Here is a 112,414-nt window from a genome sequence, read left to right as displayed (position 1 = left end):
GACCTCGTCGACGGGACGACGCACCTGCCGGCGGGCGCGCGGATGCTGCCGAACGAGGCGGGCGTCGCCCCCGGGGCCGTTGTCGAGAGCATCTACGTCCTGCCGGGCGTCCCCGAAGAGATGAAGGCGATGTTCGAGCACGTCGCCGAGGAGTTCGCCGGGGAGGAGACGCATACGGCGGTCGTCACCGTCGACGAACCCGAGAGCGAACTGGTCGAGCGCCTCGCTGACCTCCAGGAGCGGTTCGACGTCGCCGTCGGGAGTTACCCAGGCGACGCCGTGCGGGTGAAACTCATCGCGACCGACGAAGGAGAACTTGCGGCGGCCACGGAGTGGCTGGAAGCCCGAGTCGAACTCGTCGAGGAGGACGGGACACCGGAGACCGCGTCCTGATACTGATTACTCTCGTCTCTTCCCGCCGAGCGCCACCCCCGGTGACGGCGCTGGGCGGGAAAAAGTGAGAGTAACCAGTATCAGAATAGGGATCGCGGCGCTACCGATAGAGGAGATAGAGCCAGATGACGACCATCGCGAGGCTCGCGAGCAGGACCACCGCGCCGGTCTCAGCGATCGGGAGGGATGCACCCTCGGTTGCGAGTGTGAGCATACGCCCGGCTTTCGCGGGACGATTCTTAAACGTTCAGTTCTTGCTGTCACCGACACAGCGGCGCTGCCCTGCACTGCACCGGCGGGCTTTTCCTCACACCGCCGCTGGGTTCGCGTATGCGAGTAGGCTTCGTCGTCAACCCCATCGCGGGGATGGGCGGCCGTGTCGGCCTGAAAGGGACCGATGACAAAGTCGAGGAGGCACGCGAACTCGGCGCAGAGCCGCGTGCGCCGGACCGCGCCCGACGGGCGTTGGAGGCGCTTGCCGAGCAGAACGGCGAGAACGGCATCGAGTTGCTCACCTGGGGCGGAGCGATGGGCGCGGACGCGGCGACGGCAGCCGGTTTCGAGCCGGCGGTGCTCGGCTCGCCCGACGGCGACGAGACCACCGCAGCGGACACTGTCCGGGCGGTCGAGCGCTTCCTCGACGCCGACGTCGATCTCGTCGTCTTCGTCGGCGGCGACGGAACCGCCGCGGACGTCGCAGAGACAGTCGAGGGCACAGACACGCCGATCCTGGGTGTCCCCGCGGGCGTGAAGGTGTACTCGTCTGTGTTTGCCGTCTCGCCCGAGGACGCCGCACACGTCCTCCGGACGTTCGAGCGCACCGAGCGCCGCGAAGTGATGGACATCGACGAGGACGAGTACCGGGAAGGCGAGGTCAACCCGGAACTCCGGGCAGTCGCGAAAGTCCCCGTCGCCGAGGAACTGCAGTCCTCGAAACAGCTCGGGGGTGGCAGCGTCGAGGCGCTCGCCGCCGGTGTCGCAGACGACATCCGGGACAGCGACAAGACGTTCCTCCTCGGCCCTGGAAGCACCGTCGGCGCGATCAAGGAAGAACTCGGGTTCGAGGGGTCGCCGCTCGGCGTCGACGTCTGGCGCGACGGCGACGTGATCGCCCGCGACGCCAACGAGTCGGAACTCCTCGATGCGCTCGGGACCGAGGGCGAGAACGTGGTCGTCGTCTCCCCGATCGGGGGCCAGGGGTTCGTCTTCGGCCGCGGGAACCCCCAGTTATCGCCCGCAGTGATCCGGCAGTGCGACGTCGAGATCGTCGCCTCGCGGGCGAAACTCGACACGATCGGCGAACTCCGCGTCGACACCGACGACCCCGACCTCGACGAGGACCTCCGCGGGTGGACGAAGGTCCGGATCGGCCGCGTCGAGCGGCGGATGATGCGGATCGTGTGAGCCCCGACACACTGCGATAGCGTCCGATCGCCACCCTCTCTCTCTTCTGCTGGGCGCCCACCAGTCCGCTGTGACCGGAGTCCGTCGCTGCCCGGGAGACAAGAGGATCTCCAAACCGTAATAACACATATAAGGTATGTATAGTGAAGATTAAGGTCACGCCAATCCAGGGGTGTGATATGGAGACTCGTAAGGTACAGCGACTCGGTCCCTCGACGCTGGCGATGACGCTCCCCGCCGAATGGGCATCGGAGCACAACGTCAACAAGGGAGACGAGGTGTCGCTTCGGATGGGTGGCAAGGGAACGCTAACGGTGCTGCCGGAGTCTGCGAGCCAGGAGGATTCCTCGGCGACGATCCGCGCGGACAACCTCAACGCGGACTCGTTGGAACGGGCAATCGTCGCCCAGTACGTGCTCGGCCGCCGGGTGATCCACATCGAGAAGAGCGACGGCGCGCTCGACTCCGATCACATCAACGCGGTCTACAAGGCCGAGACGCAACTGATGGGACTCGGCGTGATCGAGGAGACGCCCGAGCGGATCGCCATCCGGTGTTCGGTCGACCCCGAGGACTTCACGCTGGACAACCTCCTCGAACGCCTCGAAAACACCGGGAGTACGATGCGCGGGGAAGCGATCAAGGCGCTCGCCCACGGCAACACTGATCTCGCACAGCGCGCGCTGAACCGTGAGCGACAGGCGAACAAGATCTTCGTGCTCCTCCTCCGGCTGATCTTCACCGCCTACCAGAACCCCAATCTCGCCCGTGCCGTCGGTCTGGAGGAGGGATTCCCGCTCATCGGCTATCGCTCTGTCGCGAAGAACCTGGAGTTGACCGCGGACAACGCCGAGGACATCGCCAACATCGCGATGGACGCCGACGGGCACACCCTCGACGTCGACAGCGCGACGATGCGACGGATCCGCGAGTTCACCGATCAAGTCGACGAACTGACCAAGACTGCGGTCCAGTCAGTCGTCGAACGCGACTACGACAAGACCGTCGAGTGCCGCACGCTGTTCCGCCAACTCCGCGACCGCGAACAGGAGATCCTGAGCGACCTCCCGGAGATGGGCAACGAGGAACTACTCCAGGTCCGGGAAGTGCTCGTCAGCCTGCAGCAGACCGCACAGTACGCGATGCGGAACGCCGAAATCGCGGCTAACCTGGCACTGAACGAGGAGTCCGATCACGTCACGATCGGGTGAGCGACCGGATGCGTCGTCGGCGTCGCCGCGGACAGCCGAGCATATTCGTATGAACTAAGTCGAGCACAGGCGAGATCCGAGTATGGAGACTGCATCTGCCTCGTCGGACAAGGGAATCGGCCTGACTATCCTCTTTGCGCTTGTCGCGCTCCTGGGTGTCGGCGGGATGTTCGCCGCGGGGTTGAGCGGCGATCAGCTGATCGCGGCGGTCGGCTTCGCCATCGCCATCATCGCCGGCTCGCTGGCCGTATCGGCGACTCACCTTTTCGAGTGAACATCGGACGAGAAGCTTAAGGCCGAACCGCCCGTACCGTTCGTAAAATGAGTGATTTCACCGAGGAGGAAAAACGGATCGTCTCGTACCTCCGGGAGAGTGTCGCCGCCGGAGAGCGGTACTTCCGGGCGAAGAACATCGCCGACGCGATCGGCCTCTCCGCGAAGCAGGTGGGATCCCGTCTGCCCCGCCTCGCAGAGAAATCGGAGGACGTCGAGATCGAAAAGTGGGGGCGCGCGCGGTCGACGACCTGGCGCGTCACTCGTAGCTGATCGACGACAGCGGGGACTCGGCACATCGGCACGATTGGGGAGCTTTTTTATCTCGCATCCGAACGGGGAGATATGACGATACGCGTCCGGCGGGTCTTCGAATTCGACGCCCCGCCCGAGAAAGTCTGGGACTTCATTGCCGATCCATCCGAACGCGCGGACGCGATAAGCGTCGTCGACAGCTACGAGGTCGACGAGGCGACGGGGGCGGCGACCTGGCACGTCCGCCTGCCGATCCCGTTCGTCAAATCGACCGCGCGCGTCGAAACCGAAGACATCGCGCGGGAACCGCCGGATTACGTCAAGTTCCTGGGTCGGTCCTCGGTTTTTCAGGTCACCGGCGAGCACACGGTCGAGGAGACGGAGACGGGAACCCGCCTCATCAACGAGTTCGTCGTCGACGGACGGGTCCCGGGAGTCGAACGGTTCTTCGAGCGCAACCTCGACGGGGAGCTCGAGAATCTGGAACGCGCGCTCAGACGGTCGGTCGAATCGGGCACGTAGTCTGCCGAAGACCCAGGCCGGCCCGGTCGCGTGCCGGTGGGTTTATTCGTCTCGGGTCGCTACCGGCTACTGCCGACGGACGACGCTTTTCTCGTCGAAGTCGGCACTAATCCGCCACACGCCGCCGCAGTGTTCGGGGTCCGCTGCGGATACCACGCCTCTCGGCGTCCGGCCTCTCTCCCGCCGGAGGCCGTCCGCTCCCACCTTCGCTCCTTTCGCATCCACTGTCGCTCGTGCCGCCGGCTATCGCCGTCCGGGTTTCCTCGAATCGCCGCCCGTAGTCCCGCCTACGGCGACGAGGCCCGCTTTTCGATCTCGCCTTGCAGTTTCGCGGCGTCGAAGTCGTGGTCGGGCCGGATGTTGACGAAGTCCAGAAAGCGGGCCGCCGCGAGCAGTTCTTCCGCCGAGAACACGGTCAGAGCGGCGTCAGCCGTCCGATCGGCCCCGATCAGCGGTTCGAGTGCCCCGAGCGCACAGGCGACGTCGTAGGACTTTGCGTCCTCGGCGCCCGTGTCTCGGACGTTGGTCGCGTCGATGAAATAGATCTCCCCATCGAGGATCAGCACGTTCTCCGCCCGAAGGTCGCCGTGGAGCAACTCGTGTTCGTGCATCGTCCGCAACGACACAAAGAGTGCGGGCGCGAGGTCGGCCTCGGCTGCCTCGTCGAGTTCGTCGAGCGTCCGGAACTCCGGGAGGTATTCGAGGACCAGAACTCCGAGGCCGTCGACCTCGAACGCCTCGATCGGTTCCGGCGCGTTGAGGCCGATCTCACGCATCCGCTGTGTCGCTTCGAGTTCGTGTTCGGCCATCTCCGCGGGCGTCGAAAAGTGCTCGAAAAAACCCTCGGTTCCCGTCGAAAAGGCGCCCAGATTGCGGCCGGTAGTGAAGAGCGCGTGGACGATCGAGTTCTGTCGCGAGATCACCTTCACGAACCAGCGCTCGTCGACGACCATCGGGGTCGACAGCCAGTTGTCGGCCTCCAGAAACCGAACGGAGACCTCCTCGCGGTCGTAGCGGTCGCGGATTTCGCGTGCGACAGCCTCCAGTCGGGACCACTCGACGCGTCCCCGGAGAAGCCGACGCAGTGCCATATCCGCGAGAACGGTCTGCGGGCGTATATACTATCGGCCACTGTCCACTGCGGTGAACACTCAGCATCCGACCAGTGGACGCAGAGGGTATCCACCGACACCGCTATGCCGCGCTTACTCGGTGTCCCGAACCGTCAGCACAGGCACCGGCGACCGCCGAACGGTGCGCTCGGTCACGCTTCCGAGGAGGTACCGTTCCAGACCGGTCCGGCCGTGGGTCCCCATCACGACGAGATCGCAGTCCTCCTCGCCGGCGTATTCAGTAATGACGTCGTCCGGGATTCCGGGTTCGACGGCCGTTTCGACGTCGACGCCCGCCTCCGCGGCGCGATCGGCGACGGCCTCGACGACGGACTCCGCCCGCTCCCGGAGCGTGGCTTCGACCTGATCGACGCTGATCGCGGGCGCGCTGTGACCGACGTCCCTTGCGTCGATCACCGAGAGGACGCGCAGTTCGGCGTCGTACTGTGCCGCAAGATCGATCGCGTGCTCGACGGCCCGATCCGCACATTCGCTGCCGTCCGTCGGAACGAGAATCCGATCGTACATACACGAAGGTACGCCGACCCCTGATTAGTCGTTTGGGATATTCCGCGGGCGCGGCCGTTCCACCGCGACGCGGGCTCCGCTGTCGACGCGCTCACTCGATCAGCCGTTCGGCGATCCGGCGGGCTCCCTCGGCAGGAGCGAGATCCGGCCGATCCGCGGCGATACAGGTGACCTCGCGATCGAGTTCCATCGAGAGCCGTTCCTCGAAGACGTCGACGATGCCCGGAATACAGGCCATCCCGCCGGTGAGAACTATCGGCTTCGAGAGCGCGAGCTGGTAAGGTTTCATGTGGTCGTTCGCCAACTGTGAGAGGAAGTTGTTGGCGACCTCGTCGACCGCGTCGTCGACGTAGTCGTCGAGCGGCTCCATCACCGACCGCTCGATCGTGAACTCGTGGGCGCCGCCGCCGGGCTGCTGGATGACGTCCGTGAACGGCTCGAAGGCGTCGAAGTCGGCGTGCGTCTCTTTGTACTCCCGGGCGGTCGTCAGATCGATGTTGACGCGGCCCTGCGTCTCCTCCTCGACGGCGTTTGCGATCTTGCGGTCCACCTCGTTGCCGGTGACCGCTCCCGAGACGAACGGTGAGAGCTGTTCGCCGTGTCGATAGGCGGAAGCCTCCAGGTTCGTCGACCCCATATTGACCGCCGCGAACACCTCGTCGATCGCCTCGAGGTCGTCGCCTAAGGCCGGAATCGATCCACAGAGCGACTCCGGAAAGCTCCGTACCAGGGCGTCGCCGACGGAACTCTGTTCGATCACACGGTTGAGGTTCCGAAGTCCCGGCTCGTTGTCGATCGTCGGAATCGCGTAGACGACCGCGCTGTCTTCGTCCAGTCCTTCCGCGGAAACTACCTCCTCGAAAAACTTCGCGGCGAGGTCGGCGCTCTCGTCGTCCTGGGGGAGCCCCGACCGGAGCATATACTTCACCGTGTCCGGATACTCCTGGGCGGCCTGTTCACCGAACAGGACCTGCTCGTCGCCCGTCAGGGGGTCCTCGTAGGTCGCGAGACACGTGAGCGTCCGGACGGTCTCGACCTCGCCGCCCCGAACGTACTGGAGGACAGTTCGAGTACTTCCAAGTTTGACACCCACTGGCGTCGGTCCCGCCGACTCCTCGGCTTCGTTCTCGTCTGTCGCTGTGTCGTCAGTATCCGTGGCGGCGGATTCATCCGGGTCGTCTGTCATACGGCAGAATAGACAGAAGGGATAAAAAGCCCTGTTGGTGTGTCGGGTGAATCGAAACGCGGCGGACGTATCGCCCCGGCGTTATTCCATCGACGACAGCCGCGCGATGTACACCAGACTCAGGTGGTGGTCGTCGACGTCGAACTCGGCGGTGTTCGATACCTCCCCTGAGAAGCCGACGAGATAATCCTGGAGTTCGGCCTCGACGTCCTCGGTCAGCCAGTCGACAGTGTGGTAATACCGGAGCGCGTCCATCGTTCGCTTGAATCCACCCTTGAGGACGAGGAACTCCAGCCAGTCGAAGACGGTTCGTTCGGCGGCGTACTCGTCGGGGAGCGACGTGAGATACGGCTTCGAGAGGCCCTCACCGGCGGCGGCGGTCTCGTGGACGAGTAGCTGTTCGAGTTGGTTCTGCCGGAGGGCCTCGCCCGCCCGCCCCCGGGGCCGCTCGCGAACTTCCGTGTCGAACTGGAATCTGCCAACGTCGTCGGTGCGGTCGCGAACTGCTCTCCCGCGGCCGGCCTCGTCGTGGCGCCGCCTCCCCCCGGTCCGCCGATCGGAGTGGCGAGACTCCGTTTCTCTGCGGTCACGATCCTCGCCGCCGAATCCGAGGTCGCGCGCGATCCGATCGGCGCGGCGGACCTCGTCGTGCCCCTCCGCGTGGTCCGATTCGCCGTGTCGAGGACGGCTGACGTCGTTCCGAGGACGGATCGTGGCCCCGTCGTCCTCGCCCCGTCGGTCGGTGGACCGGCCGTCATCGTCGCCACGGCCGTTGCGGCGACGGTCCTCCGCGCGGGATCGGCCTCGTCCGCTCTTGGAACGGCCGCTCCGACGCCCCTCCCGCCGCTGTCGGTCGTCGTCGCGGTCGCCGCCCCGTCGTCGGTCGGCGCGGCTCCGGCGGTGCTCGCCGCCGCCTCGTGTCGACCGCCGGCCGCCCTCCTCGGCGCGGTCGTCCTCGGCGCGTCGGCGATCGTCATCGCTGCGTCGGCGGTCACCCTCGTCCGCTGAGCGCCCCGCCCCCCGTCGTTCGTCCGCGATACGTCTGAGTTCTCGGAGGTCGTAGTCGTCGGGATCGATGGTCATAGACACTCTCTCGTGATACGGCGATCGTCGCCGCTACCGTAGTGTCTCGATCATTCGTGACTGGATTCATAAACGTCCCCCCAAAATTATCAGTTCGGATAATCCACTCGTGCGTCGGGGGAAGATCGAGCCGAGTGGGTATCGGGATAGTCCCCGCAGGAGCCGGACACGGAGAAGTCGGACCCGCAGAAGTCGGAACTCCTGGCGGAGAGATCAGAGAACCTGCGTCTCCCCGTGCGCCCGCCTGACGGAGAGCTCGCCGCTGGCGACGTCGAATTCCAGCGACCGGCCGTAATCGCCGCCGACGTCGCGCCCGACGATCGGGATATCGTGTGCTGCGAGAACTTCCTCCGCAGCGGCGACGTTCCGCTCGCCGACCCCATCGCCATCGGCGCCGAACTCGAACATCGCGCTCCCGCCCGCGATTCGCGCTTCGAGATTCGAGCGGTCCGCCCCCGAGGCAGCCATCGATCGGAGCAGCCCCGGAACCGCGGTGTCGACGTACTTCGCCTCGTCCGGACGGCCGCCGTCCGCGTGGCCCTCGGTGCCGGTCTCTGGATCCGTCCCGCTCGCAGTACTCGGGGCAGCACCGCCGTTTGCTTCGGCTTTCGGCAACATTGCGTGTGCGAGCCCGGCGACGCCGGCGTCCGGATCGATGATCGCGATGCCGACGCAGGAGCCGAGCCCGCTGGTGACGAGAGATGCCTCCGACTCGGCGACGGCGTACTCGGCGACGCCGACCTTGACTCGTTCGGGACGCGATCGATCGCTCGTGTATACTTTCATTCGTTGGGTCCGTGGCGAATCGAACGGTAGCTCTCCCCCAGTGGGTCGACGTCGACCGCCGTTCCGTCTTGACCGATCACCCTTTCATCTCCGCTGTAATCAGTTCGGCCCCGGCGTGAGTTGATCGAAAGCCGTCCGCAGTTCCTGCTCGTCCGGTAGCGCGTAGATGTCGCAGGTGATCGCCCCGTCGGGAGTGACGATGGCCGAGTCGATGAGAAACGCGTAATCCTGCGTCCGCGCCAGTTCCGCCACCAGCGGATCGACGATCGCTGAGGCGATGTCGTCGACGTACCGGGGCGGCGAGATGTCGATCGTCGTCCCCAGGGAATCGGCCCACCCGTCGAGGAAGCCCGAGGTGACGATGTTGCCGATCTCCTGGATCGCGCTCTTCTGCATCTCCGGATCGGCGTCCATCCCCGGCATCAGCGCGTCGGCGACGCTCTCGGCCGACTCGTGATCGAAGAGGATCGCGATGTACCCCGAGGGCGTGCCGGTGAACTCGAGAACCACCCCACGCCGGGCGTCGTCAGTCAACTCCATCGGGACTCCCTCGACGGGGACGAAGCTCAGCCGACTCACGTCGACGGTGGTGTCGATGCCGGTCATCGCCGTCAGATCCTCAGAGGCCTGTCCCGCACCCTCCGTGATCATCTGCGAGAAGGAGGTGAAACTCTCGACGGGGATCGTCTCCTCGCCGTCGCCGGCCGCGTCGACGATCGTTCCGACCGAATCGGTCGTCGGGAGCATATAGATGTAGAAACCCGCCTCCTCGTCGGGCGTCTCCAGGTGGTTCCGGAACGCCAGCACGTGCTCGGTATCGAGGCCGGAACCGAACTCCGCCCCCGCGTCGATGTCGGCGCCGAACTCCCCGTTTGCGAACTCCGAGTCAGTCGTGACGTCCTCCAGCGAGCGGCCGGCATCCAGTTCGACGTACGTCGGCGTCGTGAACTCGATGCCCTCCCCGAGGAAGTCGGCCCAGCCGTCGATGAACCCGCCGAGCATAATGTTCCCCAATTCTTTCAGCCCGCTCGTCGCGAGGTCGCTGCCCGGGTCGGCCGATTCGTCGGGTACCAGCGCATCGACGAGTGACGCGGCACGCTCGCGGTCGAACGCGAGGACGGTTCGACCGTCGATCGCCCCCGAGAAATCGACGTGGACGGTGACCAGATCGCGCTCGCGGAACTCCCGTTCGACGTCCGACCGCGTCGCCATCTCGACTTTCGTGACCGCGACGTGGGCGTCGAAGCCGGTCATCGTCGCCAGCGATCCCGCCGCTTGTTCGGCTCCGGAGCGCGCAAGCCGGCTGAACGTCCGGAGCGACTGGACGTCGAGATTCATGCTTCGACGCTCACCACGTCGTCGATGGCCTCGAGCACGTTCGGTTTCTGGAACGGTTTCGTGATGTAACCATCCGCGCCGGCTTTGACTGCCTCCCGCATCTTCTCTTCCTGGCCGACTGACGTGCACATAATCACCGACGAGTTGGGATCTGTCGATTTGATCTCCTCTGTCGCTTCGATCCCATCTCGGATGGGCATCACGACGTCCATCGTCACGACGTCCGGATCGAGTTCGTCGTACATCTCAACCGCCTCGACGCCGTTTTCGGCCTCCCCGACGACCTCGTGTTCGTCCTCGAGCAACTGCTTCAGGAGGTTCCGCATAAACGCCGAGTCGTCGACGACCAGTACCGTCGTTGCCATATTCTCACTTCCGGCAAACGCTGTATAAACGCATCGCCCCCATTATCACGGCTGATACGAGCCGGTCGCGGCCCGACCCCTACTCCTCCTCGGGAATCCGGAGTCCCTCGTCGGCGATCGCTTCGACGAGTTCTCCGATCGAGTCGTCGAGGTCGAGGTCGTGCTCGCGGAGGATCGGGGCGAGCGCTTTGGCCGGATAGGAGACTGACGTCTCCGAGGCCAAGAGGAGGATCCCGAGCGCTTCCGCCGGAGACGTCTCGGTGTCGATCTGTGAGACGTACCAGGATGCAAACTCCCCGAAGGCAGTCGCCACGTCGTCGGAGAAGTGTTCGTGCTGTGCGACGTCCCCATCGAATGCCGCTGTGAGGGCAACCCCGTAGTCTGCCCCCCGTTCAGAGACGTATCGCGCCATCTGCTGTCTGGCCAGCTGCCCCCGCTCGTCGTCTTCCTCGACGTCCCCGTCGCGGTCGACGGATGGCGAATCCTCCTCGTCGGTCGCGACGACGTACCGCCCCTCGTCGAGTTCTGCGACCCGTTCGGAGGCCGTATAATCGAGCTCTTCGGGCCTGATGACACCCTCCTCGCCACGTGCGGATCGCGGAGTGTCTTCGGGAGGGTCCGCCGGGGCCATACTTCGTGGTGCCGCCGGAGCGATAATAAGCCCATCGCAGGGCTAGGTAGCCGGGGTCCACCGCCGAACCGGCGCAGCCCCGCAGTTTCGACCGACCTGGCTCGCGTTTTCACGATCGATAGCCGACCTCGATCGACCGTCACATTCAGGTGAGTCCGGTTAGAAGGGGTAGCCGTCTATGGAGTCTGACAGGACGCTCTCAGCTCTCGGGAACGAATACAACCCCGACATCCTCCGCGCCGCCGAGGAGCCTCACTCGGCCCAGGAGTTCAGCGAGATGCTCGACATTCCGATCGCGACCTGTTACCGCCGTATCGAAGAACTCACCGGAGCCGGACTGCTCGAACTACACGACCGCGTCCTCTCGGATGAGCACCGCCGGACGAACGTCTACCGCCGGGATATCGACGAGGTCGTCATCAGTTTCGAGGGCAACGATCTCAACATCAAGGTAGAGGAACGTCCTGAGGTAAAAAACAAACTCGACGACGTCTGGCGACGGATCTCTCAGGATTAGGGATCGGGTAAGCGCTGGCTAGGTGGCCGCCGCGTCGAAGGACCGGCTGGTCGGATAGTCCAGAGTCACGATCCCGAGAGCCGGTGAGAGATAGTCAATCCGGAGAGAGCCTGTCATCCGTCGGAAGCGGACAGGCGAAAGGGGCTCCCGCTGCTGGTCGATGTGCCATCAGCTCACTCCGACCGCGAATTCTGTCGGAATTCAACTAGTTTTCGGAGACAGTGACAGTCGCTGGTTCGAGTCAGTGTCTCCAGTCGACAAACGAAGGGAAAGGTGATGTTACGTCGCTATCTTGTCGCCAGAGCGCCTCTACTCCCAAAATGCGCCATTATCACAACAGATATTTGAGCCCGTAGCGTTTTATTTAGGAGGTCATTTATCCGAACTGACGGCCGACCGTCATACGGGGCGGGGCCAGACTGGAGACAACATATATGTTCGAAGACAACGACTCGGACGCCGACCGTGGGCAGGTCGGCATCGGCACGCTCATCGTGTTCATCGCGATGGTCCTTGTCGCCGCTATCGCCGCCGGTGTCTTAGTCAACACCGCCGGCTTCCTACAGGCCACGGCAGAAGACGCCGGCCAGGAGAGCGTCGACAAGGTCACGAACAGACTCGACGTCGTCAGCCAACACGGCGTCGTCAACAACACCAGTAACGGAAAGGCTGTCGACAGCCTCAACCTTACCGTCCGGCTTGCAGCGGGATCAGGCAGTGTCTCGCTTGAAGACACCACCATCAACTACGTCAGCGACACCACCGCTGAAAACCTCGTCTTCAAGGACACGACAACGGACGACGCCGGGACGAACCTCGGCCCTGTTCACAGATACAACGCGTCCGGAGATGAGAAAGGTCTGAACTCGACGGAGTACACGGCCTACGCGCTCGAAGACGACGATACCTCGCACCCGGTCCTGAACGAACAGGCAGACCGGTTCGAGATCGTCATCAACGCCTCCGTCGTCGAGAATAACGGCGAGGGCCTCGGAACGGGAGACTCCGTGGAACTGGAGATCACCAGCCGCTCGGGCGGCTCCTCCCAGATCATCCTGACGATGCCTCAGCAACTCGCCGGGCAGGACGACAACGATCCGGTTCCACTCTAATATAGAACAATGAAGCAACTATTCACCCACGACCACGATTCGGACGACGACCGCGGTCAGGTCGGGATCGGGACGCTCATCGTGTTCATCGCGATGGTCCTCGTCGCCGCTATCGCAGCCGGTGTCCTCGTTAACACCGCCGGCTTCCTGCAGGCCACCGCCGAAGACGCCGGCCAGGAGAGCGTCGACAAGGTCACCAACCGCGTCGAAGTCGTCAACCAGCACGGCACCGTCGGCAGTAACGACAAGATCGCGAACATCACGCTGACGGTCCGGCTCGCCGCCGGCTCCAGCGCCGTCGATATGGACAGCACCTCCATCAAATACCTCAGCAGCGACGAGGTTACCACCCTCACCAACAGCTCCAACAGTAACGATTACCCGGCGGGTAATGCGACGACCTTCAACCTCACGGCGGTCGAAGGAACCGACGAGGACGATTCCTTCGGCGTGCTCAACAGCGGTGCCGACCGCTACGAGGTGACGATCAACGCCTCCGCCATCGAGAGCGATGCCAACGGGCTGAGTACGGGTGATCGGGTCCAACTCGACATCACCAGCCAGAGTGGCGGGACCACCCAAGTCATCCTCACGATGCCGCAGCAGCTCGCCGGACAGGAGGCGGGCGAACCCGTCAAACTCTAACCTCCGGTCGGCGCTTTAGCCAATCGCAGCTCATTTTCACTTATTGGACAACATCGAAGAGCGGCAGCACTGTCTGATTTCAGTATCATAATCTGAATCTCCTGCCGTTACCACTTTACGTCTCGATGTATCTGAGAATCATTCTTGATATTTGGTGCCGTAGGATTATATTTGGGACGTTATTTGTCCGAACTGACGGCCGACCGTCACGCGGGGCGGGGCCAGACTGGAGACAACATATGTTCGAAGACAACGATTCGGACGCCGACCGTGGGCAGGTCGGCATTGGGACGCTCATCGTGTTCATCGCGATGGTCCTTGTCGCCGCTATTGCCGCCGGTGTCCTCGTCAACACCGCCGGCTTCCTGCAAGCGACTGCCGAAGACGCTGGTCAGGAAAGTGTCGACAAGGTGACGAACAGACTCGACGTCGTCAGCCAACACGGCGTCGTCAACAACTTCACCAGCGAGAAAGGCGTCGACAGCCTCAACCTTACCGTTCGACTTGCGGCGGGATCCGGCAGTGTCTCACTCGAAGATACCACCATCAACTATGTCAGCGAAACTACTGCCGAAAATCTCGTCTTCAAGGATAACACCTCCGATGGAGAGACGCTCGGTCCAGTCCACAAGTACGATCAAAACGGGAACGGAGAGGGTCTCAACTCGACGGAGTACACGGCCTACGCGCTCGATGACTCCGACGATGAGTCCTTCCCGGTTCTGAACGGACAGTCAGACCGCTTCGAGATCGTCATCAACGCCTCCGTCGTCGAGGAGAACGATCAGGGCCTCGGAACGGGTGATACCGTCGAACTGGAGATTACCAGCCGCTCCGGCGGTTCCTCCCAGATCATCCTGACGATGCCTCAGCAACTCGCCGGGCAGGAGGACAACGACCCGGTTCCACTCTAAAATAGAACGATGAAGCAACTACTCAACCATAACGATTCGGACGACGACCGCGGGCAGGTCGGGATCGGGACGCTCATCGTGTTCATCGCGATGGTCCTTGTCGCCGCTATCGCCGCCGGTGTCTTGGTGAACACCGCCGGCTTCCTGCAGGCCACGGCAGAAGACGCCGGTCAGGAGAGCGTCGACAAGGTCACCAACCGCGTCGAAGTCGTCAACCAGCACGGCACCGTCGGCAACAACGACAAGATCGCGAACATCACGCTGACCGTCCGGCTCGCCGCCGGTTCCAGCGCCGTCGATATGGACAGTACCTCCATCAAATACCTCAGCAGCGACGAGGTCACCACGCTCACCAACAGCTCCAGCAGTTTGACCTACCCGGCGGGTAACGCGACGAAATTCAACCTCACCGCGGTCGAAGGCACGGACGAGGACGACTCCTTCGGCGTCCTCAACAGCGGTGCCGACCGCTACGAGGTGACCATCAACGCCTCCGCCATCGAGAGCGATGCTAACGGACTCAGCACGGGCGATCGCGTCCAACTCGATATCACCAGCCAGAGCGGCGGGACCACGCAGGTCATCCTTACGATGCCCCAGCAACTCGCCGGCCAGGAAGCTGGCGAACCCGTCAAGCTCTAACCACCGGTCGGCATCCCTCGAACTGCGGATCAATTTTTATTTTCTGGCCGCTACTGCATAGCGACAGCGCTGGCCCCAAACAGTCATAGAGTCACTATCAGAACAAGAAGAACGAGACTATGGATTCGGATCGAATCCAGCGTCAGTACCGACGACCTACTCCAACCCGCCGCCGTCTTCCTCGCCGAACATCGGCGCCGAATCGCCCATCATCGAGAAGCCCGCGGCCTGCTCGTAGACTTTGATCCCACCGTGATCTATCTCTATGGGGAACATCGAGTTCTTGATCGGCTGCTTGCGCATCTTCGCGACCCAGATGTACCGGTTCGACGTCGACCCGGCGGGTGACTGAACAAGGTAGATGTTGCCGTCGGTCAGGAAGTTCTCCAGGCCGATCTCGGTATCGGGGAACATCGCCGACTGCTCCATCGTCAGGATCGACGTGAGACCGCTGTCTTTCAGGATGTCGATGAACTTCAGAAGATACTGGCGTTGTTCCTTCTCGTCGTCGAAAAAGAGCTGAAACATCGTCAGCGAGTCGAGGACGAGCCGGTCGTACTGGGTGTCCTGGAGGTCTTCGAGGATCGTATCGAGTGTCGAGGAGAAGTCGCCGCTGCGGAGCAGCGTCCGCTTGTCGTAGACTTTGATCCGGCCGGACTCGACGAACTCGTCCCAGCGATCGAAGCCGATCGAGGCCGCAGCCTCGCTGATGTCGTCTGCGGTCTCCTCGAAGGTGAGATAGATTCCCCCTTCGTCGTACATATCGACGCCGTTGTGGAGAAACTGGAGGCCGAAGATGCTCTTGCCGGTGCCGGGGTTGCCACTGACGAGTACCGCGGCGTTCTCGACGATACCGCCGTTGAGGATGGAATCGAGGCCGTCGATACCTGTTTTGACGAATTCTGGCATATATGAGGACACTTCCGTGGGTTTCGGATGCGAGGTCCGTCCCGCAGTGGGATAATTCTTCGGCTCAGTCACCGGGACAGCGGCACGATCGACGAAACGGCCGGATCCGGGCAACTCGGCCACAACGTATTCGTATCCCGGATCAACTCGACTCAGTAGTGGGGTTTTCCGGTATCACGATCGATAATTTGGAGGGAAACTTCTTGTACCGATAACGGTACGATTCTGGTAATGAGACCAGTTCCACCGAGGCCGGACGGTCGGACCGGTCAGACCGCGCGTTTGGGGCGTCTGTGGGGGCGCAGTTCGGGTTCCCGCCGGTCGCGCGGCGGAGCGAGGGGCAGCAGTCACAGGAGGGTCGATGGATGGGCGTGATGGACTGGATGGACGGCGACGGCGACGAGGAGTCAGACACCATCGCGACTGACGGTCTCGGATTCGACGAGGAACTCGACGACGATATGGGCGGCCTCGACGGCGGCATCGACGATTTCGACGGCGAAGGCGACGACTTCGACGGCGAATTTGACGCCGAGATGGACGATTTCGACGGCGAAATGGAGGGGTTCGACGACGGCGGCGAAATGGGGGGATTCGACGACGGCGGCGACCTCGGCGGCTCCGGCGTCGACGCCGACCGGGTCGCGGAGATCGAAGACCGCCTCTCGGAGATGGAAAACGAGGTCAGTTCCATCTCCTCGGGGATGAACACGGTCCGGGAGGAGAACAAACAGATCGGCGAGACCGTCGAGGAACTCGACGACACCATCCGGAAGCTGCTGGACATCTACGAGATGGTGACCCGTGGAATCAACCCCTTCGTGGACGACGCCCGCGAGATGGGCGGCCTCGAAAGCGACGGTGCGTTCGGCCTCTTCGATATGGAAGAGGAAGAAGAGGAGAGTCTCGACCCCGACGTCGCGAGCGCCGACGCCGAGGAGTTCTTCGACGAGGACTTCGGGGACCTCGAGGCCGAGGAGGACGAGGCCGAACTCGCCGCCGAGGACGAACTCACCGACGCCGACGACGGCGACGACCCTGCGGCAGCACTCGACAGTGGGGACGAGGAAGGCGACGACGAGGATAGCGACAGTGGCGGCGGAGGTGCGAGCTTCGACGAACTGAAGTCCCAATACGAGGAGGAAGGCGGCTTCGAGGACGAGGATGACGACGGAGCGGCCGCCGAAGACGACGAAGCGGCCGCCGAAGACGAGATCGAAGACGCCCTGACCGGCGAGAACCTCGACGAGGAGTTCGACGGCGACATCGATGAGGCGTTCGCCGAGGATATCGACGGTGCGGACGCCGATGCCGAGGCAGACGCCGTCGAAGACGAAGCCGAGACGGTCGTCGAAGCCGAGAGCGCTGAGGAAGTCAAACCCGACGACTCTCTCTTCGAGACCGAAGAAACCGACGAGGCGACGAATGGTGTTGCCAAGCCGGCTGCGCAGACGAACGCCGCCGCGGACGCAGCCGAGGCGGATGCGGCTCGGAACGGCGCGGCGACGAATCGGCGAGGCGCACAGCAGCCCGCCGACACCGACGCGTACCTGAGTGCACTTCCGGCCCGGTACACCGCCGAGTCAGCCGTGCTCGAGTGGGCGCGGTTCCTGGTCGACGTCGGCGGGGCAATCGGCGCCGCACGCGCCTTGCGCCAGTACCGGACACAGGGCTGGATCACCCGGCAGGTCGAGCGGACGATGAGCGAACACGTGCGCAACGCCGCCACCGCGGGCGAGACGGAACGGCCCGAAGAACTGCGCGTCGAGCACCACAGGGAGAGCCTGACCTACATCAGCCGGCTGGCCGGTGATGTCGACGAGTCCCGCCTTCTGGAGGAACTGTCGACGCTCGGAGGGGGTTCCCGTGGGATTCGGCGTTAGCGGCTCGACTGCGATCATCTTCCTCGGGGTGCTCGTCGCGACTGGGACGCTGTATTCGGCCGCCGCAGGGACCGCAGAACAGATCGCCGAAGCCCAAGAGGAAGACAGAGAGGACCTCCTCGACCGTCAGAACACCGAAATCGGGGTGACGGAAGTGGTCTACAACGATAGCGAATCGAATCTGGATATCACCGTGACCAATATGGGGACGACGACGCTGTCGGTCGAGGAGACGAGCCTACTCGTCGACAACGCGCTGGTCCAGCCGGATTCGACCACCGTCGACGAGGACGGCTCGACGGACGTGTGGGCGCCCGATAGCTCCCTCGTGCTCCACGTCAGCGGTATCGATCAGCCCGACCGCGTCAAGGTGGTCGCCGAGAACGGGGTCGCAGCGAGCAACACGACCGTCGAGGTGAGCTGAATGGCCGACGTCTCGGTGCCCAGTCTGATCCTGTTCATCGCGAGCATCGTCATCGCGGCGGGCGTGGCGGGCGTCCTGATCGACACTGTCACCGGGATCAGCGGGGCACTCGACGACCGGGGCGCGGACGTCGCAGAGAACATCCGGACCGATATCGAGGTGATCAGCGACTCCGAGAGCGGCGTGTACGACAGCGACACGAACACGATCGCGCTGTACGTCAAGAACACGGGTGACCGGACGTTGCCGGCGACTGGCGAGACGTTCGACGTCATCGTCGACGCGCAGTACCGCACGAACGTATCCGTCTCCGTCGCCGACGGCAGCGGCGACGACTGGACGCCACACGGGGTTGTCGAAGTCACGATCGGCGACCTCGATTTGGGGTCGGGCGATCACCGGGTGACGCTGACCGTCGACGGCGACGAGGAGGTGTTCCGTTTCAACCGATGAGCTCGAATCAGTACTCGATCGGACTGCAGGAGCACGATCGACTGGAGAAGGAACTCGGCGGGGGGCTCCCAGTCGGCTCGATCGTCCTCATCGAGGGCGACTACGGGGCCGGCAAGAGCGTTCTCTCCCAGCGGTTCACCTACGGGTTCACTCAGGAGGACATCGTCACGACGCTCGTTTCGACGGAGTTGGGCGTTCGTGGCTTCCTGGACCAGATGCACTCGCTGACGTACGATATGGTGAAACCGATGCTCGACGAGGAGATGCTCTTCATCCCCGCCGAGATCGACGCTTCGGGGACGCTGACCGGCAGCGAATCCGACGACGAGCGCAAACAACTCCTCAAGCGGATGATGGAGGCCGAGACGATGTGGAACGCCGACGTCATCCTCGTCGACACGTTCGACGCCATCCTGCGGAACGACCCCAAGTTCGAGGCGCTGGTCCGGCAGAACGAGGAACGGCAGGCCGCCCTGGAGATCATCTCGTTCTTCCGCGATCTGACCACCAAAGGCAAGACGATCGTTCTCACGGTCGACCCCTCGACAGTCGACGAGGAGGCGATCGGCCCCTTCCGGTCGATCGCTGACGTCTATCTCGAGTTAGAGATGGTCGAGGTGGGCAACGACGTGCGGCGGAACATCTTCGTCAAGCGGTTCGCCGGGATGGGCGAACAGGTCGGTGACCGGATCGGCTTCTCGGTCCGATCGGGCATCGGAATCGTCATCGAATCCAGGAGTGTTGCCTGATGGCTACCGAACACGGCTCAGCGAAGATCGACAGCGAACTGAAGCAGCACGCCCAGCAGTGGAAACACCTGCGCGAGCATCTCAAGCGCTTCCGGCAGATCACCGGCGAGTTCCCGATGCTCGTCGACGAGCCGGACGGCTACGAGTCGCGCCGGCCGAACATCATCTACCACCTCGGCGGGCCGATCTACTCGCAGGTATACGGGAACTTCGGCGAGACGACCAAGTATTACACCATCGAGCCGGAACTCGAAGACGACGAACGGGAGGTCTTCGGGCAGGTCAAGGACAAACTGCTCGAGCGGTCGGTGACGAAGCCCGCGCCGACCGACGACACCGAGTACGAGGATCGGATCCGCGAACTTTTAGAGGAGATCGTCGTTCTGGAAGACGAACACGACGGGCGACTCGCCGAACTCGTCCAGCGCCTCGAACTCGGGCCCCTGGAGATCACCGAGGAGACCTACGAGAAAGTCCGGTACCGGCTCATCCGCGATATCGTCGGTCTCGGACCGCTCGAGCCGATTATGCGCGACCCCGCCAACGAGGACATTCACGTCATCGGGCCCCGGCAGGTCGACGTCGACCACGGGGAGTTCGGGCTGCTCGAAACCACCGTCGAGTTCGACTCCGCGGAGCAGTACGACAACTGGCTCCGGAATATGGGCGAACGGATCGGCGACCCCGTCTCTGACGCCCACCCCATCGTCGACTCGACGCTGCCGGACGGGTCGCGTATCAACATCATCTACTCCGACGACGTCTCGCTGAAGGGATCTTCGCTGACGATCCGGCAGGGCGACGACGTGCCGCTTTCGATCTTCCAGATCACGAAGTGGGGCACCCTCTCGCCGGAGTTGGCGGCGTATCTCTGGATCGCCTTAGAGAACGAGCGGACGGTGTTCGTCGTCGGCGAGACGGCCTCGGGGAAGACGACGACGCTGAACGCCATCACGTCGTTCATCCCGCGGGACTCGAAGATCTACACCGCGGAGGACACCGCGGAGGTCCTGCCGCCGCACAACACCTGGCAGCAACTCCTCACCCGCGAGGGGCGCGGCGCGGACTCGGAGGTCGATATGTTCGACCTCGTCGCCGCCGCCCTGCGGTCCCGCCCGGACTACATCATCGTGGGAGAGGTCCGTGGCGAAGAGGGCCGGATGGCGTTCCAGGCGGCCCAGACCGGCCACCCGGTGATGCTGACGTTCCACGCCTCGGACATCGTCTCGATGATCCAGCGGTTCACGGGCGATCCGATCAACGTCCCCGAGACGTTCATGTCGAACGCCGACATCGCGCTGTTCCAGAACCGCGTCAAGCGGGGCGACGAGACGCTCCGTCGCGTCACCTCGGTCCAGGAGATCGAGGGGTACTCCAAGGAGATGGGCGGCGTCGTCACCCGCGAGGCGTTCTACTGGGATCCCGTCGAGGACGAGATCGTCTTTCAGGGCCGGAACAACTCCTACATTATGGAGGAGAAGATCGCGACGCTGCTCGGCTACGACGACACGCGGCAGATCTACGAGGACATCGAGTTCCGCGCGGAACTCATCCGACGGGCGATCCAGGAGAACATCGTCGGCTACCACGAGGTCAACGAGTTCATCGAGGACTTTCAGCGCGACGGCACGGAGGGCATTCCCTTCGATATGACGAGGGTCGACTGATGAGCGAAACAGGGACCGAACCGGAGCCGGACGTCGGATTCGGGGCACAAAAGCGGCAACTACGCCAGTTCGCGTCGTCGGTCCTCGACGCCTACGAGCGGATGCCGATGGACAACCGGAAGTACCTCATCACGGTCCTGGCGCCGACGGTCCTGCTTTTCCTCCTCGGCGTCGGCGGCGCGGTCACGCTCCCGCTGCCGGTGTTGGTCAGGATCCCGATTTTCCTCCTTGGGGCGCTGATGCTTTTGGCCGGGATGTTGTACCCGCGGTTGCTCGTGGAAGACCAGCGCCGCGGGCTTGAAAACCAGCTCCACCTCGTCATCACCCACCTGACGGTGCTGTCGACGACGAACATCGACCGTGTGGAGGTGTTCAGACAGCTCGGCCGTCAGAAGGAGTACGGCGAACTGGCCGTCGAGATGCGCCGGGTCACCGAACTGGTCGACACGTGGAACCAGTCGCTCGACGACGCGTTGCAGCGGCGGTCCCGCGCCGTTCCCTCGAAGGAACTCGGCGACTTCTTCGATCGGCTCGCATACTCCCTGAACGCCGGGCAGAGCCTGGATGACTTCCTGCTCGGCGAGCAGCAGACGATGATCCAGCGCTACATCACCGTCTACGAGGGCGCGCTAGGGAACTTGGAGGTTATGAAAGACCTCTATCTCTCGATGATCCTGTCGATGACGTTCGCGATCATCAACGCCATCGTGCTGCCCATCCTCACTGGGACGGACGCGACGATGACCATCGCGGCGGTCATCGTGCTCTTCATTTTCGTGCAACTGGGCTTTTATTACGTCATCAGGACGATTTCGCCGCACGACCCGCTGTGGTACCAGCAGGAGGAGTACCGCACGAAGATGGACCGCCAGATCGATATTGCACTCTACGGGTCGGTGGCGCTGGCGCTATTTTTCATCGTCCTCCTCGGGACCGGCACCGTGGGCTGGACGCCCGTCGGACAGGCGGTGCAGACTGTAATGTTGGATATGCCGATCCCGATCCTGATTGCGGCGCCGCTGACGCCGCTTGCAGTCCCGGGGCTCGTGGCTCGCCACCACGAGAACAGTATCAAAGAGCGCGACGAGGAGTATCCGGGCTTCATCCGGGCGCTGGGTGCCTCAGAGAGCGCGAAGCAGTCGACGACGCGGGCGGTCTTAGAGACGCTTCGGGAGAAGGACTTCGGCATCCTCTCCCGCGAGATCGATCGGCTTTACAGCCGGTTGAATATGCGGGTCGAGCCCGACCGCTCGTGGTTTTTCTTCACCGCCGAGACCAGTTCCTACCTCATCCAGAAGTTCTCCGAGATGTATTTGGTCGGACGGCAGATGGGTGGGACGCCCAAGCAGCTGGGGGAGCTGATTTCGGAGAACATGAACGAGGTGATCAAACTCCGGCGCCAGCGTGACCAGGCGACCGTGACGCTGATCGGTGTCCTCTACGGCATCACCGCCTCGGCGTCCTTTGCCTTCTTCATCGGACTGGAGGTCGTCGAGATCCTCGCGACGTTCTCCTCGGATCTGAACCTCGCACAGTTCGAGTTCGGCCAGATCATCTACGCGGGCGTCTACAACATCCCGGTGATCGAGTACCTGCTCTCGATGATCATCCTGTTCAACGCCGTCCTGTCGGCGCTGATGATTCGGATGGTCGACGGCGGGCACAAGGTCAACGCCTACCTCCACTTCGTCGTCCTCGTGTGGATCGGTGCCGGAAGCGCAGTACTGACGAGCTCGCTGGCAGGAGCGCTGATCAGTGTATGACCTCGACGGATTCAGAGGGCGGAGACGGCGGGACCTCCGAGCACGGTGAAGCTGCCAGCAAACGGTCGGAGCTCCTCGAAGCCTACCGGAAACAGAACGGCGACAGCGACGCGGAGTCGGGGTCCCGTGGGGAGTCGAAGTCGGGGTCCGAGAGCGGAGACGGGGGCGACTCGGCTCGCACCGTCGGCGGGGAGTCTATCGTCGTCGACTTCATCGCGAACTTCGTCGCTGGCGGCGACGCCGCCTTCGACCCGACGAAGGGACGGGTGTTGATGAGCGAACGACGGCTCGTGCTTGCGACTTCCGAGGCGAAGACGACGATCCCGATCGCGGCCATCTTCGACATCGCGGTCGGGCAGGTGCCCCCGGAGGTCGAGGAGTTCTTCGACTACACCGTGATGGTGGGGTACGTCGACGGCGACTACCGCCGGACGACCGTCATCGGCGGCGACCGCGAGACCATCGAGAAGTTCTCACTTTTGCTCTTCCGGGCGACGCTCAACGGGTCGACCGCGCTCGTGACGCATCCCGCGAAGGTGGGCGGTCGGGTGATGGACACCCCCCAGCGGCGGGCCGGTCTCCACCTGGACTACGAGTCGGTTTCGTTCACCGGCGGCGACTTGCTGGAGAAGGACGATCCGGTCTCGATCGACCTCGCGTCGGTCATCTTCTTCGAGGTGATGGAGCGGACCGATGCCGACGGCGAGACGAACCTTGTGCTCTCGGTCCAGCACGTCCAGGAGGGACAGACCGTCACCTCCGAGATCACGATGGGCTCGCGGCGGAAAATGAACATCCTCGGCCGCTACTTGCGGTTGATCTACCACTGGATCAAAAGCGACGTCCGCGACGTCGACGTCGAGGAGCACGAACTCGAGGTGCTGGTGGGGCTGTACTCGACCAGCGAGGAGATCGACCTGGCCTCGCTGCTCGACATCGACGAGGCCGAACTGGACGCCCGGCTGGAGTCGCTCCACGAGGACGACCTCATCACCGACGAGGAACCGCCGGTCGATCTCACGCCGCAGGGACGGTTCATCGTCAACGAGGAATTCGAGGACATCAACGTTTGAAACGGACTGTCTGTGTCGCGTCCGGAAACCGCGGGTCGATCAGGAGCCGCTGTCGCGGGCAACACGGGTTCGGGAGCCATTGTCGCGGGCAACACAGTTTCAGGAGCCGCTGTCGCGGGCAACACGGTTTCAGGAGCCGGAGTAGAGCCCTGGAGATCGGCCCATCGATCGCGTCATCGCATCGCATCGAGCGCGATGAAGGCGTCGGCGTCGGCCGTCAGCCAGGCATCGGTGCGTGTACAGCAACACTCCCGCGTGGGGTAGACAGTGCATCGGTCCGGCTGTCCGTCAAACCGGACGACGACGCTGTGGAGGTCGATCTCGCGAGGCGCGTCCTCGTTGTCGGCGCTCTGGGGCGGCGAGCGACGCGGAGTATCAGCGGGAGACTCTGACATCGGCACCCACAGTCGGATCGAATCGTCCGAAGGCTATATCCCTGCCGTTGGCAGGCAAGTTCCGCCGGCTGGGACGGACTAAAGTGGACGCACACGACACATCCGGGGAGATGGTAGATCCGACTTCGGACCTCGGAGAGGACGTCGACGAGGACGACGCCCCAGTCTGTGCGACCTGCGGCGAGAAGATCATTCAGTCGCCGACACACCGCGTCGTCACCTGGGTCGAGGACGGACGCGCCCGACACCGGCATTTCTGTTCCGACGAGTGCAAAGCGGCGTACGACGGATAGCGGCGTCGCAACGATCTGCGGTTAGCAGGTTATTCGCCATCGACGTCCGTTCTGCGGTTGTCGCCACTCGCCTTCGATCTCCGACCTGCAACGGTCGCCTTACTCACTATCGTCAGCCGACCAGAACCGATCAACGCCGTGGCCGAGCAGGTCCGGAGTCACCGGGCCGAACTCCGCGCGCTCGGCCGGCGGGAGATACTCGCGGACGCTGTCCCACGACTCGCGAGCGTAGCGCGCGTCGACGAGCGCCCGGATCCCGACTTCCTCCGGCCCGCGGATGACGCGGCCGATCGCCTGGCGCGCCTTCCGCACCGCGGGGACGGTCAGCGCCGTCTCGAAGCCGCTGCGACCGCCCTCGCCGTCGGATCCGAACCGGCGGTCGTACGCAGTTTTCACCGCGCGCGTCCGCGGGCTCGACGTGTCGATGATGGGAACACCGCAGACCGCGGCGGCCGCGAGCCGGTCGCCGCGGTAGTCGACGCCTTCGGTGAGTGTTCCGCGAAGGCTGGTCACGAGTACCTTCGGCTCGCCGTCGAAGAACTCCGCTTTCAGCGCCTCGGTCGTGTCGTCGCCTGAGGATTCATCCAGCAGCACCGGCCGGTCGAGACGTGCTTTCAGCGCCTCGGCCATCCACGCCGCCTCCGCGTAGTTCGGCATCCCCACCAGGACGTTCCCCGGCGACCGTGCGATCTCCGCGACCGCGTCGACGTACGCGCGGCGGGTTGGGTTCGACTCCCCGGGCGCGCCGCGATTCTCGTGAGTGAACTTCGGCGTATCGACCGCGAAGGAGGCCCGGTTCCCCTCCGGAAACGACAGGCCGTAGGTCCGCTCTTCGATCGGCCGGCCTGCGGCCGCGAGGGCGTCCAGTCCTGTGACCTCGCGGAAGATGTCCATCGGTTCTAACGTTGCCGACATCAGGACGCCGCCGCCGAACTCCCCGAGGCGGTCGGCGATGGCTTCGCCGGGGACGCAGTTGTGGAGCGCGAGGCGGGCGTTGTAGGCGCGCCGCCAGGAGTTCGGCCCCTCGGTCTCGTCCCAGGTCCGCTCTAATTCGAGCGCGCGGAAGTACGCCACGTGGTCGGCCCGCGCCCAGTTTGCGAGCGTTCGCCCCACGGCCGGGGCGGCCCGGCGGACGTCCTCGTCCTCGGCCTCGTTGAGGATGCGGGCGACGACGGCCCCGACCGACTCGGCGCGCAGCCACGCCGCTTCGTCGTAGCCCTCGCTCTCGGCCCACTCGGTCAGTTCGTCGATGCCGGGGGTTTCGGGATCCCGCAGCGGCATCTCCGCGTCGTCGAGTCGCGTGAGGTCCGCGCGCCAGTCCGGCAGCGTCCGGTCGAGATGAGCCCGAACGTGCCGGTCGATCTCCGAGCGGAGGGCCGAGACGAACTCGCGGGTCTCGCGGAGTTCGCGCAGCGTCACGTCCGATTCTTCGAGTTCCCCGCGAACCAGGTCGGCGTCGGCGCTGCCGGCGTCGCCCGTCGACGCCGACTTCCCGGCGTCGGCGAACTCGACGGGCTGGATCACCCGCGTGAGTTCGTTCTCGGCGTCCCGAAGCGTCGTCTCTCCCACGCCGTCGCTCACCAGGTCGCGGACGCGCGGTTCGAGCATATGGGCCTCGTCGCAGACGACGAACGTCTCCTCGTCGAGCAGCGCGCCCGTGAACGACCCCACCGTCTGCGGGTCGAACGCGTGGTAGTAGTTGCCGAGGACGACCTCGACGTGTGGGAGGAGCGCGCCCATCACCGAGTGCGGGCAGGTCCCGTAACCCGCGCTCAGTCGCACGAGTTCCTCGGCATCGATGTGCCCGCGCTCGGTGACGTCGAACGGAACCGCTTCGACCGGGTCGCCGTCCTCGGGAACGTCGTCGAGGAACGTCGCGTAGAACGGACAGTACTCCGTGTCGCCGTACTCGGCAGTCTCGGGGAGGTAGGGCGTCGGCTCGCCGGCCGTCGAGAGGTAGTCGGGGCCGTCAGTCGTCCCCGAGTCGAGCAGGCCCGTCTGGGCTGCCCGCGCCTCCGAGACCAGCGTTCCGGTCGAGGTCTCGCCGCCGTCTCCGACCAGGTTCCGGGTGCGCTCGCGCAGTCCCTCACAGCGGTCGTAGACGGTCTCGTCGTCGATGCCGGCAACGCCCTCGCGGCTGTACGGACAGACGTCTGCCTTCCCGAGGAGCGTCAGTCCGGAGATAGGCGACCACTCCTCGGGGAGGTTCGCGTTGATCGTGCCGAGGTCCTCTTCGAACTGCCGGAGCTGCTGCTTGACGCTCGTCAACACGAGCACGCGCTCGTAGTCGGAGTCGGGGTCGCGGACGCGGTCGATCCCCGCGGTGAGCGCGAGCATCGTCTTCCCGGTGCCGCAGGCGCCCTCGACGACCAGAAAGCCGTTCCCCGCGGCCGCGTCGATGGCGGCGTCGATGCCGTCGGCTTGTTCGGGGTACGGTTCGTCGTGGCCGAAGACCGCCTGCCAACTCACGTCCGTCAGTGACGCCGCCGCGCTCATATCGGTGTCGGTGAGTGGTCGCGGCCTCGGATAAAAACGTCCGGCGGGAGATCAGTCGACGTCGCTACTCTGCAGAAGCGAACCGGTCCGTGGCGCCCCCGACGCAGACCACAAGCGAATCCCGGGTCGGCGCGTACACCTTCATCTCCCGGCCTTTCACCGAGTACTTCGTACCGATCACCCGGATGAGTCCGGCCTCCCGGAGCTTCTCGAGGTGGTGTCTGACGTTCTGCAGCGACGTGTTGACTGCGTCTGCGAGTTCGGAGGCGGTCGCCGCCTCGTCCTGCAGGGCGGCGAGTGTCGCGCGGGCGGTGTCGACGGCGAGACAGTCGATCAGTTGCGCCGCTTCCTCGTCTTCCAGGGGGAGGACTCGGACCTCCCCGTCCTCGTCGCCGACACGTCGGTTGGTCTCCGACGGTAACAGCCCCGACATATCCATCGGTTTCGGCCTCGTCTACCTAAACATTTCGGATATCTGATACAACCTCGGTCACGCGTGATCGGTCCAGTCACACCTTTCTGTCTGTCGATTAGCGTTCACCCGGGGCAGTAAGCAGCACTGAAGCGCCGACACCCACCGGATTTAGGCCGCGTCGGGCCGAACTACGGACGATGATCACGAGCGAGCGGATGGCCGCGGTCGATCGCAACGCCGAGGCACTCGGCGTCCCGCGGAAGCAACTGATGGAGTCGAGCGGCAACGCCGTTGCCGGCGAGGTGCGACGGCTGGCGGATCCGGGAGCGACGGTGGCTATCGTGGCTGGCCGTGGCAACAACGGCGGTGACGCGCTCGTCGCAGCCCGGTTTCTCGACGAGTACGACGTCTCCGTCCACCTGCTCGGCCGCCCGGAGACGGTCACCACTGACATCGCCCGGGAAAACTGGGAGGCGCTGCAGGCGGCCGAGTACGACACGCGCGCGGTGACCGACTCGACCGCTCTCGACCTGGACGACCCGGACGTCGTCGTCGACGCGATGCTCGGCACGGGCGTGACCGGCGCGCTGCGGGATCCCGCTGCGACGGCCGCGCGGGCGATGAACGACCGCGACGCCACGGTTCTCTCGGTAGACGTCCCGTCGGGCATCGACGCCGACACCGGGGACGCGCCGGGCGTCGCAGTCGAAGCCGACCACGTCGTGACGTTCCACGACGAGAAGCCCGGCCTGGCAGAACTGGACACCACCGTAACGGTCGCGGACATCGGCATCCCAGCGGCCGCGGAGCAGTTCACCGGACCGGGCGACCTGCTGACGCTCGACCGGCCCGCAGAGAGTCACAAGGGCGACTTCGGTGAGGTGCTGGTCGTGGGAGGCGGCCCCTATACGGGAGCGCCCGCGCTGGCGGCCCAGGCGGCGCTTCGTGCGGGCGCTGATCTCGTCCGCGTCGCCTGCCCGGACAGTGTCGCCCGGGAGATCCAGGGTTTCAGCGAGAACCTCATCCTGCGGCCGTACGACGGTGAGCGTCTCACCTCGGCGCAGGTCCCAGAGGTCGCGTCGCTCGCCGCCGAACACGATGTTCTGGTGCTCGGTCCGGGGCTGGGCAACCACGAAGAGACGCTCGCGGCGGTGGGTGACCTTCTGGAAGCGTACGACGGGACCGCGGTCGTCGACGCTGACGCCCTGTCGGTCGTGCCGAACGTCGAGACCGAGGCGACGCTGATCTGCACCCCGCATCGGGGTGAGTTCCGGCGAATGGGCGGCGAGGCTGACGACGACTGGCGACGCCGGGCGGATTCGGTTGCCGGGTTCGCGGCGGACCTCGGAGACGTCCTGCTGGTGAAAGGCCCATACGACGTGATCTCCGACGGCGAGACGACGCGCGTGAATCGGACCGGCAACCCGGGGATGACCGTCGGCGGCACCGGTGACGTACTCGCGGGCGCCACCGGCGCGCTCGCGTGCGTGCTCTCACCGTTGCAGGCGGCCGCCGTCGGGGCCTACGCGAACGGCCGCGCCGGGGACGCCGCCGTCGAGGACGCTGGGCACGGCCTGCTGGCGACGGACCTGATCGATCGACTGCCCGCGGCGCTCTGGGAGGACGGACAATGACCACGAACGAACCCGACGACGCGACGACCGATGCACAGCGCGAGGAAACAGGAAACGCCGCCGACGCCGACCTCACCCACGTCGACGACTCGGGTGACGTCCAGATGGTCGACGTGGGCGAGAAGCCAGACACGAACCGCCGCGCGGTCGCACGCGGGACGATCCACCTCTCGTCGTCGACTATCGATGCGATCCGGGCGGACGGCATCGACAAGGGAGACGTGCTCGCGACCGCACGGATCGGCGCGATCCAGGCTGTCAAACACACCTGGGAGACGATCCCGATGTGTCACCAGATTCCGATCACGAACGTCGACACCGACTTCGACGTCGGGGAGGCCCACGTCACCCTGACTGTCGCCGTCGAGACGACCGGCAAGACCGGCTGCGAGATGGAGGCCCTGGAGGGCGTGACGACCGGGCTGAACATCGTCTGGGATATGGTGAAAGCCGCCGAGAAGGACGAGGAGGGGCAGTATCCCGGGACGGCGATCACCGACGTCGAGGTGGTCTCGAAGGAGAAGCGGCGGATCGACGCGGACGGATAGTCGGGCCTGAAGGGTGGCGACGCGCCGACTACCGCCCGTCGATACTGGCTTCGGAGTCGGCCTCCGGCCCCTCTCCCGCTGCTGCCGGCGCACGAACGTCTGCCGCCTTCGACCGCGCCTGTTCGATCACTGCCGGGCGGGCGGAGAACTCGACGAGCACCTCCTCGCCGGTGTACTCCTCGCGCTCGACGTCCCCGTGGTCGTAGAGCCACGAGACGAGACTCATCGCGTCGTCCGACAGCGGGAGCAACAGCCGTTCCTCGCGCCAATCGGGGAGTTCCGCCTCGATCCGTTCGGTCAGCGCTTCGATGTTCTCCCCGGTGAGCCCCGAGACGGCGACGGGGTTCGGCGCGAGGGCGTCCAGCGCCGATCGCTTTTTTTCGAGTTCCGCCTCGTCGACGCGGTCGATCTTGTTGAGGACGGTGACGATCGGCGCCTCGTTGCGCTCGTAGAGCGTGTCGTGGCAGGTCACGAGTTTCTCGCGCATCTCCTCGATCGACTCGGATGCGTCGACGACAAGCAAGACGAGATCCGCACGATAGACCGAATCCAGCGTTGACTCGAAGGACTCCACGAGCCAGTGGGGCAGATCGGAGATGAACCCGACGGTGTCCGTCAGCAGGATGTCCCGCGTTCCGGTGTCGGCCCGGCGGGTCGTCGTGCCGAGCGTGGTGAACAGACGGTCTTCGGATTCCGCGGTGGGGTCGAGGTCGGGGTGGAGATCCTCGTTTTCGGTGACGTCGAGGTCGTCTGCGAGCCGGCGCATCAGGGTCGACTTCCCGGCGTTGGTGTAGCCCGCGAGCGCAACGAGGTCGAAGCCCGACTCCCGGCGCTGCTCGCGACGCGTCTCCTCCTTGTCGGCGATCCCGTCGAGTTCCTCCTTGATGCGCGAGATCTGCGCTTTGATGTCCCGTTCGCGGCTCTCGTCGTACTCGCCGAGCCCCATAAATCCGGGGCGTTCGTCGCGCTTTGCGAGCGAGGCCTTCGCCTCGGCGCGCGGCAGTTCGTAGCGGAGTTCCGCGAGTTCGACCTGAAGTTGCGCCTTCCGGGTGTTGGCCCGCTGGCCGAAGATTTCCAGAATCAGCGTGAAGCGATCGATCACCTCGACTCCCGTCGGGAGTTTGCCGCCGATGTTGAAGGTCTGGTACGGTCCAAGACGGTTGTCGACGATGACCGCCTCGGCGCCGGTCTCGGCCACCAGTTCGGCGAGTTCCTCGACTTTGCCCTCGCCGAAGTGGTAGGCGGCGTCCTCTGTCCGGGACTGCGAGAGTCGGCCGACGACCTCGTAGCCGGCGGCTCGCGCCAGATCGGTGATCTCACTCAGGTCGGCGTTCTCGCCGCCGTCGACCCGTTTTGCGACGACGACCGGGCTGTCTCCGCTCATTCGTGCACCACGGCAGCGGCGGTCTCGGGGGTGGTCACCTGCACTGTCTACCTGAAGGTAGGTGGTCGAACCACTTGAACGCTGTCCGGTGCGGGAGGTGGTCCACGGACTCTCTCGATCGCCGGAGCGTCTGGCCGCTATCTTCAGGTAAATCCGTCATCATCGATTGCTACTCAACATTCCCCACTTCAGTGGATTTTAAAACCACTTTCGATTCGTCTATTGTAGTGAAGTTTAAACATTACCGAGTCATAACGAAGATATCTCTATGACACGCCGAATTCGTTCCCGGTTTCTTCCGTCCGACGCGACCCTCTTTCTCGTCCTCGCGACCGTCTGGGGGCTGTCGTTCGTGGCGATCGAGGCCGGGCTCCGACACGTCCCGCCGCTGTACTTCGCAGCAGTTCGCTACGCCCTCGCCGGGATGCTGGTTCTCGGGTATGCCGCCGTCACGACCGATCGCGTACGACCGCACGGCCGAACCGAGTGGTTGAACGTCGCCGTCGTCGGCCTCTTTCTGGTCTTCGGGTACCACGCGCTGCTGTACGTCGGCCAGCTATCCGTCCCCGGGCCGGTCGCCGCGGTCGTCGTCAGCCTCTCGCCGATCCTCACCGCCGCCTTCGCTGCGGCCCTCCTGGACGACTCGCTGGACGCGCTCGTGGCCGGCGGCTTCCTGGTCGGTCTCCTCGGCGTCGCCGTCGTCGCCGACCTGGATCTCTCGAACCTGCTTTCGGCCGACGTCTACGGAATCGGCCTCCTCTTCGTCGCCGCCGCGGCCTTCGCGCTGGGATCAGTGCTGTCGACGCCGCTGCGGACGGCCCTCGCCGACGTCTCGATGCAGGGCTGGGCGATGCTCCTCGGCGCGGCCGCGCTCTTCGCCGGGTCGCTGGCGCGCGAGGAGTCGCCCGCCGCCGTCGAGTGGACCGGCGCGGCACTGGCGGCGCTCGCGTACCTGACGCTCTTTTCGGGCGTCGTCGGTTTCCTCGTCTACTTCGCGCTCCACGAGCGGATCGGCCCGGCCGAGAGCAACCTTGTCAGCTACTTTCAGCCGATCGTTGCCGCCCTCGGCGGCTGGGCCCTCCTCGGGCAGACGGTGAGCCCGACGACAGTCGCGGGCTTTCTCGGCATCTTCGCCGGGTTCCTGCTGGTCAAACACGAGACCGTCCGGGCTCGGGTCGGGGTCGCTGGCGTACAGTCCCCTGGACCGTTCGCACTCCAGGTCCGCTTTGAGCGTCGGCTCCGATGGCTGCGCTGCAACGGTCGCGCGGTGTACTACGGCCACGATCCTGACTGCAACGACACCGGCACCTCGGCGGTGGGATTCGGACAGGACGCCGACTGATCGAGGCGGGTCGGCAGTCGAAAAACGCTAGCTGTCGATGAAATCCGGCTCCAGCCGCTTTTCCTCGTACTCGGATTCGAGGTGCGCACGGAACGTCTCGACGTCGACGTCGCCGCGCTCGCGTTCCTTCCGATCGCGCACTGAGATGGTCTCAGCCTCCTGTTCGTCGCCGCCGACGATCACCATATACGGGACGCGGTCCTCCTGGGCCTCCCGTATCTTCCGGCCGAGCGTCCACGAGCGGTCCTCGACGGACACCCGGAAGCCGTCGAGTTCGTTCTTCACGCGGTGGGCGTAGCCCAGCTGGTCGTCGCTGATCGGGAGGATCCGGACCTGCTCGGGCGCGAGCCACAGCGGGAACTTCCCGTCGAAGTGCTCGATCAGGACCATAAAGAACCGCTCGTAGGAGCCGTACAGCGCCCGGTGGATCATCACCGGCCGGTGGTCGGCGTTGTCCTCGCCCGTGTAGGTGAGCTCGAACCGCTCGGGCATATTGAAGTCGAGTTGGACGGTGGGGCCGTCCCACTTGCGACCGAGGGCGTCCTCGAACGCGAAGTCGATCTTCGGCCCGTAGAAGGCGCCGTCGCCGGGTTCGAGGTCGTAGTCGATGCCCTGGTTCTCAAGCACCGTCCGGAGGTCCGCCTCCGCCCGCTCCCAGATCTCGTCGCCGCCGACGGACTTCTCCGGGCGGGTCGCCAGCGCGACGTGGGCGTCGAGGTCGAAGGTGTCGAGGACGTCGTAAATGGCATCCATCACCTGGTTGACCTCGCGTTCGATCTGATCGGGGCGACAGAACAGGTGGCCGTCGTCGATGGTGAACGACCAGACCCGCGAGAGCCCTGAGAGTTCGCCGCGCTGCTCTTTGCGGTACACCTTGCCGTCCTCGAAGTACCGGACGGGCAGGTCGCGGTAGGACCACGAGTTCTCGTCGAAGATGGTGGCGTGACCCGGACAGTTCATCGGTTTCAGGCCGTACTCCTCGTCGTTGACGTCGAGGAGGAACATATCGTCGACGTAGTTGTCGTAGTGGCCCGACTTCTTCCACAGTTCCGTCCGGAAGAGGTGCGGCGTCTCGACGGGGTCGTAGCCGGCGTCGACGTTGAGCGAGCGGGCGTACGACGACAGTTCGTCGAGGATCTTCTTGCCGTTGGGGTGATACAGCGGCAGTCCCGGGCCCGTGACGTCGGGGATCGAAAACAGATCCAGTTCCTGTCCGAGCTTCCGGTGGTCGCGTTCTTTGGCCTCCTCCCGGAGCGTCAGGTACTCTTCGAGGTCCGATTCGGACTCGAAGGCCGTTCCGTAGACGCGCGTCAGCGTGTCGTTGTCCTCGTCACCGCGCCAGTACGCCGAGGAGATGTTGAGCAGTTTCACCGCGCCGATCTCGCCGGTCGAGTCGACGTGGGGCCCCTGACAGAGGTCCTCGAAGTCGCCCTGGACGTAGAAGGAGACGGGATCCTCGCACGCTGCTTCCTCGTCGAGGATCTCCCGCTTGTACCGGTTGTCCTCGTAGGTCGCGAGCGCCTCCTCTCGCGGCCGGAGTTCCCGCTCGATGGGGAGATCCTCCTCGAGGATCGTCTCCATTTCCGCTTCGATCCGCTCTAGGTCGTCGGCGTCGAGATCGACGCCCGCGACGTCGTAGTAGAAGCCCTCGTCGGTCGGGGGACCGATCGCGAGTTTCGCTTCGGGGTAGAGCCGCTGTAGCGCCTGGGCGAACACGTGCGCCGCCGAGTGTCTGAGCACCCGGAGGTACTCGTCGCTATCCTCGGTGACGATCACGATCTCGGCGTCGTCGTGGACGGGGGCTGCCTTGTCGACGAGTTCGCCGTCGACGACACCCGCAACCGTGTCGCGTCCCAGGCCGGGTCCGATCTCGTAGGCGACGTCTTCGACCGTCGCGTCCTCCGCGACGGACAGTTCCGAGCCGTCGGGGAGGCGAACAACGATTTCGCTCATACGCGTTGGGAGTGCGAGCGCACGAATAAGTGTTTTCGAGTCGCCGAACGGAGCCAGTGAAGCACCTTCCGGTTTTCACCCATCCCGCCGGCTCTCGTCTTTCACGATCGGCGTCCGGAACGTCCTCACGATCGGAGATAGGCAGAAATTATTACACTTTGGACCGACGCACCCGTGTGAACACAGCAGACGTCCACCAGATCGGTGAGACGGTCGCGGTCGACGGGGCAGAAATCACGGTCGCCGCTCCGGAGGAGGGTCTCTTTTCGAGCAAACGGGTGAATCCGCCGAGACTCGGCGGGCGGAAGGTCGAGGGGTACACCGGCGTCGGCGTGCAACACCTCGTGGTCGTGCTGCGGAACACCGCGGAGTCGGCACTGTCACTCCCGGATCCGGCTGACGTCCACTTTCCGAGCCTGGTCGGCCGTGAGGACGCCGTCGAGCACCACTACACCCACCGCGGCGAGACGCAGACGAGCCTGTTGCGGCTGTTCGCTGAACGGGAGCGTCTCAACGCGGGAGAGACCGTCGTCGGACTGCTGACGCACACGTACGCCTACGGGCTCTTCGCCGGCAACGAGACCGCCCCGGTTGTTTCTCCGTACCCCGATAACGCCGAGGCCGAAGCCCCCGACCCGCTGGAGTTGACTGTCACACCGCCGGGAGCAGAGCGGCCGACGACCCTCCGGTGGGATCCGAGCCGCTACGAGGAATCGCCGCGTGTGTCGATGACCCCGAGGCCTCCGGGCGCCGACGAGGGAGAAGCGACGGCTCCCGCAAGCGACGGATCGGAGTCGTTCCCAGCGTTCTGTTCGGAATGTCACGCGAACCTGGACCGGTACGAGAAGCCGAAGTACTGCCCGCAGTGCGGATCGAAGGTCGCGACCGAAGAGATGGCAGTTCGGGCAGCGAAGTGGTGGGGGGCCGTCGTAGCTAGACCGGAGCAGTCGTTTCAGTTCGACAGCAACCACCCGCTTTCGGCGGCCGAGTTCGAGGAGTTGGTCGCGCTTCTGGACGTAGCAAACGACGACGTACGGACGTATGCCGCACACGCTTTGGCCGAATATCCGTTCTCCGGGTGGCAGGTGGAACCGGACCAGTTAGGGTCGGCGATCGACGCGCTCCCGACGCTGATCGAACGCATAAACACCCAGCCGTGGGCGTGTGAGGCGGAGCTGAGCGCGGTTCTCACCGTCGTCGAGACGGCGTTCAACGGACGGGAGCGGTCCAGTTCGACAGATGTCGTAACCGACGTGATGGAGCTATTCGACGGCGCGTCGGAGGGGACGGACGGCGACGAGTTTATTCCGAATGAGTACGGCCGACACGAGGAACACGGATTCCTTCGCCTACTCGAAGAACTCTCGGCGGTGGCCCCCGAGCGGGTCCGCCCCGCACTTCCCGAGGTTATCGCCGCGCTGGAGCGGGAACTCGACCGCGAGGACGTGCCGGCGGAAAGCACGGAGTGTGAGATGTGTGGACTGCGTCACGAACTGGATCGTGTGACGTTCGTCGAGCCGACCGTGGAGTTCCTCACTGCCTACGTCGAGGACGATCCCGAAGCGGTGAGTCCTGCGATTCCGTCGCTGATCGAGGTTCTGGATCCGGATAAGACGCCCACCGCTCCCGGGGTTGTCGGGTGTGACTGCGATCAGACCGTCTCGGAGCTGCTGCTCACGCTCTCGGAGCACGCACCGGCCGCGGTCTCCGAGGGACGGGAGGCGTACCTCCGGGCGGCCGGAAACGGCGGATTACCGATCGCTCCCACGTCGACCCAAGTCGGTTCGCTCTATCCATTAGTCCGAGAAACCGTTGCGGACCTGATTGCGACGCTCGTCCGACGCGGGGCGATGGACCCGATTCCGATCACCGAGGGGTTGCGATCGGAGAACGGCCCGTATCTGGAGACGATGACGCAGGCCGCGGCCGACCTCGCCGAGTCGGACCCCGACCACCTCTCTTCGTCGATTCCGGATCTGATCACCCTCCTCGATTTCGAGGAGTTCCACTACACCATCTGCGGCGCCGCGGCGACGGCGCTCGGCCACCTCGACGCGACGGAGGCGGTCGAACCACTCTGTGACCTCTACGCCGAGGCCGAAGACAGGGAACTCGGAGCCGGCGACTACGTCCAAGAGCGCGTCGCGGGCGCCCTCGACCGGATCGAGGCGGCCCCGATCCGGAGCGAATCGCGGATCAACACCCGCGAGGACCCCGTCTGTGCGTCGTGCGGGAACGACCTCGACGACTACGGGCTCCCGGAGTGGTGTCCCGGCTGTGGAAACAAGATTTACTGACGGGCCCGTTCCGCGCCCGCCAGATGACCGGCGGGGCAGTCGCCGTGGAAGACCCGGCCTCAATCGGTCGACTCCTCAGCGCGATCCGAATACTCGCGTTTCACTTCGTCCGCATACGCGTCCGCGAGGCGGGTCGGTTCCGGGAGTTTGTATCCGGCACACAGGTTCTCGACCAGATCCGTCGCGGTCCCGACGCTCACCCGGTGGCCGGGGCTGACGTAGATCGGATTCACGATCGGTCGCGAGTCGTACTGCCGGGACTGGAACGCGTGGCCGATTGGCGTGCCCGGCGCGGCGTTTTCGACGTCCTCGTCGGCCAGGATCTCCGTTCGCCAGCCTTCCGGCCGGCCGTCGGGATCCGCTGCCGGGCGCCCGCACAGCAGTCCCTTTGCGACGCCGACACTCGGGACATCGAGGGTCACGCCGATGTGGGTCGCAAGTCCCGCCTGGCGATAGTGGATCCGGCCGCTGCCGTCGAAGACAGCGAGGTCGGGGTGGCAATCCAGTGCCGCAAACGCGGCGAGGATCGGCCCGCCTTCGCGGAAGGCCAGTAGGCCGGGTATGTATGGAATCTCGAGTTCGGTCACGGCGTGGGCCCGCTCGACGACCGTCTCCCCGCGGCGGACGACGACGACGCTCACCGCCCGGTCGTCGAGGAACGCCTGATCGACGCCGGCGACGAGCGGTGCCTCGGCCGACGGCGACGCGGGGGCGTCGTCCGGTCCGTCGATCCACTCAGTGAGTTGTTCGCCTTCAGACCGCGAGACGGCGGCCGGATCGAACGCGAACTCGTCGGTCCACGTCGCTGCCGCGGCCACGTCGCACTGGAGCGATTCCATCTCCTCGCGAGTCGCCGTCGCGTCGGGGACGAACTCGGAGTAGACTGGGCGCATCCGCGGTTAGTACCGGCCGGGACCGCCCGGGCCGCCAGGGCCACCCGGGCCGCCTCTGCCGCCGCCACCGCCGCCGAACTGGAGGGACTCCGGGACGCCGACGCGGCCTTTCACGCGCACGCCGTAGGCGAGGCCAACGAACAGGCCAGCGAGGTGTGCGAGGTGGGCGACGTTGCCGCCGATCGCGCCGCCGCCGCCGGCGACGCCGAAGCCCGCGACGATGCTGAACGCGGCGAAGCCGAACGTGAGGACCCACAGCGGCATCGGGATGATGAAGTACAGATACACCTTCAGGTTCGGATTCAATACGGTGAGCACGCCCAACACGCCCATGATCGCACCGGAGGCGCCCACGACGCCCGCCCCGAAGGGCCCGGCCGTCAGGAGCGTCGAAAGCACCTGCGCGAGCCCCGCGACGATGCCTGCGCCGAAGAAAAGCGCTGTGAAGCGTTTCGTATCCAGGTACCGCTCGACGACCGGCCCGAAGAAGTACAGCGCGATGCTGTTGAACGCGATGTGGGTGAAGCCGCCGTGCGCGAAGATCGAGGTGAACCACGTCCAGACGTAGCCGATCTGGCCGGGTGAGAGCACGAACACCGCCTGCCAGAGTTCGCTCCGGGGTGAAGCACCGAGCAGCAGGGGGAAGACGAAAAACTGCAATCCGAACGTCACCCACATCGCCCCGAGGAAGACGTAGCTCATATTGCCCCGGAAGTACCCGAGCGGCCCGCCGGTTCCGGTGACTCGATCGAGGAGACTCCGGGAATCCGACGTACTGCTACGGTTGCTGACGCTGTCGTCGAACCCGCTGTCGAAGACGCCGGAGGGATCGTTCCAGTCGTTGAGACCCGGACAGTCGTGGTTCTCCGGGAGACGGTGTTCGGCACAGAACGTCTGCCCGCACCGACTGCACTGGTACGGCATATTCTCGTGTGCCCCGCACTCGTCGCAGGTAGCCATCACCGACTGTAGTGACGGCGGGAGTAAAAGCGGTTCCCTCCTCGTGTCCGTCCGACAGGGGGAGTGTCGTTTGACCGCCCGTTCACAGCGGTCCGGAAAACAGTGTTTGCCGGGCTGTCCCCGAATCCCGACGGGGGTTCGGCCGCGTTTCGATCACTGCGATGCCGACTCCGGAGTCGACTCGTCTTCTCCGGACTCCTCGGCCGTGGCCTCGTCGTCGTCCGTCCGGCGGAAGTTCTCGGGGACGACCGTCGGATGCGCGACGCCGAGGTGCGTAGTGGTGCTTGCGGCCATAGTCAGTTAGACGTAGGCGGTCCATACGCAAATAATTACCCATACGCATAACGTATCCCGGAACGCAGCCGTGATTACTGGGAAAAATAAGCCGGATTCGAATAACACGCGTCGCGAGGCGGTTACGCGAACTCTTCCTCGTAGAGGTCCATCGCGTGCTCGATGGCGTCTTTCGCCGCGGCGGCGTCTTCCCACCCGAGCGTCTCCGTCTCCTTGCCCGCTTCGAGGTTCTTGTAGGTCTCGAAGAACTCCGAGATCTCGGCCTTCTGCTGGTCGGTGAGATCGTCGACGTCCTGGACGTGGTCGTAGCGCGGGTCCTCGTCGGGGACGGCGATGACCTTGTCGTCTTTCTCGCCGTCGTCGTCCATCTTCATCATCGCGACCGGACGCGCCTCGATGATACAGCCCGGGAACGTTTGATCCTCGACCAGGACGAGGATGTCGAACGGATCGCCGTCGTCGTAGTACGTCTGTGGCAGGAACCCGTAGTCGGAGGGGTAATGCACGTTCGAGTGCAGGACGCGGTCCAACACGACACCGGGGACGTCCTTGTCGTACTCGTATTTGTTCCGTTCGCCTTTCAGACACTCGATGACCGCATAGACGATGTCCGGCGCGTCCGGGCCCGTCTCCATCTCTTCCCAGAGGTTCGTCATACCTCGTCTGTTTCCGAACGAGCAAAAAATCCTTTCGCATCGGCGCTGACCCGAAGGATTTCTCGGGACAACTGGGTCGGCAGGAAGAGACTGCCACCGTTTCTCTTTGGATAGTCCCGCGCTATTCTCCGGGGAATCCTCAGAGAAGAACAGCTGTCACAGTTCGGTGGGAGATTGATGGCCTGAGACTGCGGAAACGACGTCTAATGGCCGTGAGAGCGCCGTTTGGCGGTAGAATTTCATTTCTGAATATCGGTGAGAAAGGTTAAATATCCCGGCACCATCCTACCAGGTATGTCAGAGGCACAAGCAGTTGCTGGCGAAGTGAGCGTGGTACGCGACCTTACCGCGTTTCAACAGAACATCCTCGTCATCCTCTCAGAGGAGCCGATGTACGGACTCGCGATCAAACGGCGTCTCGAGGAGTACTACGGGACTGAAGTGAACCACGGTCGACTCTACCCCAACCTCGACGACCTCGTCGAGATGGGATTAGTCGAGAAAAGCGAACTCGACAAGCGGACCAACCAGTACGAACTGACCGAGGCGGGCCACGACGCCCTCATCGACCAGTTCGACTGGATGCTCGCGAAGTTCGTAAGCGACGACGAACGCGCCGACGAAGTCGTCGACCTCGTCGAATCCTACCGGTAACGCGTCGTCTCGGTCGTCAGCCGATCAGGTTCCGGGCACGTCGTCGGCGACGTCGGCAACGACGTCGACGCTCTCGGCGACGATGGATTCCTGCTCGGCTGACGGCCACACGTTCCGTGGATAATACTCCGTGAGGAACTCCTCTCTTTCGTCCGCCGTCGCGTCGGCGACGGACTTCAGATAGTGGTTCCCCATAAAATCCGCAAAGGCGCGGACGTTCGCCGCGTGCGCCGGGCCGTACGCTTCTTCCACAGCCTCGATGATCGCCTCGTTTCTCGCTTCGACTGCTTCCCACTCGGCACTCTGGTCCGGTCCCGACAGCGACACCTCGACCGCCCGGTCGGTGTCCTCGATGCGGTCGAACTGGACCGTGCCGTCGTCGACCCACTCGTCGGGGTACAAAATCAGCGTGTCGTCCTCCTCGCGGACGCGCGCAGTGTAGTCGTGGTCTGTGACGAGTTCCTCCCGTCGCTCCCGATACGCTTCCGCGGCGGCCCCCTTCGCGGCCTCGTCTGCCAGCCGCGTCAGGCGTTCGGCCTCCGAGACCACCTCCTCGGGGACGTCAGGGGTCCGTTCGTCGGCGCCCTCCGAGTCATTCCCGTCCGCGGCGTTCGTCCCGCTCTCCGCCGTCGCCGACGACTCGCTACCGGCTCTCGATCGATCGGAATCGCCGCCGTGTTCCTCAGCCATCGTCGAGCGCCTCGTTTGCCAGTGAGTCGGCGCGGTCGTTTACTTCTCTCGGTACGTGCTCGATCGTCCACCGGTCGAACGCGTCCAGGAGTTCGAGTACCCGCACGCGCCGCTCGCGCAGTTCCGGGTTGTTCGTGTCGTACTCGCCGCGGATCTGTCGGACGATCAGCTCTGAGTCCCCGCGGACGTCGACTTCGTCGAACCCGTAGTCGCGAGCGGCCGCGAGCGCGCGCTCGAGTGCCTCGTACTCGGCGCGGTTGTTCGTCGTCTCGCCGATCCGCTCGCCGCCCTCGGCGACGATCCCCTCGCTCGTGACGAGTACCCACCCGATCGCCGCCGGACCCGGATTGCCGCGGCTCGCGCCGTCGAAGTAGACGTGCGCCCGCCCGCCCTCGTCGGCACGAAGCATCGGCAGGAGATCCGTCGGCCGCGAGCCCTGCACCACGACCGTATCGTCGTAGGCGACGGCCGTGGCCTCGCCGCGTTCGGCCCGCCACCGCTCGTAGTCGGTGTTTCCCGGCTCGACGTTCACGCCCGCGGCTTCCAGTCGGTCGCGGGCGACGTCAGGGTCACACTCGATACTCGGCATAGTGGAGGGATGGTGAGCGGACGAAAGAAGGGTTCGGTCTCCGGGCCCGTGCGGATGTTTTCCCGTACGGAGCGAGGGTTTAAGTTTATCGAGATAGCGAATATAAAAATGCGATGACACGGCCCACCCGCCAGCGGGAACAGGACGTCGACCGGACGCGATGGCAGGGAGAACGCGAGGAGGAGGCGGACGAAGCTGAAGACGACATCGACATCGAGGATATGGACGAGGAAGATCTCGTCCGGACGGGAGACGGGGAACTCATCCACGAGCCAACCGGGATCGTCGTCGAGGAAGAACAGATCGACCCGGGGCCGGAGTGGCGGGCGTTCAACCACTCCGAGCGACAGGAGAAGTCCCGCGTCGGCGCACCCACGACGCAGACGATGCACGACAAGGGGCTGACGACGACGATCGACTGGAAGGACAAAGACGCCTACGGGCGATCGCTCTCCTCGGAGAAGCGTTCGCAGATGCACCGATTGCGGAAGTGGCAGGAGCGCATCCGCACGAAAGACGCGGGCGAGCGTAATCTGCAGTTCGCCCTGTCGGAAATCGATCGGATGGCCTCGGCGCTCGGGGTCCCCCGCTCGGTTCGGGAGGTCGCCTCCGTCATCTACCGGCGGGCGCTCAACGAGGATCTGATCCGCGGGCGCTCCATCGAGGGTGTTGCCACCTCCGCGCTCTATGCCGCCTGTCGAAAGGAGGGCATCCCCCGCTCGCTCGAAGAGATTTCCGAGGTCTCACGCGTCGAACGCAAGGAGATCGGACGAACGTACCGATACATCTCACAGGAGTTAGGCCTGGAGATGCGGCCCGTCGACCCGAAGAAGTACGTCCCACGGTTCTGCTCGGAACTCGACCTCTCGAAGGAGGTCCAGTCGAAGGCCGACGAGATCATCGAGACGACGGCCGAGAAGGGACTGCTCTCCGGGAAATCGCCCACGGGCTTCGCCGCAGCAGCAATCTACGCGGCGTCGCTTCTGTGTAACGAAAAGAAGACCCAACGCGAGGTCGCCGACGTCGCGCAGGTGACCGAGGTCACCATCCGCAACCGCTACCAGGAGCAGATCGAAGCGATGGGCATCCACAGCTAAGCGTCGGACGGTCCGCTCTGACGGGGGCTCTCCGCCGGCAATGAGAAGAGTACCCGAACCGCGCGCCGACTTCGAGTGGACACACGGGACAACCGTTAAAGCCGACCGCGCGGTTCTGCAGAACGATGGTCGACCTTCCCTGGCGGCGGAGTGAAGACGACGGCTCGGACACCGACGGGGACGCGGCGTCGACCCACACGGACGCGGTCGCCCACTGTGAGTGTCAGGACGGAACGCTCGCGGTATACGACGACCGGATCGTCATCGAACGCGTCCGGCGCTCGAAGTTCGCAGACAAGACGATTCCCGTCGAGGAGATCACGGGCGTCGACTACGACCGCGGCATCACCGTCGGCTACATCCAGATCGAACAGGTCGGCGTCCCGGTCGACTCGGGGGGACTGCTCAGCGACCCGATCAACGAGAACACGCTCCACTTCGGACGGGGGCGGCGGGCCGACGCGGCGGCCGCGAGAGATGCGATCCTGGAGCGCGCACAAGGGTGACGGGCGCGCGCCGCCTGCGACCGCGGAAGGCACCTACCGACAATCCTTATCACCGGACCGGCCGTACGGTCAGCCGATGAAACTGGACGAGTACGTCGACCTCGAACGCAACGAGCGCGCGGAGCGTCGACGACTCGCTGCGGACAAATCTTACGACATCCTCGAGCACCTGGAGACGTTCCAGGATCGCTTCGAGGAGACGGTACAGGGTGACTCCCTGTACGGCGGCGTCTCGCCGTCGATCTTCGTCGGCACGTCGAACTACCCGCGGGTCTCGACGGGACTGCTCTCGCCGGTCGGCCACGACGAGGATGCCGAACGGTTCGAGACCTCCGGCGCGTGGTACGACGAAGGCGTCTCCATCTCCGACGTCTTCGCCCGGCGGACGTCGCTTCTGAACTCCAATACCGCCCAGGAGGTCACGAACGTCGCCGACTCCTGGGACGGCTTCCTCGGCACCCAGCGGGAGGTGGCGATCGCTGACCGGCCCGTGACGGTCGAAATCGGCCTCGACGAGCGCCCGGAGGTCGACCTCGACGTCGGCGTCGAGGACGTGGCCACGCCCGTCGGGCCGCGCGCCCGCGCTCGCTCGGCGGAACTCGCGGAGAACCCCCACGTCCCGCGACCGGTCAAGAAGACCTTAGAGGACGACGACTGGAACGCCGAGGGCGCGATCAACTACCTCTACCGCCGCGGCTTCGACGTCTACGACGTCAACACGATCCTCTCGGCGGGCGCGCTCGGGCAGACCGACCAGCGGCGACTCGTCCCCACGCGGTGGTCGATCACCGCCGTCGACGACACCGTCGGCCAGTACCTCCGGGGACGGATCCGGACGAACCCCGGGATCGACCGCGTCGAGGTCCACCGCAACGAGTTCCTCGGCAACGCCTTCTGGGTGATCCTCGCACCGGGCGAGTGGGAGTACGAACTCGTCGAGATGAAGGCGCCGGGCAGCGTCTGGAACCCCGACCCCGAGGCGGGGATGTACCTCGCCGCCGACTGGGAGGGCCAGGAGGGCCGGACGGGCTACGTCGACGAGACCGCGGGCGCGTATCACGCCGCACGACTCGGCGTGCTCGAACACCTCGACGAGCGCGACCGGCAGGCGAAGGCGCTCGTGCTCCGACACGTCTCCGACGACTACTGGGGGCCGGTGGGGGTCTGGCAGGTGCGGGAGACCGTCCGCGACGCCTTCGACGAGGAACGCGGCACCGCCGAGACCTTCGGCGGCGCTCTCCGTGGGGTCGCCGAGCACCTGCCGATCTCGCTGCCGATGCTCCGCCGGAAGTCGACGATGGCTGCCGGCCTCCAGACGACGTTCGGGGACTTCGGGTGATCGTCGGAGGCTATCGGGGCAGCGACCGTCGCTCCACCGGCCGGAACCGGCCCGCCGCGGCGGCGTCCGGGCGGTACTACTTTAACGATCCGACTCGACGTACCACCGGAGGTCTACACGGTGGAAATCTCAGATAAACTCCTGTGTCTGTTCAACGCGGACGTTCGTTCCGAAGAGGACCGGTACGTCGTCGAAGTACCGAAACGCGAGGTCGAGACCGGTTCGATCGATCCCGGCGAAACGTACCGCGTGGCTCTCATCTCCCGAACAGTCGAATCCGACAGCGACTCGACGGAGTCGGACCGACCCACCTCGGAGCCGCAGCCACCGGTCGAACCCGGCGAACTGCGCTACGTCGAGATCGAGGACATCGGCAAACAGGGCGACGGGATCGCCCGCGTCGAGCGCGGCTACGTCATCATCGTCCCCGACACAGAGGTCGGCGACCGGGTGAAGATCGAGGTCACCGAGGTCAAGTCAAACTTCGCTGTCGGCGAAGTGATCGAAGAAGAACTGTAAACGACTCGCCGCTCACCTGCCGCCGCTCGCCCTCCACTTTCTTTCCGCCGGCAGTCCACACTCGGCCGTTCGTCGTTTGCGCCCGCTTTTTCCCCGTCAGTCCGCACTCGGCCGTTCGTCGTCCGGATAACCGCCGGTGAAGGTCGCGAAGTCGATCTCGGGGCTCGGCACCGCCGCCGGGGAGTCGTAGGGGCGATTCACGACGATATCGCCGGCCGTCCGGTCACCGATGCCCGGGATCGCGGTGAGTTCGTCCATCGTGGCCGCGTTCGGATCGAGCGGATACGGGACCCCGGTGACCGAGCGGTAGCCGTGATCGACGACCGCGACGTCGATGGTCCGTTCGAGTTCGCGCTCGCCCGGAATCCCGACCAGCAGGGGGTAGGTCCCCAACTGTCGGCCGAAGGTCCGCCCGTCCTGGTGGTATTCCAGGTGGACGTCCGGCAGCACCGTCCCGACCGGTGCGAGTCGGCGCAGCATCGGCTGATCGATCTCCTCGCGGACCTCGCGTTTGTACGCCTTGAACCGCTTTTTGTGCTCCGTGGCGATGTTGGCGCCCTCGTCGGCCATCTCGGTGCCCTCGAAGGCCATCACCTGCCGGATGTTGATCCGGCGGACCATCAGCCCGGCGTCGTAGACGCGCTGGAGGAACGCCTTGTTGTGCTCGAACGTCTCCGCGCGCTCGCCTTTCAGCCCGTGGAGGAGGTTGATTCCCGGGAGGAGCTTCGGCAGTCGGTTCGCGGCGTCGTCGCCGTGGGTCGGCGCGTCGGCGCGGTCGTCGCCCGGGCGCCATCCCGCCTCCTCGTTGACGATCTTCACCGCCTCGAAGCACTCGTCGGCAGTGACGTTCAGGTGGTTTTCCTCCTGGACGACCGGATCGGCCGACTCCAGGCCGAACGCCGCGGTGTCGCCGGGGGTGTTGTGCTCGGCGATGATCCGGATCCCCTCTCTGGCCTTTTCGGGCCACTTGACGACGGTGATCGGGTTCATATTGTCCAGATGCAGCGTCCCGAGGTCGGGTGCGACCTCCCGGATACCGCCGTAGAGTTGCCGGAGCGCGTCGGGGTTCGGCGCCTCGCCGTCGCCGCCGTACGCGAGGATGTCGGCCTGGCGGCCGATCCGGAAGTGCCGGACGCCGCGGTCGTAGAGCGCCTCGACCTCGCCGACGACAGACGGCGGCGAGCGGAAGGAGGGGTCGCCGTACATCGGCTCCGTGCAGAACGAACACCGGTAGGCACACCCGCGGGAGGTCTCCAGTTCGCAGATGAGGTAGTCTGGGTGGTTCGGGTGCTGCTCGACGACGAACGCGCCCTTCGCGGCCCAGCGGTCGAGTTCGTCGTTGTCGCGGTAGCGGTTCTCGAAGCCCTCCAGGCCGCTGTCGACGAGGTCGTACGCCGCAGCCTCGACGTCGGCCATCGCGAGGAAGTCGTAATCGAGGTCCTGCCGCTGCATCTCCTGGGCGCCGGCGTTCTCCTCGCCGACGCCGAAGCGGATCGGCCCGCCCATCACGGAGACGCCCTCAGCGACCCAGGCGAGTTCCCGTACTTCGTCGGGCTCTGCGGGCGTTCCACCGACGTAGCTGCCGGGGACGGTCATCCCGCCGAGGTAGACGAAGAGATCCGCGTCGGCGACGTCGGCCCACTTGCGGCGCTCCTCGCGGAGTTCGTCGATGGTGTGGTAGGTGATGTTCGACTCGGGGACGCCCGCGTCGACGATGGCACCGGCCGTGAATCGGGGGTACGTCGAGATGTACGGCGGCACGCCGAAGTGCGCCGGCTCGTCGACGTACCCGTCGACGATGGTGACGGCGAGGTCGGCCGGATCGGTCATACACGGACACAGACGGCCGAGCGGTAAAACGCTCACTCTCTGTGGACGCGCGACGGGCGCTACGGACGACGGCGGTGATGATACCGACGGCGACGATGACGACCGCCGGGCGTCGTCCGCCGTGCCGACGCCCTTCAGGTCCCGACCGCAAGACCGGTTAGGCCGCGGGTCGCTTCCGGAGGTATGAGCGAGGAATCGGACCCAGACGCCGACTCGGGCGCTGCCGCGGCAGTGACGCTACGCGCCGCTCGCCCGGCCGACGCCGAGGCGGTCCGGAACATCTACGCGCCGTTCGTCCGCGAGTCGCCGGCGACGTTCCGCACCGAAGTGCCCTCGATCGCGGCCGTCGAAGGCGACATCCGTGAGAAGCGCGAGCACGACGAGTATCCGTGGTACGTCGCGGTCGCTGAGACTTCCGCCGAGGCGGGCGACGTCGCAGGCGATCCCAGTTCGGGAACAGTCGTCGGCTACGCCTACGGCAGCCAGCTCCGCGAACGCCCGGCGTACCGCTGGGCGGTCGAGACGTCGATCTACGTCGATCCCGCGACCCACGGAGCCGGGGTCGGAACGGCGCTCTACGACCGGCTGCTGGCGACACTCCGTGAACAGGGCTACTGTTCGGCCTACGCGGCGCTCGGGATGCCGAACCCCGAAAGCGAACGGTTCCACGAGCGACACGGGTTCGAGCGCGTCGGGACGTTTCCCGCCGCGGGGTTCAAACTCGGCGAGTGGCACGACGTCGTCTGGTACCACAGACGGCTGCGGGAGCCCGACGGCGACCCGGCGGAGCCGCGGCCGGTCTCGGCGGTCGACGACCAGTAATCAGTAAGCGGGACCGACTCCCCACGGCAAACCTCCCCAGAGTCGCCACGTTCAAGCGCGCCGGCCGAGTTGGGGCCGACAACGATGACACGAAGCGTCTGGCTCAAAGCCGACGACGCCGTCGGCGACTGGGAGACACGGAAACGGCGGATCACCGCGGGACTCGAAGCCGGCGTCGACTGGGTGCTCGTCGACGAGGCCGACGTCGCGCGCGTGAAGTCGCTCGGGAACGTCTCGGTGGCCGCGTTCCGCACGAACGCCGAGACGAGTCTCATCGACAACGTGAGCGACGAGGACGACGAGGCGGACACGGACGTCTACGAGGACGAGTTCGGAGACGCGGAACCGGACGCGTACGTCGTCGGGAAGAGCGGCGAGGGCGACGGCACGGTCGATCTCCCCGGCGACTTTTCGGGGTCCGCGGATCTCACGACCCTCCGCCGGGAAGACGAGCGCGCGCAGGGTGCCTACGTCCGGATCTTCTCCGAAGACTACGAGGCGTTCGCCGAGGAGGCCGCCGGCGAGGCCGAGTACACCATCGTCGTCGGCGAGGACTGGACGATCATCCCGCTGGAGAACCTCATCGCGCGGATCGGTGAGGAGACCGACCTGATCGCCGGTGTGACGACGGCCGAAGAGGCCAAGACCGCCTTCGAGACGCTCGAACTCGGCGCCGACGGCGTCCTCCTGGATTCGGACGACCCCGACGAGATCAGACGGACAGTCGAGATCCGCGACGAGGCCGAACGGGAGACGCTGGACCTCCAGTGGGCGACCGTGACGGGCGTCGAACGCACCGGAATGGCCGACCGCGTCTGCGTCGATACGGGGAACCTGATGGACCACGACGAGGGGATGCTCGTCGGGAGTATGAGCCGCGGGCTCTTTTTCGTTCACGCCGAGACGGCCGAATCACCGTACGTCGCCTCGCGGCCGTTCCGCGTCAACGCCGGCGCAGTCCACGCTTACGTGCGCACGCCCGACGGCGGCACGAAGTACCTCTCGGAACTCAAGAGCGGCGACGAGGTGCAGGTCGTCGACAGCGACGGCAAGACCCGGGAGGCGGTCGTCGGCCGCGTGAAGATCGAGAAGCGCCCGATGTTCCGGATCGAGGCCGAGGTCGACGGCGACCGGGTCGAGACCCTGCTGCAGAACGCCGAGACGATCAAAGTTCACACCCGCGAGGGCCGGAAGGCCGTCACGGACCTGGCGGAGGGCGACGAAATCCGCCTGTACTACGAGCAGACCGCGCGGCACTTCGGCGAGGCCGTCGAGGAGAGCATCATCGAGAAGTAGCGCTCATACTGAGTACTCTCGCTGTTTCCCGCCGAGCGCCGCCAACAGGGGTGGCGCTCGGGGAGAAGAGACGAGAGTAATCAGTATCAGTTTTCGGGCTGGGGGTCTTCCCACTCCAACTCGATCGTACACCACGGGCAGAAGTCGATCTCGGTGTCGAGTTCGCCGCCGCAGTTCGGACACTGCGGCTCGTCGGTCGTTCGCGGACCGACGGCGGCCAGTCGATAGGCGTCGAACGCGCTGAGCAACAACAGGCCGAAAAGCGGGATCGTGACGGTGGCGGGGAGGTCGGACGGTTCCAGCGCCGCGAGCGCGCCTGGATCCGAGAGGCTCAAGATCGCCGGGTCGGCGAAGACCGAGAGTAACACGAGCGTCGCGCCCACGACGAACGTGAACCAGGCGGCGGCCCGTCGCCACCGCCGGAGATACAGGTGTCCGGCCCCGGCGATGCCGAGGCTGGCACCGAGGACAGCAACGAGCGTCGCGATCAGCGCGCGGCGACGAGTTCCGGTCACGTCAGTAGTCGACGCCGTCACGACTCTTAAACGTCCGGAAAAAGCGTGACGATCACGTCACCGTAGCAGCGCGGCGGAATCGGCGCTTTAAGCGATTCCGATGCTCTCTTCGGCTTCCAGCAGTTCGTGGTAGCGGTTGCGGATCGTGACCTCGGAGATGTCCGCGACCTCGCTGACAGCCGCCTGCGTGGTCTTCTCGTTGGTGAGGAGCGCAGCGGCGTACACTGCGGCGGCCGCGAGGCCGACCGGCGACTTCCCGGAGTGGACGCCCTTTTCTTTGGCGTTCTTTAGCAGCTGGCGGGCGCGCATCTTGGCCTCGTCGGAGAGGCCGAGTTCCGAGGCGAAGCGCGGGACGTACTGTTCTGGATCCGCGGGCTTGACCTCCAGCGAGAGCTCGCGGGCGATGTACCGGTAGGTCCGTGCGACCTCGCTCTTCGGGACGCGGGAGACCTCCGCGATCTCGTCCAGCGAGCGGGGGACGCCCGCCATCCGCGCTGCGGCGTACACACACGAGGTGGCAACGCCCTCGATGGAGCGGCCAGGGAGAAGGTCCTCGTCGAGCGCGCGGCGGTAGATGACCGACGCTGTCTCGCGGACGTTCTCGGGGAGACCGAGCGCGGAGGCCATCCGATCGATCTCGCCGAGGGCCTGCTTGAGGTTCCGCTCTTTTGAGTCGCGGGTGCGGAACCGTTCGTTCCACTTCCGGAGCCGTTGCATCTTCTGGCGCTGGTTCGACGACAGGGAGTTGCCGTAGGCGTCGCGGTCGCGCCAGTCGATGTTCGTCGACAGCCCCTTGTCGTGCATCGTGTTCGTCGTCGGCGCGCCAACGCGGGACTTCTGGTCTTTCTCCTTGGAGTCGAACGCGCGCCACTCGGGGCCGCGGTCGACCGAGTCCTCGGTGATGACCAGTCCACAGTCGTCACAAACGGTCTCACCGTGCTCGTCGTCCGCGACGACGTTGCCGCCACACTCCGGACACCGAAGCTCCTCGTTTTCGCTCTCGGTTTCGGTCTCTTCTTCCTCTTCTCCGGGCCGAACCCAGCGCTGACCGGCCGAATCGCCGCCTCGGCCGTCGTTCGTTCGCGACTCGTCTCTCGTGCTCGCGTTCACGCGAGTGTAGGTACTCTTCTCGCTCATCGGTATACGACGAATGCCCCGTGCCAGGGATACGGATGTGAGAGGCCCGGAGCGGTCCGTACCAACTCCACCGACGGAGAATATAAAAAGCGTTCGGAATCGGTCGCCCGAAACGCGCGCACAGCCCCCGATCGAGCGGTCTGTCGACAACGACCGTGATAGTTTATATAGGGGTTACGGCGGCTCGCGTCCGCCAGCCCGCAACGCACTTGTCGTCGCCGTTCGAGTGACGGGTATGGAATCGTCCGGCGCCGACGATGGGGCGGTCGAACGCGTCGTCTCCCTGGCCCCGAGTGCGACAGCGACGCTGTCTGCGATGGGTGCCGGCGACCTGATCGTCGGCGTCACGACCCATTGTGGGCTCGACCGTCCGGTCGTCGGCGGCTGGCTGAACCCAGACTACGACTATCTGGCCGAACTCGCTCCCGACCTCGTCTGCACGGCCGACGGGTTGCAGGCGGAGATCGCCGCCGAACTCCGCGAGCGCGGCTACGACGTCTGCCACGTCGAACCCGACTCCCTCGATGCAGTCGTCGACTCCTTTGCGACGCTCGGCCGTGCGGTCGGTCGGCCGGAAGCGGGCGAACAGTTGGCGGCCGACTGTCGAGATCGGCTCGCCGCAGTCGAAGCGCGAGTCCCGCCGAGGGGACGCGACGAGGGTGATCCGCGCCCGGTCGTCTACTGCGAGGAGTGGGGCGATCCGCCGATGGCCGCCGGAAACTGGGTCCCCGAGGCGGTGGAAACAGCCGGGGGCCGATATCCGTTCTGCGATCCCGGTGACCGGTCCCGGGAAGTCTCCCGCGAGCGGGTCGAAGGCGCCGATCCCGACCACGTCGTCATCCACCACTGCGGACACGGCGACCGCGCCGATCCGGGCCTCCTCGCCGACCGGGGGTGGGACGTCGACGGCGCGGTCCACGTGCTCGACGACGACTTCCTGAACCAGCCGAGTCCGGCGCTCGTCGAGGGGATCGAGACGCTCGCGGATCTGCTACACGGCGAGAACCAGTGAGCCCCCGGAAACGGGGTTCCGGTATCGAGCGGGCGTTTATATACGAAGCCGAGGCCAGCGGGCGTATGCGGTGGAATTCGACCCGCGTCGGGGAGCGGTTGCTCGGCACGTCGGCGCGGGACGGTGCCCAGAGAGGGCTGTGCCGACTGTTCGCTACGATTCTCACACGGCAGATCGCCGGCCAGAAGCGACACACGTAACGCCTGGAGCCGTCCACACGCGGGTATGCGAATCGCAGTCGGCAGCGGGAATCCGGTGAAGCGCGACGCAACGGTCCGCGTGTTCCCGGACGCGACGGTCGTTTCAGCGCCGGTTCCGTCCGGCGTGAGTGAACAGCCGATCGGCCACAGCGAGACGCGAGCGGGCGCGAGAAACCGAGCGGAAGCGGCGCTGGACGCCGACGCGGGAGGGACAGACACCGACGCTGCCGCCTCCGACCTCGGCGTCGGCATCGAGGGGGGCGTCGCTGGGGCCGGTCCTGGCGGAGACGGCGCGATCGACCACGGGACCGCACCCGACGCGCTTCAGCTCGTGATGTGGGCTGCGGTCACCGACGGCGACCGGTGGGGCGTCGGCTCCGGGCCGAGCCTGCCGCTGCCGGCGTCGATCGGCGAGCGGGTCCGCGACGGCGAGGAACTGGGCCCGGTGATGGACGACGTCCTCGGGGAATCCGACGTCGCGAAAAAGCAGGGGGCCGCGGGCGCATTCACGGCGGGTCAGTTGAAGCGGACGGACGCGCTGGCGGCGGCCGTGGCAGCCGCAGCGTCGCCGTTCCTGAGCGATCTCTACTGAGCCGGAGACCGGACGTTCTCTCCCGGCAACCCGATCAGTCGAGTTCTGGCGCCTCGTCCCCCGCCTCGCGAACCTCCCGGGTCTCCTCGACGGCAGTCGTCAGCGAGACGTTGAGCGCGAGCATCGAGCCGTAGCCGCCGACGACCGTGACCAAGTTCTTCACGGCGTGGTCGAGCACGGCTGCGCCGAGGGCGAGTTCGGCACCAAGCGGCGTCAACCCGACCACGAGCAGCGTGAATGCCCCCTCGTAGAGGCCGACGCCGCCGGGCGAGAGCGGGAGCACTTTCGCGAGGTTGCCGACGCTCACCGCAAAGAAGGAGACCGCCACGAGTTCGACGAACGGGAGACCGGGTGAAAAGGCCGCCAGCACCAAGAGCGCGGTCACGACGTCGAGCGTCCAGATCGCGACGCTCGTCACGCCGACGCGGGCGAAGCCGCCCCGGGTACCGGCGACCGCCTGGAGGTCACTGACGAACCGGCTGATGACACCCGCGACGAAGTCGGCATAAGAGTCGGTGCTCACCCGGTACACGAGCGCGGTGACGTAGTCTCGATCGCTCCGCGCCGAGAGTGCGATGACGACGACGGCCGCGACGGCGGCGAGTCCCACGGCCATCGCGACGAGGACAGCCACGCGGCCGGCGCCCTCCGCCCCGACGACGGTCCGGGCGAGTTCGGCAGTCTGGCCCGTGGCCGTGTAGCCGATGAGGACGACGCCAGCCATCGACGCGATGGTGAGCAGGTCGAACACCCGCTCGGCCGCGAGCGACGCGAACCCGGTCGGATACGGGATGCCGCGTCTGGCCTTCACAACGTAGGCCCGGATCAGATCGCCCGCGCGGGCGGGGAAGACCAGGTTTCCGGTCTGGCTGATGAACACCGCGCCGGTGAGGAAACCGAGTTTCTCGTGAAACCCGAGTTCCGCGAGGATGTCACGGTAGCGCTGACCGCGCAACGGCCACGACAGCACGTACACGAAGGTGGCAATCCCGACAAGGAGGGGATCGGCCTCGCGCATCTCGTCGAACACCGTGCCGAAATCGATATACTGCGTCATCAGGGCGAGAGCAAGCACCGCCAGCACCGCGCCGGCGCCGATGCTGACACGTCGCGAGAGCCGCGGCCGGACCGAGAGCTGCCAGAACGTCCGGAGAATCTGGCTGCCCATCCCCAGAACGTCGCGGACGAGGTCGACCTTCGTATCACCCTTCGGCGTCCACTCGACGGGGAACTCCGCGACCTCGTAACCGGCCCGCTGGGCACGCACGAGCATCTCCGTGTCCCAGAACCAGTGGTCGTCCTCGACGTCAGTCCGGAGGTCCTCGAACGCCTCCCGACTGAACGCTTTGAAGCCGCACTGGTGGTCTCTGAGATCCGAGCGGAGAACGGTCCGAACGAGTCCGTTGTACACCCGACTCGGAACGCCGCGTTTCGCCGGCCGATCGGCCCGGTTGCCGGGAAGCCATCGGGAACCGGTCGCAACGTCCGCGGCGCCGGAGCGAACGCGGTCGACGAGCTCTTCGAGATGCCGCATATCGGTCGCGAGATCCGTGTCGAAGTACACGAGCGTCTCGCCCTCGGCGGCCGCGAAGGCGCGTTCCAGCGCCCCGCCACGCCCCAGTCGCTCGTCGCTGTGGACGTGTCGGATCCGCTCGTCGGCGGCTGCGAGCCGGTCGGCAATCTCAGGCGTCCGGTCGTCGCAGCCGTCCTCGGCGACGATGACCTCGAACGTGCCGGCTGGGAGGAACGAGGCGAGCGTCCGAAGCGTCGTCTCCACCGTCTCTTCGATCGTCTCCGCTTCGTTGTAGGCCGGGAGGACGACGCTCACTTCGACGTCGGCCGCGGCGGCGCTACCGCCGCGCGTCGAGTTGGGTTCCGTGTCCTCCCGGCGACCGTCCATTACCCGACGATGGCCGTGGCGAGGGTATCAACTTTCTGCCTTCGCGTGGCTACTGCCCCCGTAATCTCAACGAGTTAGGTGACCGTACCCAGCGGCGGGGCCTACGAGGCCGGTCGGGCTGCTCTCGCGGCAAAAATCGAACGACAGCGCGGTGTTAACTTCGTGTACCAAACCCCTCATACGGCGGCAGTCTGTAGAGGGAAGGTATGAGCACGACCGCCGCGACGCCACCCACGACGGATCTCACCGAGAAGCAGCGCCGGATCCTCCAGTACCTCCGTGCCAACGTCGACGAGCGGACGTACTTCAAATCGCGGCTCATTGCCGAGCATCTGGAACTCTCCGCCAAGGAGGTCGGCGCCAATATGCGTGCGATCATCGACGGCGACGTCGACCTCACCGTCGAGAAGTGGGGCTACTCCTCGGGGACGACCTGGAAAGTAACACGCTGAGCGGGACGATCGAACGCGAAACACAGTCTTATCCGTTCGGAGTGGCAATTTTGCAGCGTTAATGGACGAGACGACCCCGAAACGGCGACGGTTTCTGGAAGGCATTAGCGTCGGCGGCGGGATGCTGCTGGCGGGCTGTACGGACCAACTCGACCTCGGCGGCGAGAGCGGCACTGCCGCACAAGCCGACGACGACGCGAGCGTCGGAAGCGTCGCCGCCATCGCGAACGTCGATCAGAAAGCACTGCAGGAGGAACAGGTCGCACTCCAGGAGGAACTCCAGAACGGGAACATCACCCAGGAGGAGGCCCAAGAGGAGTTCGCCGAGATCCGCGAGGAATACCTGAACGAGGCAATCGACGCTCTCACCGGCACCGTCGCGGAGACGTCGGGCGCGGATGTCGACGAGGAGTACCGATCGTTCGGCGCCGTCGTCGTCTCGGGTGAGCCGGCCGCCCTCCTGAGTCTAGTCAACGCAGAATCCGTGAGGGCGCTCGTGTCGACCGCTGACGTCGAAGAGAGCGTCGGAACCGAGACGGAAACGCAGGGCTGAGATTTTCGAACGAGAGCTGTAGGGACAGTCGGTGTGGTGGTCGAGTCGACGAACGCCCGACCGCTACGGATCGTATTCGAGCAGCGAGTCGGCGTCGTCGGCCAGGGCTGCCGCGTCTGGGCCGAACGAGTCAGCGTATCTGACGACGAGCGTCAGGAGCGTTTCCGGGCGTTCCACGGCGTAGGCGCCCTCCCGTGAGAGCACGCCCGCCTCGTCGAGTTCGCGCGCGTAGCCGCTGATAGTCGCCCGCGAGACGTCGAGCCGATCGGCGAGCGCCGAGCCGCTGGCGCCCGGACTCCGGAGGAGTTCGACGAGCATTCCGCGGGGCGTCCGGCGGCGGAGATAGCCCAGCGCGACCTGCTCGAACGCCGAGAACCGATCGGCCGGGAAGAAGCGCTTGTAATCGCCGTCGCGCCGGTAGACGAGCACGTCGTCGTCCAGAAGCGTCCGGAGATGGTGTTGGGTCTCGCCGGTGCCGAGCCCGAGATCGTCACGGATCTTCGAGAAGTGTGCGCCGGGCGTCGATGCGACGTACCCGACGATGGCGTCGCGCGCGTCGCTCGTGGTGTCGGATTCGGCGTCGGCGCCCTCGCTGGCACCGAGCCCGACGAGCGGCGAGGCCGCTCCGAACGCCGCGAAGCGTCGGAGCGTCGCCCGCTTGTCCTCGTCGATACGGTGATCCGACATATGATTTGGCACACGTAGGCGTCAACCAGTCAAAAGGGCTTCGTTCGGGTCGATCCTGCCGGCGGGCCGCTGCGTCGCTCCGGCGGGCCGTCGGAGATTACTCCCGTTCTTTTTCCACAGCTGGCTCTGCCTCCTCGGACTCGCCGTCGCTGTCCTCCGGTGGGACCGTGCCGTCCCCGACGTCCTCGGGACCGGACATTGTCGTCTCCTCGTCGACTTCGGTGATGACGTCGTCGGCGTCTTTGATGTCCGTCCCCGCGCCGCGTTTGATCGCCTCGGCCTCCTGTTCGAGTTCCTCGACGTCCATCTCGGTCGCGGCGTCGATCTGGCCGAGGATCTCCTCGATGTTGTCGAGCCCGAGCAGTTCGCGCGTCTCCGCGTCGAACTCGAGGCTGTCCAGCCCGGCGGACTCCTGCACGTCGGAGTCGGTCAGCTGCCGGCCGTAGCGCCCCAGCAGGCTCGTGAGCTCCTGCGGGAGGACGAACGTCGTCGACTCGCCCTGACCGATCGTCTCTAAGCTCTCCATTCCCTTCTCGATGATCGCCCGCTCGCCCATCGATTCGGCGGACTTCGCACGGAGCACCGTCGAGATGGCGTCACCCTGCGCTTCGAGGATCTGGCTCTGCTTTTCACCCTGTGCGCGGATGATGTTCGACTGCTTTTCACCCTCCGCCTGCTCGACTGCAGAGCGCCGTTCACCCTGCGCTTCGAGGATCATCGCCCGGCGACGACGCTCGGCGGACGTCTGCTGCTCCATCGCCTGCTGGACGTCCTTCGAGGGGTTGACCTCGCGGACCTCGACGCTCTCGACGCGGACCCCCCACTCGTCGGTGGGCTCGTCGAGTTCGCGACGGATCCGGCCGTTGATCTCCTGCCGCTTGTTGAGCGTGTCGTCGAGTTCCATATCGCCGATGACGGCCCGCAGTGTGGTCTGTGCGAGATTCGAGACCGCGCGCTTGTAGTCGTCGACCTCCAGGAACGCCTTCTTGGCGTCCATCACCTTGATGTAGACGACAGCGTCGGCGGTGACCGGCGAGTTGTCCCGCGTGATCGCTTCCTGCCTGGGGACGTCGAGCGTCTGGGTCCGCATATCGAACGCGTACGTCCGCGAAACGAACGGGGGAATGAAGCTGATCCCCGGTTGCAGCAGTTTCCGGTACTCGCCGAACACCGTGAGCGCCTTTTTCTCGTAGGCATCGACGATCTCGACCATCTGGTAGACGGTGACGATCGCCAGGAGGAGCACGAGTATCCCCACTGTCGGGATACCGAACGCCGGCTGTAGCGGAACGGGACCAAATGCCATACCCGGAATTAGGCTGTCGCGCTGATAAGCGTTGGCCTGTCAGGGGGTAACGCCGCGTTCACCGAATCAGCGAGAGCAAAAGCGAGGGGGCCGGCTCCGAGGGTGAACCGGTGTGACAGCGCCCTCGCAGCGGTCAGTTCCGTTCCGTTTCGGTCTCCGTTTCGTCCTCGCGCTCGGCGGTGGTTTCGTCGTCAGCGTGTCCATTCGTCGTTTCACTGCTATCCGCGGCCTCCGCCTCGCGTCCGCGATCCAGTTCGCGATCGATCTGGTCGTAGCCGCCCGACATCGATTCGACTGTTACCACGTTTCCACCGCCGGGGTCGAGGACGACCACCTCGGTGTCGACCGGGATCTCGCCGTCGACGGAGCGCGCGGAGTAGTAAGGGTTGAAGCCGCCATCGTCGAGTTTGACTTCGCCGCCGGTGGGCGTGACGCGTTCCGTGACGCGGCCAGTCCGCCCCTGGAGGCTCGCCGAGTCGCTGGTCTGCCCGGAGCCTTTCCCGCCGTAGAGATCGAACTCGCGGTAGCCGTAGAGCGCCAAGGCGCCGAAGATCAAAACCAGGGCGCCGAGGACGATCGGGGACGCGAGTGGGCCAATGAGGAGTCCGACGAGCCCCGCAGCGAGGAGCGCGATCCCGAGGACGATGAAGTGCGCTCCGGGCGCCAGCGCCTCGAGGACACTGATTCCGACCCCCGCAGTGACGAGCAAAAGCGGCAGCGTCTCCGGGGGAATCGAGAGCTGTAGGGCGGCCGAGAGCGCTCCATCGAGCATACATCCTGTAGGGCTGGCGGACGATTAAGCGTTGTCACGGGAGGGTGGCGCATCTGCCGACGCCTCGGAGCCGGCGCCGACGCTGGCGTTCGGGAAGTCGAGAAAGACGCTCGTTCCCTCGGTCGAGACGTCGAAGTCGACGGACCCGCCCAGGGAGACGACGCCCCACTTCACGATCCACAGGCCGAGTCCGCTGCCGTGTTCGAGTGCCGTCTCCTCGGTTTCGTCGAGCACGCCGAGTTCGTGCTCGGGTATCCCCGGTCCGTCGTCGCGGATCTCGATCGTCACTCGATTCCCGGCCCGGTCGACCGCCGAGACCCGGACGGTCGCTCTCGGAGAACCGCTGGGGTTGTGTTCGAGGGCGTTCTCCAGAAGGTTCTCGAAGACGATCTCCAGAAGCGACGGACTCGCCCGCACGCGGAGGTCGGCGGGAAGGTCGATGGTGATCGCTTCCGGCGAGTCCTCGCCGGCGAGTTCGGCGGCAACTCCTGCGACGATGGGCCGGAGGGCGACCGGTTCGGGATCGTCGTCGATATCGAGGGCGCGCTCGATGTCTCTCGCCTTCTCGCCCAGCGTCAGCACCGCCGCAGTGTTGCGTTCGGCAGTCTGGAGCATTCCCGCCAGTTGCTCGTCGTCGACGCGCTCCTCGGCCATCTCCAGATATCCGTGGACGACGTTCAGATCGTTCCGCAGATTGTGTCGTAGCACCCGGTTGAGGACCGCCAGCCGCTGTTCGCGCCGCCATTCCTCGGTGATGTCCTGCAGGACGATGGTGTCGCCGACGGCGGTGCCCGAGGAATCCGTGAGCGGCGACGTCGTGACCGCATACTCGCGGCGGCGGCCATCGACGGTGCGTGCGAGTGTCTCTGTCTCGCCGTCGAGGTCGATATCGGGCAGGTGTGCCGAGAGCTGTCGGCCGAGCGCGTCGCTCGCGTCGACGCCGAGAATCTCCGCCGCCTCGTCGTTGAGTTCGATGATCCGCGTCCCGGTGTCGACGATCACGACCGCAGTGCCGAGGTTGTCGATCGCGGCGCGGTCTGCGACCCGCCGGGCCGCCGGGACCATCTCGAACATATCCCGCGAGAAGAAGGCGTACATATCGAACGCCAGGTGGACCGGAAACAGGAGCGGCGTGAGGTTCAGCGGCGGCATCGTGCCGGTCTCGACCAGCCAGAGGAGGAAGGGCAACCCCGGGAATACCGGCGATATCGCGATCGCTGCCGCCTGCGTCCGGTACAGCGGCCCGTAGCTGAAGACCGTATCCGCGAGGAGAAACGACGCGACGGCGATCATCAGGACGAAGCCCGCCGCGTTCACGAACAACCACGGCTGGTGGGTGTAGGCGACCGTCGCCAGCCCGAAGACGGGTTCGATCCGGTAGTTGCTCCAGGCGATGCCGTGGATCGGGTTCGTGACGACGATGAGGGTATGGAGAACCTGCAGGGAAACGACGCCGGCCATCACCTTCGACCGGAGGAGCGCCGCCCGGCCGGTGTACTCGAAGGCGAAGGCGAGGAAGAACACGCCGATGAAGTTGATCGCAAGCCAGATCGGGATCTCGAACGCCGCCCGGAGCGCCGGATCGAAGACGAACAGCGCGGCGCCGTAGGACAGCGACCACAGCGCCTCACACGCGATCGTCGCGAGGAAAAAGCGGCCACCGAGCCGGTTCCGGTACGGCCAGAGGTAGCGAAGGAACCAAAGGGAGATGGCGCCCGACGCCAGCGCCGCGATCGCCAGCCACGGGAGCGAGTGAAACACGGACACTCCGGGGGAGAACCCTGACTGATAAAAAATTACGGTGGGCCCGTCGGATCCGCACAGGAATCTACCGGCTCGGCGATCAGCCGCTTGTGTCCGCCATCGTGGCCTCCGGCGTCAACGACGTCGACCGCTCGAAGCGCACGCCGCCGTCGCCCTCGTACAGCAGGGTCGCGCTCTCGGTGTCCGCGGGGACGCTGAAGACAGTCCACACCTCGCGGTTCTCGCCCGGTTCGAAGAGCCCGGCGCTCGGGAATCCTGTCGCGCCGTCGAGTGGCTGGTGGCCGTAGCGCTCGCCGCTGACCTCGATCGAAAGCGCCGTCTGGTCGAACTGCGTCGGGGAGTCGGCGCCGTTGGTGACGTTCATCCGCACGAGGACGAACGTCTGTCCCTCGGGCGCGTCGTACGTCGTCCCGTTTACCGTCAGTGAGTCGGTGGTCCGTGCGTTCCAGTAGACGTCGAGCGTCGCGTTCGCGCCGGCCGTCGACACCGACGAGACCTCGACGCCGCCGTCGCTGCCCGCTCCGAACGGACTGACAGCCCCCAAGCCGACGGCGGGACCGACCATCGCGCCGATCACGAGCGCGACGACCAGCACGATCGGCAGCGCGGCCAGCGGAACCGACCGCGAGGCGAGCGATCGGCCACCTGATTCGTCGGCGTCGTCATCGTTCCCCGTGTAGGTGACGCCCACGTCGCCGCTGATCTTCGCGCTCACCCACGCGACGGCCGCGGCCACGAGCGAGGCGACAGTCGGAACGATCCCGGAGATCCCGTCGGGGAGCGCGTCGGTCGATACCGGCACGCCGAGGTCGCGGAGTCGCCCTGTGACCGCCTCGAGCCGACTCGTCTCGGTGTAGCGCTGCAGGACCGCCGCGAGGTCGCCCTCCTCGACTGTGTCTGCGAGTTTCGAGCGGTCGAGGAGGTGGACGCTCCGCTGGGCGGCGACCCGCTGGGCACCCTCCGCGAACGCACCCTGCGTCGCGACGACGGCGACGTCGATGCTTCGCTTCCGGCAGAAGCGGACGAACTGCTTCAGGTGCCGTTCGGTCACGGTGGCCGTCGTCGTCGGGAAGACGTAGATCACCCCGCGTTTGCCGTCGCCGCGCTTCCCGATGACGAACCGCGTCTCGTCGGCCCGCTCCTTGACCGAGACGTCCCACCCGCGCTCGCTCCACAGGTCCGCGAGGAACGAGACGAACTCCTCGGGTTCGAGTTCCGGGATCACGCCGAACCACCCCGTCGTGCGAGGAGCGCACCGGCGCCGAGAAGCGCCGCGATCGTTACACCCGGCGACAGCGGGAGGCTGGACTGGGAGACTCCCGACGGCGGCAGCGGCGTCCGCGTCTCGACGGGGTACGGTGTCGCCGTCGCGGTCCTCGTCGCCGTCGTCGTTGCCGTCTGCGTCGCCGTGCTCGTCTCCGTCGGCGCCGGCGGGAACTCGATTCTGGCGCTGTCGCCGACGACGTCCCCGTCGGCAGTGTATGGCCGCGCGTCGGGGTCGTAGGAGTCGTTGCCGCCGGCACGGACCAGTTCCGCGCGGAGCGTCTGCGTCTCGAACAGCGGCGTGCCCAGTTCCGCCGCGATGTCGTCGTGGCGCCCCGGGTCGAGATAGTCGCTGCGGCCGACCGGTGAGCCGTTCTCGTCTACGAGCCGGACGAACCCGCCCGCGGGGACTTCAGCGCTGGCGACAGTGACGGCGGTCCCGTTCACGGTCTGGTTTTCGAGTCGGACGCTCGGATCGGGCGCGACGAGGTGGACGTCCTGGGCGGTTTCGAGGAAGTGATTGCGGACCCAAAGCGTCGCGTTCGTCCCCCGCGAGACGGAGCCGAGAGCGAACGAGGTCTCGAAGCCCCCGTCGGGACCGACAGTCACCTCGCGCAGTTGGAGAAAGGCGTTCGGATCGGGCGAACGCAGGCGGACTTCGAGTGCCGTGTTCGGCGCGCGGTTCGTCTCTCCGGTCACGACGAAGGCGTCGTCGTCCCACGGGTAATGCGTGGAGTCGTTGGCCGGCGACAGCGACACGGTCTGTCGCTCCAACTGGAACGTCGTCGTCGCGAGCGTGGTCGTCGAGTCGACGAAGCCGCTCTCCCCGGTGAGCGAGAACTCCGCCCGATAGCGGTTCCGTTCGGTCTGGGATTCGATGTCGACCCCCGAGGTGTTCCAGAGGACGTAGATCTCGTCCTCGGCGAGGTTCGGCAGCACCGCGACGTCCGCGGAGTCGGTCGCGACGTACTCCCGCGGCTGGTGGTTCGGGCCGGGATCGACCTGGGTGAAGTTGACCTTGAGTCCGTTTGCGGCCGCGCTCCCGGTGAGGTCACTCCCGTTCACCGCCGTCTCTAGTCCGCTCTCCTCGATTCGGAGGACGGCGTAGTCGCCGCGGGCGACGGTCGATCCCGCGGTCATCGTCCCCTGTAGTTCCCCCACGTCGGCGTCGCCGTCCTCGCCGCCGCCGACGTACTCCTCGGGCGAGAACGCGCCGGGAGCGCGGTACCGCTCGACGGTCGTCTCGCCGCGTGGTTCGACGGTGAGCGTCCCGAGATCGTACTCGACGCCGTCGATCTCGACCCGCATCAGGTAGTCTTCCGGTTCGAGTGGTTCGTCGATGGGGCGGGAATGGAGCGTCGGCGACCCACCCTCGACGAACTCGTTGGGATCGGCCGCAGTCGTCCGGCGGGTGTCGATGACGACTTCCGTGGTACCGCTCCCGCCCAGAGCGACCGAGAGGTGGAAGCCGTACTCGGGGCCGCCAACGGTGAGGTTCGCGGCCTCGGAGTGGCTGACGGTGATCGTCACCTCGTCGCCGCGAGTGACGCTTACGTTCTGCTCGCCGAAGGACGCGGAGGCGTCGTCCACCTGCGCCGAGCGGTCAGCGCCGACGTCGGTTGCGCCCGTCGGTCGACTGACGAGTCCTGACACCGGAGCCGCGCCGCTGACGAGGAGGGCGACGATCACCACGAGAGTGACGAAGGTGTGGACGTGGGCCATCGGCGAGACGGTCGTTACGCAACGCTACCCGCGGTCTCGCATAAAGCGCTACGGTCGCAGCATCAGAACTGATAACCGTTCGGGAGGCCGTCGAGCGATCCGAACGCGGGGACCGAAGCCGTGAGAACGGAACTCAGAGCACGCCGGGAACGATCGCAGTCGCCAGCAGTCTCGCCGTTCAGAGCACGCCGGGAACGATCGCAGTCGCCAGCAGTCTCGCCGTTCAGAGCACGCCGGGAACGATCGCAGTCGCCAGCAGTCTCGCCGTTCAGAGCACGCCGGGAACGATCGCAGTCGCCAGCAGTCTCGCCGTTCAGAGCACGCCGGGAACGATCGCAGTCGCCAGCAGCCCCGCCGTTCCGAGAACGCCGAGCACGACGAACAGGGCGTTCTCGGCGGTGGGCGTCTCCGGTTCGATCGGCTCGCGGGGGAACGGGAACTCCTCGTCGTCGACCATCCCGCTGTCGGCTTCTGCGCCATCGCGAGTGTCGGCCGCAGAATCCCCCTTCACGTGAGGGATAGGGCGGGGAGCGACATCGTCCGCTGAGTTCTCGGAGTCGTCACCGCGGCCGACCGAACTGCTGTCGGACGCAGGATCGATGTCGTCGGAATCGGTCATTACCCCTTGTACGTCCGCGACGGAAAAAGGCCTGCCGCTCGCGGCTACTGATTCGCCAACTCGCGGTCGCGGTGACTGATGAGGTCGCCCTCGTAGACCACGCCCCGGCCGGCGAGCAGGGTCAGGGTCGTCCCCGAAGACAGCCGTTTCGGGAGCGGCGCCCCGGAGATCATCGGAATACCGAGTTCCCGGGCGATGATCGCGGGATAGCCCGTCATCCCGGGTCGTGCGTCGACGATGCCCGCGATCTTCGACGTGTCGCCGTGGAACTCCCCCTCGAACGTCGCCGGGAGCGAGAGGATCGCCCCCTCCGGAACTGCGGAGAGGTCACCGTCCTCGGAGACGGCGAGGGGGCCCGCAGCGCGTCCGGCGACGACCTTCCGGCCCGTGGCAACGGTCTCGGCGGCGACGTGGAGTTTCAGCATATTCGTCGTGTTCGTCCCCTCGAGTTCGGTCATCATCCCCGAGAGGACCACCAGCGTGTCGCCGGAGCGTGCGACTCCGGCGCCGAGGGCTGCTTCGACGGCGTCGTCCATCATCTGGTCGATGTCCTCCCGGTACGACGAGTACATCGGGATGACGCCCCACGAGAGCGCGAGTTGGCGGCGGACCCGGTCGGTCGGCGTCGTCGCGACCACCGGCACCCCGGGGCGGAACTTCGCAGTTTTCCGCGCCGTGTAGCCGGACTCCGAGGCGGTGACCACCGCGCTGGCGCCGACGTCGCGCGCGAGATACCGCGCGGAGCGCGCCAGCGCCTCGGTCCGCGAGTCCTCTTCGGCGGCCGGGATCCGTCCTTCCCGCCCCTCGGCGTACTCCCCGCTGCTTTCGACCTGGCGGACGATCCGGTCCATCGTCTCCACGACCCGGGCGGGATCGTCGCCGATCGCAGTCTCCCCGGAGAGCATCACGGCGTCGGTGCCGTCGAGCACCGCGTTGGCGACGTCTGAGGCCTCCGCGCGCGTGGGACGCCGGGCGTGGACCATCGAGTCGAGCATCTCCGTGGCGGTGATGACCGGCGTGCCGGTGGCGTGGCACTTGCGGATGATGCGCTTCTGGATGATCGGGACGTCCTCCAGTGGCATCTCGACGCCGAGGTCCCCGCGGGCGACCATCACGGCGTAGGCGGCGTCGATGATCTCGTCTAAGTTCTCGACGGCGCCCGCGCGTTCGATCTTCGCGACCACCGGGATGTCGGCGCCGAGTTCCTCGAGCGCGTCGCTGATGGTGTAGACGTCCGCCGCCGACCGGACGAAGGAGGCCGCGACGAAGTCCGCCTCCGTCTCGGCGGCGAGTGCGAGTTCCGTTCGGTCGCGCTCGGTGATGAGGTCGATCCCGAGATCGACGCCGGGGAGGTTGACGCCCTTTCGTCCGGCGAGTTCCCCGCCGGAGTCGATCCGCGCGACGACGGTGTCGCCCTCGACCGCCGTGACGGTCGCCTCGATCCGGCCGTCGTCCAAGAGAATCACGTCGTCCGGTTCGGCCGCAGCGATCGAGTACGAGAGGCCAACAGTCTCCGGGTTTGCGTCCTCGCCCTCGCGGAAGCGCACCTCGCTACCGGTCTCCAAATGGATCGGCTCATCGAGGGGGGCTGTCCTGACCTCCGGTCCCTGGAGGTCGACCATCGCTGCCACCGGGCGGTCGACCACGTTGTCGACCGAGCGGATCCGGTCGATGATCTCGCGGCGGTGCTCCGACGTCCCGTGGCTCGCGTTGAGCCGCGCGACGCTCATCCCAGCGTCCGCGAGGGCCCGAATCGTGGATTCGTCGTCCGACGCCGGGCCGAGCGTGCAGACGATCTTCGCTCGTCTCATAGCAACCAATACTCGGGATCGAGTTAAAAAGACCGACGGTGCCGGGAGCCGCGGAGGAAACAGCGGTATTGCCCGCTTGAACGTCCGGAGAGGAACCGTTACCTGATCTTCGTGCCGGGCTCGGCGTCGCCGTGCGTCGTCAGGAGGTCCGCCTGCTCGCCCGCCGCGAGCAACATCCCGTTGGACTCGATGCCGAACAGTTCGGCCTTCTCTAAGTTGGCGACGACGACGATCTTCGTGCCGGGCAGCGAGTCGATGTCGTGGAGCTGTTTTATCCCGGCGACGATCTGCCGCTCCTCGACGCCGATGTCGACTGTCAGCTTCGCGAGCTTGTCCGCGTCTTCGACGCCCTCGGCGTCGAGGATCTCGCCGACGCGGATGTCGAGGTCCTGGAAGTCGTCGAAGCTGATCCGCTCGTCGGCGACCGGTTCGAGATCCGGCGCCGCGTCGTCTCCGTCGGCCGCGTCGTCGCCGTCGGCGCCCTCCTCAGCGTCTCCGTCGGTTTCGTCGCCCTCGTCGGCCGCCTCGGCGACCCGGTCTTCCAGTTTCGCGTTCAGTTCCTCGACGCGCTCCTCGGGGATCTTCTCGAACAGTTCGTCGGGTTCGTCGAACTCGCCGGCGGGCGGTTCGAGCGCGGCCTCGACCTCGACGGTGTGGACGTCGCCCGCCTCGTCGAGGTCGTCCCAGACGTGTTCGGCGGCCTCCGGGGTGATCGGCTCGAACAGCACGGCGACGGCCTTCGCGATCTGGACGCAGTCGCGGATGACCTGCGCCTTCTCGGGATCGTCGTCGTCGATTTTCCAGGGCTCGTTGCGCTGGATGTACTCGTTGCCGAACTGCGCGAGTCGGACCGCGCTTTCGCCGACCTCGCGGACGGAATAGTCGTTGACGCCGGCCTGGAACTCCTCGATCGCGGTCTCGATCCGCTCGCGGACGTCGGCCGAGAGGTCGACGTCGGGCGATCCCCCGAACTCGCGGGCGGCGAAGAGCAGCGAGCGGTAGACGAAGTTGCCGACGGTCCCGACGAGTTCGTTGTTCACGCGCTCGCGGAAGCGCCCCCACGAGAAGTCGACGTCCTGCTGGAACCCGCCGTTGGTCGCGAGGTAGTAGCGCAGCAGGTCCGGGCGGAACCCCTCGTCGAGATACTCGTCGGCCCAGACCGCGCGGTTCCGGGACGTCGAGAAGCCCTTGCCTTCGAGCGTGATGAACCCGGAGGCCATCACCGCGCGCGGTTCGGCGTAGCCCGCCCCGCGGAGCATCGCTGGCCAGAAGACGGTGTGGTGCTGGATGATGTCGCGGCCGATGATGTGGACGATCTCGCCGCCGTCGTCCCGCCAGACCTCCTCCCAGTCGAAGACGTCGGGCCCGACGCGCTCGGTGTACTGCTTCGTCGAGGAGATGTACTCGATCGGCGCGTCGACCCAGACGTAGAGCACGAGGTCCTCGTCGCCGGGGTAGTCGACGCCCCAGTCCATATCGCGGGTGATACACCAGTCTTTGAGTTCGCCCTCGATCCACTCTCTGGGCTGGTTCTGCGCGTTCGCGGTGCCTTCGAGGCGATCGATGAACTCGCCGAGATACTCCTGGAGATCGGAGACCGCGAAGAACTTGTGGCGGCGCTCGCGATACTCGGCGGGATTGCCCGTGATCGTCGAGACGGGATCTTCGATCTCGCCGGGTTCGAGGTGGCGGCCGCAGCCCTCGTCGCACTCGTCGCCGCGGGCGTGCTCGCCGCAGTACGGACACGCGCCCTCGACGAAGCGGTCCGGGAGCCAGTGGTCGGCTCCGGGGTCGTAGGCGACGGGGATCTCCTTCTCGTAGACGTATCCTTCCTCCTCCAGCGTCCGGACGATCTCCTGTGTCGTCTCGACGTTCGTCTCGTCGTGGGTGTGGCCGTAGTTGTCGAAGTCGACGTCGAACTTCGGGAACGTCTCCTCGTACTGTTCGTGGTGGCGGAGCGCGAACTCTTCGGGCGTGACGCCCTCCTCCGCGGCGTTGACGGCGACGGGCGTACCGTGCATATCCGACCCGCAGACGAACGCCGTCTCCTGTCCGAGTCGCTTCAGCGCGCGGCTGTAGATGTCGCCGCCGACGTACGTCCGGAGGTGGCCGATGTGCAGGTCGCCGTTGGCGTACGGCAGCCCGCAGGTCACCACCGCGGGATCCGCAGTCGGGAAGTCATCGTGGCTCATAGGAGACCGTCACGGCGGGGACACCAAAATCCCGCTGGTTCGGAGTCGGCGGGAGCACGTCCCTCGCTCGCCGCCCGCCACTCATACTGATCACTCTCGTCTCTTCCCGCCGAGCGCCGCCAATGAGGAGTCGACGACGAGCGTGGATGGCGCTCGGCGGTACAAAATGAGAGTAATCGGTATCAGGTCAGCCTGAGGAACGTACCGATGCCGACGAGCGTGACGAGCAGGCGGCCGACGCTGCCGACGAACGTCGCCGCGGCGAACTTCACGTAGTCCTCCTCGAGGACGGCGAAGGCGTAAATCGAGATCGTGTCGGGGAAAAATGGCACCGACAGTGCGGCCGCGAGGCCGGCGTACCCGTACTTCTGGGCGACATCGACCGTCCGCCGTTCGGACCACTCGATCACGTCGAACCGGGAGCGGCGGAGAAAGCGGATGACGGGGCCGGCCTGCTTGGCCTCCTGGCCGATGTGGAACGCGAAGACGCTGCCGGCGGCCTTCCCGATGCCGCTCGTGAGGATGATGACCGTCAGGCGGCCGTACTCGGAGAGGCCGAGATCCAGCGGCGCGGCGAGGACGACCTCGCTGACGCCCGGAAGCGCGAACGCGATGAGAAACGAGTACACGAAGATGATGCCCACGCCGGGCCAGCCGGTCGCCGTCTCGACGGCCGACGACAGCCAGCCGAAGTCGGGGAGGAAGTCCGCTGCCATCGCCGGGCCGAAGATGCTGATCGTGGGAGCGAGCGTATCGGCCGCGGCTGCCACGGGGACGAATGACACGTCTACCCGTCACTGACGGGGGCGGGATGGTAAGTCTTGAGTTTCGACGCCAGCGCTCCCGGCTACCGCACGTCGTCGAGGTCGGCCAGGACCCCGGTGAGCATCTCCCGGGTGACGTGCGGCATCACGACGATCCGAACGGGTCCCGACCCCGTCCGGGAGAGCCGCCACCCCCGCTCGCGGAGCGCCTCGAACGTCGCCGTCGAGAGGTCGGCGACCACGATCGGGAGTTCGACGGCCGGTACCTCGTATCCCCGCTCGCGGAGTTCGTCAGCGAACCACCGTGAGACCCGAGCGGCGCGTTCGTACTCGCGGCGGTAGCCGTCGGGCCACAGCGCCTCCAACGCGGCGGCGGCGCCTGCGACTCCGGCACCGCTCCGGGTGCCCGTCAGCGACGCCTGCGACGTCGACTCCAGATACGGCGTGTCGACGGCGAGGGCGTCCATTCCGGCGCGCTCCCGGAACAGCAGTCCACCCGCGGGGATGACCGCCTGGCCGCATTTGTGGGGGTCGATCGTCAGCGAGTCGACCGGCGCGTGCGCGAAGTTCCACAGGTGGTCGGTGAAAGGGAGCAGAAAGCCGCCCCACGCGGCGTCGACGTGGCAGTACGCATCAGCCTCGTGTGCGATCGCAGCGAGTTCGGGGATCGGATCGACGCGGCCGTACTCCGTGCTACCGGCGACGGCGACGACCAGTACCGTCCGCTCGTCGACCGCGGCGGCGGCCGCCGCGGGATCCGTCCGGTGGTCGTCGTCGGTCGGCACCCGCCGCAGCGTCACGTCGAGGACGTCCGCGGCCTTGGAAAACGAAAAGTGGGCACTGTCGGGGACAACGATGTTCGGGTCCTCGACGTCGCGGCGATTGCGTGCGGCCCTGACCGCCTGAAGGTTCGCTTCGGTGCCGCCGCTCGTGATGTAGCCGTGCGCAGCGCCGACTCCGTCGGCGTCGGATCCGGCGTCACCGTCGACGTCCCCAACGACTTCGTCGAGTCCGGTCAGTTCGCCGAGCGTCGCGACTGCTTGCGCTTCGAGTTCGGAGACATCGGCGTACGTCGCCGGGTCGCCGGGATTGACGGCGAGAAATCGCTCCGCGGCCGCCCTGGCGTCGGGGTGCGGCACCGTGCACATCGAAGAGAGCACGCGGTCGAACTCCTGTGGGGCCGCACGCTGCATATCGGTCTGTACTTTCCGGTTGCGTTTAGGGGTTCTGTTCTCCGGTTCGAGGCATTTCTCCCGTCGGAAACACGGACGACGGCTCCGGGCTGGTGGCTGGCTGGAACGGACAGCGCCGTCCCCTGACCGATCAGCGGACCGAATCGAGGATGAGCCGCTGTTCGATCCGCTTTGCCTCGTGTTGGACGTCGCGGACGGCGTCGATGTTCGCCGAGATCGAGGAGACGCCCTTCTCGACGAGGAACTGGACCATCTTCGGCTTGGAGGCGGCCTGCCCGCAGATGCTCGTCTTCACGTCCAGTTCGCGGCAGGTCTCGATGGTGTCGCCGATGAGTTTCAGCACGGCCGGGTGGAGTTCGTCGAAGCGGTCGGCGACCTGCTCGTTGTTCCGATCGACCGCGAGGGTGTACTGGGTGAGGTCGTTCGTCCCGAAGGAGACAAAGTCGATGCCCTCCTTGGCCATCGACTCGACCTCCAGGGCGGATGCAGGCGTCTCGACCATCACACCCCACTCGCGCTTCTCCGGATCGACGCCCGCCCGGCGCATCAACTCACGGGCGCGGGAGACGTCCTCGGCATCGTTGACGAGCGGGAACATCACTTCGACGTTGTCGTAGCCCATCTCGTAGATTCGCCGGAATGCCTCGAGTTCGTGCTCGAAGAGGTCGGGGTTGTCGAGCGACCGCCGGATGCCGCGGTAGCCGAGCATCGGGTTGTGCTCTTTCGGCTCGTCGTCGCCGCCCTCGAGTTGACGGAACTCGTCGGTCGGCGCGTCGAGCGTCCGCACGCGAACCGGCCGGGGGTAAAACTCCTCGGCGGCGGTCTGGATGCCGTCGACCAGTTCGTCGACGTAGGCGCGCTCGCCGTTCTCGGCGATGAACTTCGAGGGCGTCTGTCCGAGCGAGAGCACCATATGCTCGATGCGGAGGAGCCCGACCCCGTCGGCGCCGGTCGCGGCGGCCCGCTCTGCGGCTTCGGGGATGGAGACGTTGACCTTGACCTCCGTGGCCGTCATCGGCTTCACCGGGGTCTTCGGCCGGGCCTCCTCGATGGGTTCGTGCTGTTCCTCCTTCGGTTCGGCCCCCTCGCGAACCGTCCCCTTGTCGCCGTCGATAGTGATCTGCTGGCCGTCTTCGAGTTCCCGCGTCGCCGACCCCGTGCCGACGACCGCTGGGACGCCGAGTTCGCGGGAGATGATCGCGGCGTGTGAGGTCATCCCGCCCTCGTCGGTAACGATGCCCGACGCACGCTTCATCGCCGGGACCATATCCGGCATCGTCATCTCGGTCACGATGATGTCGCCGTCGCCGACCTGATCGAGGTGGTCGAGTTTCGTGATGATCCGGGCCTTCCCGGACGCGATTCCGGGGCTCGACCCCAGCCCGCGGAAGAGGATGTCGCCGGAGTCCGAGTCGTCTGAGCCGACCTCGGGTCCGTCCGATCCGCCGCCGTTGGTGCCGGCAACTGCCGTTTCACGCTCGGCGTCGTCGGCATCCGAGATCGTGGTGATCGGCCGGGACTGGAGCATATACACGTCTCCGTCGTAGACCGCCCACTCGACGTCCTGTGGGGTGCCGTAGTGGTCCTCGACGCGTTCGCCGAGTTCGACCAGTTCGTCGATCTCCTCGTCGGTGAGGACCCGTTTGCTCCGCTTTTCCTCGGGGACCTCCCGTTCGACGGTCTCGCCGGTCTCCTCGTCTTTCTCCATCATCACCTTCTTGTCTGCGACCGTGATGGTCTCGACCTCGCCGCTCTCCCGGTCGATGACGTAGTTGTCGGGGGAGACCGACCCCGAGACGACCGCCTCGCCGAGGCCCCACGCGGCCTCGATGATGATCTGCGATTCACCGGTCGAGGGATGGGAGGTGAAGAGCACGCCCGACTTCTCGGCGGGGACCATCTCCTGGACGACCACGGCGATGTCGACCGCGTCGTGTGGGAACCCCTGTCGGTTCCGGTAGTAGATCGCCCGCTGGGAGAAAAGCGACGCCCAGCACTCTTTGACGCGATCAACCAGGGCGTCCTCCTGGACGTTCAGGAACGTCTCCTGCTGGCCGGCGAACGAGGCATCCGGCAGGTCTTCGGCGGTCGCCGAGGAACGTACGGCGACGAACCGCTCGCCGTCGCCGAGATCCCGGTACGCCGAGACGATTCCCTCCCTGACGTCGTCGGGGACCGGCGTCTCCATAATGAGTTCGTGGGCGCGCTCGTGTGCCTCACGGAGCGCCTCGGTGTCCTCGTGATCGACGTCGACGGCAGCGAACAGTTCCTCGTCGATGCCCGCGTCCTCGATGAACTCGCGGTAGGTTCCGGCGGTCACGACGAATCCGGCCGGCACAGGGAGGCCTGCCGCCGTAAGTTCGCCGAGTGAGGCCGCCTTCCCGCCGACGTGATCGATGTCGGCGGACCGCACGTCGTCCAGCCAAGCTACAGCCATTAGCGTGTAGATATCCACAGATATCCCTAAAGTACTTTCCGAAGCACGCAACGGTGAATGAAAGGTACTCGAAAGCGAGTATGCGATTGCCGGCCAGTGTGGCTCGTCGGCCACGACAGCGCCCCGAAGTGAGCATCGGCTACAGGTACGGAGAGCGAGAAATTCTTTAGTGACGGCCCCGTCACTACGTTTGTGCTTCCGGAGTGGGTCTCCCTGTTACCGCCGTGGCTCGTCTTCGGGCTCATCGGTGGCGGTTTCGCCTCCGTCCTCGTTGCGGGTGTCTTCCTCGTCGGCGGGCGTCTGTTCCCGGACGAACCGAAGCCGTCAGCCGGGCGGATCGACGGATCGGGCCGCCGACGTGCGGAGATGCGCGAGTACCTCCGGGCGATCTCCGAGCCCTTCGCCGAGGATCACACGGTTCGGGGAGAGACCGTGGAGTTCTATCTGCCGCGTCGGGACGTCGCGCTCACTTTCGATGCGCAGGCGTACTTCAGGCTCGAACGCGCGGGGACGTACGCGGTACTGTGCGAACACGAGATGCCGGTCCACGCGCTGGGCCGCCGACTGCCGTTCGACGTCCCAAACGTGGGAGTCGACTCCGGGGTCGGCCGCGGGTCGGACCCCGTCGGCGCGGCGTTCGACCACCTGAACCTCAGCCGAGCGGCGAGCCCCGAGGAGGTCAAAGCCACCTACCGCGACCGCGTGAAGACCGCCCATCCCGACCACGGCGGCTCCCAAGAGGAGTTCAAACGGCTGCAAGAGGCGTACGCGACGGCGCGGGAACACGCGGCTGAACGGGCGAGGTGACGCGAGCCTTTTTATCCGAAACCGAGGCCAGGCCGCGTGTGCGCTGACGACTGGCCACGGCGCGTTCGCGGGTGTGTGACACCGCGCGTCGTGTAGTAGCGCGGTCACGTCGCCACGGGGCCGCAAGTCAGGTGTCACCTGTTCGCTTTCCCAGCCTGTCGACCAACGGTCCGTCTGTCGGTCACTCGTCCGTCCATCGCCCCGCGATCCGGCCGTCACCGATATGTCCGCCACTGACCTACGATCGGTGTGGACGGTCTCCAGTTCCATCCGCGGAGCGTGTTTCTTCCGCGCGCGGAGACGCTCGTCGTCGCCGACCTCCACGTCGGGCGTGCGGCGGCATCCGACGTCGCCTTCCCCCTCGGCGAGCGTCGTGACCTGCTGGCGCGGCTCCGCGACCTCGTCGCCGAGGCCGACCCCGCGACAATGGTCTTCGCGGGCGACGTGCTTCACCGGTTCGATGCGGTCACCGAGCAGGCCCGAGAGACGGTCGGGGCGCTCGTGGACGTCTGCGACGAGGCCGGCTGTGCGGCCGTTTTCGTCCGCGGGAACCACGATACGGCACTCGGTGCCGTCCGCGACGACGTTCGCGACGCGTACGTGGTCGCAGAAGAGCCACAGGTCGTCGTCTGTCACGGCCACGAGGAGCCGCCTGTCGACGCCGACCGCTACGTGATCGGGCACGGCCATCCGGCGATCACGATCGAGGGGCAGCGACGGCCCTGTGTGCTGGTCGCCGCCGACGCCTACCGCGGTGCAGACGTAGTGATGCTGCCGGCCTTCTCGCGGGTCGCTGCCGGCGTCGAGATCAACGACGCTCGTGGTGGTGATCTCCAGTCGCCGCTTTTCGACCACCTCGACGACGCCCGGCCTGTCGTCTACGACGAGGCGGCCGAGGAGCCGCTCACGTTCCCGCCGCTGGGCGAGTTGCGTCGGCATCTATAGCTGGCGTCCTGCCCACAGAGTGGGAGTCGGCCATCATCAAAGATCCCGCACAACGGCCTGTGCAGCCTCGCGGCCGCTCCGCATCGCTCCCTGGATGGACGACCACGCCGTGTAATCGCCCGCCAGATAGGTCCGCCCGCCCGGCGCACGATGGTCGGGGAGCCCCTCGTGGATGCCGGGCGGCTGATCGAACTGAGCGAACTCGATCCGGTGGGTCCGAACCGGCTCCAGGTCCGCGAAGTCGCGGCCGGGATACCACGCCTCTAACGTCAGCCGGGTTTCCTCGGCAAGCGCCGATGCGTTCCGTTCCAGCGCGGCGTCGCCCAGGAAGGTGGCGACGAACAGTGCCTCACTCCCGGGCGCGTACTCCGGAGCGACCTCCGAAATCGGGACGACGGTATTCGGGGACGGATCCTTCGCGTTGAGCAGGAGCTTCCTTCGGGTCGTCGGGGCGGCCGACTCGGGCAGCCGATACGACTGCGTCACACACCCCCGCGCGTCGGTCGGAATGGCCCCGATGTCAGTGAGCCGCTGCGCCTCTTTCGGGTCGGTCGCGACGACCACGGCGTCGGCTTCTTTCGTCGTCGACGCGGTCTCGACGGTGACGCCGTCGTCGTGGTCCGCGACCGATTCCACACCCTCCGAGAGCTGGATCGACGCGCCCGCCTCCCGGGCCGCGGTGGCGAGCTGCTCGGGAATCGCGCCCATCCCGGTAGCGGGGACCGCGATCGCCCCCTCCGAGAGCGCCTTGAACGTGTACTCGAACACGCGTTTGGAGGTCGAAAGCGACCGATCGAGCGTGATCCCACCGTAGAACGGCGCGACGAAGTGCTCGATGTACGACTCCGAGAATCCCCACTCCCGGAGGAACGACTGGATCGACCGGTCCGTGCTCCGGAAGATCTCCGCCTCGGTTCGGCTCCCGACGTGCTGCCGGAACAAAAGCGTCCGCAGTTTGTCTGTCGTCGTGACCTCGTCGTTCCGCAGGGACGCCAGTGCCGCTCGTGGATCACGCAGGGGATCTGAGAGGACCGACCGCGACCCGGGGCGGGCGATGACCGCACCCGGTCTGAAGTACCGGAGATCGAGCGCACCCAGATCCAGTTCGCGTCGGACCGCGGGATAGGCCGTAAAAAGCACCTGGAATCCGCGGTCGAGCGTGAACCCATCGTGGGTCTCCGTCCGCACGCGGCCCCCGACGGTCGCTCGGCGTTCGAACACGGTGACCTCGGCCCCCGCGTCCGCGAGTCGGCGCGCGGCCACGAGCCCTGCCAGTCCCGCGCCCGCGACGACGACGGAATCTCCGTTCATAAACGCCCGTTCGACCGAGAGGCACAAATAGTGCCCGACGGAGCGTCGGTACGCGCCAGATCAAAACCCTTAGCCGAATGACATCCAGAAGAAACCTCCGTATGCCGGCGCGAAGTGAATAGGGATTAGTCGGTCGGAGCGTTACAGCAGGTATGACGACGACTGACTCCTTCCGCGGGCTGTTCTGTACCGCGACAGACGAGCGCTACGATGCGACGGCGACGGGGCCGAGCGACGCTGGCGCGCGACTCGAAGCCGCCTACGACTACGACGCCGTCGACTGGGGAGACGGCAGGCTCGACGGCGCCCCGCGGTCGATGTGGCGCTACGCGGACCTGCTCGCCTTCGCGGACCCAGTCACCGCCGACGAGGGCGACACGCCGCTCGTGCCGACACCCACCCTCGCTGAAGAGGTCGGCATCGGTCAGCTCTCGATCAAAGACGAGAGTCGGAACCCGACGGGGACGGTCCTCGACCGGGGCCTCTCTCCGGCGGTGACGGCCGCGCAGGCGGCCGATGCGGACCTCGTCGCGCTCGCGACGCCGGGGAACGCCGGGCAGTCGGCAGCCTCGTACGCCGGGATCGCGGATCTCCGCTCGTACGCGTTCGTCCCGTCGCGAGCGCCGTTCTCGAACAAGGCGATGGTGAACGTTCACGGCGGAGACATGCGCGTCGCCGGCGGACGCTATCCCGAGGCGGAGTCCGCCCTCCACGAGCAACTAGAATCCGAGTGGTACACGCTCCAGGAGTTCGACAACCCCCACCGCCACGACGGGATCAAGACCGTCGCCTTCGAGATCGTGGAGTCGTGTTCGTGGTCCCGGCCGGACGCCGTCGTCGTCCCGGGGGGGACCGGCGAGGTCGTTGCGGGGGTCGTCAAGGGCTTCCGCGAACTCCGCGAGATCGGCCTGATCGATTCACTTCCACCAGTGTACGCCGCGCAGCCGTCCGGCTGTGCGCCGCTCGCGGCCGCGTTCGAGCGCGGAGCCGATGCGGCAGAGCTGTGGGAATCGCCCGACACGATCGTCGGCGAACTGGAGATTCCCGAGCCGAAGGGCGACAAAGCAGCGCTGTCGGCCGTCGCAGAGACCGGCGGCGAGATCCGTACTGTCGACGACGAGGACGCACTGGAAAGTGCCGTCGTCGCCGCCCAGCACGCAGGACTCGAAGTGGGTCCCGCTGGGGGTGTCGCCGTCGCCGCCGCCGGCGAACTCGCCACCGACGGCACCGTCGGTCCCGACGACCACGTCGTCGTCGTCAACACGGAGTCAGGCACAAAGACCGCCGACGTCCTCCGTAGTCATCTGATGGGCAAAGGGATCTGATCGGGCCGCGCCCTCACGTCTGAACGATTCGGTCGATTGTTGTCACCAACAGATTATTAATTTTGACTAGTCTAATCCGAGTATGTTGAGCGAAGTGATGGAGGACTACCTGAAGACGATCTATCGGATCCAGGCCCGTTCGGGGCCGCCCGTCTCTACGTCTGCAATCGCGGATGCATTGGACAAGACGCCCGCAACGGTGACGAGTATGGTAGGCACCTTGACAGAGCGCGGCCTGGTGACCCGGGAGAAGTACAAGGGTGTCGAACTCACCGCCGAAGGAGAGACCGTGGCCCTCGAGGTCATCCGGCACCATCGACTGCTTGAGGCGTATCTCGCGGAACATCTGAACTACTCCTGGGAGGAAGTTCACGACGAGGCCGACGCGCTCGAACACCACATCAGCGAGGAGTTCGAGCGCCGAGTCGCGGAACTGCTCGACGATCCTGTCGTCGACCCCCACGGTGACCCGATTCCCTCCGCGGACCTCTCGCCGATCGAAAGCGAGGGGACCACGCCGCTGACAGCGCACGATGTGGGCGATTGCGTCACCGTCGCCCGCGTCAGCGACCGGAGTCGCGACGAACTGGCGTACCTGGCCGACGCGGGAATCACACCCGGAACGGAACTCGACATCGTCGACATCGCGCCGTTCGGGATGTATACAGTCCGGACCGCTTCGGGCGACGAACAGAGCCTCCCGGCGTCGATCGCCGAGGCGATCTCTGTCCGGCCGCCCGGCAGCGAGGCGTCATCGGACGAACCCGGCGAGGTGAGTGACGCGTGAGTTCCTACGCCGAGATTCTGATCGTCGCGTTCTTGGCGCAGTTAGCCGTCCTTCCCGGCGAAAAAGTACAGTTCATCATCGCCGGGCTCTCGACGCGGTTCGATCCGAAAGTGGTCGTCGCCGCCGCGGGCTCGGCGTTCGCCGGCTGGACTGCGCTCGAAATCCTGTTCGGCCGGGCGCTGCAGTCTGCGCTGCCGCCGGTCGTCCTCGACGCCGTGACGGCCGTGCTGTTTCTGGTCTTCGCCATCCTCCTGTACCGGTCGGCGCCGTCGGCCGGCGCGGCGTCGGACGAGGGGGTCGTAACCGAGACCGACGGCGGCTTCGCAGAACTCACGGACGTCAGTCTCCCCGGCCGGCTGGACCGTTACTCCGACTCGTTCGGCGGGTTCCTCCCGATCTTCGTGATGATGGCGACCGGTGAGTTCGGCGACAAGACGCAACTGGTCACCATCGGACTGGCCGTCCAGTACGGGGCGACTTCCGCGATCTGGTTCGGGGAGATGCTCGCGATCATTCCGGTCAGCCTCGCGAACGCGTACTTTTTCCACGCGTTCGCTCATCGGGTCGATATGCGGAAAGCGCACTTCGCCTCCGCGGCCGTCTTCGCGTTCTTCGGGATCGACACGGCCCTGTCGATCGTGACCGGCTTTTCGGTCTGGGAGACGCTCGTCGAGTCGATCGGCGTCGTCGTCGGGGGAGCCCTGTAGCGCCCGGCCGACACGCTTCGGACCTTTTTTCTCGCCGCCAACCCACAGCGTGAACGATGACGAATCTGCTCGTGACGCTCTCTGCGGGCGTTCTTTTCGGGATCGCGCTGGCCGCCCCGCCCGGGCCGATGAACGCGATAATCGCCGAGGAAAGCGTCCTCAGAGGCTGGTTTGCCGGATTCAAGGCTGGACTCGGCGCGATGAGCGCCGACGCGATCTTCTTCGTGCTGGCTGCGCTCGGTGTCGTCGCCTTCGTCGAGCGGTTTCCGCTGCTCCGTGCGGCGATGATCGGCGTCGGCGGTTTCCTGATGCTGTACTTCGCGTACGGCGCCGCCACCGACGTCCGCTCGTCGTTCACGGCCGGGAGCGGCGCCCCCGACGAGTCGGACCCGCGCGTCGGTACCGGGTTCCGGAAAGCGTTCGTGTTGGCGTTGACGAACCCCTACCAGATCCTCTTTTGGCTCACGATCGGCGTCGGCTTGCTCCAGCCGGGCACGCTCGACGTCCTCGGGCAGACGCCCTACGTCGGCGAGTCGCTTGCGGGACTCGTCGTGGTCGACACGGGCTCGCCCGCCCTCGTGACCGGCTTCTTCGGCGGCATCGTCGTCTGGATCACCGGCTTTCCGGCCGCGCTCGTCGGCGCCGAACGGCGGGTCGACGCCTTCGCCCCGATCGTCGCGGGGATCAGCGCCCTCGTGCTCGCCGGGTTCGGCGTCGTCTTTCTGGCCCAGAGCGCCGGGACGTTCCTGGGGTGACCACGCGGGTCGTGCTTTGCGACCCCCGAAACGGGAAACCCTTTCATACTGATCACTCTCGTCTCTTCCCGTCGAGCGCCGAAGAGGGGGATGGCGCTCGGCGGGAAACAGCGAGAGTAATCGTTATCAGCCAGCCACCGCGTGAGGAACGTATGTTCGAGAAGACGACGTGGATCAAACTCCCGCGGAACGTCGTCGTCGGTCACGGGGTCATCGAGGACCTCTCGGCGGCGGTCGCGGATCTCTATCTCTCCGGCCGCCCGCTCGTGGTGACGAGTCCGTCGCCCGACCGCCTCGTCGGCGACCAGGTCCGCTCGCAGTTCGACGATCCGGCGACCATCACCGTCGAGACGGCGGGCTTCGACGCGGTCGAGCGCGTCGTCGACGCCGCCGAGGAGATTGACGCGGGCTACCTCGTCGCGCTCGGCGGCGGGAAGCCGATCGACACCGCGAAGATGGCCTCAGACCGGCTGGGCTGTGGGTTCGTCTCGGTCCCGACCGCTGCGAGCCACGACGGGATCGTCTCGGGACGCTCGTCGATTCCGGAGGGCGACACCCGCCATTCGGTCGCCGCGGATCCGCCGCTTGCGGTCGTCGCCGACACCGAACTGCTTGCGGAGGCGCCCTGGGAACTCACGACCGCGGGCTGTGCGGACATCATCTCGAACTACACCGCGGTGAAAGACTGGCAACTCGCCCACCGGCTGAAGAACGTCGAGTACAGCGAGTACGCGGGCGCGCTCTCGCAGATGACCGCGGAGATGCTCGTCGAGAGCTCCGCGGCGATCAAGCCCGGCTTCGAGGAGTCGGCGTGGCTGGTCGCGAAGGCGCTGGTCTCCTCGGGCGTGGCGATGTCGATCGCGGGCTCCTCGCGTCCCGCTTCCGGCGCCGAACATCTCATCTCCCACCAGCTCGACCGGCTGGTCCCCGACGGCGCGCTCCACGGCCACCAGGTCGGCGTCGCGGCCATCGTCACCGAATATCTCCACTCGGGCGAGCGCGGCGAGTGGGCCGACATCCGCGACGCGCTCGACGACGTCGGCGCGCCAACGACCGCCGCGGAACTCGGGATCGACGAGGAGACGTTCCTGGAGGCGTTGACGACTGCGCACACGATCCGCGACCGGTATACGATCCTCGGCGACGGCGTCAGCGAGGCGGCCGCCCGCGAGGCTGCGACGTTCACCGGCGTGATCTGAGAAGCGTCGGCGACGGCGTTAGCGAGGCGGCTGCCAGCGAAGCGACGACGTTCACCGGCGTGATCTGAGCGTCGCCTCGTCCCGTCGACACGCGCCGAGGCGTCCCACCAGCCACGATCCGAAGACGGAATAGGACGGCCTCCCAACCGCGGCGTATGGCAACTTCGAGCGCCGACAACGCCGTGAAGCGGCATCCGCTTGCGGCGACTATCGTCCTCTCGATCGTCGGCTACGCCGTCGTGATCGGAACGTTTCTCGGGGTCGTGCCGGCGCGGATCTTCCCCGACCTCTCGCTGTCGCAGGTGAACCGGCTCGCGGACGCGATCGCCCTCGTGAACGCCGTGAACGTCGTCGTGATCGCCGCCGGCTGGCGGTGGATCCGCCGCGACGAGGTGAAGCGACACGCCGCCGCGATGGTCACGTCGTTCGTCCTCATCCTACTCTTCCTCGTGCTGTATCTCACGAAGATCGGCGGTGGCGGAACCAAGGAGTTCGTCGGGCCGGCGGTCGCCTACTACCCGTACCTGGCGATGCTTGCGGTCCACATCATCCTCTCGATCGTCGCGGTGCCAGTGGTGCTGTACGCGCTCGTCCTCGGCGCCACCCACTCGCCGACGGAACTGCGGACGGAGACGCCTCACCGCCGTGTCGGCCGGATCGCCGCGAGCGCGTGGCTGCTCTCGCTCGCGCTCGGCGTGGTGACGTATCTCCTCCTGAATCACGCCTACGACTGGGAGTACGTCGAGTCCGCCGCGGCGGTACTGCTTCTGTTCTGAGATCGGCGGCGGGTTCCGCTGCCCAGCCGAGTGGGAGTCTCCCTCAGTGAACGGGCCAGATGTCGAGGGTTTTTACCATCGCGACGAAATCCTCGCGTATGCGCCTCGCGTTCGTCTCCCTGTACACCGATCAGCGCCGGTCCGACGGCGCCACGAGACGGACGCGGCGAATCGCCGAACGCCTCGCCGCCCGCGGCCACGAGGTCGTCGTCCTCTGTGCGCAGTGGTGGGAGGGCCCGCTCGACGCCTTCGAGCAGGACGGCGTCGAGTACGTGGCAGTGACTCGGAACCTTTCGGTTCGGACGTTCGCCTCGAAGCTCCCCTTCGCGCTTCGGCGGGCCAAGCCGGACGTGATCCACGCGGCCAACAGCCCGCCCTCGCAGGTCGTCGCCGCGAAGACCGCCGCCCGCTTCCTTCGGGTGCCGGTGGTGGTCGACTGGTGGGCGATCCGCGAGGATGACTCCGATGGGATGCTCCGTCGGGCGGTGCGGAAGGCCGACCGCGTGATCGCGCCCTCGGAACTCGTCAAGACCGACGTCCGTGAGTACGGTGCGGCGGAGGCCGACGTCACGGTCGTGCCGTCGTCGATCGACTTCGATCTCGTCTCGGAGGCCGAAATCGACAACCGCGCAGACCTCGTCTACGCCCGCCGACTCGACGAACACGCCAACGTGGAGTCGTTCCTCCTCGCGCTTGCGGAACTCCGCGACCGCGACTGGCGCGCGGCCGTCATCGGCGACGGCCCCCAGCGCGAGGCCGCAGAAGAGACGGCCGCCGAACTCCGGATCGACGACCGGGTGTCCTTCCTCGGCGACCTCCCGCCGGCCGAGTTCGTCCCGATCCTGAAGGGCGCACACGTGTTGGCCCAGACCGCGACGGACCAGCCGTTCGCCCGGAACCTCCTGTGGGCGCTGGCCTGTGGTTGTGTCGGCATCGTCGAGTATCAGGCCCGATCGAGCGCCCACGAACTGGTCGAAAACTGCGATCGGGGGGTGCGGGTGACGAGCCCCCAGGAGTTGGCCGACGAGGTCGTCGCCGCCGCCGACCACGCGCGGGCGTCGATCAACCGATCCTTTGCCCGCTACGGCCACGGCCCCGTGATGGAGACATACGAGGACCTCTACGCCGCCGAACGCGACGACTACGGGCTCTTCTGACGCGAACCGACGTCACCGGTTCGTGTGCGGGGACGGGAACAAGCCGACCGCCGGTTACTCCTCGTCGACCTCGTAGTCGCCCCCGTACTTCAGGAAGAAGAATCCGAGCCCCAGCGTGGCGATCATCGCGAACGTGGTCGCGACGCCGAGAGTCTTCGCGGAGTCGGGTACCGACGGGACGCTCGCGGGTTCCGGCGTCTCGATCTCCTCGACGACCTCGATGTCGGCGATCATCCCGGCGCTGCGGTGCGGCTCGCAGTAGTAGTGATACTTCCCCAGTACCTCGAAGGTGTAACTGTACTCGAAGCCCGTGTTCTCGATCGTCTCGTGACCCTCCCAGTTTGCATCCTCCGGCTGCTCTTCGACCACGATGTTGTGGTTGTCCGAGTCCCAGACGAAGTTGACGGTCGTTCCGGGAGTGATCTGTAGCGGTTCGTCCGTGCCCGGCTCGAAGACCAGAGAGCCGCCCGGGCCGACGACTACCTCCTTGGTGCCGCCCTCCTGAGCCGTCGCGGTTCCGGCCACGCCGGCAGCTGCCGCGGTTCCGGCGGCCGTCGTAAGGAATGCGCGACGGGACATCTCCGCGTTGCCGTCAGTCATACTCGGGGGTTGGGAACCCGCTGTAGTGAATACTTTGGTTTCGCTCTTCGAGTCCCGGGAGCCAGGACCGATCACCTGAAACGAAACCCCGCTTCACCGTCGCTCATTCCACGGGCGGCGAGTGCCGGCCGGACATCTCCTCGATGTCCAGTTCGTACCACTCGGCGTCGAGTTCCTCCATCGGGCGATTGAATCCCGATAGCCCGGCCACCGAGGCGTGTTCGGCGAACACCTCCGAGGCCCCCATCACTGCCGGGCTCTCGTCGTCGATCTGACAGAGCGCCCCCGTGATGACGACGCTCCGCCAGTCGTCGATGTCGTTCCACTCGTAGCTGACGAGCGAGACGCCCGTGGTGTCCTCGAGGCGGTCCCGTTTTCGGCTGTCTGTGGGGAACAGAAGCTGGAAGATACAGCGGTTCTCGAATACGTCGTAGCCGAACGAGATCGGCAGACTGTACGGGATCTCCCCGCCCAAAGAGAGCACCCCGTGCCCCTGTCGTTCGAGGAACGCCGCGATCTCGGGCTTCGACATCGCTCCCCCGTACTCCTCGTTTCCCATTACGCGAGGGTTGCCGACGGGCGGGTATGAATGCACGGATATAAAGCCGGGCTACGGGCGGCAGCGGGCGCTCCGCAGCCGCTCTGTGGTCTGCGGATCGCCAGGTGAGCCTTCCGGAACGTTTTTGCGGATCGTCCCGCACGTCCAGTCTATGGCAGACGTAGAGGCGGACCTCCGCCAGCAGTTCACCGAAGCGTTCAGTGGCGCCGACTATCCGATCGACAGCCAGATGGATCTGGTCCCCGCGCTCCCGGACGGCCCCGGAACGACGTTCGAGGCCGACGGCGTGACGCTCACCGCGATGGAGATGGCGGCGAAACTCGGTCCCCACCAGGACTTCCCCTACGAGGACGTCGAGTCGCTCGTCGAAGACGTCATCGAGGGGCTCAAGGCCGAGGAAATGATCTGAGCGGGGCCGGCGACCCACCACGACGACCCGAACGCTTTCCTCGTCGTCCGTCGAAATCGGGGTGTGCCACACGACATCGAACGGTATCTCAACGTTCGGAGCGCCTACGGCGCCTCCGTCGGCCCCGACGGCGACCGAGTCGCGTTCCTGATGGACACGACCGGCGTCCCGCAGGTGTGGACAGTCACCGACCCCGGCGGCTGGCCCGAACAGCGCACCTTCTTCGACGAGCGGGTCACGTTCGTCTCCTTTTCGCCCGAGCGGCCGGAGTTCGTCTTCGGAATGGACGAGGGCGGCGACGAGCGCGGCCAGTTGTTCCGCTACAATCTCCCGACCGGCGAGGTCACGCCTCTCACGGCGACGCCCGAGGCGAAACACCGCTGGGGCGGCTGGAGTCACGACGGCGATCGCTTCGCGTTCACCGCGAACCGGCGCGACGAGTCGGTGTTCGACGTGTACGTCCAAGGCCGTGATGAGACGGGCGCGGACGCTGAACTGGTGTTCGAGGGCGACGGCTGGCTGACGCTCGGCGGCTGGTCGCCCGACGATTCGCGGGTGATCGTCTCGGAAGCGTACTCGAACTTCGATCAGGACGTCTGGGTGCTGGACGTCGCGACCGGCGAGCGGACCCACCTGACGCCCCACGAGGGCACCGTCCGCTTTCAGAGCGCCGAGTGGGGCCCGGACGGCGAGGCAGTCTACCTCGTCTCCGACCGCGAGGGCGACACGCTCGACCTCTGGCGGGTCGACACCGACGGCAGCGAGTTCTCGCTCGTCGCCGCGGACGCCGAGTGGGAGATCGACGGCGTCGCCATAGACGATGAGGGCGGCCGACTCGTCTACTCGACGAACGTCGACGGCTACACCGAACTGACCGTCGGCGAACTCGACGACGGCGAGGTGACGGCGACCGCGACGCCGGATCTCCCGCGGGGCGTCGCGGGCGCGGTCTCGTTTTCCCCCTCCGGCGACCGGTTCGCGGTCACGGTCACCCGGCGCGGCGATCCGGCGAACGTCTACGTCGTCGACAGCGAGACCGGCGCAGCCGAGCGGTGGACGCAGGCGTCGACCGCCGGAATTCCGCGGGACTCTTTCGTCGAGCCCGAACTCGTCCACTACCCGACGTTCGACGGCCGCGAGATTCCCGCGTTCTTCTCGCTGCCGGATACCGACGCCGGGACGGGCGAGACCCCTGTCATCGTCGACATTCACGGCGGCCCCGAATCCCAGCGGCGCCCCTCGTTCAGCGCGGTCACGCAGTACTTCCTCGCGCACGGGTACGCCGTCTTCGAGCCGAACGTCCGCGGCTCGGCGGGGTACGGCAAGGCCTACGGCCACCTCGACGACGTCGAAAAACGGATGGACGCCGTCGCAGACATCGAAGCCGGCGTCGAGTGGCTCCACGACCATCCAGCGGTCGATCCCGACCGTATCGTGGCGATGGGCGGCTCCTACGGCGGGTTTATGGTACTCGCGGCGATGACGACGTACCCGGATCTGTGGGCTGCGGGCGTCGACATCGTCGGCATCGCCAACTTCGTGACCTTCCTCGAAAACACCGGCGAGTGGCGTCGTGAACTCCGTGAGGCCGAATACGGATCCCTGGCCGAGGACCGGGAGTTCCTCGAATCCATTTCGCCGCTCAACACCATCGAATCGATCCGAGCGCCGCTTTTCGTCCTGCACGGCGAAAACGACCCCCGAGTCCCGGTCTCGGAGGCCCACCAGCTCGTCGAGGCCGCAAGTGACCACGTCCCGGTCCGGGAACTGCTCTTCGAAGACGAGGGTCACGGCCTCACGAAACTGGAGAACCGAATCGAGGCCTACGAGGCAATCGTCGAGTTCCTGGCAGAACACGTCAACTGATCGGGAGAAACAGTTTCGTTTAGGATCCGATATACGAACTGCACGGGACGAGGGGAGGGTTAGGTGCTGCGTATCGTCTGACGAATCGTCACATTCGTTGATCCACAACGAGCTGGTATGTTTTCGATATTCATCAGACGACCAAACGTCTTAAGCATTTGACGCTCAATCCGAGTGGTATGACGGGAGACGCCGGAGGGGGGCGAATTCTCGTCGTACCGATAGATGATCAGGGCGGGGGGGTAACAGAGGATGTCGGCGATGAGGTCGCGGGAAGCACCTCGGCTGGCGAACACGACGCCGCGAGTCGCACCGCCAGCGACGGGTCGGGACAGGCCGACAGCGAGGGAGCCAACGGATGGGGCCGACAGGAGCAAGGGTACGAGCCGCCGATCGTCGACGACCTCCGGGCGCAGATCGACGCCGAACTCATCGTTCGGTGCGCGGAGACGGCCGTCGAATACGTCTCGGAACTCGGCCCGACGCTCGACTGTATCGTCATCCTCGGCGACGACACGGACCTGTTCCGCGATCTCGTCCAAGCGGCAGAGATCCCGATTATCGTCTACGATTCGACCGTGATCGCAGTGAGCGACGCCAGCGTGCCCGAGGAAAACGTCGTTGACGAGCTCGCAAACCGGGTCCACTCGGAGATGCGGGCGAACAGGAATCAGAGCAAACTGCGGGAGTCGAACGCACGGCTGACCGCGCTGAGCCGGTACGCGAGAGACATTACCGCCTGCGAGACCGTCGACGCGATAATGGAGCGGACGCTCGAAGCGACGACAGACGCCCTGGCGTTCAAAGTCTGTGTCGTCGGACTCGTCCACGACGGCCGACTCGTGTCGCACGCATCGACTCTGCCCGAACCGGGTCTGGATCCGATCAGCACCGAGGAGGGCATCGCGGGTCGCGCGTACCGAACCGGTGAACCACAGCTGGTCGACGATATGCAGACTGATCCGGACGCCGTCAACAAAGACGACGGTCGGCACGCGACGGTGGCAGTACCGATCGGCGACGAGGGCGTGATCCAAGTCGTCTCCGACCGCCAGGGCGCATTCGACACCCGCGATCTGGAATTTCTCGAAATCCTCGCCGGCTACACGAAGGAGGCACTGGCCCGAATCAAACGCGAGGTGACGCTCCGGGAGGAACGCGACCGTCTGCACACCTTCTTCGAGGAACTCCCGATGCCAGCGCTCTGTGTCGAGTGGCGAGACGGCGACGCCAAAATCGAGGAGGTCAACGAGGCCTACACGGAGCAGTTCGGCGAGGTCGGAGTCTGTCAGCCGCTCGCGGAGGCGGTGTCGGACGCGGAGCGACGGCAGTACGAGCAAGCCGTCGAAACCGGAGAACGCTCCGTGGAGACTGTCGAGCGGGCGGGTGAAGACGGCTCGTCGCAGACATTCTCGCTCAATCTCGTCCCCGCCGCGCCGCCGGGCGCACGCGAGTGCGTCTACGGCCTCTACTGCGGGCGATCCGTCCAGTGATGCGGCCTCTCCAGCGATCGACCTGTCCAGTATACGGCCTCTCCTGCGAGCGATTCGTCCGGTAGAATCAAACGGTCGCCCGGCGAATATGCGGGTATGAGCGCCGACGCCGAGCAGGGGCGGACGCAACGACCGATCCGGTGTCTCATCGCGAAGGTCGGTCTCGACGGCCACGACCGGGGCGCCCACGTCATCGCCCGGGCGTTCCGCGACGCCGGCTTCGAGGTCGTCTACTCCGGCCTCCACCGGGCACCCGAGGAGGTCGTCCAGGCGGCCGTCCAGGAGGACGTCGACGTCCTGGGCATCTCGATTCTCTCGGGCGCACACAACACGCTCGTCCCGAAGGTCGTCGAGGGACTGAAGGAATACAACGCCTTCGAGGACACGCTGTTAGTGGTCGGCGGAATCATCCCCGAAGCCGACCGCGAGGGTCTTCGGGAGATGGGTGTCGCGGCCATCTTCGGCCCGGGGACGCCGATGGAAGAGACCGTGGAGTTCGTCCGCGAGAACGCCCCCAGACGCGACTGATGGTCCGGAACGGGACAGGGTCGGCCGACGACGTCACCGACGCCAAAGCCGAAGCATCGCCGGAGACGACAGAGCGCAACGAGCGACTCCTCGAGGCTCTCCTGGCGGGCGAACATCGGGCGCTGGCGCGGATCATCTCGCTGATCGAGGATCGGGCGCCCGGCCACCGCGATCTCGTCTCCCGGCTGCACGAGCACACCGGCGAGGCCGACGTGGTCGGGATCACCGGCAGCCCCGGCGCGGGAAAATCGACGCTCGTCGACAAACTGGCGGAGGCGTACCGCGACCGCGGCGACACCGTCGGCGTCGTCGCCGTCGATCCCGCGTCGCCGTACTCCGGCGGGTCCATCCTCGGCGACCGGATCCGGATGGCCTCGACCGTCGGCGATATGGACGTCTTCTTCCGATCGATGAGCGCGCGCGGTCGTCTCGGCGGGATTTCGAACGCGACCGCGGACGCGGTGAAAGCCCTCGATGCCTTCGGGAAGGACGTCGTCGTGGTCGAGACGGTCGGCGCCGGCCAAAGCGAGGTCGACATCGTCCGGACCGCCGACACCGTCGCAGTGCTCGTCCAGCCCGGCAGCGGCGACGACGTCCAGATGCTGAAAGCCGGCATCCTGGAGATCGGCGACGTCTTCGTGGTCAACAAGGCCGATATGGATGGCACCGAGCGCACCGTCGCGGAGCTAAAGGAGATGATCCGCGAGCGGGACGCGGACGTCTCGCGGGTGCCGCCCGGCCACCACGGCGGTGTCGGCCTCGGCGACGGAAACGATTCGACGACGTCCGCAGCCGCGACCGACGAGCAGAGCGGGGCCGCCGGAGGGGATCGGTCCGACGGACAGCACCAGAGCGGCGGGCGGAACCGGGATGACGAACAAAACCGGACCGACGACTGGGAGCCGACGGTCGTCGAAACGGTCGCGACGGCGGGCGAGGGCATCGACGATCTCATCGCCGCGTTCGATGCCCACGCCGACTACCTCCGGCAGACCGGGCTCCGCGAGGAGCGTGCCCTGTCGCGCTACGCCGCGGAGGTGCGACGGCTCGTCCGAACCGACGCGAACGAACTTCTCGAAGCCGATATCGACGAGCGCGGCGGGATAGAGGCGATCGCTCGACGGATCCGGGATCGCGAAACCGACCCCTACGCCGTGGCAGCGTCGATCGTCGACCCGCTGCGGGAGTGTATCCAGGCGAAACGGGCCGAAGGGGAGGATGCCCCGCCACCGGACCCCTCCGCCGACGAGGATCGCGGGGCAGAGTGAACCGCCTGGCGACAGCGCGCCCAGCAGCCTCAAGACTGTCGCAGTCGTACGATTCGGTATGAAAGTTAGATCGGCTCTGGCCGGCCTCACCGCGGGGACTGGCGCCGTCGCGCTCGCGAACGCCGCGCTCAAGCGACGCGCGCCGCCGCTTTCGCCCGCACTCGACGGCGAGACCCGGACGTTCGAGTGGCGCGGAATCGACGTCAGCTACGCCGAGGCGGGCGATCCCGACGACGACGATCTCGTACTCCTCCACGGCATCAACGCGGCGGGATCGAACGGAGAGTTCCGCGAAGTGTTTGGGGATCTCGCGACCGAACATCACGTGCTCGCGCCGGATCTCCCCGGATTCGGCACCTCGGATCGCCCCCCACTGCGCTATTCGGCGACGTTCTACACGGAGTTCGTCCGGGACTTCCTCTCGGTCGTCCCCGAAACGCCAGAAGTTATCGCCTCCTCGCTGACCGCGGCGTACCTCCTCGAGGCCGCCCCCGATCTCGATCTCGGGTCCCTGGTCCTGATCTGTCCCACGGACCGCGGCGGCCCCGACCGGAACCTCCTCGCGCGGGAACTCCTTCGGGCTCCGGTCGTCGGCGAGGGACTGTTTAACCTCCTCTCCTCGAAGCCATCGATCCGCTATTTCAACGCCGACCACGGCTACTACGATATGGATCGCGTGACCGACGAGTGGATGGACTACGAGTGGCAGACGGCCCACCAGCCGAACGCCCGCTACGCGCCCGCGTCCTTTGTCAGCGGCTACCTCAACGCCGACGGCGACCTCGAAGAGACGCTGTCCGACGTCGACGACGTCACGCTGGTGTGGGGACGAGAGGCGGATATCACCCCACTGAAGCGGGGGCGCGAGCTGGCCACGGCGGCCGACTGCCGACTCGTGGTCATCGACGACGCGAAACTCCTCCCCCACGTCGAGTTCCCCGGCCAGTTCGTCGACGTCGTGTACGACGCCCTGGGCGACGGCGAGTGACACCCCGGTGCCGCAGACGCACCGGCGAGAGTGCCGAATCGCTGGGTCTTTTTCCCCGAGCGGTCTACCGTGGTGTATGCACTCCCGGTCCCGCGACAGTGCGCGATCGACCGGCGGGAGGGAGGCGGAGCCGTGAGCGAGCCTCTCGCGCTCGTGATCGGGGAGGCGACCGCCGCCCGGAACGAGGTCGTCGAGGCGCTCGCCGGGAGGGACGAGATCGTCGTCGAGTCGATCGCGCCCGGCGAGGAGTTCGCTGGCGACGGGCCCGGCGCGGTGTTCGCCGTCGGACAGGAAGGGCTTCTCTCGCTCGCGAGGTCGTCTGCCGCCAGTGAGGCCCCCGTGTTTCCGATCGCCATCGACGGCGACCGGTACGGGATCCCGGCGGCGACCGTGGCTGCCGCCGCCGACGCCTGCGCGACCGGGGACTTCGAGACCGTCGCACACCCCGTCCTCCGCGTCGACGTCGCGGGCGACACGGCCGGCCGTTCGATCGCCGACGTGACGCTGCTGACGACCGAACCGGCGCGCATCTCGGAGTACGCCGTGGGCACGCCGGACGGATGGCTCGACACGGTCCGGGCCGACGGAATCGTCACGGCCACGCCAGTCGGGAGTACGGGCTACGCTCGGGCGGCGGGCGGGCCACAGCTCGCCCCCGGGACGGGCCTTGTCACGGTCCCGATCTCTCCCTATACGATGCACGCACACCCGTGGGTCCTCCGGCCGCCGATCTCGCTTTCGGTCGAACGCGACGAGGCAGAAGTGTCGCTCCGGTTAGACGGGGAGATTGTTCGGCCGGTGCCGACCGGGGAGCGACTCACCGTTCGGGTCGGTCACGAACTGCAGTTCGTCCGTCCGCCGACGGTCGAAGGCTAACCGCCCCCTGCTACAGGATGGCGTTCCAGAGCGGTTCGATGATGAAAAAGAGGCTCTGGTAGCCAGCGTACAGCAGCGCGAAGGCCGACGCGCCGATCGCCGCGGTCGGTCGTTCGAGATCCTTGCTCTTCGAGCGGGCCTCCACGCGGCGGGATTCGAGCTCGAAGAAGTCCGAGACGAACACCGCAAGCGCCAGCACGGACATCACCATCCCGCCGTGGGGCTCGACGATCATAAAGAGAAACGACCCGAACACGAGCCCCAGCGTCGTCAGGGTGTGCGGCAGCCACCGGCTCGGCGCGCCGTCGTCGTCAGCCTGGTCGCGGTGACGGCTATGCTGGAGCAGGCGTGTGACGATGTTAGCGACTGCGAAAGCGAGCACGACGAACGGGAGGATCGGACCGACCGCCTCCAGCGAATCAAGTGGGACGAGGAACTGTAACGGTTGCATACTCGGAGATGCGTACAGGACTCATTAGAGTTTTTCCAATCCGGCGCGGCAGGGATCGGCGGAAAACGGGGCCGGGAGAAGTATCGCGGCTAGCCTGCTCGCTCTTCGATGGCCTCGCTGGCCTGTCGGACGACAGGGATGAGCACCCAGAACGTCAGGGCGCCGATGATCGCGAACCAGAAGAACGCATCCATCAGCAGGACGCCGAGGGAGTCGAACATCGTCGCGGAGTCGCTGAGTTCCACGGGCGCGACGAGTTGCTGTTCGCTCTCGAAGCTCGGCGTGCGGTACCAGCCCGCGAGTACCATCCACGCGAGCCCCGCGCCGGTGAAGATGCCCAGTCCCTTGATGAACTCGTCAGCCATCGTTGTTCGAATCTTCGTCGGAGCCCTCTTGAGCGTTTCCCATTCCGCGGGCGCGGAACCGCGTGCCGAGCACGTACACGCCGGCGCCGAACGCGATCATCGCTAGCCCGACTGCAGCGAAGACAGCGCTCAACAGTCCGTCGGCTATGCCGATGCCGAGGAGTGTGAACGCCCCGCGGACGGCGTTGCCCAGAAAGCTCACGTTGAGCGTGGCCGCGTCGAGGAGCATAAACCCGAAGACGACGCCGACGACCGCAATCAGCGTCGAGAACACCGTGACGATCTTGTAGATCGGCATCGGCACGACGACCTCGCGGCTGCGGCGGCTGTCCTTGGCCGACTCGTCGCTGGGCGACCTCGAATCAGCCGTCGTTTTGTGGGACACGTCCGTCCGCTCGTCGGACGCGGGGGCTGTTCCGGTCGTGCCGTCTCGGAAATCGTCCGTATCGGTCTCGTCGTCTCGGGGACCCTCACTATCGGTCCCGTCATCTCGGGAACCGTCCCTATCGGTCTCGTCGTCTCGGGGACCATCTCTATCGGTCCCGTCGTCCCAAGAAACCTCAGAATCAGTCGCGTCAGAATTAGAACCGTCTGCGTCAGTCGTCTCGTCGCGAGAGGCACCTACGTCACCGTCGGTCATCGAAAAATCGACCTCGGTCCGACTATTTCGGCGGCCGCAGTCGGTAGTACCGGCGGTTGAGGTCGTACATATATCCTTCCCGCATCGTCTTCAGGACCGCCCACGTGATGAAGCCGCCCACGAGCGGGAGGATGAACGTCAGGTCAAAGGCCAGGTGGGTGTTCATCGGCAGCAGGTTCTTCGCGGAGTAGACGCTGATCGTGAACGCGAAGATCACGCCGCCGACGCCGACCGCCGCCCAGAAGGGCTGTTCGACCGGGCGTCGGGCGCTGCCCTTGTTGAGGAACGGGACGATGGCCACGATCCCGACGACGACGAGGTTCGCGAGGACGCCGTACGTCCGATCGGCCATCAGCTTCTGTCCGCCCAGGATCGACAGTTCGGGATTCAGCGGCCCGAGCTTGAGCAGGCCGAACGACCAGTAGAGGTACCAGTCCGGCAGGATGATCGCGGGCGTACTCGAGGGGTTGGCCGGCGCGCCGATGTGCGGCGGCAGCGTCGCCGACAGGAACAGCAACATTCCCGTGAAGAAGCTCGCGATCGCGAGGTTCCGGATGACCTCGTGGGGCCACGTCGGGAACGCCAGCACGTCGCGTTCGACGTAGTCGGATTCTTGTCGGAGATCCTGATCTTCGCGGCGTGCGCGCTCGAAGTACTCGTAGGTGAGCTGTGAGAGCCCCTGCGTGCGCTCCTTGCGCTCACGCCACGTCGGTGTCTCGTCGTCCGGGGCGACGATGCCGCTGCCGTCGGTGCGAACGTCGTCGGTGGTGTCGTCTTCGGTCATTGTTTAGTGGGGTTCCGCGATGCCCTGCACCCAGACGATGCCGATGTGGATCGCGATGAGCGTCGTCACCACGAAGGGGAGCAGGAACACGTGGAGGATGTACATTCGTTGGAGCGTCGCCTGACTCAGCGAGAAGCCGCCGAACAGGAGCTGGGCCACCCACTCGCCGGCGAGTGGGATCGAAAGCGACATCTCGACGCCGATCTGGCCGGCCCAGAACGCGAGCTGATCCCACGGGAGCAGGTAGCCGGTGTACCCGAACACCATCGTCAGGCTGATCAACACGATGCCGATCAGCCAGTTCAGCTCGCGCGGCTCCTTGTACGCGCCGGTGAAGTACACCCGGAGCATGTGGAGGAACACCGCGGCGACCATCACCTGCGCCGACCAGCGGTGGATCGACCGGAGCATGAAGCCGAACTGGAGGTCGCGCATAATGAACGCGATGCTGTCGTAGGCGACGGTCGCCTCCGCTGCGGCGGCGGTCGAGGGACTGTAGTAAAAGCCCAATAGGGCGCCGGAGATGGCGGCGATGACGTAGGCTAATGTCGAGAACAGCCCCAGCGTGTACAGCGGGTACCAGTACCAGAACTTGTTGTCGAGGTTGTACTGTTCGGTGTGGCTCTTCGGCATCTGGAGGTTGACCCGGTAGTAGAGGGTCTCCAGAAGCTCCAGGTAGTCGACGATGCGGAGCCGCGTGTCGAGCCAGATCAGGGTGGTGAGGAAGGCCGACTCGATCGGCGTCAGATCCTTCTCCTTCATCCAGCCTTTGTGATCGTATTCGTCTTTCTTTTCGAGGCTCATTGTTATCGCTTGTAGTACGGGTAGATCGCGCGCTTGACGTGGTCCCACGCGCCGTCAGCGAACGGCGTGCCGTCGACGTCCTCCTCGCGGATGTAGAGGTCCTCCCACTTGCGACGTCGCTTCTTGACGATCACGACGTCCGGCAGGAACTCCTTGCGGTACAGGGCGAGGATGAACGCCAGGTCGATGAAGATGACAGCCAACACCGCACCGAGGTACATATTGCCCGTGTCGCTCAGGCCCCAGCCGGAGATGAGACCGTACGTGAACAGGAACGCGAACACGACCTCGATGATCGTCAACAGGACGATCGCGATCGCTGCCGCAGTGCTTTCGCGTGCCGGTTCGTACCGATGGATGTCGCCGTAGGTGCTGCCACTCGATGACATTATCCGTTCCTCCCGGTGCCCGTGTGCGGGGATTCACCGTATTTCAGGATGTAGAAGGTGAAGATGATCGTCACGATGATCCCGAGGATCGTGGCCGCGCCGACCCAGTGGGCGTGAATCGGGACGCCGAACTCGTGGAGTTCCTTCTCGCCGCCACCGCCGCCACCGCCCGCATCCGGATTCTCGACGACTTCGATGGTCGCGACCATCCCGGCGCTGCGGTGCGGCTCACAGTAGTACTCGTAGGTACCGAGCGTCTCGAAGGTGTGGCTGTACTCGAAGCCCGTGTTCTCCAGCGGCTCGTGGCCCTCCCAGTTTGCGCCTTCGGGCTGGCTTTCGACCACGATGTTGTGGTTGTCGGAGTCCCAGACGAACTCCACCGTCGTCCCGGGGGCGATCTGCAGCGGCTCGTCAGTCCCCGGTTCGAACACCAGGGAGCCACCCGGACCCACGGTCACCGTTACAGTCTCGCCGCCTCCGCCGCCGCCTCCGGCCTCGGTTCCGGTCCCAGTTCCGGTTGCCGTGCCGGTTCCAGTCTCGGTTGCCGTGCCAGTGGCTGTCCCGCCCGACGTCTCCGTCTCCTGAGCGGCGCCGAGTCCGGCGGTGGCAGAGGCCGTCGTGGCGGCAGCAGGGACGCTTGCTGCGCGCAGAAAGTCCCGCCTCTTCATACAGGCTGACCTCAGGATGGAACGCGCTTAAACCCACCGACTCCCCCCTGTGGGCGGTGTTACCGGTCTCCCGAACTGCCCCGTTCGTCGCCCTCGTCGTCGGCGGCGGCGGCGGTTTTCTGTCCCGCCATTCGGACGGCCTCGGGAAGGACATCCGGATCCTCCTCGTCGACGAGGTCGAGCGCTCGGAGTCGGTTGCGGAACTCCGCCGCTCGGAACCGATCCGAAAGGCGGGCGTTCGCCACCACTACGAACAGGAAGACGCCGATCGCGAGGAAGCCGAGCGCGGCGACGGGCGCGACGACCGTCGACAGTGAGGGCAGCGCGATCCAGGCGATCAGCAGTCCCAGGCCCGCAAGAATCTGCACGCCAGCGACGATCTGCAACATCAGATTGCCGAGCGCGCCGCTGCCCTCGACGATGTCCTCCGGGTCGGGGAGGGAGGCGTCCGCCGGTGCGTCCATCAGCTCGTAGTCCTCCATCGAGCAGAGCGCGACCGTCGGTTTGACGTCGCGGAGCACCGTCCCCTCGCCCTCGACGCTCCCGTCGGGGCGGATGACCGCATAGCCCTCGTCGGAGTAGGCGACCACGCGATCCTCCCCGTCGTCGTCGACCCGCTCGATGATCGCGAAGATCTCCCGGATCGCGACCCGCGCGTTCAGTTCCTGCTCGACCCGGTCGAGGAGTTCCTCCCCGACGATCCAGGTGTCCGGGTCGAACGCCGCCTCCCACTCTTCGAGGCTCATCTCGGCCATATCCGCGGGCCCGAAGTCCTCGAAATCGTAGGTCTCCTCGACCTCCTCGCGGAGCGCGTCGATGTCGTCGGCAGTGGGATCCGTCCCGTCTTCACTCGCCGACGACTCCTCGGGAGACTCCGTCATTGCCCGAACTTAGAGCGGCATACTTCTTAGGGTAACGGTTCCCGACCCGGAGTTGTCGCCGCGAGTCGGGCACTTTACCCGCGGAGGATCCTAACCCCCAGCGATGGCATCCGAATCGACCATCGCGACGATCGCTGCGCTGATGGTCACTGCGAGTCTGCCGTTTTACCTCTACGGCGCGTGGATTATGATCGACGCCGAGGTCGTGACCTGGGACGTTCTCGTGTATCACCTGTGGTTCATCGTCCCCGGGCTGATCCTCAACACCATCCCAGTGGTCGCGTGGATGCTCCCCCGCCTCCTCGACCAACTGCGCGGCGTCCTCGTGGTCCACGCCATCCTCGGACTCCAGGCCTACGCGTTGCTCGCGTTCGCCCTGACCGGCATCGTCCGCATCATCCAGGTGAAGCGCGACGCCGACCTCTATGAGAACCCCTCCCAGGACGTCGATCTGAACGACCTCCATCCGGATATGGGCGCGTGGCGGGGACGGCTCCGCGTCGGCGTCTTCGGCTACGTGATCTTCTGGTTCCTCGCGTGGCTGCTGGGCCTGTATCAGTTCGTCGGGCGGTACGTGCTCGGGTGAGTGCTTGCGGTGGCGTCACGGTCGGGGTGGCCGCGAAGCCGTCCGTTCTGCCCGTGTGTCGTTCGTTCAGGGGGACTAGACCGGATCCTGCTGCCCGCATTCAGGACAGAAATTGGGCTCCCCGCTGTCGGAAAGGTCGCTCCCGCAGTTCGAGCAGACCCGGTAGATTGCCGTGTCAGTTTCTCCCTGGTTCGGTTCGACCGTCGGCTCGGTATCTGTTCTGTCGCTGACGGCAAACCCCTTATCGCGGAGAAATGCCGTCGCGCGGTCCAGGTGATCGCCCTGAAGCTCTATCGTTTCGCCCTCGACGGTCCCGCCACAGGCCAACACCGACCGCAGATCCGCGAGTAACGCCCCCGTATCCACGTATCTAGAGTCGAATCCCCGGATGACTGTGACCTCCTTTCCGTAGCGGCGTTCGTCGACCTCGATAGTGAGTGCGCCCGGGTCGTCGACAGGATCCTCACAGACACAGAGATCCCGAGGCAGTCCGCACGTTTTACAGACGTCTGACATCAGCCGAACCCTGCAAGGGCGTTCACTAAGTACTGACGGAAATCAGGGTGTACCCCCCGAACCACGTCGAATTCGATCGATTCGGATCGGGATCAGTTCCTGTCCCACGCATCGCCGGACGCCAGATCGACGTCGCTGTCGAGTTTCGAGGACGGACAGATGTCTTCGAGCACGCAGTCGGCACAGTCGGGATTCCGCGCGGTACAGGTCTCGCGGCCGTGACTGATGAACAGGTGAGTGCACTGCTGCCACTCGGATTCTGGGACGAGTTCCATCAGTTCCTCTTCGATCTTTTCAGGCCGTTCCTCTTCGGCGAGTCCCAGTCGTCTGGAGAGGCGCTGGACGTGTGTGTCGACGACAACGCCCTCGACCACGTCGTGACCGTGCTGAAGGACGACATTCGCCGTCTTGCGGCCGACGCCGGAGAGGTCCGTGAGTTCGGCCATCGTGTCGGGAACCTCGCCGTCGTGTTCCGCAACGAGCGTCTCTCCGATCGATTTGAGGTAGCCCGCCTTGTTGTTGTGGAACGTGATGCCGTAGATGTCCTCGGCGAGTTCTTCCTCGTCGGCCGCGGCGTAATCCGCCGGGGTCTGGTACTTCTCGAACAGCTCTTCGGTCACCTCGTTGACCCGCTCGTCGGTGCACTGCGCGGAGAGGACGACGGCGACGAGCAGTTCCAGGCGGTTCGAGAAGTTCAGCGAAATCGTCGAGTCCGGATACTCCGCCGTGAGGCGGTCGAGAACCTCCGCAGTCTGCGCTTTTCGGTCGGAACGCGGCGTGCCCATATCTCGGCGTCGTCGTCGCGGGTGATGATGCTGTCGGCTTCCCGGCGCGGGATAGTTCCCGTCGCCGACGGCCGCACCCGACCACAACCACCGGATCAGTCGTCCGCACCCGATCCGACAGCCGCGAGCGACGCGTCGTCGGCGCGCGTGACCGTCGAGCGGTTGCTCGTAGGATCTTTCTCGACGGTCACCAGGTCGTCGGCGGCGGCGACGAGTTCGTCGTCGTGGCTCACGATCAGGATCTGGTTGACGCCCAGGCTCCGCATCTTCTCCACCAGGTCGACGAGCCGGGAGACGTGCCCCGAGTCGAGGAACACCGTCGGCTCGTCGAGGATGAGCGGCGGCATCGGCGCCGACCCCTCGATGCCCTCCGCGAGCAGCCGGTAGATGGCACACCGTAGCGAGAGGTTGAACAGCGCGCGCTCGCCGCCGGAGAGCTGTTCTGGGTCCAGCGCGGTGCCGTCCTTCTGGAAGACCGTCAGCTCGTACTCGCCGTCGAGGCGGATCCGCGAGTAGGCGTCGTTGCCGTACACCAACTCGAAGGTCTCGTTGAGCATCCGTTCGAGCGTCTCGACGTTGCGCTGCCGCAGTTCCGCCCGGAGGTCGCCGTAGGTCGACTCCAGCGTCGAGATCTCCTCGTGGAGCGACTCCAGATCCGCGACTCGCGCCACGACGGATTCCCTGTCCGATCGGAGTTCTTCCAGTTGGGAGAGTTCGCCCTCCACGCTCCCGATCTCGCTCTGGAGGTCGTCGCGCCGCTCGCGGAGTTCGTCGAGTTTGACTGCGACGTTTTCCAGATACTCCTCGGCCTCGGCTTTATTCTCGCGTGCCTCCTCGATCCGGGATTCGTCGATCGCCTCGGCGAGTTCCGCGCGTCGGTCCCGCTTCTCCTGGAGGAACTTCCGCCGTTCGTCGTTCCGGTCGGCGATCGCCTCGCGACGTTCCCGGAGCCGGTCGATCTCGGCGTCGACCTCCCGGAGCTCCGACCGGAGGTCCACGACGCGATCGAGCCGGTCGTGCGCCGCCTCGACGTCCGAGAGGTCGTCTGCCAGGGATTCGACGCGCGCTTCGGCCTCGGCGGCCGCCTCCGCCTGAGTCTCCGCCGCATCACGCTTCTCTTCGGCCTCGGCTTCGAGGTCCGCTGCTTCCTCCCGGAGGGACTCCGCCTCCGATCGGTGTTCGTCGGCTGCGGTCCGCGCATCTTCGATGCGATCCTCGATCAGCGACCGTTTCTCCCGCAGCGCGTCGAGGCGGCTCTCGGCCTCCGCGAGCGACTCGGCTGTCTCCAGAGTCGACGACAGCTCCTCACGCCGGTCGGTGAGCTCTTCGACCTCGGCTTCGAGGTCGTCGATCCGCGACTCGTACTCGCCGATCGCGTCGACGTGCGGCGACTCCTCGACCGGCTGGCCACACTCCGGACACTTCCCCTCAGCGCGGAGTTCTTTCGCCTCTGTGAGTCGCTCGCGAACGGATTCGAGTTCGGCGCGGGCGTCGGCGAGGTCCTCGCGTACCTCCTGTAACTTCGCTTGCACTGACTGGCGGTGTTCGTCCGCCTCGCCGATCTCGACTGGGACGTCGGCGAACCGCTCGCGGAGCGATTCGATCTCGTCGTCGACCGCGTCGCGTTCGTCGATCCGCTCTCGGACCCGCTCGTCGGCCGTCTCCGCCGATTCCTCGGCCTCCGCAGCCCGTTCGCGGGTCGACTCGGCGCGGGACGTCAACTCGTCGGCCCGTTCGCGCAGCTTCTCGGCCTGGTTCGACAGCATCGTCTCGCGCTGCCGCGCGTCCTGCAGTTCCTCGCGGATCGCCGCCTCCCGCTCGTCGAGTGCGTCACGCCGGGCTTCGATCGCGTCGTCGACTGCGTCGGCACCGGTCCCTGCGCTGTCGGTCGCCAGATCAGTCGCCGAGAGCGCCTCGCCCAGTTCGGCTTCGAGGTCGTCGAGGCGCTCGCGGGCCTCAAGGAGCTCCTCGCGGAGGTCCTCGCGTTCGGACTCGTCGTCGCTGATCGTCTCCCGCAACTCCGCGATGTCGGTATCGAGGTCGTCGAGTTCCGCCTTTGTCTCCTCGTATGCGTCGAGGATCTCCTCGGCCTCGGCCTTCGTCTCCTCGGCGCGCGCCTGGTTCTCCTCGAAGCGGTCGATCTCGGCATCGACCTCCGAGAGTTCCGTTTCGAGGTCGTTCAGGCGCTCGTAAAGCCCGGCATCTTCCTTAGCTTCGATCTGGGAATCGAGTTTAGAGAGGGCGCCGCGCTGCTCCGAGAGGACGTCCTCGACACCCAAGCGCGCCCTGCTCGCCCGCTCGCGGTACTCCTCCAGTTTGCCCAACTGCAGGAGGTCGTCGATGGTATCCTGTCGCTCCGCGGGGGTGGCGTTGATGAGCTTGTTCACCTCGCCCTGGCGGACGTACGCGCAGTTGACGAACGCCTCGGCGTCCATCCGGAGGAGGTCGGCGACGAACGCCCGCACGTCGGTGGCGCCGTCGATCTCGACGTCCGGCCCGTCGAGCGTACAGCTGGCGGTCTTTATCCGCTCGCCCGAGCGGCGGAGTTCGCGTTCGATCCGGTAGGAGGCGCCGTCGTGAGTGAACGCGAGCGTCACTGCCGCCTCGTCCTCGCCGGTCGTCACGACGTCGTCGAGCGTCTCGTCGAGCGCGCGGGCGCCGTAGAGCGCGAAGAAGCACGCCTCGAGCAGCGAGGACTTGCCGCTGCCGTTCAGGCCGTGAATGACGGTCACCCCCTCGCGGAGGTCGAGATCCGCGTCGGCGTACGGCTTGAAGTTCCGGAGTCGGATGCGGTCGAAGCGCATCAGAAGTCCTCCATCGTGACCTGCCCGTCGGGGGTGTCAGTGTCGGCTTCGACTGTCCCGTCTGTCGGATCAGCGTCCGGTTCCTCGCCAGGGGAATCGTCTTCCGGTTCCTCACCGGCTTCCGCGGGAGTGTCGTCCCCTGTGTCCGGATCTTCGTCAGGGTCCGAATCAGCGGCCTCGGCTTCCTCACCGGCATCCGAACCAGCGCCCTCGCCCTCGTCGTCCAGGGCTGCCGCGGTCTCGAAGGCGTCGCCGCCCTCCGAAAGCAGGTCCGAGACGCGTTCTTCGACCGTCTCCCGGACGTTCGAGTCGGGGATCGCGCTCTCGCGCACCGTGTCGTCGACTTCGAGCGCAGCCGAAGAAAGTCCCAGGTCGCGGACGCGTTCCGCGACGGCGTCGTCGGGGTCGGCGAAGGAAACGTCGACTGTCGCGTCGGTCTCGCGCTCGCGTCGGTCGGTCACGCGCGCGACCAGCGCGCCGCGCTCCGACAGCGACTCTTCGATCGCGGCGGGTGCGACCGGCTCCCCCTCGCCGGTGACTTCGACGACGACGACCGCGTCTGTCACCTCGTGTTGGCGGGTCTGCTCACGGACCCGCGCCTCGTCCTCACCCGGCGCGAGCGACACCGAGACGAAGACGAACGGTCTGGTCTCTATGGTCCGACGGCGGATGTCGACCGCGTCGTCGAACGTCACGAGGTTGTAGCCGCGCGGTTCCTCCTCGGCCGCGCTCGCACGCTCGGTCGATCCGCAGTAGGTGACCCACGTCCCGTCGACGGTCTCGACGCCCGGCGCGTGGTTGTCGCCGAGAAACAGGGCGTCGAAGTCGACGTTCGCCCGGTCGAGAACGGTCTCCGTATCCCAGTCGGCGTGGGCAAAGGGCGTGAACAGGCCGTGGCTCACGAGCACCGCGTGGTCGGCCTCGTGCGGCGCGAAGTCGTAATCGAGATCGGCGCGGCGGGACTTCGGCACGTGGTCGAGACCGTAGAAGGCTGTGTCGTCGACACGCCGCGGGTCGGCGCCGAGCCGTTCACCGAGGTTCAGATCCGCGAAGAGATCCAGCCACTGGCCGCCGCGGGTCGACTCGTGGTTGCCGACGACCGCCAGAAACGGGATGTCGGCCTCCCGGAGCCGACGGAGGGCGCGGATCGTGCCCAGCAGGTCCCGGAGATCGGGGCGACGGTCGTGGAACAGGTCGCCCGCGTGGACGACGGCGTCGACGTCCATCTCGACCGCGTCGTCGATCACCCGCTCGAACGCCGCGAGGAAGTCCGCGCGGCGCTCCGGCGAGTGGTACTGCCGGTACCCAATGTGGGTGTCGCCGGTGTGGATCACCCGTGTCATCTATCGGCGTCTTGATCGCTGTGGGGTAAAACGGTTCCGCGAGCGCGGCGGAAGTGGATCGTGGCCCTCACGGCGATTGTGGGTCCGCCGGTGCTCGGTCAGTCCCGACCCTCGGTTCGGCCTGTTCTCCAGACAGTGCAGCCTCCAGCCGGCGGAGTGTCGCCCGCGCGTCTCGGCCCCGTTCGGCAACCTCGACCGCGCCCCGGCGGTCAGCGGTCTCGATCGCGACCGACAGGTTCGGGAGGCGATCTGCAGCGAGGTAGGCGGCGGCCGCGGTCGCAGCGGAGACGGCGCGTTCGGCGTCGTGAACGACGCGTTCGGGATTACGGACGGCGTGTCCAGGTTCACCAGTTGAGTCGGCATCGCGTTCAGATCCCTCGAACGTACCGCGATCACGCCGCTGCTCGCCGAGTAACCTCGTCGATGTCGGACGCGCCGCGCCCGCGGTCGACGTCGCGAGTGCGCGCAGTGAGCGACGAACCGCCTCGGTCGAGGGCGATTCCGCAGCAGGTGCGGACGGCTGTTCGGTCACGGGGGCCCTGGTTCCGTCTTCTTACTTGAACGTCTGGATACACGGAGTCCCGCAGCATACGAAGGGCCGGTCGTCAGAAGCGGATGGCTGAACCGTCAGAGGCCGGATCGTCAGAGGTTCAGTGTGTAAAGACGCTTGCGCGCATCGGTGAACGAGAAGCGCGAGTCGACGACGTTTGCATCTTCGAGTCTGGACAGCGCGTACCGAACTGTCCGCGGCGGCAGCAGGGTCTCCTCGGCCAGTTGGCTCTGCGTGAGCGTGTCGTTGTAGTCGAGTACCTTCGCGACGAGTTTCGCGCTCGGCGGCATCTCACGAACCGGTTCCCAGCGGTCCGTCGATTCCTCTTCGTTGGCGAATACCTCGGTGGTGCTCATTCGTGTTACCCACTGCGAGATGTAGGTAAATAATATTTACTATACCTGATTATTACTCTTAGGAATCAAGGGTGGAGTGGACGATCTATTCGTTCGCTAATCCGGAACGATATCACAGCGGTGTCGGCACCGCTATCGGCCCAGCAGTGCTTCGGCGTACCTGTGTCAGTCGTCGGCGTCGGATTCGACGCCCCGGCGCGATGCCCGGCGGCTGGCGCGCTCGACGAACTCCTCGGGGAGTTCCTCGATCTCGCCCGCCTGGACTCCCCACAGGTGCGCGTAGAGTCCGTCGTTGGCGAGCAGTTCCTCGTGGTCGCCGCGTTCCACGATTCGCCCGTCTTCCAGGACGACGATGTTGTCGGCGTCCTTGATCGTCGAGAGGCGATGGGCGATGCTGAACGTCGTTCGGTCCGCCGTGAGTCGGTCCAGCGAGCGCTGGATCAGCATCTCCGTCTCGGTGTCGACGTCGGAGGTCGCCTCGTCTAAGACGAGGATCTCCGGGTCTCTGAGCACCGCCCGGGCGATCGAGAGCCGCTGCCTTTGACCGCCGGAGAGCTTTACGCCGCGTTCGCCGATCTCGGTGTCGTAGCTGTCCGGGAGGTTCCGGATGAATTCGTGGGCCTCGGCGGCCTTCGCGGCCGCGACGACCTCCTCGTGGCTGGCGCCGAACGTCCCGTAGCGGATGTTCTCCGCGACCGTGCCGTAGAACATAAACGTGTCCTGGCTGACGTAGCCGATCGATCGGCGGAGGCTCGGGATCGTGACGTCCCGGATGTCGGTTCCGTCGATCGTGATTTTCCCTTCGTCGACGTCGTACATCCGGAGCAAGAGCTTCAGTACGGTGGATTTTCCCGATCCGGTGGGACCGACTAAGGCGAGCGTTTCCCCGCCATCGACGGTGAAGGAGATGTCCTCGACGATGGTCTCCTCGGCGTCGTAGCCGAAACTCACGTCGTCGTAGACGACGCGTCCGTCCTCGACGACGAGGTCGTCCGCGTCCGGATCCTCGGCGATCCGGGCGGGTTCGTCCATCAGCCCGAAGATCCGCGAGGCGGAGGCGTACGCGCGCTGGTACATATTGATGATCTGTCCGAATTGCGCCATCGGCCAGATGAACCGCTGGGTGAAGAGGATGAACCCGACAAACTGGCCGGGCGTGAGGCGACCGGTGAAAAAAAGCGGCGCGGCGCCAGTCCGCTGGTACGTCAGCACCCACACGCCGCCGACGAGGAACGTGACGACGAAGCTGATGCCCGAAAGCAGCCTGAGCCCGGGGAAGAACTTGATCCGCGTGCCGATCGCATCCCAGTTGGCGTCGAAGTAGTCCTGGGACGCATCGTCGACGCGGTCGGACTCGAACGTCTCCGTGTTCGAGGATTTGATCACCTGGATCCCGCCGAGGTTGTTCTCCAGCCGCGAGTTCAGTTGCCCGACCGACGAGCGCACCTCGGCGTACTTCGGCTGGATCGTCTGCACGAACCGGTACGTGAAGTAGCCGATCAGCGGGACGACCGTGAGCGTGACGACCGCCAGTTGCCAGTTCCAGTACAGCAGGATCGCCGCGATCCCGAGCACCATCACTCCGAGGCGGAACGCCGAGTTCATCCCGTCGTTGAGGAACCGTTCGAGGCGGTTGACGTCGTTCGAGAGGATCGACATCATCTCGCCGGTCTGCTTGTCGGCGAAGAAGTCCATATTCAGCCGCTGCATCTTGTCGTAGGTGTCGGTCCGGATCGCGTGCTGGATATGCTGGGCGAACGAGTTCCACCCCCAGTTGCGCGTCCAGTGGAACGCCGCGCCGCCGAAGAAGGCAACCGCGATCAACGCCACCGACAGATATAGCTGCCCGGTCTGTGTTGCGGGGAGCCACGCGTCGGGCACGAGCCAAAGCGAGAAGGGCCGTTCGTCGAAGAAGATGGAGTCGACCGCGACCGTCAGCAGGACCGGTGGCAGCAGGTCCAGCAGTCGCGCGACGACGCTCGACGTCACGCCGACGACGAAGGCGACGACGTTCTCGCGGCCGTACTCGCCGAAGAGACGTCCCATCGGATTCTCCGCGCGCTCACGCTGGCGCTCGAACGGGTCGTCCTCGTCGACGGGGGCCGCCATCACCGACGTTCGGGGCTCGTCGGTACTAAAGGGTTGCATCCGGCCAGAGACTTCGGCGATATCCGCTGAACGGAGGTTTCGATGGTGGGTGGAGGCAGTCGGTATCGAACGCCGTTTGCCGAGCGTCCTGACGGCAAATAGTTGTGAAACGCTCCCGTGACAGCAGTGCAGTCAAGACAGGAATATGGTCCCGGGGAAAGACGGGCGGTCTGACTGGACCCTGATGTATATAACTAATTATGATATTTTATATAGTTCGCACGAAAAACAAATACAATTATGCCACACGACCAAGATGTCGAGGACGCAAACAGCCCCGAATCCGAGTCGACGTACGAATGTCTCAAGTGCGGGAGGCTGACCGAGTCGATGACACACCCGGGGACCTGTGACTGCGGCGGGGAGTTCCAGAACCGCGGGAAGTCCTTAGAGTAACTGTCGTTCGTTCTCCGAGGGTGCGGGATGGAGAGCGAAGACGCGACTCACAGCGACTGTCGTTCGATTTCCGGATCGATTCCGGCTGTGTCGAGGTCCTCGCGGATCCGCTCGCGGAGCGGCTCCGGGACGGTCTCGCGACCGACAGGCACGGCGGTTTCGCCGTCGCCCTTGACTTTCCAGTAGAGGACACATTCGGAGGGGCCGTAGAACTCGATGCTGTAACGGTCGCCCGCGCCGTGGTAGTGGACCCGGGCGGCGTACGCTTCGGCGTGCCACCCTTCGAGGGCGTCGAGTTCGGCGGTGCGGTCGTCCATACGAGCCCAAACGCCCCCCGTGGTCCTCCGTTTTTCGGACCGACCCGAGCCGAGGGTGACTGGGGTCACCGACAGACACCGGGAAAACTAGTCCGAGGACGGCCCCCACTCGCCGGCGATCCGGACGCGGTCGTCGACGGTGATGTTGTGGTCGTCGGTGTACTCGTACGGGACTTCGAGGACGTATCGGCCGCGACCGGAGTACCGGGGTGAGTCGGCGCCGTCCGCCGGAAGTTCGGCGTGGTGGATCGCCGTGATCCGCCCGTCGCTGTCGACGAAGACGATATCGATCGGGAACGACATCCCGCGCATCACGTAGTCGTACTCGTCTTCGGATTCGTGGACGAAGAGCATCCCCTCGTCTGCGCCCAGTGACTCAGTCTCGCTGAGTCCCGTGTAGCGTTTCGCGGTGCTGTCGGCGACGCGGACGTCGACCGCCGCGAGCTGCTCGCTGGAGCCGTTGTCGACGACGGTGACGGTCGTCCGCTCGTACTCGCCAGTCGGGAGCAGTCCCGGATTGCTGGCGACGGCAACGAACCCGAGCGCGAGGAGGATGGCGACCGCGACGGCGGCGAGTTGCGTCCGGTCGGCCATACCGAGCGTTCGGGCGTGCAGTGGTAAGGGTTCCGTTCCACGGGATTGGAAACCGTTTTACCCGTGTATAGTCTCCGTCGAGGTGCGGGCTCGTGGTCTAGTGGTAATGACGCTTCCCTTACAAGGAAGAGGTCGGCGGTTCGATCCCGCCCGAGCCCATACGAGTGCCCGAGCGACAGCGAGGGCCGAGTATTCTCCGAGCGGCGGATCGAACCCTGGAAGTCGCAGCCCGGCAGGGGAACGACGTGAGCAGCCCGGACCGTCTTCCTCCGGTTCGATCCCGCCCGAGCCCATCCACCTTTTGCGCTGCGAGCTGGCTTCGCCAGCCCTCGGCAAAAGCTGGATCAAAAGTGCTGCGTCGCTCCCGTCGGTCGCTCCTTGACCCACTCGCTCACTCCGTTCGCTCGTGGTGAGTTACCGTCGATCCCGCCCGACCCAACTGGTTCTGTGCGAGCGACAGGGAGACGAAAGAGGATTCCGGGTCACAGATCGAACGCCCATTCAGCGGTGAATAGGGAGTCGATGAAGAAAATCTCCGAGATGGACGACGAGGAACTGCTCGACGAGTACGGAGCAACGGTCGAGTTCCGAGCGATCGAGTCCGACCACGGACAGGTCACCCCACACGAGATCCAGTTCAGGAAAGCGCTCGAAGAAGAAATCCTCGAACGGATGGGCTAACATCCGGAGCACCTCTTTGCCTGGTTCGAGGCGGTTCGGACGGACCCTAGTCGCGGCACGGGAACGAAACCTATTCCGACGAGGCCGCATAGAGCACGGGCGATGACCGCAGGGCTCGCCGACGCCGTCGGGATCGACGTCCACCGCGGAGTGCCCTTCGCGTCCCGCACGGACGAGACCCTGCTGCTCGACCTCTATCGGCCGGCGACAGCGTCGGCGGAGTCGCCCCGGAAGTCGGCCGAACCCGCCGCCCGCCGCGCCGCGGTCGTACTCGTGCCCGGCGCCCAGTGGCGGACGTCCGACCGAGGAGAACTGGCGCGGTACGCGCTCGACCTCGCCGAGCGGGGGTACGTCTGTGCCGTCCCGTCGTACCGCGGCAGCGACGTCGCCGCCTTCCCGGCGCAGATCCTCGATCTGAAGGCCGCGGTTCGGTGGCTCCGGGCGCACGCGGCCGATCTCGGCGTCGCCCCCGGACGGATCGGGGCGTTCGGGCACGACGCGGGCGCGCATCTCGCCGTGCTCGCGGCGCTGACGGCGGACGACGAGGCGTTCGCGCCACGACCCGAGGTCGTTGTGGACGTGGCGGAGCGTGTCGCCATCGACGTGAGCGATGCGCTCGCGGCGGTCGTCGGCGTCGGGGGCACCTACGCGCTCGAACACCAGCCGGAAACCGACGCGCTCGTGGCGTTCCTCGGCGGCGACCGCGAGTCGGCGCCGACTGCCTGGGAACAGGCGTCGCCATCGACGTATCTGCGGGAGCGGGGGGAAGGCGAGTCCGGCGGGACCGGCGTCCCGCCGATCCTGTTGCTCCACGGCGAGGACGACGACGTCGTCTCCGCGATGGCCTCGGAGTTCTTCCACGATCGGCTGGCGGAAAACGACGTCCCTGCCGAGTGTGTCGTCGCCACTGGAGCGGGCCACGACGTCCACCGGACACAGCAGTCGTTCACGCTCGGGTGGATCGAGGGGTTCTTCGACAAACACCTCCGGTAAGGCGGTCCTAATCGTCTCATCGCTACTACCCTCGCCGTCGGTCGAACGTTCCATACTCCTGTCACATCCCGGGTAGATGTCTGACGTACGTTTATGTGGCCGGAGGCGGGCTATATTCCCTATGAGCAACCGCGTGGAGGAACTCGAGTCGAAGGTCGCGGAGTTACAGGCCGCCGTCAACGGGCTGACCGAAGAGCTCGTCGAGACGAAAGAACGCGTCCGTCTCCTCGAGGAGGAGGTCGAGGTCGACCTCGCCGCGGGCAGCCGACCGGTCGGATACGGGACCGACAAATCCGAGGACGCTACGGCTGACGACGCCACGGCCGATGAGGCGGCGACAGACGCCGATCCCGAAGCAGAGACGGTCGTCGACGATCCCCACCGGGAGTCGGCGGCACAGGCGGAGTCGCGCCGGGAGGCATCCGCCCAGCACGCGGACGACGCCGACTTCATCGACGCCGACGCCGAGGATCACGTCCCCAGCGAGGCGAGCGACGCCGACGGCGATAAGGGGGACGAGGCCGACGGTGACGACGAGGCGGCGACCGAAGACGACGATATAATCGTCGCATAATCGGGGCGTCCGCCCGCTACGAGCAACCTATGCACATCAAAGAGCTCGTCCTTGACGGATTCAAAAGCTTCGGGCGGACGACGCGGATCCCGTTCTACGAGGACTTCACTGTGGTCACCGGGCCGAACGGCTCCGGGAAGTCGAACATCATCGACGGCGTGCTGTTCGCGCTGGGATTGGCCCGCACGCGAGGCATCCGCGCCGAGAAACTCACCGATCTGATCTACAATCCCGGCCACGCCGACGACGAAGACGGGGAGAGCGGCAGGGCCGGCGGCCCGAAAGAAGCCTCGGTCACGGTCGTCCTCGACAACGGCGACGGAACCGTCGACCGCTCGCAGGTGGTCAACGCCGCCGGCAGCGAGGACGTCGGCGACGTCTCCGAGATCACGGTCAAGCGCCGCGTGAAGGAGACCGAGGACAACTACTACTCGTACTACTACCTCAACGACCGCGCGTGCAACCTCTCGGACATCCAGGACCTCCTGGCGCAGGCGGGGATCACCCCCGAGGGCTACAACGTCGTGATGCAGGGCGACGTGACCGAGATCATCAACATGACCGCCCATCAGCGCCGGGGGATCATCGACGAGATCGCCGGCGTCGCGGAGTTCGACGCGAAAAAGGAGGACGCCTTCGAGGAACTCGACGCCGTCGAGGGCCGTATCGAGGAGGCCGACCTCCGGATCGAGGAGAAAGAGACGCGACTCGACCAGTTGGCCGACGAACGCGAAACCGCCCTGGAGTACCGGGACCTCCGCGAGGAACGCGAGGAGTACGAGAGCTACCAGAAGGCGGCCGAACTCGAAGACAAACGCGAGGACCTCGAAACGACCCAAGCCCGGATCGAGGAGGCCGAATCGAAACTCGAGGCCCACCGCGAGGAACTGGACCGGCGGCAGGGACGCGTCAGCCGTCTGGAGGACGAACTCGACGAACTGACCCGGGAGATCGAGCGGAAGGGCGAGGACGAACAGCTCCGGATCAAATCCGAGATCGAGGAGGTCAAAGGCGAGATCGATCGCCTGGAGAACGCGATCGAGGCCGCCGAAGAGCGAATCGACGAGGCCGAAAGCGAGCGTCGGAACGCGTTCGTCCAGCTCGACCGGAAGAACGAGGAGATCGACGAACTCGACGGGGAGATCCGGGAGGTGAAAGTCGAGAAGGCGTCGGTGAAATCCGACATCGGCTCCCTGGAGACGGACCTCGCCGAAGTCCAAGCCGAGATCGACGACGTCGACACCGAGTACGACGAACTCAAGGCGGACCTCGCGGAGAAGAAAGAGCGCCTCGAGGAGCTGAAAACCGAGAAGAACGACCGCCAGCGCGAGAAAGACCGGCTGCTCGACGACACGCGGCGACGGGCGACGGAGATCTCCGAGGCCGAAGCCGAGATCGAAGAGCTTCGCGAGAAACTCCCCGATCTGAAGGCCGAACTCTCGGATCTCCACTCGGAGCTCGACAAAGCCGAGAAGAACGAATCGAAGATCGAGGACGTCGTCGAGGACCTCCGGGCGGAGAAGGCCGAACGGAAGGAGGAACTCGAGGAGGTCGTCGAGGAGATCCAGTCGAAACAGTCCGAATACGCCACCCTCGAAGCCCGCGCGGGCGACGACGGCGACAACTCCTGGCCGCGAGCGGTCACGACCGTCCTCAACGCCGACCGCTCCGGCGTGCACGGCACCGTCGGTCAGCTAGGCGCCGTCGAGGGCGAGTTCGCGAGCGCCTGCGAGACCGCCGCGGGCGGCCGGCTCGCCCACGTCGTCGTCGACGACGACGGCGTCGGCTCCGACTGTATCGACTACCTGAAATCCCGCAACGCCGGGCGGGCGACGTTCCTCCCGATCACGAAGATGGAGGACCGCGGGCTCCCGTCGCTGCCGGACTCCCCCGGCGTCGTCGACTTCGCGCGGAACCTCGTCGAGTACGACGCCGAGTACGAGTCGGTGTTCTCGTACGTGCTGGGCTCGACGCTCGTCGTCGAGGATATGGAGACCGCCCGCGACCTGATGGGCGACTACCGGATGGTGACGCTGGACGGCGACCTGGTCGAGCGCTCCGGCGCGATGACCGGCGGCTCCGGCGGCGGCTCGCGCTACTCCTTCTCGAAGTCCGGCGACGGGCGGCTCGAACGCCTCGCCGCGGAGATCGAAGACCTGGAGGACCGCCGCCGGAGCCTCCAGGCAGAGATCCGCGAACTCGAGGAGGACATCGAGGACGCTCGAAGCCGCGCTACCGACGCCCGCGACCGGGTCCGGTCGATCGAAGCCGAAATCGAGGACGCGGAGGCCGACATCGAGGAGGCCGAAGCCGAAATCGACGCCCGCGAAGAGGAGATCGAGGAACTCCGCGAGAAGCGAGCGGAGGTCGACGCGGAGATGCAAGAACTCGACGAGGGGATCGCAGACCTCGACGAGCAGATCGGGACCGTCCAGGCGGAGATCGACGACCTCGAGGCCGAACTCGCCGACTCGAAGATTCCCGAACTCACCGCCGAGGCCGACGAGATCCGCGAGACCATCGAGGAAAAGGAGTCCCGGATGGACGACCTCGACGGCCGGCTGAACGAACTCCAACTGGAGCGGCAGTACGCCGAGGAGGCGATCGAGGACCTCGAATCGACCATCGAGTCCGCCCAGGAGAAGAAGGCCGACGCCCGCGACGTCATCCGCGAGAAGGAGGCGGCGATCGAAGACCGCGAGGCGACCCTCGAGGAGAAGCGCGAGGCCATCGAGGAACTGGAGGAGGAACTCGCCGAGCTGAAATCCGACCGCGAAGACCTGCAGGCGACGCTGCGGGCGGCGAAAAGCGAGCGCGACGAGAAACGCGACGAGGTCGACCGGATCGAGGCGAAAGTCGAGTCACTGCGGGAGGAGGCCGAGCGGCTGTCGTGGGAGATCGACGAACTCGAAGCGGCCGTCGGCGAGTACGACCCCGAGGAGATCCCCGATCACGACGAGGTCGAATCGGCAATCGAGCGGCTCACCGAGGAGATGGAGGCGCTCGAACCGGTGAATATGCTCGCGATCGACGAGTACGACGAGGTGAGCGCGGAACTCGACGACTTACAGGAGCGCCGGGACGTCCTCGTGGAGGAGCGCGAGGCGATCGAAGAACGGATCGACCGCTTCGAGGCGCAGAAGAAGGAGACGTTTATGCGGGCGTTCGACGCGATCAACGAGAACTTCACCGACATCTTCGAGCGCCTCTCCGATGGGACGGGCGAACTCCACTTGGAGGATCCCGACGATCCCTTCGAGGGCGGCCTGACGATGAAGGCCCAGCCCGGGGACAAGCCGATCCAGCGGCTGAACGCGATGTCCGGCGGCGAGAAGTCGCTGACGGCGCTGGCGTTCATCTTCGCCATCCAGCGGCACAACCCCGCGCCGTTCTACGCGCTCGATGAGATCGACGCCTTCCTCGACGCCGCCAACGCCGAACGCGTCGGGGAGATGGTCGACGACCTCTCGGCGGACGCACAGTTCGTCGTCGTCTCCCACCGCTCTGCGCTCTTGGAACGCTCCGAGCGCGCCATCGGCGTGACGATGCAGGGCGACAACGTTAGCGCAGTCACCGGAATTCAACTCGGTGACGGCGAGGAACCGGAGGTGCCCGCGGATGACTGATCCCGCAGGTTCCGCCCCGGGTGGACACCCTGCCGCCGACGACGACCCGCTCCGAAAACGGGACGGCGCGACACCCGGACAGGGGACAGCAGACGACGACGAGGTGGAACCCGTAGAGCTCCTCGTGCAACTGGCCGAGGAGGGCGAGATCGACCCCTGGGACGTCGACCTCGTCGAGGCGACCGACGCCTTCCTGGACCGGCTCGACGAGACGGACCTCCGGACGTCCGGACGGGCGCTGTTTTACGCCGCGGTCCTCCTGCGGATGAAGAGCGACGCGCTGTTGGAGCCCGACGAGGAGGCCGAGGAGGAACTGGAGCCGTGGGAGGCCGCCCTCGAAGGCAGCGACCCGATCGCCGAAGCCGGCGGCGGGGGTGCAGCCGAGAACGGCGAGGCACCCGGCTTCGACCCCGTCGACGCCCTCGAAGCCGAGATGGATCGCCGCCTCGAACGCAAAACCGCGCGGGGGTCGCCGGAGACGCTGGACGAACTCGTCCGGGAACTCCGGGAGGCCGAGCGGGAGTCGTGGTGGAAGCGCCGCCGCGAGTACGACACCTCGGAGTCGCCGCACGGCCACAGCCGCGGGACGCAGACCCTCGATTACCGGTCGGCCGACGAGTTCCGCGAGGACGACGAGCCGACCGCCCACGACGTCACGGGGACCACCCACGCCGAGGACATCGAAAGCTCGATCGCGGCCGTCGAGGACGCGATCGACGAACACTACGACAACGGCCGCGCCGAGGTCCTCTTCGCGGAGGTCCGCGGCGCCGCCGAGACGCCCGTGACGACGTACCTCTCACTGCTTTTCCTCTCACACCGCGGCGAGGTGCACCTCCACCAGGACGACCTCTTCGGCGACCTGTGGATCCGCGATCCCGAGGCGGCGACCGAGGAAGCCGACGAAAACGAAGTTCCCGCAGCGGGAGCGGCGGCGGAGACAGAGGAAGCAGACGGAGAAGCGGGAGAGAGGCTCGAAGGGGAGAAAGAAGAGCCCATCCCCGCTGCGGACGACGACTGAGCGCGGTCGACGCCGACGCCTACTCGACTTCGATCACCTTGACACCGCCCCTAGGGTGTCATAGAACTCTTGGCGCGATGGTTATCAAAGTCTGGAAACCGAATCAGCCGTAAGAGTCTGCGTGTGCACCTTTTTTCCGCTCGGGTCGCCGAAGC

At 65.9% G+C, this 112,414-nt stretch carries 113 protein-coding genes, 1 tRNA gene and 1 pseudogene (1 of these 115 running past the window's edge); 59 read left to right on the top strand and 56 right to left on the bottom strand.

Annotation, left to right across the window (positions count from 1 at the left end; genetic code table 11):
- The 6 genes from RJT37_RS07765 to RJT37_RS07740 form a co-directional block, all read left to right on the top strand.
- Nucleotides 1–393, top strand: the 3' portion of a protein-coding gene (locus RJT37_RS07765; RefSeq protein ID WP_313689170.1) for a competence/damage-inducible protein A. Its footprint begins 324 nt before the window's first position; 393 of the gene's 717 nt are visible here — the last part of the coding sequence; its start codon lies beyond the left edge, outside the window; it ends in the stop codon at nt 391–393.
- A gap of 330 nt (nt 394–723) precedes the next feature.
- On the top strand, nt 724–1,797 hold the full coding sequence (locus tag RJT37_RS07760; RefSeq protein ID WP_313689168.1) for an ATP-NAD kinase family protein: 1,074 nt from the start codon (nt 724–726) through the stop codon (nt 1,795–1,797).
- Between the two features lie 179 nt (nt 1,798–1,976).
- Nucleotides 1,977–3,008 carry a PhoU domain-containing protein gene (locus RJT37_RS07755; protein ID WP_311171096.1) on the top strand — a complete coding sequence of 344 codons (1,032 nt, stop codon included), beginning with the start codon at nt 1,977–1,979 and terminating at the stop codon, nt 3,006–3,008.
- Between the two features lie 82 nt (nt 3,009–3,090).
- Entirely contained in the window at nt 3,091–3,282 is a 192-nt protein-coding gene (locus RJT37_RS07750) for a DUF7525 family protein (RefSeq protein ID WP_313689166.1), read from the top strand.
- Nucleotides 3,283–3,329: 47 nt separating this feature from the next.
- Nucleotides 3,330–3,554: a DUF7123 family protein gene (locus tag RJT37_RS07745; protein ID WP_311171098.1), complete on the top strand. Its 225-nt coding sequence runs from the start codon at nt 3,330–3,332 to the stop codon at nt 3,552–3,554.
- A gap of 72 nt (nt 3,555–3,626) precedes the next feature.
- On the top strand, nt 3,627–4,058 hold the full coding sequence (locus tag RJT37_RS07740; protein ID WP_313689163.1) for an SRPBCC family protein: 432 nt from the start codon (nt 3,627–3,629) through the stop codon (nt 4,056–4,058).
- A gap of 287 nt (nt 4,059–4,345) precedes the next feature.
- Here the strand turns inward: RJT37_RS07740 and RJT37_RS07735 are convergent, their stop codons facing one another.
- From RJT37_RS07735 to RJT37_RS07700, 8 genes are all read right to left on the bottom strand, one after another.
- A complete protein-coding gene (locus RJT37_RS07735) occupies nt 4,346–5,149 on the bottom strand; it encodes an RIO1 family regulatory kinase/ATPase domain-containing protein (protein WP_313689161.1) in 804 nt (267 codons plus the stop codon).
- A gap of 114 nt (nt 5,150–5,263) precedes the next feature.
- Nucleotides 5,264–5,698 carry a universal stress protein gene (locus RJT37_RS07730; RefSeq protein WP_313689159.1) on the bottom strand — a complete coding sequence of 145 codons (435 nt, stop codon included), beginning with the start codon at nt 5,696–5,698 and terminating at the stop codon, nt 5,264–5,266.
- Nucleotides 5,699–5,789: 91 nt separating this feature from the next.
- Nucleotides 5,790–6,884, bottom strand: coding sequence for an actin-like salactin (locus tag RJT37_RS07725; RefSeq protein ID WP_313689158.1), 1,095 nt, complete (start codon nt 6,882–6,884; stop codon nt 5,790–5,792).
- Between the two features lie 81 nt (nt 6,885–6,965).
- Nucleotides 6,966–7,508 (bottom strand): FlaD/FlaE family flagellar protein, encoded by a 543-nt coding sequence (locus RJT37_RS07720; protein ID WP_390209022.1) that lies wholly within the window; start codon nt 7,506–7,508, stop codon nt 6,966–6,968.
- Nucleotides 7,509–8,180: 672 nt separating this feature from the next.
- A complete protein-coding gene (locus tag RJT37_RS07715; RefSeq protein ID WP_313689156.1) occupies nt 8,181–8,753 on the bottom strand; it encodes a chemotaxis protein CheD in 573 nt (190 codons plus the stop codon).
- Nucleotides 8,754–8,852: 99 nt separating this feature from the next.
- Nucleotides 8,853–10,091, bottom strand: coding sequence for a chemotaxis protein CheC (locus RJT37_RS07710; RefSeq protein WP_313689154.1), 1,239 nt, complete (start codon nt 10,089–10,091; stop codon nt 8,853–8,855).
- On the bottom strand, nt 10,088–10,456 hold the full coding sequence (gene cheY / locus RJT37_RS07705; protein WP_311171105.1) for a chemotaxis protein CheY: 369 nt from the start codon (nt 10,454–10,456) through the stop codon (nt 10,088–10,090). The genes RJT37_RS07710 and cheY overlap by 4 nt, the downstream gene beginning before the upstream one ends.
- A gap of 79 nt (nt 10,457–10,535) precedes the next feature.
- Entirely contained in the window at nt 10,536–11,087 is a 552-nt protein-coding gene (locus RJT37_RS07700; RefSeq protein ID WP_313689152.1) for a DUF7500 family protein, read from the bottom strand.
- Between the two features lie 178 nt (nt 11,088–11,265).
- On the opposite strand from RJT37_RS07700, the gene RJT37_RS07695 reads away from it, so the two are divergent.
- From RJT37_RS07695 to RJT37_RS07675, 5 genes are all read left to right on the top strand, one after another.
- On the top strand, nt 11,266–11,604 hold the full coding sequence (locus tag RJT37_RS07695) for an ArsR/SmtB family transcription factor (RefSeq protein WP_313689151.1): 339 nt from the start codon (nt 11,266–11,268) through the stop codon (nt 11,602–11,604).
- 434 nt (nt 11,605–12,038) lie between these two features.
- A complete protein-coding gene (locus RJT37_RS07690) occupies nt 12,039–12,716 on the top strand; it encodes an archaellin/type IV pilin N-terminal domain-containing protein (RefSeq protein WP_313689149.1) in 678 nt (225 codons plus the stop codon).
- Nucleotides 12,717–12,725: 9 nt separating this feature from the next.
- On the top strand, nt 12,726–13,361 hold the full coding sequence (locus RJT37_RS07685) for an archaellin/type IV pilin N-terminal domain-containing protein (protein ID WP_313689148.1): 636 nt from the start codon (nt 12,726–12,728) through the stop codon (nt 13,359–13,361).
- 239 nt (nt 13,362–13,600) lie between these two features.
- On the top strand, nt 13,601–14,275 hold the full coding sequence (locus RJT37_RS07680; protein ID WP_313689146.1) for an archaellin/type IV pilin N-terminal domain-containing protein: 675 nt from the start codon (nt 13,601–13,603) through the stop codon (nt 14,273–14,275).
- A gap of 9 nt (nt 14,276–14,284) precedes the next feature.
- Entirely contained in the window at nt 14,285–14,917 is a 633-nt protein-coding gene (locus RJT37_RS07675; protein WP_313689145.1) for an archaellin/type IV pilin N-terminal domain-containing protein, read from the top strand.
- 156 nt (nt 14,918–15,073) lie between these two features.
- On the opposite strand, the gene RJT37_RS07670 is transcribed toward RJT37_RS07675, so the two are convergent.
- Nucleotides 15,074–15,826, bottom strand: a complete 753-nt coding sequence (locus RJT37_RS07670) for an RAD55 family ATPase (protein ID WP_313689143.1) — start codon at nt 15,824–15,826, stop codon at nt 15,074–15,076.
- 365 nt (nt 15,827–16,191) lie between these two features.
- On the opposite strand from RJT37_RS07670, the gene RJT37_RS07665 reads away from it, so the two are divergent.
- From RJT37_RS07665 to RJT37_RS07635, 7 genes are read left to right on the top strand one after another with little or no spacing between them, the layout of a single operon-like run.
- Nucleotides 16,192–17,709, top strand: a complete 1,518-nt coding sequence (locus tag RJT37_RS07665) for a flagella accessory protein C (RefSeq protein ID WP_390209021.1) — start codon at nt 16,192–16,194, stop codon at nt 17,707–17,709.
- The gene (gene arlF, locus RJT37_RS07660) at nt 17,693–18,133 is read left to right on the top strand and encodes an archaellum stator protein ArlF (protein ID WP_313689140.1); all 441 of its coding nucleotides are present in this window, start codon (nt 17,693–17,695) and stop codon (nt 18,131–18,133) included. The genes RJT37_RS07665 and arlF overlap by 17 nt, the downstream gene beginning before the upstream one ends.
- Nucleotides 18,134–18,586 (top strand): archaellum stator protein ArlG, encoded by a 453-nt coding sequence (gene arlG / locus RJT37_RS07655; protein ID WP_313689139.1) that lies wholly within the window; start codon nt 18,134–18,136, stop codon nt 18,584–18,586.
- The gene (gene arlH / locus RJT37_RS07650) at nt 18,583–19,335 is read left to right on the top strand and encodes an archaellum protein ArlH (RefSeq protein WP_313689138.1); all 753 of its coding nucleotides are present in this window, start codon (nt 18,583–18,585) and stop codon (nt 19,333–19,335) included. The genes arlG and arlH overlap by 4 nt, the downstream gene beginning before the upstream one ends.
- Entirely contained in the window at nt 19,335–21,002 is a 1,668-nt protein-coding gene (locus RJT37_RS07645; protein WP_313689137.1) for a type II/IV secretion system ATPase subunit, read from the top strand. The genes arlH and RJT37_RS07645 overlap by 1 nt, the downstream gene beginning before the upstream one ends.
- A complete protein-coding gene (flaJ, locus tag RJT37_RS07640) occupies nt 21,002–22,765 on the top strand; it encodes an archaellar assembly protein FlaJ (RefSeq protein ID WP_313689135.1) in 1,764 nt (587 codons plus the stop codon). Before RJT37_RS07645 ends, flaJ begins: the two co-directional genes overlap by 1 nt.
- Nucleotides 22,762–23,838, top strand: coding sequence for a CheF family chemotaxis protein (locus RJT37_RS07635; protein WP_313689133.1), 1,077 nt, complete (start codon nt 22,762–22,764; stop codon nt 23,836–23,838). The genes flaJ and RJT37_RS07635 overlap by 4 nt, the downstream gene beginning before the upstream one ends.
- A gap of 173 nt (nt 23,839–24,011) precedes the next feature.
- On the opposite strand, the gene RJT37_RS07630 is transcribed toward RJT37_RS07635, so the two are convergent.
- Entirely contained in the window at nt 24,012–24,233 is a 222-nt protein-coding gene (locus RJT37_RS07630; protein WP_313689131.1) for a DUF7511 domain-containing protein, read from the bottom strand.
- A gap of 110 nt (nt 24,234–24,343) precedes the next feature.
- Between RJT37_RS07630 and RJT37_RS07625 the strand changes: the two genes are divergently transcribed.
- Nucleotides 24,344–24,526 (top strand): DUF7576 family protein, encoded by a 183-nt coding sequence (locus RJT37_RS07625; protein ID WP_313689909.1) that lies wholly within the window; start codon nt 24,344–24,346, stop codon nt 24,524–24,526.
- A 99-nt stretch (nt 24,527–24,625) separates the two neighbouring features.
- Here the strand turns inward: RJT37_RS07625 and RJT37_RS07620 are convergent, their stop codons facing one another.
- Together RJT37_RS07620 and RJT37_RS07615 are read right to left on the bottom strand one after the other, a co-directional pair.
- On the bottom strand, nt 24,626–27,022 hold the full coding sequence (locus RJT37_RS07620) for an ATP-dependent DNA helicase (RefSeq protein ID WP_313689130.1): 2,397 nt from the start codon (nt 27,020–27,022) through the stop codon (nt 24,626–24,628).
- Between the two features lie 64 nt (nt 27,023–27,086).
- Nucleotides 27,087–27,455: an ArsR/SmtB family transcription factor gene (locus tag RJT37_RS07615; RefSeq protein ID WP_313689129.1), complete on the bottom strand. Its 369-nt coding sequence runs from the start codon at nt 27,453–27,455 to the stop codon at nt 27,087–27,089.
- Nucleotides 27,456–27,652: 197 nt separating this feature from the next.
- Between RJT37_RS07615 and RJT37_RS07610 the strand changes: the two genes are divergently transcribed.
- Together RJT37_RS07610 and moaC are read left to right on the top strand one after the other, a co-directional pair.
- Nucleotides 27,653–29,071, top strand: a complete 1,419-nt coding sequence (locus RJT37_RS07610) for an NAD(P)H-hydrate dehydratase (RefSeq protein ID WP_313689907.1) — start codon at nt 27,653–27,655, stop codon at nt 29,069–29,071.
- Nucleotides 29,068–29,619, top strand: coding sequence for a cyclic pyranopterin monophosphate synthase MoaC (gene moaC, locus RJT37_RS07605; RefSeq protein WP_313689127.1), 552 nt, complete (start codon nt 29,068–29,070; stop codon nt 29,617–29,619). The genes RJT37_RS07610 and moaC overlap by 4 nt, the downstream gene beginning before the upstream one ends.
- A gap of 28 nt (nt 29,620–29,647) precedes the next feature.
- Here moaC and hflX read toward each other — a convergent pair whose 3' ends face one another.
- Nucleotides 29,648–31,003, bottom strand: a complete 1,356-nt coding sequence (gene hflX, locus RJT37_RS07600) for a GTPase HflX (RefSeq protein ID WP_313689126.1) — start codon at nt 31,001–31,003, stop codon at nt 29,648–29,650.
- A 268-nt stretch (nt 31,004–31,271) separates the two neighbouring features.
- Here hflX and RJT37_RS07595 point away from each other — a divergent pair, with 268 nt between their 5' ends.
- Nucleotides 31,272–32,345 (top strand): DMT family transporter, encoded by a 1,074-nt coding sequence (locus RJT37_RS07595; RefSeq protein WP_313689124.1) that lies wholly within the window; start codon nt 31,272–31,274, stop codon nt 32,343–32,345.
- Nucleotides 32,346–32,372: 27 nt separating this feature from the next.
- Here the strand turns inward: RJT37_RS07595 and thrS are convergent, their stop codons facing one another.
- Entirely contained in the window at nt 32,373–34,298 is a 1,926-nt protein-coding gene (thrS, locus tag RJT37_RS07590) for a threonine--tRNA ligase (RefSeq protein ID WP_313689122.1), read from the bottom strand.
- 176 nt (nt 34,299–34,474) lie between these two features.
- On the opposite strand from thrS, the gene RJT37_RS07585 reads away from it, so the two are divergent.
- Nucleotides 34,475–36,595 carry a hypothetical protein gene (locus tag RJT37_RS07585; RefSeq protein WP_313689120.1) on the top strand — a complete coding sequence of 707 codons (2,121 nt, stop codon included), beginning with the start codon at nt 34,475–34,477 and terminating at the stop codon, nt 36,593–36,595.
- 59 nt (nt 36,596–36,654) lie between these two features.
- Here RJT37_RS07585 and RJT37_RS07580 read toward each other — a convergent pair whose 3' ends face one another.
- From RJT37_RS07580 to RJT37_RS07565, 4 genes are all read right to left on the bottom strand, one after another.
- Nucleotides 36,655–37,488 (bottom strand): endonuclease V, encoded by an 834-nt coding sequence (locus RJT37_RS07580; RefSeq protein ID WP_313689118.1) that lies wholly within the window; start codon nt 37,486–37,488, stop codon nt 36,655–36,657.
- A 6-nt stretch (nt 37,489–37,494) separates the two neighbouring features.
- Nucleotides 37,495–38,448: a rhomboid family intramembrane serine protease gene (locus tag RJT37_RS07575; RefSeq protein WP_313689117.1), complete on the bottom strand. Its 954-nt coding sequence runs from the start codon at nt 38,446–38,448 to the stop codon at nt 37,495–37,497.
- Nucleotides 38,449–38,601: 153 nt separating this feature from the next.
- Nucleotides 38,602–38,742, bottom strand: a complete 141-nt coding sequence (locus tag RJT37_RS07570; RefSeq protein ID WP_313689116.1) for a hypothetical protein — start codon at nt 38,740–38,742, stop codon at nt 38,602–38,604.
- Nucleotides 38,743–38,864: 122 nt separating this feature from the next.
- Complete coding sequence (locus RJT37_RS07565; RefSeq protein WP_311171137.1) at nt 38,865–39,398, bottom strand: inorganic diphosphatase; 534 nt, start codon at nt 39,396–39,398, stop codon at nt 38,865–38,867.
- Between the two features lie 294 nt (nt 39,399–39,692).
- Here RJT37_RS07565 and RJT37_RS07560 point away from each other — a divergent pair, with 294 nt between their 5' ends.
- Nucleotides 39,693–40,052, top strand: coding sequence for a PadR family transcriptional regulator (locus RJT37_RS07560; RefSeq protein WP_313689115.1), 360 nt, complete (start codon nt 39,693–39,695; stop codon nt 40,050–40,052).
- Nucleotides 40,053–40,076: 24 nt separating this feature from the next.
- On the opposite strand, the gene RJT37_RS07555 is transcribed toward RJT37_RS07560, so the two are convergent.
- Entirely contained in the window at nt 40,077–40,742 is a 666-nt protein-coding gene (locus tag RJT37_RS07555; RefSeq protein ID WP_313689113.1) for a DUF7108 domain-containing protein, read from the bottom strand.
- On the bottom strand, nt 40,735–41,331 hold the full coding sequence (rnhA, locus tag RJT37_RS07550) for a ribonuclease HI (RefSeq protein ID WP_313689112.1): 597 nt from the start codon (nt 41,329–41,331) through the stop codon (nt 40,735–40,737). The genes RJT37_RS07555 and rnhA overlap by 8 nt, the downstream gene beginning before the upstream one ends.
- A gap of 113 nt (nt 41,332–41,444) precedes the next feature.
- Between rnhA and RJT37_RS07545 the strand changes: the two genes are divergently transcribed.
- The 4 genes from RJT37_RS07545 (at nt 41,445) to RJT37_RS07530 (ending at nt 44,792) form a co-directional block, all read left to right on the top strand.
- Nucleotides 41,445–42,428: a transcription initiation factor IIB gene (locus tag RJT37_RS07545; RefSeq protein WP_311171142.1), complete on the top strand. Its 984-nt coding sequence runs from the start codon at nt 41,445–41,447 to the stop codon at nt 42,426–42,428.
- A 125-nt stretch (nt 42,429–42,553) separates the two neighbouring features.
- On the top strand, nt 42,554–42,934 hold the full coding sequence (locus tag RJT37_RS07540) for a hypothetical protein (protein WP_313689109.1): 381 nt from the start codon (nt 42,554–42,556) through the stop codon (nt 42,932–42,934).
- 76 nt (nt 42,935–43,010) lie between these two features.
- The gene (nreA, locus tag RJT37_RS07535; RefSeq protein WP_313689107.1) at nt 43,011–44,273 is read left to right on the top strand and encodes a DNA repair protein NreA; all 1,263 of its coding nucleotides are present in this window, start codon (nt 43,011–43,013) and stop codon (nt 44,271–44,273) included.
- Between the two features lie 120 nt (nt 44,274–44,393).
- Nucleotides 44,394–44,792, top strand: coding sequence for a TRAM domain-containing protein (locus tag RJT37_RS07530; RefSeq protein ID WP_313689105.1), 399 nt, complete (start codon nt 44,394–44,396; stop codon nt 44,790–44,792).
- A gap of 96 nt (nt 44,793–44,888) precedes the next feature.
- Here RJT37_RS07530 and RJT37_RS07525 read toward each other — a convergent pair whose 3' ends face one another.
- Nucleotides 44,889–46,622 carry a radical SAM protein gene (locus tag RJT37_RS07525; protein WP_313689103.1) on the bottom strand — a complete coding sequence of 578 codons (1,734 nt, stop codon included), beginning with the start codon at nt 46,620–46,622 and terminating at the stop codon, nt 44,889–44,891.
- 183 nt (nt 46,623–46,805) lie between these two features.
- Here RJT37_RS07525 and RJT37_RS07520 point away from each other — a divergent pair, with 183 nt between their 5' ends.
- Together RJT37_RS07520 and RJT37_RS07515 are read left to right on the top strand one after the other, a co-directional pair.
- A complete protein-coding gene (locus RJT37_RS07520) occupies nt 46,806–47,444 on the top strand; it encodes a GNAT family N-acetyltransferase (protein ID WP_313689101.1) in 639 nt (212 codons plus the stop codon).
- Nucleotides 47,445–47,528: 84 nt separating this feature from the next.
- A complete protein-coding gene (locus RJT37_RS07515; RefSeq protein WP_313689099.1) occupies nt 47,529–48,740 on the top strand; it encodes a 3-dehydroquinate synthase II in 1,212 nt (403 codons plus the stop codon).
- An 86-nt stretch (nt 48,741–48,826) separates the two neighbouring features.
- Here RJT37_RS07515 and RJT37_RS07510 read toward each other — a convergent pair whose 3' ends face one another.
- The gene (locus tag RJT37_RS07510; protein ID WP_313689098.1) at nt 48,827–49,255 is read right to left on the bottom strand and encodes a DUF7575 domain-containing protein; all 429 of its coding nucleotides are present in this window, start codon (nt 49,253–49,255) and stop codon (nt 48,827–48,829) included.
- 87 nt (nt 49,256–49,342) lie between these two features.
- Nucleotides 49,343–50,392: a transcription initiation factor IIB gene (locus tag RJT37_RS07505; protein WP_313689096.1), complete on the bottom strand. Its 1,050-nt coding sequence runs from the start codon at nt 50,390–50,392 to the stop codon at nt 49,343–49,345.
- Nucleotides 50,393–50,627: 235 nt separating this feature from the next.
- Here RJT37_RS07505 and RJT37_RS07500 point away from each other — a divergent pair, with 235 nt between their 5' ends.
- The 3 genes from RJT37_RS07500 to RJT37_RS07490 all read left to right on the top strand — a co-directional run bounded on the left by RJT37_RS07500 (nt 50,628) and on the right by RJT37_RS07490 (nt 52,196).
- The gene (locus RJT37_RS07500; protein ID WP_313689094.1) at nt 50,628–51,404 is read left to right on the top strand and encodes a cobalamin-binding protein; all 777 of its coding nucleotides are present in this window, start codon (nt 50,628–50,630) and stop codon (nt 51,402–51,404) included.
- Nucleotides 51,405–51,469: 65 nt separating this feature from the next.
- Entirely contained in the window at nt 51,470–51,604 is a 135-nt protein-coding gene (locus RJT37_RS07495) for a hypothetical protein (RefSeq protein WP_313689093.1), read from the top strand.
- A gap of 25 nt (nt 51,605–51,629) precedes the next feature.
- Nucleotides 51,630–52,196 carry a DUF84 family protein gene (locus tag RJT37_RS07490; protein ID WP_313689091.1) on the top strand — a complete coding sequence of 189 codons (567 nt, stop codon included), beginning with the start codon at nt 51,630–51,632 and terminating at the stop codon, nt 52,194–52,196.
- A 34-nt stretch (nt 52,197–52,230) separates the two neighbouring features.
- Here the strand turns inward: RJT37_RS07490 and RJT37_RS07485 are convergent, their stop codons facing one another.
- The gene (locus RJT37_RS07485) at nt 52,231–54,096 is read right to left on the bottom strand and encodes a flippase-like domain-containing protein (RefSeq protein WP_313689089.1); all 1,866 of its coding nucleotides are present in this window, start codon (nt 54,094–54,096) and stop codon (nt 52,231–52,233) included.
- A gap of 206 nt (nt 54,097–54,302) precedes the next feature.
- On the opposite strand from RJT37_RS07485, the gene RJT37_RS07480 reads away from it, so the two are divergent.
- Nucleotides 54,303–54,548: a DUF7123 family protein gene (locus tag RJT37_RS07480; RefSeq protein ID WP_313689087.1), complete on the top strand. Its 246-nt coding sequence runs from the start codon at nt 54,303–54,305 to the stop codon at nt 54,546–54,548.
- Nucleotides 54,549–54,609: 61 nt separating this feature from the next.
- A complete protein-coding gene (locus RJT37_RS07475) occupies nt 54,610–55,101 on the top strand; it encodes a hypothetical protein (protein ID WP_313689085.1) in 492 nt (163 codons plus the stop codon).
- 63 nt (nt 55,102–55,164) lie between these two features.
- Here RJT37_RS07475 and RJT37_RS07470 read toward each other — a convergent pair whose 3' ends face one another.
- The 12 genes from RJT37_RS07470 to ppsA form a co-directional block, all read right to left on the bottom strand.
- Nucleotides 55,165–55,788 (bottom strand): winged helix-turn-helix transcriptional regulator, encoded by a 624-nt coding sequence (locus RJT37_RS07470; RefSeq protein ID WP_313689083.1) that lies wholly within the window; start codon nt 55,786–55,788, stop codon nt 55,165–55,167.
- A gap of 97 nt (nt 55,789–55,885) precedes the next feature.
- A complete protein-coding gene (locus RJT37_RS07465) occupies nt 55,886–57,094 on the bottom strand; it encodes an SPFH domain-containing protein (protein ID WP_313689082.1) in 1,209 nt (402 codons plus the stop codon).
- A gap of 133 nt (nt 57,095–57,227) precedes the next feature.
- Nucleotides 57,228–57,866 carry an NfeD family protein gene (locus tag RJT37_RS07460; protein WP_313689080.1) on the bottom strand — a complete coding sequence of 213 codons (639 nt, stop codon included), beginning with the start codon at nt 57,864–57,866 and terminating at the stop codon, nt 57,228–57,230.
- 24 nt (nt 57,867–57,890) lie between these two features.
- A complete protein-coding gene (locus RJT37_RS07455) occupies nt 57,891–59,627 on the bottom strand; it encodes a histidine kinase N-terminal 7TM domain-containing protein (RefSeq protein WP_313689079.1) in 1,737 nt (578 codons plus the stop codon).
- A gap of 82 nt (nt 59,628–59,709) precedes the next feature.
- The gene (locus RJT37_RS07450) at nt 59,710–60,855 is read right to left on the bottom strand and encodes a restriction endonuclease (protein ID WP_313689077.1); all 1,146 of its coding nucleotides are present in this window, start codon (nt 60,853–60,855) and stop codon (nt 59,710–59,712) included.
- Nucleotides 60,852–62,615, bottom strand: coding sequence for a DUF7282 domain-containing protein (locus RJT37_RS07445; RefSeq protein WP_313689076.1), 1,764 nt, complete (start codon nt 62,613–62,615; stop codon nt 60,852–60,854). Before RJT37_RS07445 ends, RJT37_RS07450 begins: the two co-directional genes overlap by 4 nt.
- A gap of 313 nt (nt 62,616–62,928) precedes the next feature.
- Entirely contained in the window at nt 62,929–63,234 is a 306-nt protein-coding gene (locus RJT37_RS07440) for a DUF7312 domain-containing protein (RefSeq protein ID WP_313689074.1), read from the bottom strand.
- A 44-nt stretch (nt 63,235–63,278) separates the two neighbouring features.
- A complete protein-coding gene (gene pyk / locus RJT37_RS07435; RefSeq protein WP_313689072.1) occupies nt 63,279–65,045 on the bottom strand; it encodes a pyruvate kinase in 1,767 nt (588 codons plus the stop codon).
- A gap of 98 nt (nt 65,046–65,143) precedes the next feature.
- The gene (gene metG / locus RJT37_RS07430) at nt 65,144–67,237 is read right to left on the bottom strand and encodes a methionine--tRNA ligase (protein ID WP_313689070.1); all 2,094 of its coding nucleotides are present in this window, start codon (nt 67,235–67,237) and stop codon (nt 65,144–65,146) included.
- A 182-nt stretch (nt 67,238–67,419) separates the two neighbouring features.
- Nucleotides 67,420–67,953, bottom strand: coding sequence for a YqaA family protein (locus RJT37_RS07425; RefSeq protein ID WP_313689905.1), 534 nt, complete (start codon nt 67,951–67,953; stop codon nt 67,420–67,422).
- A 131-nt stretch (nt 67,954–68,084) separates the two neighbouring features.
- Entirely contained in the window at nt 68,085–69,194 is a 1,110-nt protein-coding gene (gene mfnA / locus RJT37_RS07420; protein ID WP_313689068.1) for a tyrosine decarboxylase MfnA, read from the bottom strand.
- A 130-nt stretch (nt 69,195–69,324) separates the two neighbouring features.
- A complete protein-coding gene (gene ppsA, locus RJT37_RS07415; RefSeq protein WP_313689066.1) occupies nt 69,325–71,631 on the bottom strand; it encodes a phosphoenolpyruvate synthase in 2,307 nt (768 codons plus the stop codon).
- Between the two features lie 192 nt (nt 71,632–71,823).
- Between ppsA and RJT37_RS07410 the strand changes: the two genes are divergently transcribed.
- Nucleotides 71,824–72,438 (top strand): J domain-containing protein, encoded by a 615-nt coding sequence (locus RJT37_RS07410; protein ID WP_313689064.1) that lies wholly within the window; start codon nt 71,824–71,826, stop codon nt 72,436–72,438.
- A 249-nt stretch (nt 72,439–72,687) separates the two neighbouring features.
- A complete protein-coding gene (locus RJT37_RS07405; RefSeq protein ID WP_313689062.1) occupies nt 72,688–73,383 on the top strand; it encodes a metallophosphoesterase in 696 nt (231 codons plus the stop codon).
- Between the two features lie 36 nt (nt 73,384–73,419).
- Here the strand turns inward: RJT37_RS07405 and RJT37_RS07400 are convergent, their stop codons facing one another.
- The gene (locus RJT37_RS07400) at nt 73,420–74,694 is read right to left on the bottom strand and encodes an NAD(P)/FAD-dependent oxidoreductase (protein ID WP_313689060.1); all 1,275 of its coding nucleotides are present in this window, start codon (nt 74,692–74,694) and stop codon (nt 73,420–73,422) included.
- Between the two features lie 152 nt (nt 74,695–74,846).
- Between RJT37_RS07400 and RJT37_RS07395 the strand changes: the two genes are divergently transcribed.
- The 7 genes from RJT37_RS07395 to RJT37_RS07365 all read left to right on the top strand — a co-directional run bounded on the left by RJT37_RS07395 (nt 74,847) and on the right by RJT37_RS07365 (nt 81,400).
- The gene (locus RJT37_RS07395; protein ID WP_313689058.1) at nt 74,847–76,019 is read left to right on the top strand and encodes a pyridoxal-phosphate dependent enzyme; all 1,173 of its coding nucleotides are present in this window, start codon (nt 74,847–74,849) and stop codon (nt 76,017–76,019) included.
- Nucleotides 76,020–76,101: 82 nt separating this feature from the next.
- Nucleotides 76,102–76,806 carry a metal-dependent transcriptional regulator gene (locus tag RJT37_RS07390; RefSeq protein ID WP_313689056.1) on the top strand — a complete coding sequence of 235 codons (705 nt, stop codon included), beginning with the start codon at nt 76,102–76,104 and terminating at the stop codon, nt 76,804–76,806.
- Nucleotides 76,803–77,513 (top strand): TMEM165/GDT1 family protein, encoded by a 711-nt coding sequence (locus RJT37_RS07385; RefSeq protein ID WP_313689054.1) that lies wholly within the window; start codon nt 76,803–76,805, stop codon nt 77,511–77,513. The genes RJT37_RS07390 and RJT37_RS07385 overlap by 4 nt, the downstream gene beginning before the upstream one ends.
- Nucleotides 77,514–77,569: 56 nt before the next feature.
- Nucleotides 77,570–78,268: a LysE family translocator gene (locus RJT37_RS07380; protein WP_313689052.1), complete on the top strand. Its 699-nt coding sequence runs from the start codon at nt 77,570–77,572 to the stop codon at nt 78,266–78,268.
- A 152-nt stretch (nt 78,269–78,420) separates the two neighbouring features.
- Entirely contained in the window at nt 78,421–79,467 is a 1,047-nt protein-coding gene (locus RJT37_RS07375) for an NAD(P)-dependent glycerol-1-phosphate dehydrogenase (protein ID WP_313689050.1), read from the top strand.
- 155 nt (nt 79,468–79,622) lie between these two features.
- Complete coding sequence (locus RJT37_RS07370) at nt 79,623–80,243, top strand: DUF420 domain-containing protein (protein ID WP_313689048.1); 621 nt, start codon at nt 79,623–79,625, stop codon at nt 80,241–80,243.
- Nucleotides 80,244–80,341: 98 nt separating this feature from the next.
- The gene (locus tag RJT37_RS07365) at nt 80,342–81,400 is read left to right on the top strand and encodes a glycosyltransferase (RefSeq protein WP_313689046.1); all 1,059 of its coding nucleotides are present in this window, start codon (nt 80,342–80,344) and stop codon (nt 81,398–81,400) included.
- A gap of 54 nt (nt 81,401–81,454) precedes the next feature.
- Here RJT37_RS07365 and RJT37_RS07360 read toward each other — a convergent pair whose 3' ends face one another.
- Both RJT37_RS07360 and RJT37_RS07355 read right to left on the bottom strand, forming a co-directional pair.
- Complete coding sequence (locus RJT37_RS07360; RefSeq protein ID WP_313689044.1) at nt 81,455–82,000, bottom strand: plastocyanin/azurin family copper-binding protein; 546 nt, start codon at nt 81,998–82,000, stop codon at nt 81,455–81,457.
- Between the two features lie 103 nt (nt 82,001–82,103).
- Complete coding sequence (locus RJT37_RS07355) at nt 82,104–82,559, bottom strand: pyridoxamine 5'-phosphate oxidase family protein (RefSeq protein WP_313689042.1); 456 nt, start codon at nt 82,557–82,559, stop codon at nt 82,104–82,106.
- 151 nt (nt 82,560–82,710) lie between these two features.
- Between RJT37_RS07355 and RJT37_RS07350 the strand changes: the two genes are divergently transcribed.
- From RJT37_RS07350 to RJT37_RS07320, 7 genes are all read left to right on the top strand, one after another.
- Complete coding sequence (locus RJT37_RS07350) at nt 82,711–82,968, top strand: MTH865 family protein (protein ID WP_311171179.1); 258 nt, start codon at nt 82,711–82,713, stop codon at nt 82,966–82,968.
- A 63-nt stretch (nt 82,969–83,031) separates the two neighbouring features.
- Nucleotides 83,032–84,834, top strand: coding sequence for a S9 family peptidase (locus tag RJT37_RS07345; RefSeq protein ID WP_313689040.1), 1,803 nt, complete (start codon nt 83,032–83,034; stop codon nt 84,832–84,834).
- A 179-nt stretch (nt 84,835–85,013) separates the two neighbouring features.
- Nucleotides 85,014–86,327, top strand: coding sequence for a GAF domain-containing protein (locus RJT37_RS07340; protein ID WP_313689039.1), 1,314 nt, complete (start codon nt 85,014–85,016; stop codon nt 86,325–86,327).
- A 96-nt stretch (nt 86,328–86,423) separates the two neighbouring features.
- Nucleotides 86,424–86,855 (top strand): cobalamin B12-binding domain-containing protein, encoded by a 432-nt coding sequence (locus RJT37_RS07335; protein WP_311171182.1) that lies wholly within the window; start codon nt 86,424–86,426, stop codon nt 86,853–86,855.
- Nucleotides 86,855–88,123 carry a methylmalonyl Co-A mutase-associated GTPase MeaB gene (meaB, locus tag RJT37_RS07330; protein ID WP_313689037.1) on the top strand — a complete coding sequence of 423 codons (1,269 nt, stop codon included), beginning with the start codon at nt 86,855–86,857 and terminating at the stop codon, nt 88,121–88,123. Before RJT37_RS07335 ends, meaB begins: the two co-directional genes overlap by 1 nt.
- A 58-nt stretch (nt 88,124–88,181) precedes the next feature.
- The gene (locus tag RJT37_RS07325; RefSeq protein ID WP_313689036.1) at nt 88,182–89,111 is read left to right on the top strand and encodes an alpha/beta fold hydrolase; all 930 of its coding nucleotides are present in this window, start codon (nt 88,182–88,184) and stop codon (nt 89,109–89,111) included.
- Nucleotides 89,112–89,243: 132 nt separating this feature from the next.
- A complete protein-coding gene (locus tag RJT37_RS07320; protein ID WP_313689034.1) occupies nt 89,244–89,987 on the top strand; it encodes an NAD(+)/NADH kinase in 744 nt (247 codons plus the stop codon).
- 10 nt (nt 89,988–89,997) lie between these two features.
- On the opposite strand, the gene RJT37_RS07315 is transcribed toward RJT37_RS07320, so the two are convergent.
- From RJT37_RS07315 to RJT37_RS07280, 8 genes are all read right to left on the bottom strand, one after another.
- Nucleotides 89,998–90,438 carry a DUF7313 family protein gene (locus RJT37_RS07315; RefSeq protein WP_313689033.1) on the bottom strand — a complete coding sequence of 147 codons (441 nt, stop codon included), beginning with the start codon at nt 90,436–90,438 and terminating at the stop codon, nt 89,998–90,000.
- A gap of 89 nt (nt 90,439–90,527) precedes the next feature.
- The gene (locus tag RJT37_RS07310) at nt 90,528–90,803 is read right to left on the bottom strand and encodes a DUF7314 family protein (RefSeq protein WP_313689031.1); all 276 of its coding nucleotides are present in this window, start codon (nt 90,801–90,803) and stop codon (nt 90,528–90,530) included.
- The gene (locus RJT37_RS07305) at nt 90,796–91,101 is read right to left on the bottom strand and encodes a DUF7315 family membrane protein (protein ID WP_313689903.1); all 306 of its coding nucleotides are present in this window, start codon (nt 91,099–91,101) and stop codon (nt 90,796–90,798) included. The genes RJT37_RS07310 and RJT37_RS07305 overlap by 8 nt, the downstream gene beginning before the upstream one ends.
- Nucleotides 91,102–91,465: 364 nt before the next feature.
- A complete protein-coding gene (locus tag RJT37_RS07300) occupies nt 91,466–92,227 on the bottom strand; it encodes a cytochrome b family protein (protein WP_311171189.1) in 762 nt (253 codons plus the stop codon).
- Between the two features lie 3 nt (nt 92,228–92,230).
- The gene (locus tag RJT37_RS07295; RefSeq protein WP_313689030.1) at nt 92,231–93,031 is read right to left on the bottom strand and encodes a cytochrome b; all 801 of its coding nucleotides are present in this window, start codon (nt 93,029–93,031) and stop codon (nt 92,231–92,233) included.
- 2 nt (nt 93,032–93,033) lie between these two features.
- The gene (locus RJT37_RS07290; RefSeq protein ID WP_313689028.1) at nt 93,034–93,420 is read right to left on the bottom strand and encodes a DUF7318 family protein; all 387 of its coding nucleotides are present in this window, start codon (nt 93,418–93,420) and stop codon (nt 93,034–93,036) included.
- Entirely contained in the window at nt 93,420–94,088 is a 669-nt protein-coding gene (locus RJT37_RS07285; protein WP_313689026.1) for a plastocyanin/azurin family copper-binding protein, read from the bottom strand. The genes RJT37_RS07290 and RJT37_RS07285 overlap by 1 nt, the downstream gene beginning before the upstream one ends.
- 59 nt (nt 94,089–94,147) lie before the next feature.
- Nucleotides 94,148–94,969 carry a DUF7319 domain-containing protein gene (locus tag RJT37_RS07280; RefSeq protein WP_313689024.1) on the bottom strand — a complete coding sequence of 274 codons (822 nt, stop codon included), beginning with the start codon at nt 94,967–94,969 and terminating at the stop codon, nt 94,148–94,150.
- 103 nt (nt 94,970–95,072) lie between these two features.
- On the opposite strand from RJT37_RS07280, the gene RJT37_RS07275 reads away from it, so the two are divergent.
- On the top strand, nt 95,073–95,555 hold the full coding sequence (locus tag RJT37_RS07275; protein ID WP_313689023.1) for a DUF7321 family protein: 483 nt from the start codon (nt 95,073–95,075) through the stop codon (nt 95,553–95,555).
- Between the two features lie 225 nt (nt 95,556–95,780).
- Here RJT37_RS07275 and yciH read toward each other — a convergent pair.
- The 7 genes and pseudogenes from yciH to RJT37_RS07240 all read right to left on the bottom strand — a co-directional run.
- Nucleotides 95,781–96,071, bottom strand: a pseudogene (yciH, locus tag RJT37_RS07270) (stress response translation initiation inhibitor YciH); the annotation flags it as partial.
- Between the two features lie 92 nt (nt 96,072–96,163).
- Nucleotides 96,164–96,856 carry an endonuclease III gene (nth, locus tag RJT37_RS07265; protein ID WP_313689021.1) on the bottom strand — a complete coding sequence of 231 codons (693 nt, stop codon included), beginning with the start codon at nt 96,854–96,856 and terminating at the stop codon, nt 96,164–96,166.
- A gap of 95 nt (nt 96,857–96,951) precedes the next feature.
- The gene (rad50, locus tag RJT37_RS07260; RefSeq protein WP_313689019.1) at nt 96,952–99,660 is read right to left on the bottom strand and encodes a DNA double-strand break repair ATPase Rad50; all 2,709 of its coding nucleotides are present in this window, start codon (nt 99,658–99,660) and stop codon (nt 96,952–96,954) included.
- Nucleotides 99,660–101,003 carry a DNA double-strand break repair protein Mre11 gene (gene mre11 / locus RJT37_RS07255; protein WP_313689017.1) on the bottom strand — a complete coding sequence of 448 codons (1,344 nt, stop codon included), beginning with the start codon at nt 101,001–101,003 and terminating at the stop codon, nt 99,660–99,662. The genes rad50 and mre11 overlap by 1 nt, the downstream gene beginning before the upstream one ends.
- Nucleotides 101,004–101,070: 67 nt before the next feature.
- Nucleotides 101,071–101,535: a DUF7966 family protein gene (locus tag RJT37_RS07250; RefSeq protein ID WP_313689015.1), complete on the bottom strand. Its 465-nt coding sequence runs from the start codon at nt 101,533–101,535 to the stop codon at nt 101,071–101,073.
- A gap of 110 nt (nt 101,536–101,645) precedes the next feature.
- Entirely contained in the window at nt 101,646–101,909 is a 264-nt protein-coding gene (locus tag RJT37_RS07245; protein WP_311171199.1) for a MarR family transcriptional regulator, read from the bottom strand.
- Nucleotides 101,910–102,074: 165 nt separating this feature from the next.
- Complete coding sequence (locus RJT37_RS07240) at nt 102,075–104,018, bottom strand: ABC transporter ATP-binding protein (RefSeq protein ID WP_313689012.1); 1,944 nt, start codon at nt 104,016–104,018, stop codon at nt 102,075–102,077.
- Nucleotides 104,019–104,297: 279 nt separating this feature from the next.
- On the opposite strand from RJT37_RS07240, the gene RJT37_RS07235 reads away from it, so the two are divergent.
- The gene (locus tag RJT37_RS07235) at nt 104,298–104,453 is read left to right on the top strand and encodes a rubrerythrin-like domain-containing protein (RefSeq protein ID WP_313689010.1); all 156 of its coding nucleotides are present in this window, start codon (nt 104,298–104,300) and stop codon (nt 104,451–104,453) included.
- Between the two features lie 47 nt (nt 104,454–104,500).
- On the opposite strand, the gene RJT37_RS07230 is transcribed toward RJT37_RS07235, so the two are convergent.
- Nucleotides 104,501–104,770: a DUF7538 family protein gene (locus RJT37_RS07230; protein ID WP_313689008.1), complete on the bottom strand. Its 270-nt coding sequence runs from the start codon at nt 104,768–104,770 to the stop codon at nt 104,501–104,503.
- Between the two features lie 87 nt (nt 104,771–104,857).
- On the bottom strand, nt 104,858–105,364 hold the full coding sequence (locus tag RJT37_RS07225) for a DUF192 domain-containing protein (protein WP_313689006.1): 507 nt from the start codon (nt 105,362–105,364) through the stop codon (nt 104,858–104,860).
- Between the two features lie 86 nt (nt 105,365–105,450).
- On the opposite strand from RJT37_RS07225, the gene RJT37_RS07220 reads away from it, so the two are divergent.
- The 6 genes from RJT37_RS07220 (at nt 105,451) to RJT37_RS07195 (ending at nt 112,259) form a co-directional block, all read left to right on the top strand.
- Nucleotides 105,451–105,523 (top strand) — tRNA-Val (locus RJT37_RS07220).
- A 363-nt stretch (nt 105,524–105,886) separates the two neighbouring features.
- A complete protein-coding gene (locus tag RJT37_RS07215) occupies nt 105,887–106,045 on the top strand; it encodes a hypothetical protein (protein ID WP_313689004.1) in 159 nt (52 codons plus the stop codon).
- Nucleotides 106,046–106,147: 102 nt separating this feature from the next.
- Nucleotides 106,148–107,038 carry an alpha/beta hydrolase fold domain-containing protein gene (locus tag RJT37_RS07210; protein ID WP_313689003.1) on the top strand — a complete coding sequence of 297 codons (891 nt, stop codon included), beginning with the start codon at nt 106,148–106,150 and terminating at the stop codon, nt 107,036–107,038.
- A 121-nt stretch (nt 107,039–107,159) separates the two neighbouring features.
- Nucleotides 107,160–107,612 (top strand): DUF7518 family protein, encoded by a 453-nt coding sequence (locus RJT37_RS07205; RefSeq protein WP_313689001.1) that lies wholly within the window; start codon nt 107,160–107,162, stop codon nt 107,610–107,612.
- Between the two features lie 29 nt (nt 107,613–107,641).
- On the top strand, nt 107,642–111,238 hold the full coding sequence (gene smc / locus RJT37_RS07200) for a chromosome segregation protein SMC (protein WP_313688999.1): 3,597 nt from the start codon (nt 107,642–107,644) through the stop codon (nt 111,236–111,238).
- On the top strand, nt 111,231–112,259 hold the full coding sequence (locus RJT37_RS07195; protein ID WP_313688997.1) for a segregation/condensation protein A: 1,029 nt from the start codon (nt 111,231–111,233) through the stop codon (nt 112,257–112,259). Before smc ends, RJT37_RS07195 begins: the two co-directional genes overlap by 8 nt.
- Nucleotides 112,260–112,414 lie beyond the last annotated feature (155 nt).

This window comes from Halobellus marinus (assembly GCF_032113415.1).
Classification (GTDB): Archaea; Halobacteriota; Halobacteria; order Halobacteriales; family Haloferacaceae; genus Haloquadratum; species Haloquadratum marinus.
This window is presented reverse-complemented; position numbering and strand designations above follow the sequence as displayed.

Bases quoted from the DNA above. Each gene is read 5' to 3' on its own strand.
- RJT37_RS07760 (WP_313689168.1), top strand. From the start codon at position 724: ATGCGAGTAGGCTTCGTCGTCAACCCCATCGCGGGGATGGGCGGCCGT.
- RJT37_RS07230 (WP_313689008.1), bottom strand. From the start codon at position 104,770: ATGGACGACCGCACCGCCGAACTCGACGCCCTCGAAGGGTGGCACGCC.
- nreA (WP_313689107.1), top strand. From the start codon at position 43,011: ATGAAACTGGACGAGTACGTCGACCTCGAACGCAACGAGCGCGCGGAG.
- RJT37_RS07445 (WP_313689076.1), bottom strand. From the start codon at position 62,615: ATGGCCCACGTCCACACCTTCGTCACTCTCGTGGTGATCGTCGCCCTC.
- RJT37_RS07525 (WP_313689103.1), bottom strand. From the start codon at position 46,622: ATGACCGATCCGGCCGACCTCGCCGTCACCATCGTCGACGGGTACGTC.
- RJT37_RS07680 (WP_313689146.1), top strand. From the start codon at position 13,601: ATGTTCGAAGACAACGATTCGGACGCCGACCGTGGGCAGGTCGGCATT.
- RJT37_RS07615 (WP_313689129.1), bottom strand. From the start codon at position 27,455: ATGTCGGGGCTGTTACCGTCGGAGACCAACCGACGTGTCGGCGACGAG.
- RJT37_RS07210 (WP_313689003.1), top strand. From the start codon at position 106,148: ATGACCGCAGGGCTCGCCGACGCCGTCGGGATCGACGTCCACCGCGGA.
- RJT37_RS07380 (WP_313689052.1), top strand. From the start codon at position 77,570: ATGACGAATCTGCTCGTGACGCTCTCTGCGGGCGTTCTTTTCGGGATC.
- RJT37_RS07515 (WP_313689099.1), top strand. From the start codon at position 47,529: ATGACACGAAGCGTCTGGCTCAAAGCCGACGACGCCGTCGGCGACTGG.
- RJT37_RS07295 (WP_313689030.1), bottom strand. From the start codon at position 93,031: ATGAGCCTCGAAAAGAAAGACGAATACGATCACAAAGGCTGGATGAAG.
- RJT37_RS07360 (WP_313689044.1), bottom strand. From the start codon at position 82,000: ATGACTGACGGCAACGCGGAGATGTCCCGTCGCGCATTCCTTACGACG.
- smc (WP_313688999.1), top strand. From the start codon at position 107,642: ATGCACATCAAAGAGCTCGTCCTTGACGGATTCAAAAGCTTCGGGCGG.
- RJT37_RS07305 (WP_313689903.1), bottom strand. From the start codon at position 91,101: ATGCCGATCTACAAGATCGTCACGGTGTTCTCGACGCTGATTGCGGTC.
- RJT37_RS07390 (WP_313689056.1), top strand. From the start codon at position 76,102: ATGTTGAGCGAAGTGATGGAGGACTACCTGAAGACGATCTATCGGATC.
- RJT37_RS07375 (WP_313689050.1), top strand. From the start codon at position 78,421: ATGTTCGAGAAGACGACGTGGATCAAACTCCCGCGGAACGTCGTCGTC.
- RJT37_RS07440 (WP_313689074.1), bottom strand. From the start codon at position 63,234: ATGACCGATTCCGACGACATCGATCCTGCGTCCGACAGCAGTTCGGTC.
- RJT37_RS07745 (WP_311171098.1), top strand. From the start codon at position 3,330: ATGAGTGATTTCACCGAGGAGGAAAAACGGATCGTCTCGTACCTCCGG.
- hflX (WP_313689126.1), bottom strand. From the start codon at position 31,003: ATGAGCGGAGACAGCCCGGTCGTCGTCGCAAAACGGGTCGACGGCGGC.
- rnhA (WP_313689112.1), bottom strand. From the start codon at position 41,331: ATGCCGAGTATCGAGTGTGACCCTGACGTCGCCCGCGACCGACTGGAA.
- metG (WP_313689070.1), bottom strand. From the start codon at position 67,237: ATGAGCCACGATGACTTCCCGACTGCGGATCCCGCGGTGGTGACCTGC.
- RJT37_RS07730 (WP_313689159.1), bottom strand. From the start codon at position 5,698: ATGTACGATCGGATTCTCGTTCCGACGGACGGCAGCGAATGTGCGGAT.
- RJT37_RS07645 (WP_313689137.1), top strand. From the start codon at position 19,335: ATGGCTACCGAACACGGCTCAGCGAAGATCGACAGCGAACTGAAGCAG.
- RJT37_RS07575 (WP_313689117.1), bottom strand. From the start codon at position 38,448: ATGGCTACCTGCGACGAGTGCGGGGCACACGAGAATATGCCGTACCAG.
- RJT37_RS07565 (WP_311171137.1), bottom strand. From the start codon at position 39,398: ATGACGAACCTCTGGGAAGAGATGGAGACGGGCCCGGACGCGCCGGAC.
- RJT37_RS07480 (WP_313689087.1), top strand. From the start codon at position 54,303: ATGAGCACGACCGCCGCGACGCCACCCACGACGGATCTCACCGAGAAG.
- RJT37_RS07350 (WP_311171179.1), top strand. From the start codon at position 82,711: ATGGCAGACGTAGAGGCGGACCTCCGCCAGCAGTTCACCGAAGCGTTC.
- RJT37_RS07300 (WP_311171189.1), bottom strand. From the start codon at position 92,227: ATGACCGAAGACGACACCACCGACGACGTTCGCACCGACGGCAGCGGC.
- RJT37_RS07315 (WP_313689033.1), bottom strand. From the start codon at position 90,438: ATGCAACCGTTACAGTTCCTCGTCCCACTTGATTCGCTGGAGGCGGTC.
- arlH (WP_313689138.1), top strand. From the start codon at position 18,583: ATGAGCTCGAATCAGTACTCGATCGGACTGCAGGAGCACGATCGACTG.
- RJT37_RS07725 (WP_313689158.1), bottom strand. From the start codon at position 6,884: ATGACAGACGACCCGGATGAATCCGCCGCCACGGATACTGACGACACA.
- RJT37_RS07740 (WP_313689163.1), top strand. From the start codon at position 3,627: ATGACGATACGCGTCCGGCGGGTCTTCGAATTCGACGCCCCGCCCGAG.
- RJT37_RS07580 (WP_313689118.1), bottom strand. From the start codon at position 37,488: ATGCGCCCAGTCTACTCCGAGTTCGTCCCCGACGCGACGGCGACTCGC.
- RJT37_RS07195 (WP_313688997.1), top strand. From the start codon at position 111,231: ATGACTGATCCCGCAGGTTCCGCCCCGGGTGGACACCCTGCCGCCGAC.
- flaJ (WP_313689135.1), top strand. From the start codon at position 21,002: ATGAGCGAAACAGGGACCGAACCGGAGCCGGACGTCGGATTCGGGGCA.
- RJT37_RS07505 (WP_313689096.1), bottom strand. From the start codon at position 50,392: ATGAGCGAGAAGAGTACCTACACTCGCGTGAACGCGAGCACGAGAGAC.
- RJT37_RS07425 (WP_313689905.1), bottom strand. From the start codon at position 67,953: ATGGCAGCGGACTTCCTCCCCGACTTCGGCTGGCTGTCGTCGGCCGTC.
- RJT37_RS07675 (WP_313689145.1), top strand. From the start codon at position 14,285: ATGAAGCAACTACTCAACCATAACGATTCGGACGACGACCGCGGGCAG.
- RJT37_RS07370 (WP_313689048.1), top strand. From the start codon at position 79,623: ATGGCAACTTCGAGCGCCGACAACGCCGTGAAGCGGCATCCGCTTGCG.
- RJT37_RS07570 (WP_313689116.1), bottom strand. From the start codon at position 38,742: ATGGCCGCAAGCACCACTACGCACCTCGGCGTCGCGCATCCGACGGTC.
- RJT37_RS07470 (WP_313689083.1), bottom strand. From the start codon at position 55,788: ATGTCGGATCACCGTATCGACGAGGACAAGCGGGCGACGCTCCGACGC.
- RJT37_RS07750 (WP_313689166.1), top strand. From the start codon at position 3,091: ATGGAGACTGCATCTGCCTCGTCGGACAAGGGAATCGGCCTGACTATC.
- RJT37_RS07710 (WP_313689154.1), bottom strand. From the start codon at position 10,091: ATGAATCTCGACGTCCAGTCGCTCCGGACGTTCAGCCGGCTTGCGCGC.
- mre11 (WP_313689017.1), bottom strand. From the start codon at position 101,003: ATGACACGGGTGATCCACACCGGCGACACCCACATTGGGTACCGGCAG.
- RJT37_RS07555 (WP_313689113.1), bottom strand. From the start codon at position 40,742: ATGGCTGAGGAACACGGCGGCGATTCCGATCGATCGAGAGCCGGTAGC.
- RJT37_RS07310 (WP_313689031.1), bottom strand. From the start codon at position 90,803: ATGGCTGACGAGTTCATCAAGGGACTGGGCATCTTCACCGGCGCGGGG.
- moaC (WP_313689127.1), top strand. From the start codon at position 29,068: ATGACCACGAACGAACCCGACGACGCGACGACCGATGCACAGCGCGAG.
- RJT37_RS07465 (WP_313689082.1), bottom strand. From the start codon at position 57,094: ATGGCATTTGGTCCCGTTCCGCTACAGCCGGCGTTCGGTATCCCGACA.
- RJT37_RS07475 (WP_313689085.1), top strand. From the start codon at position 54,610: ATGGACGAGACGACCCCGAAACGGCGACGGTTTCTGGAAGGCATTAGC.
- thrS (WP_313689122.1), bottom strand. From the start codon at position 34,298: ATGAGCGAAATCGTTGTTCGCCTCCCCGACGGCTCGGAACTGTCCGTC.
- pyk (WP_313689072.1), bottom strand. From the start codon at position 65,045: ATGAGACGAGCGAAGATCGTCTGCACGCTCGGCCCGGCGTCGGACGAC.
- RJT37_RS07290 (WP_313689028.1), bottom strand. From the start codon at position 93,420: ATGTCATCGAGTGGCAGCACCTACGGCGACATCCATCGGTACGAACCG.
- RJT37_RS07340 (WP_313689039.1), top strand. From the start codon at position 85,014: ATGACGGGAGACGCCGGAGGGGGGCGAATTCTCGTCGTACCGATAGAT.
- meaB (WP_313689037.1), top strand. From the start codon at position 86,855: ATGGTCCGGAACGGGACAGGGTCGGCCGACGACGTCACCGACGCCAAA.
- RJT37_RS07490 (WP_313689091.1), top strand. From the start codon at position 51,630: ATGCGAATCGCAGTCGGCAGCGGGAATCCGGTGAAGCGCGACGCAACG.
- RJT37_RS07670 (WP_313689143.1), bottom strand. From the start codon at position 15,826: ATGCCAGAATTCGTCAAAACAGGTATCGACGGCCTCGATTCCATCCTC.
- RJT37_RS07610 (WP_313689907.1), top strand. From the start codon at position 27,653: ATGGCCGCGGTCGATCGCAACGCCGAGGCACTCGGCGTCCCGCGGAAG.
- RJT37_RS07545 (WP_311171142.1), top strand. From the start codon at position 41,445: ATGACACGGCCCACCCGCCAGCGGGAACAGGACGTCGACCGGACGCGA.
- RJT37_RS07695 (WP_313689151.1), top strand. From the start codon at position 11,266: ATGGAGTCTGACAGGACGCTCTCAGCTCTCGGGAACGAATACAACCCC.
- nth (WP_313689021.1), bottom strand. From the start codon at position 96,856: ATGGGCACGCCGCGTTCCGACCGAAAAGCGCAGACTGCGGAGGTTCTC.
- RJT37_RS07225 (WP_313689006.1), bottom strand. From the start codon at position 105,364: ATGGCCGACCGGACGCAACTCGCCGCCGTCGCGGTCGCCATCCTCCTC.
- RJT37_RS07495 (WP_313689093.1), top strand. From the start codon at position 51,470: ATGCGGTGGAATTCGACCCGCGTCGGGGAGCGGTTGCTCGGCACGTCG.
- RJT37_RS07560 (WP_313689115.1), top strand. From the start codon at position 39,693: ATGTCAGAGGCACAAGCAGTTGCTGGCGAAGTGAGCGTGGTACGCGAC.
- RJT37_RS07665 (WP_390209021.1), top strand. From the start codon at position 16,192: ATGGGCGTGATGGACTGGATGGACGGCGACGGCGACGAGGAGTCAGAC.
- RJT37_RS07635 (WP_313689133.1), top strand. From the start codon at position 22,762: ATGACCTCGACGGATTCAGAGGGCGGAGACGGCGGGACCTCCGAGCAC.
- RJT37_RS07460 (WP_313689080.1), bottom strand. From the start codon at position 57,866: ATGCTCGATGGAGCGCTCTCGGCCGCCCTACAGCTCTCGATTCCCCCG.
- RJT37_RS07715 (WP_313689156.1), bottom strand. From the start codon at position 8,753: ATGAAAGTATACACGAGCGATCGATCGCGTCCCGAACGAGTCAAGGTC.
- ppsA (WP_313689066.1), bottom strand. From the start codon at position 71,631: ATGGCTGTAGCTTGGCTGGACGACGTGCGGTCCGCCGACATCGATCAC.
- RJT37_RS07630 (WP_313689131.1), bottom strand. From the start codon at position 24,233: ATGTCAGAGTCTCCCGCTGATACTCCGCGTCGCTCGCCGCCCCAGAGC.
- RJT37_RS07235 (WP_313689010.1), top strand. From the start codon at position 104,298: ATGCCACACGACCAAGATGTCGAGGACGCAAACAGCCCCGAATCCGAG.
- RJT37_RS07755 (WP_311171096.1), top strand. From the start codon at position 1,977: ATGGAGACTCGTAAGGTACAGCGACTCGGTCCCTCGACGCTGGCGATG.
- RJT37_RS07245 (WP_311171199.1), bottom strand. From the start codon at position 101,909: ATGAGCACCACCGAGGTATTCGCCAACGAAGAGGAATCGACGGACCGC.
- RJT37_RS07280 (WP_313689024.1), bottom strand. From the start codon at position 94,969: ATGACGGAGTCTCCCGAGGAGTCGTCGGCGAGTGAAGACGGGACGGAT.
- RJT37_RS07395 (WP_313689058.1), top strand. From the start codon at position 74,847: ATGACGACGACTGACTCCTTCCGCGGGCTGTTCTGTACCGCGACAGAC.
- RJT37_RS07735 (WP_313689161.1), bottom strand. From the start codon at position 5,149: ATGGCACTGCGTCGGCTTCTCCGGGGACGCGTCGAGTGGTCCCGACTG.
- RJT37_RS07400 (WP_313689060.1), bottom strand. From the start codon at position 74,694: ATGAACGGAGATTCCGTCGTCGTCGCGGGCGCGGGACTGGCAGGGCTC.
- RJT37_RS07355 (WP_313689042.1), bottom strand. From the start codon at position 82,559: ATGGGAAACGAGGAGTACGGGGGAGCGATGTCGAAGCCCGAGATCGCG.
- rad50 (WP_313689019.1), bottom strand. From the start codon at position 99,660: ATGCGCTTCGACCGCATCCGACTCCGGAACTTCAAGCCGTACGCCGAC.
- arlG (WP_313689139.1), top strand. From the start codon at position 18,134: ATGGCCGACGTCTCGGTGCCCAGTCTGATCCTGTTCATCGCGAGCATC.
- RJT37_RS07325 (WP_313689036.1), top strand. From the start codon at position 88,182: ATGAAAGTTAGATCGGCTCTGGCCGGCCTCACCGCGGGGACTGGCGCC.
- RJT37_RS07690 (WP_313689149.1), top strand. From the start codon at position 12,039: ATGTTCGAAGACAACGACTCGGACGCCGACCGTGGGCAGGTCGGCATC.
- RJT37_RS07205 (WP_313689001.1), top strand. From the start codon at position 107,160: ATGAGCAACCGCGTGGAGGAACTCGAGTCGAAGGTCGCGGAGTTACAG.
- RJT37_RS07275 (WP_313689023.1), top strand. From the start codon at position 95,073: ATGGCATCCGAATCGACCATCGCGACGATCGCTGCGCTGATGGTCACT.
- RJT37_RS07240 (WP_313689012.1), bottom strand. From the start codon at position 104,018: ATGGCGGCCCCCGTCGACGAGGACGACCCGTTCGAGCGCCAGCGTGAG.
- RJT37_RS07365 (WP_313689046.1), top strand. From the start codon at position 80,342: ATGCGCCTCGCGTTCGTCTCCCTGTACACCGATCAGCGCCGGTCCGAC.
- RJT37_RS07685 (WP_313689148.1), top strand. From the start codon at position 12,726: ATGAAGCAACTATTCACCCACGACCACGATTCGGACGACGACCGCGGT.
- RJT37_RS07620 (WP_313689130.1), bottom strand. From the start codon at position 27,022: ATGAGCGCGGCGGCGTCACTGACGGACGTGAGTTGGCAGGCGGTCTTC.
- RJT37_RS07285 (WP_313689026.1), bottom strand. From the start codon at position 94,088: ATGAAGAGGCGGGACTTTCTGCGCGCAGCAAGCGTCCCTGCTGCCGCC.
- RJT37_RS07335 (WP_311171182.1), top strand. From the start codon at position 86,424: ATGAGCGCCGACGCCGAGCAGGGGCGGACGCAACGACCGATCCGGTGT.
- RJT37_RS07520 (WP_313689101.1), top strand. From the start codon at position 46,806: ATGAGCGAGGAATCGGACCCAGACGCCGACTCGGGCGCTGCCGCGGCA.
- RJT37_RS07700 (WP_313689152.1), bottom strand. From the start codon at position 11,087: ATGGCCCCGGCGGACCCTCCCGAAGACACTCCGCGATCCGCACGTGGC.
- mfnA (WP_313689068.1), bottom strand. From the start codon at position 69,194: ATGCAGCGTGCGGCCCCACAGGAGTTCGACCGCGTGCTCTCTTCGATG.
- cheY (WP_311171105.1), bottom strand. From the start codon at position 10,456: ATGGCAACGACGGTACTGGTCGTCGACGACTCGGCGTTTATGCGGAAC.
- RJT37_RS07625 (WP_313689909.1), top strand. From the start codon at position 24,344: ATGGTAGATCCGACTTCGGACCTCGGAGAGGACGTCGACGAGGACGAC.
- RJT37_RS07500 (WP_313689094.1), top strand. From the start codon at position 50,628: ATGGAATCGTCCGGCGCCGACGATGGGGCGGTCGAACGCGTCGTCTCC.
- RJT37_RS07540 (WP_313689109.1), top strand. From the start codon at position 42,554: ATGGTCGACCTTCCCTGGCGGCGGAGTGAAGACGACGGCTCGGACACC.
- RJT37_RS07485 (WP_313689089.1), bottom strand. From the start codon at position 54,096: ATGGACGGTCGCCGGGAGGACACGGAACCCAACTCGACGCGCGGCGGT.
- RJT37_RS07595 (WP_313689124.1), top strand. From the start codon at position 31,272: ATGACACGCCGAATTCGTTCCCGGTTTCTTCCGTCCGACGCGACCCTC.
- RJT37_RS07215 (WP_313689004.1), top strand. From the start codon at position 105,887: ATGAAGAAAATCTCCGAGATGGACGACGAGGAACTGCTCGACGAGTAC.